Consider the following 115,343-nt stretch of genomic DNA (forward strand, 5'->3'; position numbering starts at 1 on the left):
CTGTCTCTGAATCATCAGAGCTTCCTGGATTTGGTCTTCGGTAATTAAGCCCTTATCTTTCAATATTTGTCCAAAGAGTTTCCTCTTTGCTTCAGTCTTTAAACTTACTTTTGTTTTTTCTTTCATCTGCATAAAAAGCTTCAAAGCAAAACGGTGTTACAAAATTTTTTGTTCTTTAATCCTTTAGTCTTCTATCCCTGTAACCATAACGACCTCTTCCAGGGTCGTTTTGCCATCTTTTGCTTTTCTTAATCCGTCTTCCTTTAATGTGGTCATTCCCATATTTCTTGCAGCTTCTCTTATCTCGTCAGTAGCAGCCATGCGATAGGTCATATCGCGCAGGGTCTCATTCATATCTAAGAGTTCATAAATACCTAATCTGCCACGATATCCAATATTATTACAATTCTTACAGCCTTTTCCCTTATAAAAGGAAAAATCTTTTAATGTTTCTATATCATACCCCATCTCTAATAACTTTTCAGGGTGATATTTAACAGGTTCTTTACAACCTGTACAGATCATCCTGACAAGCCGCTGCGCCATTATCCCTTGTAGTGAAGTAGCAATGAGAAAGGGTTTTATCCCCATATCAATCAATCTCGTGATAGCTGAAGGAGCATCATTCGTATGAAGGGTGCTCAAAACAAGATGCCCTGTTAAGGCAGCAGCAACCGCAGTATCCGCTGTTTCAGCATCCCGGATCTCTCCCACAAGGATAATATTCGGGTCCTGACGAAGCATAGACCTCAAAATTGTAGGAAAATCAAACCCGATTTTCTCGTTTATTTCACTTTGATTAACACCGCGAAGGGTATACTCTACAGGATCTTCTGCGGTAATAATCTTTGTATCTGTCTTATTCAACTCATTAATAGTCGCATATAAAGTAGTTGTTTTACCACTTCCTGTAGGGCCGGTAATCAGGAATATGCCATTTGGTCTTTTAATTACAGAGGAAAAACGCTTATAGTCGTTTTCGTAGAAGCCAAGATTTTGAAGGTTCATCAGGGCAGCCGATTTTTCCAGAAGACGCATAACCACACTCTCTCCATAAATGGAGGGCAGGCAGGAAACCCGGATATCAAATTCTTTGCCTGAATATTTTAGACTGATACGCCCATCCTGAGGCCTTCTCTTCTCAGCAATATCAATATTGGCAAGTATCTTAATCCTGGAAATAATGGGGTCCTGCAGCCGTTTGGGTAGCACATCTGCTTCCTGGCATACCCCATCAACACGATATCGTATACGTAATCTATTGGAAAGGGGTTCCAAGTGAATATCACTAGTCCGGGAAACAATCGCTTTGTTGATGATCAATGAGACGAGTTGTATAATTGGACCTTCATCTTCTATAGCCTTTGCCTCACCGTAAGAATCTTCACCCTCTTCAACGGCTATTTCCCGGAGAGAGGACTTTGGAGTCTTAAGCTCTTTTAATAAGGTGTCAACGGTTTCCGTAGGCTCAAGCTCGTAATATTTATGAATAATCTTCTTTATATTCTCCGGTGTGGCAAATACACATTTGATGTCTGCGTTAAGCATAAAGCGCAGGTTATCGATAAATCCAAGGCTAGGCGGACTGCTTACGGCAATGGTAATAGTGCCGTTATTTTTTGATATGGGTATAATCGTATGCTTTTTGATAAGATGTACCGGCAATGAATCAATGACTTCTGGTAAAATGCTGATTTTATCCAGATCAATTACCGGCATATCATAGAGTACAGCAAGGTGCTGAATTATTTCCGGATACGTTAGATATCCAAGTTTGACAATCGCTTCCTCAAGTTGAATACATTCCTTCTTCTGAAGCTCTTTTGCAGTATCTAACTGCTCTTTTTTCATGCCTCTTTTTAACAAGGCTTCTTCTAATTGGTATACAAAATCTTTCATACTTAATTTGCTTGAATTATATGATTAAGATATATTAAAATTTTGTTCCCTTTTAAAGTTTACATACTATAGTAAAACTCGCAGCATATTGCAATACTTATACCTATTAATAATATGAAATTATTAAAACATACTACGGAACATATACAAGAGGTTGTGACAGACCCCTGCGGTGATATTAAAACAAAATTTAAGAGACTTGCCATTCCCATCGGTAGTTTAGGAAGGTTGGAAGAATTAGCAACAGTTTATATCTCTATCAGAGGCAGTGTAAATTGCACAATAAAACACAAAACGATATTTACGATGGCAGGAGACCACGGGGTCGCGGAAGAAGGTGTGAGTGCCTTTCCTCAGCAGGTTACAAGACAAATGGTTCAAAACTTCATGGATGCAGGCGCAGCTATAAATGTCCTTGCACGTCATGTTGGCGCAAAGGTGGTTGTGGTTGATTGCGGAGTTGCCACACACCTGAATAAAAATCAGTTCTCTAACCAATGCCAGGAACAAGATCTGAGGATAAAGAAGGTAGGCTTAGGCACGAAAAATATAACAATAGGTCCTGCTATGTCCAGGGATGAAGCTATTCAAGCTCTTGAGGTTGGTATTGAGCTGGTTGAAGAAGAGCTGAAAAATGGACTGGATATTGTCGGTACAGGAGATATGGGGATTGCTAATACTACACCGAGTAGCGCCATTCTCGCCGTTTTAGGCAAACTGGACGTAGAAACAGTTACCGGACGTGGGACAGGATTAGACGAAGAAGCCTTACAAAGAAAAATTCGCATAATAAAAAAAGCAATTGATATAAATCAACCAGATCCCCACGATCCAATAGATGTATTAGCAAAGGTAGGTGGTTACGAGATTGGAGGTATTGCTGGTTTATGTTTAGGCGCAGCGCGGCACCGTATTCCCATAGTTCTGGATGGTTTTATTTCAACAGCCGGCGCTCTGATTGCCCATGCAATCGAACCAAAGGTAAAGGGGCATCTCATTGCTTCCCATATATCCGCAGAAAAGGGGCATAAGCTTATGTTAAAATTACTGGACAAAATCCCTCTCCTGGATTTAAATCTAAGGTTAGGCGAAGGGACCGGTGCTGCATTAGGTATAAATCTGATAGAAGCAAGTATAAAGTTATTAAATGAAATGGCCACGTTTCAAGAAGCAGGAGTATCAGAACCAAATAGAGAATAAAAAATTTTAGTCTTCCCCAAAAAATTGCAGGTTGTAGTTCACAAAGGATAAATCAAAGCTTCATTGACATATTTACAGTCGAATTTATCATATTTCCTTTCTTTATCGTTACAGAAAAGACACAACACGCTGAATCGTCCAGAAGGCTGCTAACCCACCGATCATATACGATGGTACAGGTTCAGTCCATGTTGGCCAATTCACAGGGATTTGCTTCAATACTTTTATTATCAATTTTATAGTAATAACGAATAAGAGCTGACCGATTTCGACTCCAAGGTTGAAGAAAAGCAGTGCTAGCGCAACTGAATCCTGAGGCAGACCAATCTCTGACAGGGCGCCTGCAAATCCAAACCCGTGGAGCAGACCAAAGATAAAAGCAACAATCCAGGGTGAACGCATTGCCAGACCGTACCTCCCTTGACGTATGTGGAGCACCTCTGCGGCGACAAACATAATGCTCAATGCAATAACCGCTTCTACCGGGGCCTGAGGTACCCGTATACTACGTTAAGCATTGCCAGTGCAAGGGTAATGCTGTGAGCAGCAGTAAAAGCAGTAATAGTCTTGACAAGGAGCCCCCACCGCCGGCCTACGATAAGAATTAATCCAAGAATAAAGAGTAAGTGGTCGATTCCAAAGAGGATATGTTCCACACCGAGCTTTAAGTAACCCGCTACAGGAATAGATGCAAGCGCCTCAGCGTTCAGGTCAAACGAGGGTGACTCAGGCTGTAGGAGCGCTGTTTGAGATGACCCGTCCAGATGCTCTATTTGTACCAGGACGTCCGTCATCGTTTTGCAAAGTCCATGAATAGAAATAGTGCCATTCGTAAGTCCTTGTGGGCTGCAGTCTATAGTCCAGCGCATAACCCTGGCGCCAGTTGTAAATTCTCTCTGAGGCACGCCGACCATTTTGCATTGAACCGGCAGCTCCGGCTCCAGGTGCAGCACCATATCTCCGCGCGCAGGTACCTTCCAAAGCACAGCATACCGGCCTGGCTGCCGTTCGGTCAGTTGAAGGTATGCAGGCCGTACCTCATGAGCTTCCAGTCGGAAGGTTACCAAAAAACTCCAAAAAGACAAAAAAGAGATTTGAACACAAAGGATAAAAATAAAGAGCCTTTTGTCCTTCACGGTACAGATTCCTCCTTTTCAAATACTACCTCGTACCGTTCACGAAGGCGTTGATATGCCGCGGCGTTTGCCTCCTGACGCCGTGCATACCGCCAATCGTTCTCGGCCTCACTGCGTACCTCTGACAGCAATGGCATCCGGCCTTCCAGTCGTTCGAAAACCCTGACCAAATGGATGCCGTAACTGGATAGCACAGGACCTTCCCACTCGCCGGTCTTCAGAGAAAACACTGCTCTGGCAAAGTCATTCCCAAAAAGTTCTGCAACTTCCTGTTCGGAATACTGCTAGTAATCGTGCTGCAGGAGAAAAGGGTCACCGAGATCAGGCGGCTCAAAAGAAATTAATTCTTTCCGTAAATCGGTCAGCAATGCCTGTGCAGTCTTCTCTGCCTCAACAACACCACAACGGTCTGTGCTAAAATAGATATGAGCAAAGCTAACGAGGTCCGGCTGACGATAGCAGTCGGCCTGCGCTGTGAAATAGTGCTGCAACTCAGTGTCTGTTGGATCTTTTACTGTCAGCAGGTCTTCGTATAAAAACTGCATCTTCTGGGCAAGCCGACGCCGTATGATAGTATCGTCACGATCCAGCCCCAGATGCATGGCTTCACGGTAAAGGATTTCCTCCCGAATATAATCTTCGACGATTTCATGCAGTTCTTCCTCCGTAGGTGAGCGCCCCCTCTGCGCCGTAAACGTTTCACGCAGTTGCCGGATGCGCCCGTGTGTTATGACAACCGGGGCATCTTCTTTCTCCTTATTATCGTCCTGGTTAACCATAATGGAGATACAAAAAAGTACAGCACCGAGTATCAGGAAATGAACCAAAGGTTCACGCAACAAACGGAAAATCATGAGCAGTAGTTTTGAAGTAGTACCACGACAATTATTAACCTCGCTCATCACGTGTGGTGTTTGTGAAAGCGGACGCCCCCTTTCGAGGGCATCTGCTCCTTCCAGGTTATTGTTCATTGGCATTATTTCCCTGGCGTATACCAAATAGGTGATGTATATGCCCTTTCCTGAGTGGTCATGGGGACTTCCTTTGATAGTTCAATACCAAATCTCTTAGCATCATACGCCGTCCATCGGGGTGTAGGAATTTCGATCACGCGTGCATAGTAGAATGCCCGATGTTTTGGATTGAAGTCTGGATCCTTCCATACGGTGATCAGCTCCGGATCGCCAATTGTATTTGTCCAGATAGCATTTTGAACATCAACGGTATTTCCCACCGGTGGAATCTTTCCTGTTTCAGGATCCGTTTTGCGCTTGCCGGTATCGCTCCACACCACGTCGTATACTTTCTCCTGTACTTTCCCTTTCGCATCAAGCCAACCCTTGATAATCTGGATGCGGTCGAGATTAGCACTGATGGGGTCTTTAAGTGCTGCGACAAGAAATGTTGGAGACTTGCCGGAAGGCGCCGCGCTAAGGTCTCCCCCCATCGGAACACCCTTCGTGTAACCTATGACGGCAGGATTGCGCGTCTGTGCATCCTTCGCATCAAATTCCCATCCGCCAAAGAAGCGCACAATCATACGAGGGCCGGTGGTGGCATAAGTCTCACGACGCTCCATGGCGTCAAAGAGCGATTCGCGGGTGTTTTCAGTCGCCCATACAGCGGCGTAGCCGGAAGCGGTCTGTTCCCAACCCATAATGGTAGCCTTTTCCGTCTTTACAAACGGATGATTAGCACGAGTCAAACTTGGTTCTGAACTGGACGTTTTCCCAAAGAAATTCTCCTCTTCGACCGCGGCGAGTCCAGTGTGTGCATCCGTCGAACCTATCATCCCAAACTTATAGGGATTGATGCCGAGCTGTTGCTCAATCTTAAGGCCGTTTTTCAGCGCCGAACGGGCATGCTCAAACTCCAGCATCTCCGGCTTTTTAAGTTCGCTAAGGTCCAGGTTTCCCTTATCCCAACGCTCGAAGTCGGCAAACTCGTCGTTTGGAGAAAGAAACGGATGCGTCTCACCGTCACCCTTGATCTGTGTAGCTTCGTAGAGGCGCTCCCAGCGTGCCCTGTTCCTGGCATACTCGTAATCAATCGGCTTGCCGGTAAATGACTCAATAATCGGGAACATGCGTCCGTTACTCAGGTTGCCGTTGTGTGCAATGGCAAGCACGTCGCCGCCGGTCTTCTTTTCGTAAGCGGCCATCCATCTCCACAGGTCACGGGGATTATCGCTGCCGTATGGTTTCATCGTAATGAAAGGCTCAACCAGTCCTGCCTTTGCTCCGCTATCGCGGAAGATCACATTGCGGTGCAGGTTGTTCCCACCGGTGTTAGATGTCCACTCGTAGCCGATGAAAGCAGTAAAGCGACCGGGACAGCTTTACATGCTGACCGCTGGAAGCCATGATATCATCGCCTTTGGCTAAGCGGTATGCGTCCTTCGCGGGGAAAGGAGGCAGCCGAATGCGCCTGCGTCAAACGAGAATGAGGTATGCAGGTGTGTATCGCCGAAAAACGGCCGCGTCGGGAAATTGCGGCCTGCGTAAGGTGAGTAAGGCCGCCTGGGAAATGCCTTCTCGGCGGCTTCTTTATGGAGCGTGCCGACGTCCGTAGTAACATTTTCAGCAGCGTATCCCGCCAGCGCTATGCCAGTACAGAGAAAACCGGTAAATATCGCATTACAAAGCTGTACTACTCTTATACCCGTAACCCCTCCCTTCTATCTGTAAATAGTAGTGTAATAATATAGCAATGAAAAATAACAAATCAAGCCGCAGCTATAGTGATCAACGATTGAAACCGGATAGCATATGCCAGAGACAAAGTTTTGTAAATCAAATATTCTCCAGTATCGTGATCAATCTTTACCATAGAGACAGGTTTGAAACCTGTCTCTACACAGCTTACATCACAACCAAAACATCATACATGGCTAACCCGACACTATTCTTTACTCAAATGCTATAGGGTTCGTACACAACATTCCGAGGGCTGCACAAAGGAGTATTCCACTAATAACTATCAACGTAATTCTATACCTGCGAGTGTCAAACTGCGTTGAGATACCACCAAAGAACATAACCGATGCAAAGAGTACCGTAAGCATAATGTAATTGTCGGAATTTTGGTTGGCTTGTCTGGCTTCCTCATGCTTCTGTACCGATTCTTTATTCAACTGTTTTGCTTCTTGTTCCGGCTCAAGTCTGTATTCCTCCATCATAAAAGGATGCGATGGGGCCTGAGGATTCTCGACCGGTCTGGTGGCAAGCCATGCGTCAGTTGCCCGTTTTGCTTCTGGTCTGAAACGCCGGTAAAAGAAGTCAGCAAGAAATTTTTGATTACGGCTGTTGGCTTTGAGATACTCAACAAAGAGTATCCCATCTATCATACGCATTTGTCCGGCATGTACTGTTTTTTCTGAACTCCTACGTCCTAAAGCACTCACTTCATTCAATCGAAATATTTGAATCCCTCCCCACTTTGTAGCCTGATAGGTACACCATGCTGAAGACAGTGTCGCAAGGGCGATAATAACTGTTGTCGTCAGCTCAGTAAAATGTTTGAAGCGTTCTTTTTTATCAGGTATTTGTTCTAGTGCCATAATAACCTAGTCGTCTGAAAACTTCCCACTTAAATCAATATTAAAGCCAGGCGTGACGGCTATCTCCTTCCAGGTTTTTGGTACAATCGATATACACCCCTACCGAGCAAATCTTAGAGCTTATCTGAAAACCCCAATATCATCTTTTGTAGAGACAAGTTTCAAACCTCTACCTTCATACAGAACGACAACCCTTACTTTCGGATAGGCTCTTAGTCTCGCCTATCAGGTTTTTCTCCTTGCCGGTCAGCTAAGATTATCAAATGCTTTTCCAATTGTTGATAATTCTGATTCTCAGGATAGTTCCTGGCTAATCTGGCAGCATACTTTAACGCCTGTCCAAACTCGCCTCTGTCACGATAAATCATAGTTAGAGAAACCAGCAAATCAGGATCATATGGGTTATGGCTTAATGTCCTCTTGAGAACCGATATCGCCTGTTCTGGCATCTTTTGTGAATCCAGTGCTATCCCATAAACATAACTGTATCGTGTATTCTCCGGGGCAAGTATTGCAGCCTTGTGCAAATGGTGTAAGGCTTTCTTGTGCTCACCGGTGCGAATCATCAACAAGCCCATGGCGTGATGTATCGGCGCAGACTTTGGTGCGAGATACAATGCTTGCTCTAAGACATTTCTTCCTTTCTCATCCTGGTTCTGAGCGCGATAAACATCTGCAAGGTTAATATACCCGGGAATAAAGGCCGGCTCGATCTCGATGGCTTTCTTGTATGAAGCTACGGCACGGTCATACTCGCCACGGTCGAGGTAGAGATTCCCCAGATTTATGTGTGCCACAGGATAATCAGCATTGAGCATCTGTGTTTCTTCATATTCTCTTACGACAGTCTCGCGTTGCTTTAATGCCGACTCTGACAGCAAATTTATCGGGACCGGCGCTAAAGATCGTGCAACAAATGTACGCACCAGTCGTACCGGATCCTGTAACATCGGCAGCAGGTACTGTACCCGACCCTCTGGCGGCAAGATGTCCAAAGAGGTAACAGCTTCAGAACGAATGAGCGGATTGGCATCTCGCAACATTTTCCTAAGGGTTTCTAACGATAATTCGGTAGGATAATTCCGCAACAGGAAAACCGCTGTGGCACGTACTATCGGCGATTGTTGATTGCCTTCAGCCAAACGAATGAGATCGACATCGGTACCGGGAATACAGCGGCTGGCAGCCCAAAAAATATCACCGTAGTGCTTTTCCGGCTTTGGAGTCCCGTACCACTTCCCGAAATGTTCTGATGCCCATTCCGTTGACCTATCCGAATGGCAACCGTTGCAGGTATTCGGCACACCCAGTTTCTTCGATAAGTCAGGACGCGGAACACGAAAGCTGTGATCCCGGCGAATATCGACGACCATGTAAGTGCGTGCCGGCATATGACATTCGACACACTGCGAACCTGATAAACCCATCTTATGAAAATGGTGCTCACGAGAACCATATTTCTCGGACTGATGACACGAGTAGCATAATTCATTGCCCTCTTTCCGGCGACGGGTACTGTGTGGATCATGACAATCCGTGCAAACAATACCGGCCTGATACATCCTGCTTTGCAAGAAAGAGCCATACTCATAAACCTCATCACGAATTTGTCCATCCGGATAGTAAAGATTATCTTCCAGCGCTTGCGGGTAGTGGGTGTCAAGCAACGGTTTTCCATGCACATAATTCTCGTTGATAATAGCCCGGCGGCTGTGACATCGGGCACACATCTCCACCTCTTTTTGTCTGCGTCGCGAAGTGCTCGGCTTATAAGTAGCCAAACTCTTATCGAATAACCAGGTTACCTCTTCGTCCTCGTCATCCTTCAAACGAATTGACAGGCCCATGTCAGTATAGCCTTGTGTATCCTCGCCTCTTGCTTCTGCCTCCGCCCACTCGACGTGCAGAGAACCAGGACCGTGACATACCTCGCATGATACATCAATCTCAGACCACGTAGTGTTGTATCGGTCTTTAGCTGCATCGTAGTTCTTTTTCAGGTTAGTTGAATGGCACTCAGCGCACATATAGTTCCAGTTCTGTGAAATTCGTGTCCAGTAGAGGATATCATCTGGTGGAATACGCTCGTTGCCGTAGATGTGAAACCAGCGCTGGCCGCCTTGCTCTTTCGGTCTCGTATCCCAGCACAGAGGTAGAGTCTGCACGCGCCCATCAGAGAACTCAATCAGATACTGCTGTAAAGGCCTCACTCCAAAAGTATATTTAATGGCAAACTCCTGAAATTTACCTCTAAAGCCTTCGGTGAAGACAAAAAACTTACCATCTCTTTCATAAAATCTCGAAGTCACATCATGATGATTGAACGAAGTATTATTGAAATCCCCGAGCACGGTCGCATCGGTCGCATAATCCATTGCAAGGTCATGATCGGAGCCAATATATTGTGCATAGATATTCTCATGGCACGGCTTGCATGTCTCTCTGCCAACGTAATGTGCGCTCACTGCCGATTGAAAGTGAGTATTCTGTTGTGTTTTCTGACAACCAATACACATAAGCAGAGGTATGAAAACAATCACCGGGCGGCATAGCCACAAACAAATTCTCCTTAACAAAGGGGAATCAAATGGGTTGTGAAAAATTTGATGAAAAGGTAAGTTTTTATATAACAGTACTATAACTCCAACCATTGGGAAAAACATGAAAGGATTCTCCATTTCTCTTGTTCTTGACAGTGCGTATCTAAGTGAAGGGCGAGTACTGATGGTTCACCCAGGCTTTTATTCCATCGCTAGCCTTGCCTCCCGCTTCGTGGTTCGGATTTTCTGCTTGTCAACAGCGCTTAAGTTCATCGGCTGGGTATCAATTTCCACCTTCTTCAGCGTACCGGTGAAGCGATTCGGCGAGGCATAATCAGCGCTCACGGGTGATCCTGTATCTTCACCAATATCGAATGTCTCGTCTGCCGAAAAACGTCCCCACCCGGTCTTTTCAATCCGGCCCTCGCCAACCTTCTTGTCATTCACAAAGAGCGTCACTGTGCCACCTCTGCCAAGACCACCGCCATCATAGGAGAATTCCATGCGAATGGTATTCGGTCCCGGCGCCATAACTTCGGAGCCGGTCACCTTGTAACGGACCTGCGTGACGTAGTTGTACTCATAGGTGGGCCGCCCATCCTTAATGTAGAGTGTATAACCTCCCACCACCCCACCCTCGGCTGCCAAAACTCCATCCGCCCCTCCCTGCGGCACATCCACGTATGCCGTAATTGTGTGCGATCTGTTTTTGATCTGGGCTGCAGAGCTTTCAGGGATGCGTATAGACCCCGGATAGTAGGTGAACTTGGTTCGTCCCTCAATCAGGCTGGGGCGTAAGGTTGGATCAACGCGCTCGGTAAGACGGTCGTCCAACGGGAGTACCTGGTATTTTTTAGCCTCGACCCAGAACGCATCCTGGAGATCCTTTAGCTTGTCGGGATATTGTGCAGCGACGTCATTATCTTCGCTGAAATCGTGCGCCAGGTCGTAAAGCTCCCAGTTATCTTTATCAAAGTCGTAAGACCCCATCGTCCATGGCAGGCGCCCATGCCGGCAAGCGGCAACCCAACCGTCCTTGTACAATGCACGATTGCCGAACATCTCGAAATACTGCACGTGTCGCGTACCCTTGGCACTCGCACTGTTGAAGCTGTACATCATGCTGACACCCTCGATTGGCTTCTGCTTCACACCGCTGACTTCGGTAGGTTCGGCAATCTTCACCGCTTCCAGGATCGTGGGCACAATGTCAATGATGTGGTGGAACTGAGTGCGAATGCCGCCTTGATCCGTAATACGACCCTGCCAGGCAATTACCATCGGGTTGCGTGTGCCTCCCAGGTGCGAAGCAACCTGCTTGCCCCATTGAAACGGTGTGTTCATGGCCCAGGCCCAACCTACCGGATAGTGGTTATAGGCAGTCGGCCCGCCGATCTCATCCAGGTGCTTCAGCAGATAAGACGGGTCTTCCTGTATTCCGCCAAGGGCCGCCATTTCATTGAAGGCACCGTAAAGTGTTCCTTCCATCGAAGCGCCGTTATCCCCAATAATCCAGAAGATGAGTGTGTTATGCAGTTGACCAGTCTGCTCCACGGCATCGAGGATGCGCCCCACTTCATAATCGGTCTGGGCAGTATACGCTGCGAATGCTTCCATCAAGCGTGCGGCAACACGTTTCTGGTCTGGCGTCAACGAGTTGTAGGCCGGTATCTCCTTGGGCCGCGGTGTCAGCTTCGTGCCGGGCGGGATCACACCCAACTTAAGCTGCCGCTGATAGGTTTCTTCGCGGTACTTGTCCCAGCCCTGATCGAATTGTCCTTTGAACTTGTCCAGCCACTCCTTCGGCACGTGATGCGGGGCATGGGTGGCTCCGGGTGCGAAGTAGATAAAAAATGGTCGGTCGGGAGTAACCGATTTCTGCTGAAAGATGTACTTGATGGCTTCGTCTGCCAGCGAGTCGTTAAGGGTGTAGTGCCCTTCTTTTCCTTTCGGAACCTTCATCTCAACCGGCTGGTTGTCACGGTACAGGGCAGGAGCCCACTGATTCGCTTCCCCGCCGATAAAGCCATAAAAATGATCGAAGCCTTGCAGGCCAGGCCAACGGTCGTACGGACCCGAAATACTGGTCTCCCAATCCGGAACATTATGGTTCTTGCCGAAGAAGGCTGTGCTGTATCCGTTTTGCCGCAGGATTTCCGAGATCATCGCCGCATTTTTAGGAATTTGACCGGTATAGCCGGGATACGCAGTTCCAATTTCGGTGACCACTCCCGTACCAACCGAATGGTGGTTGCGTCCGGACAGCAGTGCCGCACGGGTTGGAGAGCACAGTGCCGTGGTGTGGAACCGTGTATAGCGCAACCCGTTTTCTGCCAGGCGGTCGAGGTTAGGTGTTGAAATCTGACCACCAAAGGTACTCCACTGACCGAACCCGCAATCATCGATCAGAATAACCAGGACATTCGGAGCACCGGCTGGCGCCCTGGTGATCGGAATCTTATCGGGCTGCGATTCTTTGTAGGTACGCCCCATCTTTCCCTTAAACGGTGGCTCAGGTATGGGCAGTACCGTGCTGCGCGGGGACTGACACGACACCGTGGCCACCAACATAACTAATACTGTAAACAACAGGCCAGAGAATCTCCGGAACCACTGTTGCTGATGACTGGTTGTACCCATTTCAATCTCCTTTCGTTTCATTGTTTCGCCTCCTTTCATCGTTTGAGTTTTCATGCCTCACTTCACCCGTTGATGAAGCAGTGGCAATTGTTGAAAGTTCCGTATGGCACCCTTGTCACTGAACGTTACGGAGTAACGATGTTAAATCCACCCTTGAAGGTATCCAACAGCCCCATTAACTCGCCAAGCTTATCCCTGTTACCCTGGATTTTTATATTTCCGGATGTAATCTCCTTTTCGAATGTTGTTTTTTCCATAGTGATTGCATCAAACACTGTCCGGGTAAGTGTAATTGTAGCGTCAGCTTGGGGTCCTGCCGATTCGGCATATACGTAAGGGCAGAGTTCTCCAGGTTTAAGACGTATTTCTCACCCACGTCGGTGAAATTCCAGTTGAGAATAATCACCTTGCCGTCCGCCTTGGGACCGTTGAGCTGCACCCCCATAAAATCGAAAAACATCGGGATCGTCATCGCCGTAATCACGTCGAGACTTCCGGCTCCTCTGCTAACGGTGTGGACCCCGTTGCGCAGTTCATAGGCCGCTGTAAGATAGTTGTTGCGCCAGGTGAACGCTTCAGCCTGATAGCCGAGTTGCTCCAACACATCTGCCTGGAGATTTCGCGCCTCCTTGTTATTGGGATCGGCGAAGACGACGTGGTTTATCGCCTGGGCCACCCATCGATATTCGCCTTTCTTGAAATCCGCGCGTGCCTTTGCAATGACAGCTTTGGCACCCCCCATATACCGTATGTAGTTTTTAGCCAATTCTTTAGGTGGCAGCGGGTTGAGATTTGCCGGGTTCATATCATACCATCCCAGGTACTTCTGATAAACGGCCTTCGCATTGTGATTAACCGTTCCATAGTAATCTCGGGCATACCACTTCCGGGAGAGACTGGATGGCAGCTTGAGCATTGGACCAATCTCGGACATGGTGTAACCCTTGTTTGCCAGCCTTAGGGCCTGATCGTGGATGTACTTGTACATATCACGCTGGTCCTTGAGGAACTTTATTGCCCGGTCGTGCCCCCAGCGCGGCCAGTTGTGCTGAGCAATCAGTATCTCAATCTGATCCCCATACATAGCGATCGCCTCGTTGAGGTAGAGTGCCCATTTGTAGGCATCGCGCACCTGAGCACCGCGAAGCGTTAGCACATTGTGCAGCGTATGGCACGCCAGCTCGGTAGAGTTGAACACCTTGAACTGCGGGAAGAAGATCATCATCTCGGCAGGTACCTCTGTATCGGGCGCCATGTGGAAGATCATCTCCACGCCGTCAATGATCCGCTTCTCACCTGTCTTGGTGATGATATCCGTGGGTGCAATCAGTGTGGTCCTGCCTATAGAGGATGCCTTTCCGATGCCGGCATCCACCTGGCCTCGCTCACCTCTTGGTAGAACAATGCCGTACCAGTAGTCTGAACGCCGGCCCATGACAGTACCGGCCGTGAGGTTTTCACTGGTCGCTGCTTCCAGAAATCGTTCCGGCGCGAAGATCCGGATATTGCCGGCCTTCACATCGGCATCATCCACCACACCCTTCACCCCGCCAAAGTGGTCGACATGGCTGTGCGTATAGATCACCGCTACTATCGGCCGTTTTTCACGATGCTGGTAGTAAAGATCGAGCGCAGCACGAGCGGTCTCTGCCGAGATGAGAGGGTCAATGAGGATCACGCCCTTATCACCCTCGACGATGGTCATATTCGATAAGTCTAAGCCGCACACCTGATAGATACGGTCCACGACCTTGAACAGGCCTGCATTCATGTTGAGCCGGTCCTGGCGCCACAGGCTCGGATTGACAGTGGCAGGGGCATCCTTTTGCTTCAGGAAATCATAGGCTTGAAGATTCCACACCTCTTTGCCATCACTATCCCTAATGACTGCGCTTGCCGGCCCGGCAATCAGGCCGCGCTGGGCATCTTCGAAGTCTTTCCGGTCAGCGAAGTTGAGCTCCTTCAGTACGGTAGCATTAGCCTGTTGTGTAGCAGGCTCCGCATCCTTCGGTTCAGTAGAACGGGCAGGCTTGCCCCCTGCCATCTCCTGCATTGCCTTTTGGTCAACAGCACTCATCTTGGTTTCACCGAGGGTAACGATAACTTTACCGATCTTGCCGGTGAACTTGAACGGCATGTCGTAATCCTCGCTCACACCTGTGCCGGTGTCTTCACCGACATCGAGGGTTTCATCGAACGTGATGCGCATGGGAACAGTGCCGGCTATCCGTCCCTGGGCAATTTGCTTGCCGTCCACGTTGAGCGTGCCGGTGCCGCCTTTGCCATAACCACCACCGTCATATTGGAAATCGAATACGATTGTGTGCTGGCCGGGGGCAAGTGCATCCTTGGCGGCGATGTTGAAGTGCGCCATGTTCGCCAGGTTGTAGTGGAAGACCGGCTTGCCGGCCTGAAACAGCAGCGCGTAGCCGCCAAACAGTCCGCCCTGTGTCAACACGACTCCTTGCTCGTCACCCTTCGCAAGCATCACCTCGGCAGTGATGCGAAACGACTTATTCTTTATGTCAGGTGCAGCACCTTCCGGGATGCGCTTCTGACCCTGATAATAAGTGAACTCAGACCGGCTGCGTGTGAGGCTGGGCCGAACGGATACGTTAAACCGCTCGATCTTACTGTCGTCTATCGGCAACACGTTATACCTGGCCGCCTCGGCGTAGAACAGCAACTGCAGTTCGCGGAGCTTGTCGGGATTCTGGTCAGCCACGTTGGCGGCTTGGCTGAAGTCCTCGGTAACGTGATACAGTTCCCACTTAGAGCCGATGATCACGTCCTGCTTAGCCGCCTCGGGGACAATGGTGACGTCCTCCCATGGCGCTGACTTCGGCGTCGTGCATGCCAACCAACCATCGTGATAGATAGCCCGGTTACCGAACATCTCAAAGTACTGCGTATGGCGGGCCGGCGGCGACTTCGCATTGTCGAACGAATAAGCCATGCTTACTCCCTCGATCGGCTTTTGTGTGACGCCGTTGACGACGGAGGGTGCTTGCATGCCGCACACGTCGAGGATTGTCGGGACGATATCAATCGTGTGATGCCACTGGGAACGAATTCCTCCCCGGTCCTTGATACGGGCAGGCCAGGAGATGACCATCGCATTGCGTGTACCGCCGTAATGCGAGGCAATCTGCTTCGTCCACTGGAATGGTGTGTCCATCGCGTGTGCCCAGCCGTACGGGTAATGGTTGTGTGTCTTCCACGTACCCAGATCGTCCTTTCGTTGGAGGGTCTGCTTTTCATCTTCGAAAAGGCCGTTCAAGCTGGTAAGTTCATTGAGAAGGCCGCCGGGACCTCCCTCGGCACTTGCGCCGTTGTCGCCGACGAGGTAAATCACCAGCGTGTTGTCGAGTTGTCCAAGTTTCTCTATCGCATCCAGCACGCGGCCAATGTTGTAGTCCGTCTGTTCAAGAAAGCCGGCATAGATCTCCATCATGTAGGCATAGAGTTGCTTCTGCTCCGGCTTGAGGGAGTCCCACGCCGGTATCCCTGTGTGGCGTTTGGTCAACCGGGTGTTGGCCGGTACCAGACCAAGCTCTTTCTGCCGCGCCAGCGTTTCCTCGCGCATCTTATCCCAGCCCTGATCGAACTGGCCTTTGTACTTCGCTATCCACTCCTTTTTCGGATGATGAGGTGAATGTGTTGCCCCCGGCGCGTAATAGAGTAAGAACGGCCGTCCGGGTGCAATGGTTTGCTGGTTGCGTACCCAAAGTATCGCCTGATCGGCCATGTCGTAATCGAAGTTGTAGTCAGAGTTGCCTAAGTACGGCTCGATGGGCCGTGTGCCATCAAACACTGCCGGCCGCCACTGGCTTGTCTCGCCGCCGATGAACCCATAGAAATGCTCGAAACCCAACCCGGTCGGCCAGAGGTCGAACGGCCCGGCCTGGCTGCTTTGCCAATCCGGCACGTTGTGATTTTTGCCGAACCAGGCAGTATTCCAGCCTTTCTGCTTAAGGATTTCGGCAACGGTCGCGGTATCCTTACCCATCAGGCTGTCATAACCGGGAAAGCCCGTGGCCATCTCCATAATAGTGCCGGTGTGTACCGAGTGATGGTTGCACCCGGTAAGCAGCGCCGCACGGGTAGGCGAGCACAGCGCCGTTGTGTGGAACTGCGTGTAGCGTAGCCCGCTCTTTGCCAGCCGTTCCAGCGTAGGTGTTTCGCATGGCCCACCGAACGTACTGGCTGCTCCGAAACCAACATCATCCAGGAGCACCAGGACAATATTGGGCGCCCCTTTGGGCGCCTGAATCGGCTTTGGAAAGTAGGGCTTAGAGTCTTTGATGCTCAGTCCAATCTGCCCATGAAAGGGTGGCTCCGGTCGTGGTAGGACCTCCTGTCCAGCGAGGTTACCGACTAGACTCAAACAAAGCAGGGCAAGACTGACAATAAGCTCGGCTGCTGTTCTTGCTCTCATGTTATATTCCTCCTTTCTATAAAATTAACATCCTATTTTCAGGGTCTTAGCTTCGCCATTTACAAGCAGGCTCTCCGTTATATAGTCTAAATCAATTTTGCTATTCCAGAATCCAATGCTAATCATTTCTGTTGTTTTAACAGGAGGGAACAGAGGCGACTGACTTCTCATCTCCGTTCGCTCTTGTTGACCTATCTGTGTGTATTTCCATCGGCAATTCAGTGGCCGGCCACTGAATTGCCGATACACTGCTCGAACTTAGCCCGCAACGATTCCTCATCAATGGCACCGGCTGCTCCAATGGCCACAATTTGTGTCCGTGGCGTCCGCTTACCCCACTCATCTGCCAGTGAGATGTCCACGCGCCTGCCAACAACTTGTAAAATCACCCGCCGTTCCGGTGCATCCAGGGTGTACATAACGCCCTTAGCCCGATAGATATTCACCGGCAGCTTTGACACAATCTCACTCAGCACATCCAGCGAGAGCGGCCGATCAGTCTCATAGCTCCAGGTGCCGAACACATTCGAATGATCATGGTGGTGATGCTTTTGATTGCAGTGAGAGTCTCTGCAGTCGTGATGCTTTAAGTTGTACCAGTTCGGGTCTGCCTGGGTTGGATCATAGCGGCCGACTGAAAGCAAAACAGGGAGCGGCACATCAGCCTGGACGGCCTCGATAAGTCTGTAGCAGTGAAAGCGGCTGTCCAGCCATTCCTTGATCCTGGCGACCTGGTCGGAGCCCACCAGATCCACCTTATTCAGAATAATCATGTCGGCACAAGCCATCTGGAAGAGCTTCAGATCCATAAACTCCGGTGAGGTAAATACCTGCTCCGCATCCACTACACACAGGATGCTATCCAGACGGATACGGTCGCGAAAACTGGGATTGTTGAAGGTCATGGCAATACCGGAAGGCTCGGCTACGCCGCTGGCTTCCAACAGGATGTATTCAGGCCGTTCTGGCCGATTGATCGTCTCCATCACCGTCGCGATGAGGTCATCGCGGATAGTGCAGCAGATGCAACCATTAGCGAGGCTGATGACATTGCTTTCAATGCCCACAATAAGTTCGGCATCGATATTGATCGAACCGAAATCATTAACCAGCACCGCCACCTTTAGGCCATGATTGCCGTTGAGGATACGGTTGAGCATCGTAGTCTTCCCTGCCCCGAGGAAGCCTGTGAGGATTGTAAGAGAAATTCCAGTGTTGTTAAAGATGTTCATGATCTCTCGTTGTCTCCTTTAGCCTAAGTCTGAAAACTTCGGCTACATTTCCACGAAAACGTTCCGTCGGATTCTTACGGGACCGATGGAACGTAAACCATCTTGACCAGTTACTTCTTCGCCGACGTGATGCCGAGCATTTCGGCCAGGTTGATCTTCATCTCGGCGGGCAACCGTGCCCATTCCCGTATCTGGTCCTTGGGGGTGAAGAGCGCAGGATCAATTTCCTGATCGCGGATCCCTTGCTCCTGATTGGCAATAAACGGATTTTTGATTGCTATCTCACCCGGTATCTTACCACCGAAGTTGTGCTGGATGACCCACTCCAGGCTCGGGCGGACGGTATTAGTTGTCTCCGGTAACGCTGCCTCGCGGATCCAGACACGCTCCTTAGTGACATTAACAACAGTGTGATCGATACCAAAGGCAAACATGCCTTTGTAGTGCGTCCGTATACCAGCCATCATCTCGCCGATTAATTCGCGATCGTAGGAGACATGGCAGGCCATGGCAAGCCGCGGCTGCACCAGGTTTGCCAGGTAGCCGACACCGTAGTGCGGCGTGTGCAGATTGTCAACCGTAAATGCCCCCATGAAAGGTGCTACACCTTGTTTCAATGCCCACAGGTTTACCATATCGATGGCCATCTCGGTGACAAACACGTCTACGCCTTTGGCGTACTTGGCGGTAAGCTGGTCGGGCTTGCCGTCGCCAGTCCAGACGAAGGAAAGGCCGTTCCAGTCCAGCCGGTATGCTGAGGCGCCGTCCACGCCGTGAGAGCGCCGCCAATGAGTCACCTTCACACCGTCCTTGTCGTAACAGATGCCACCATCATCCCTGAAGTCGAACTCGGAGACATCGATCTCATAACCGTCAGCCATTGGCCCCACAGACCACGCTGAAGTCCAGGCGCCCATCTTCTTGATAGCTTCACATACGGCCTTGGTGCCCAGCGCCGGCGTTCGGCCTGACGGGCCAATCACGCACAGCGGTTTCCAGCGCCCGTTAAACGGGGCGAATTGGTACAGGTAGGGCAGTTCGCCGAAATGGTCGATGTGCAGATGGGTGATGAAGATATCATTGATTTCCGGCACCGGCACCTGGTTGGCAACGATATTGCGCAGGCAGCCAGGCCCGAAATCGAAAAACAGCCGCTTGGCCCCGCCCAGCTCCACCATAATGCAGGTACTGGCCTGGGTCATGCGTGGCGGCCAGGGGTTGCTACCCATGAAGATAATGCGCATCTCATCCGGACCGAGCGTCTCACTTTGCGGGAAGTAGTTGTTCTTGTTCCTAACCGAGGGCGTCGGCAGGTAGTAAGGAGGCATCGAAATGCCGGTGCCCGGCGGCGACCCATAAGGGTTTTTCTCTCCGGGTGCACCAGGCGTGGGTTTCTTTTCACCAGCCGCCTCCGCCGTAGGAAGAGTGGCTGCAGCAATACCTGTTGCAGTTACACCTAAGGTCATAAGCATCTCACGTCGATTCATAGCTTGGTCTTTTTCTTTCATAGTTTAGGTTCCTCCTTCGAATTAATGTTTGTTTTCTTGTCCTCCGTCTGCATTGCCACAGCAATGCTCGCGACGAGCAGAATGGTGCCCCATGATGAGTTTGTTCAAGTTGTTTCTCCTGGTCTTGAGCAGGAGACAACAGAGGTAATGAAAATAGAGTAAAACTCACCTACATTCTCTCCATCTCAGACAAGTACACTCATCATCGTGGTGGATTCTATCCGTGCAGTTGCTACGGCGTTTTCACACAGCGCCTGCTCACTTGCTGCCTCCACCGGCTTCCTGAAGTTTCTCCAGCACCCGGTCAAGATTGAAGCTGCCAGGCTTCTGGCGAGGTGGAAACTCACTGAAGGTCTGAAGGTATTGTCCTACAAACGCCTGTGCCGGTACGAGCAGGAAAATACGCTCCGTGCGCCACCGTGGATAATCAACAGCCTCGTGGTCTGCTCGCTCAAATGGGTCAGTACGGAGGTTGAACAGTTTGGGCACACGGAGCGTCACCAGAGGCTCCTGCCACACGTTAAAACCGTGTTCGCGCTGTTCGGCAAAGACAATTTTCCACTGGTTGTAACGGAGGTTCACCAGGTTGCCGTCATCACTGAAGTAGAAGAATTCCTTACGCGGCCATTCGGCTTCGCCTTTGAGTGCGGGCAGGAGGTTGTAGCCATCAAGGTGAACCTTAAAGGATTTGTCGCCAGACTTGTAACCTTTCTTCAACTTCTCTGCGATATCTGGTTCGCCAGCGGCCGCCAGCAAGGTTTGCAGCATATCCTCATGCGAGCCGATGTGGTTGATTACCGTACCAGGTTTAACGACTCCCGGCCAACGGATAATGCAGGGAACGCGGTAACCTCCTTCCCAGTTGGAGTTTTTCTCGTTGCGGAACGGTGTTGTACCTCCATCGGGCCATGAGAAACATTCTGCGCCGTTGTCGGTTGAATACATTACAATGGTGTTATCGGCAATACCAAGGTCATCGAGCTTTTTGAGCAACTGGCCGATGTGCCCATCATGTTCGGCCATACCGTCGGGATAAATGCCAAGGCCTGTCTTACCCTCAGACTCCTTCTTCAGGTGCGTCCAGATGTGCATACGGGTGGAGTTCCACCAAACGAAAAACGGTTTACCATCCTTATTGGCTTTTTCAATGAAATGCAGTGCCTCTTTGGTGACTTCGTCATCCACGGTTTCCATACGCTTTTTCGTCAACGGGCCGGTGTCCGTAATCTTGCCATTGGCGAAGCTGTGAATCACGCCACGCGGACCAAACTTCTTCTTGAATTCGGGATTTTTTGGATAGTCCGGATGCTCAGGCTCCTCTTCTGCATTGAGGTGATAAAGGTTGCCGAAGAATTCGTCAAAACCATGATTCGTCGGCAGATGCCCATCCCGGTCGCCTAAATGGTTCTTACCAAACTGTCCGGTAACATAGCCCATCGGTTTGAGCAACTCGGCAATAGTCGGATCTTCTTTCATCAACCCTTCTTTCGTACCTGGCAATCCCACCTTAAGAAGCCCGGTACGAAACGGGCTTTGGCCGGTAATGAATGCCGCGCGCCCGGCGGTGCAACTCTGCTGGCCATACCAGTCAGTAAACATAGCACCCTCCTTTGCGAGTCTGTCAATATTAGGCGTTTGATAACCCATCATGCCGCGATGATAACAACTGGGATTGTTCCAACCGATATCATCTCCCCAGATGACAAGGATGTTGGGTTTTTTATCCCTGGCAGCAGCAACTGCATGACTTGTGTTAAAAAGTAAAGCGGAAAATATCAGGTACGTAACTACAATGCTAAATCGAAATAATTTCATAGTGTTTCCCTGGGAAAGATTGATTACTATACCGGAGAGCACCTGGTTTACAAAACTTTATCTCTGCCATATGCCGTCTGGTTTTCAATCGTTGATCACTATAATGGTCTTTGTACTTTTTATTAGTCCAGATATTTTTGATAAAAGCGTTTATTCTCAGTTTACTGCTATGAAAAAAATTTGCTATTTGAAAAACCTCAAAAACGGATTCCCACTCCTAATACAGGTCCATGGATCGTAACATCGAACGCATTTTTATCATCTCCACTTCCTTCTTCATAGTCTATATCCAGTGCCCGGTAACCTGCCCCGGCAATGATCCTTTGAGAAATGTTATATTCAAAGAGTCCTACAGCCTGCCACGAAAGATCTGAGGTATCATCCGAAATATCGAAACCGCCGATATCACCCCTTGCACTGAACTGCAACTTTTTCGTTATAGAGGTACCAACACGAAGTCCAACAAAAGGGTCTATTAAATCTTTTTCTGAATCCACATCCCTTTCTAAGCCAAGCATAGGCACACTTACATCAATTTCATTATCGATATGCCAGTATCTTCCTCCTCCCAAAACATCAAGCGATACGGGCAATCTTCCTCCCCACGTTCCAAGTCTATAGAATGCACCAAATTCTAAGAGTAACATCTCTGTTTCAACATCGACATTGATTGTACCGACCTCCCCTTCTGAAGAAAGTTTCATATAGTTTGGTTCAATAAAAAATTCCCATTTTCCTCTTCGAGCTATAAAATGGTTTACTGAAGTAAGATCCAGATCATCCAGAATATCATCAAAACTCACATCTACCTCAGCATTACGGCCTTTTACCGTTACATCACCTTCAATTCCCATTATCCATAAATAAGGAACAATGATAAATTCCCATTTGGTATCTTTTTTATCCTCAGATTTGGTACCATTCCTGTCTTCAGCAAAGGAAGGCATGTTGATAAGTAACAATAAAAATACTATCAATATCATGAAACAATTATTACTTTTTTTCATTTTTCCATAATTATTCGTTATCATGAACTCCATCTCCTTTTTTTCCAAGAGACTATCTGAAAAGATAGAAATCACCACCTTGTCATTGCGATGGCTTTTTCCGAAGCAATCTCTTTGGAAAAGGCTCAGGGATTGCTTCGGATACTACCCTCGCAATGACGGTAATAAAGACAGTCTTCGTCAATAGAATATAAATACAGAAAAGGGAACTTTTCAGACAGTCTCTAAAATGTTACCAGGGACTTAAGGTGAAGGGCATACGATCCTTTACCTGATAGTCCTTGGGTGTTTTGGCAAGTTCGACGCACTGATTCGCCCAGTCTTTTATGATGCCCTTCGCATGCCCCCACCACGTGACCGCCTTCAGGTCAACGACACGCATTTGGGCTTCTTGGCGGTCAGCAAACATTAAGAGTGTTTCGCCTGTAACTCCATCTTTCAATCTTCCTTCAATTGCAGCACTTGGTCGTCCACCGGCAGCCGCCGATCCTGCCCCGACAGCAATCCCAACCGCAGGACCAAAAGCAGGAGCAGCAAGCCTGAGTGCACCTAACGTAGCCTTGCTCGGCGCAAGTTCCACGATAGCCAGCTCAAGCACTACCGTTCGCGGCCCCGGCCGGCTTGCCAATTTCATTCCCGGCCTTTCATCATTGAGGAATGCATCGCGAAATGTTTCCTCTGTATACTGTGCCAACTCACGGGCGCTGTCCTCAAGGTTCATATTACCAGGATTTGCAGCTTTCCAGCCGGTATTTTCCATGAGATACTGCGTGTTGACCGGAGAAATTACCATGTAGTCATAATCTTCTTTCTGTACACCTGGCTTTACCCATACCCTGTTAAAAGGGAATCGCTCTCTCCGGGGAGTCATTCGCTCTGATTCTTGTAAAAATCCGGAATCAGGAGCGGAGGCTGTCTTGCATCCCAACGGGATGCTTACCAATGTTACTCCCGATATAATGCATCCACAGATCACGGTAATACTTCTAACAATATTTCTCTTTCCATTCACAAAATTATTCTCCTTTTTATAATTTATGAGACTGTTACCATTAACCCCATTTTTATTAAGGTTTGAATTATCATTTCTATTCCAAGTGCAACCTGCAACACACCGAGCACACTGCCGAGGATTTGCAGGGTTATGACACCAATAACCTTTAGTATCCTGTGAGCAAACAGCATCGTGAGGAGATTGAGAACCATAGTTGCTAACAATACACCAATAATCTCAACCTGCCGTACAGCATCCTGCGCTGTTGCCATAAGTATAATAAGAATTGCAATTCCGTAAGGGGTGACAATTGTAGGAAAGGAGAGGGGAGAAACAGCCATAGCGAGCGTTGGGGTGGATGGTGTTGTCTCATCCCGATGCGGTGACGAATACATCTGCATAATCATTTGCAGCGCCACCAGAAAAAGAATTATTCCCCCTGCAAGCATTATAGCTGGAATTGAAATATGCCAGGATTTCAGTATCCTTTGGCCCATAAAAGCAGCAACAAGACAACCAATAGTGGAGATGAGGGTTGCTATAAGTGCAAGTTTACGCCGAAACCTTGTATCTGTATCTCTGGTCATCTTAACAAACGGTACCAAAACTTTGATAGGCCCCAGCATAAGTATGAAAAAGGTAAATATCGCGGGAATACTCAAGATATACTGTACTTGTTGACCACTTGAAGCGGTTGTTTGGGGCTGGTTAACGGAAGTTGTTTGTGCAATTACCGAAAATACCAAGATGTGAAAAAGTATCATAATTACAACCAGAAAAAAACTCATTCTTTTCATAGGGAGTACCTTTCTTTATTATTAAAAGCAAGGCGGTCATCGAAGAAGAAAAATCGTTGTAATAATACCTATACATAAAGAGAATAGGCGAAGCCATCTTTTGTTATTATTCTTCACGAGATTTACATGAAATTTTCCTATTGAGGCAGGCATCGAAAATGACAAATGCTGCCCCTACAACAAAACATTGAAATTCCTATACATAAATCAGACCTTCGGCGACTTTTATTTCCTATCAAGAGACGATAGGGCAAGGCTTTAGCCTTGCTTCCTCCCCGCCTGAACATGCATGGGGGAGAGCAACCCTAAAGGGTTACCCTACGGAATTGAATTTCCTACACATTCCATTTATACCTAACCACCACCCGCAGGTATTGTCACAATCGGAGCGCCTTCTTTACCTTCTGTCTCCATAAGGGTAATGACAAACATCAAGGAGGAAAACAAGCTCTTGGATGGCAAGTCCTTATCGTCAATCCAAAACCAGTAACCCCGATAAGGAACCGAAATGAAGACATCCGAAGGTTTTTCCTGAGAACTGTATATCCGAATCAGAGACACAGGAGGAGTACCTGCAGATTGATCCGCCAGTACCGGATTTACGCGTTTCTCTGCCACATGTACATCGGGCACATCAATATAAGAAGCCAAATCAGAAATAATCTCTAAAATCGACCGGGTAAGAATAGCGACTTCTTTGTCACTTGGGGAAAAAGAGCCATAGATTACCTTGAATTCTTTTACGTTAGGGTCGAGGCCAAGGATATTTCTGATAGCGCGGATATCCTCTGCCATTGTTTGATCTGCCCTCTCACGGAAAAAGATCTCGAGAGAGGCCTCTTCTTTATCTATTTTTTTTACCCGCATCCCCATAACTCCCTCACTCTGAACTTTTCTCATCCTCTCAAGCAAAGGATAGAACTCAGGATCTGCCTGACGCGCCCTCACCCCTCCTCCGAAGCGATTCTGTATCCCGTTAATGGCATGTATGCAGAGCCTGAAAACCAGATCGATAGGATAACCGGTTTGAATCATGGTAAGGAGAGAAATGGGAGGAATGGGCTTCATCAGGCTCCGGGCAAATCGTTCCCCTGTCATGGGACTGTATGTTATAGTAGGTCGGTCAAAGTATCTTCCGATTCCACCAATACCGAGGATATTACCACCTCCAAATCCTGTCTTGGGGCTGCTCCAGGAAGAGTTCACACTAACTACACTATCCAGTGCATATTGGCTGATAACAGAGTTTACATCAAGAAAAACAGGTGCATCGGCGTAGCGCATCTTCACCATATTCAGAAGCATCTGGTCCTTCCAGGAGTCAGAAATGGCGGTGGTATAATCAAACCGGTCCCGCGCCAGAAACCGTGGCCCAATGCCTATGCAACCAGTAAGATCAATGATCGGTGCAAGGAACGCTACGATGAGGATTCGACTTTTGAAAATCATAGCCCCCCATCTCATCAAATCTCAAATTGTTCACGATCAAATTTTTCTAATGATTTCAGAAATGCTATAATCATAACATCCCTACGGGATTAGGTAGAGACGCAAAATCTTGCATCTCTACCATTGCAAAATCTTGTATCTCTCCAGGCGTTTCAGGTGATAGGGGTAGGGAAGGCTTTCGCCTCCCCTCCCTCCGAACCGTACAGGCGGGTCTCCCGCATACGGCTCTCCAGTCAGTGGTTTCCCCATCGGGATCGACCAATTAGTATCTGAGGTGTGGTATATGTGAACAACCCAGTCCTAACAATAATGACAGCGCTCCTCACCATTCGTCTTCTACCGACTGTCAACAGGTACTCCGCTCTAAGCCAGGTTCAATCCTCTTTCTCTGGATTTCTCCAATTTGCTTCGGCATTTCTGCCACTGACATTGGTTTTGACTTCCTGTCTTATCCACTTCATACCTCCACCTTCCTACCTTCCTTTGCTCCACACCCATTACGGTGCTTCCTCGCTCTTATGGAGGTTCTGACTCCTGAGAGAGTGTCACTCCCACTCTCTCAGGTATCCCTGATTCATGCACCTTGCCTTCCTGCCATTCCGTCTCCAACCACCCATTGCTCCCCACCACACCTCACGGTGTCGCAGTTACGGTCGGTTACAGGACGGAAAGCGTTTTCCCTGAAAGAGACTTTCACCCTTTTGGCATTGTGCACTTTCAGGCGCACTAGAGACAGGTTTCAAACCTGTCTCTCTGGTAAAGATTAATCGATATACCGTAGAGCATGTGGTTTACAAAACCTCGTCTTCGCCATATGCTGTCTGGTTTCAATCATTGATCACTATAAAATGAACCGTGGTTTGATTCCATGAGCACGGACAAACAAGTTTGTCCGTGCCACCCCATATAAAATACTCTCCGGTTTCATCCCTTGAATACTATACACAAAATCCTTTGTAGTCTATCCCTCCCTGCCGTGAAGTTTATCAAGGCGTTTTTTGAGCCTTTCCGCCCAGAATTTAAAGGCTTCCTTTACTGCCCCATATTTAGACCAGCCAGCGAGTTTTCCCCCCGATCTTGTATCAATAGCGGCAGCAATGCGCTCATTGCTCATTGAGTCAAGGAACTCTACTTCCATGCTTGCACTTCCAACACCCGTATGTTTTCCCGTTGCTGCTTTCTTGATTGTACTGATAACAAGGGCTTGCGGAACTATGGTAGTTACAACCCCAATGCCTGGATGGCTCTGCTTTATATCGGTTATCGCAGTACGCATACGAACTACATCGGGTCCAGGCGTTTCGGTAAAAGGATAGTCGGCGCCAACCACTTCTGCAAAGGTCTTATGAAATTCATCAGCCAACTCTTTCATCACTTCTGGCTGGATACCCTTGTTTTCTGAATCCTCGCTGAAATAAAAAACTACCTGGTCCATCATGATTTTATTATATTTGCTGAAATCAACGTCTTCCTTCATATAAACGAGATCAGCCCCGTCTGAAGGACCTTCTTTAAAACCAGAATAATCGGAGAGAAAACCTGAATGGCGGGTTTGTGCACATGATACTGTCATCATGACTATGAACGGAGCAATTATTATACCTACTACCTTTTTTGATATTTTCAACTTATCCTCCTTTCTAAAATTGTCAAAATGGTAAAATACGCAAATAACAATACTATTATTGCAATTCTGCCAGAAGCTGCTGGAAGTCCTTTGATTCTGTGAGTATTCGATGAGCAACTTCACGCAGATGATCAACCTGTTCTGCGGATAATTTAAATGAGGTCGGTAAGCCCTTGAGGTATTCGCGTTCGGTATCATCCTTTAACATATCAAACCTGACTTCAACGAGATAAAATTTGATATCTCCGCAGCCACCCGACTCCGTTATGATCGGCCCATCTCCGCACCTGTTTTTTTGAACCTCTTCTGTCCATTTGTGAAAACTCTCTCTGAGCAGCATAACGGTCTCGTAATTGTATCGCGTAATCGATACCGATGAATACGACTTGAGCATTGCGGAGAAGGGAGGTGGCTGTCCCAGAAGACTCAATTTGTTATCAACCGTGGTCTCTGCATTTACTACAATGAAAACCACCTTATGGATATTCTCAAGTCCCAAATATTTAACCGAATCCCAAAAACTTCCAAGGGCTAGTATCCTATCAAGAGCAGCTCTCAGCCCAAGATTATCGGATACACCACCATCAACGAGATGGATATACTTCCTTTTCTCAGAATCCAGATAGGGTCTGATGTTGCTTACCAGATGAAATTGCCGTGATGAAGTATCCTGTTCCTTTAAAACCCTATCCATTTGTTCGGGAAGTGTATAACCACAATTGTTGGAATAGTTACGAATAGTAATCGGGGTAAGGAGGATGGGTACCGCTGATGAAGCGGCTACGGCACGCGCAACCGGGAAGCTGGATATATCAGAACAGATTGCATCAAATGCATCCTGGTGAAATGCCAACCTTATACCCGTCACCATATCGGTTGCATTAATATGGATCATAGGGCCTTTCCTGGCCGCTAGATCAGCAAAGGTTTTTTCATCAAAAATATGTTTATTATAATACTCACCGGCAAGGTCACTGCGATCAAAAAAGGGAGAGGAAAGAAGAACCCAGTTGTCAGGTCTCAGTAACATCCTCCGTACAAGGGCACCCTGAACATTTTTCTTCAGGAATTTCTGTTCAAAATCCTCAAAGATACGGTCACCAAAGAGACCGTAGTACGCAGCGGTAAAACTGCCTCCGGATACACCAGCAATGCCATCAACCTCATCGAGCAGTCTCCGCCTTTGACCGTGCAGTGTTACTTCTGTCTTTCTCAGCTCTTCCAGAACACCATACGCTAAAGCAGAGGCCCGTGTACCGCCACCTGAGAATGTAAGAAATAAAGCCATTTCATGAGAATTTCCGGGTGTACCCATAAACTTCCCGCGGTACCCGCTGTCAGGATCGATTTTTGTGAGGGGTTTGTTGACAGGATAATGCACACAACCCGACACAAGAAAAAAAGCCGTAAGAATACCTACCCACAGAAGGAAAAGATGAAGACCTTTTTTCATAACCGTCCCTCCTCTAATGAAATGAAGTATTGCCAAAAGTTAAACTGATTTTCTAAAAGAACGTCTTACGATAGATTAAACATACGATATCATTGCAAGGATCTTTTCTGAAACAATCCTCATACTCTCTTTTATCATGCATTACTATGAGCGGTCTCAAAACAAAATATCATAGAGCAGTGATCAATGATTGAGACCGGACAGCATAGGGCACATGTATTCCTTTGAAAAGGCAGGAACAATAAGTTCAATTTCATGCAAGATAAGATAATCCCCACACGCTATTGAAATTCTCAATCATAATATTCCCATCAAGAGATTCTAACGGGGCAGACAGGCGCCAAAAACGACAAAAGCTACATCGTCACCGGAGATTGTCACCACGGTTTTACCCGTCTCTTCCGAAATTGATGCCGTCCAGCCAATAACATTTCTTATACCTTCTCTACCCTTTTCTGCTCCTTGCAGAATCAACTTTCCTTCTATACTTTCCATGCGTTTAATGCGAGTATTTTGGTCTTCCTTGCCTTCAACTAAAGGACTGATTGTCTTTTCCTTAAAATCTATCATAAGAAAATGTGGCAAATTAACATCTTCGGGTGTTACGGGCTGGCATTCACCATTCGGTGAGCACTCAATTACATTTTTTATAGAAAAAAGCAGTGGCTTTGACCCATCAAAATGGACGCTACCATGGGATCAAATCCGGTCTGTTGTTTTGCCCAGGAGTAACACTCATATTTATCCTTTTCCATCTGCTCCTGACTCTGGCCTTTTGCAGGGTAAATAATTAATCCATGAGCCAGCGCAGCACCTATGTTACCTGTTATTGTTATTATACAGAGTAAAATCAATAAACATATCATTCTCTTCATTAATTTTCTCCTTATTATAATATTTTCGTTTTGAAACATAGAAAGAACGTTATACCGATTTTCATAATAGTATGGCAAAGATTATTCCAATCATTCCTGAATTAGATTACAAGCATCTAATTTCTTCTTTTCTTTACTCTTTTAATCACCGAATACTTAAAAAGATAAAGAAAACTTTAACAATTAATTTTCATTTCAGAAATCTTTTAGAGGCCGACTATCTTTCTCTAAAATTTATCCAGAATCTTAGACAAATTTCTCTCAGTTTATAGACTCATTTCTTTTCATTATTTCCTTTGTTTCACTATAAGAACCGACATATACCCTCTTCCACTGCTTTTCAGGGATATAAGATCGCACGTAAGAAATGCATTTTTCTGACCAATGTAAGAAGCAAACAAAGCATTTTTTGCTAGTTTTAACTCCTCAAGTAATTGAATCACTTCATCCAATTTCTTGGCGACCTTCATCATCACAACCGTATTAAATGTTTCAAGGATAGGGCGTAATGTATTCATATCTGTTGGTACCGGAATTACTGCCAATTTTTCATCCCCTGCCAGGAGCGGATAATTAGCTAAACATGCAGCAGCATTATATGAAGTGATACCAGGAATGGTGTGTATGCATTGATCTGGCAGCATAGAAGTTAAATGGCGCAGCAAATAAATATAGGTGCTAAAAGTCAGGGGGTCTCCAAGGGTAAGATAAGCAACTTCATGCCCGGCTACGACTTGAGCATATACCTCTTCTGCAGCTTTAAACCATGCGGTATTGAGAATCGCGGTATCCTTCGTCATGGGATACACCTGTTCTATTACCTTTTTATCTTTTACGTAATCCTTAACAATCTCCAGCGCCAGGCTATCTTCTTTTAAAGAAGATTTTGGAACAAAAATATAGTCCACCTTCTGAATTGTATGAATTGCTTTTAACGTAAGGAGTTCCGGATCACCCGGACCTAAACCGATGCCGTAGAAATTACCTGGAGAATGTTTAGCCACGAATTTACACGAATGAACACGAATTTATTCAAATAAAATACATGCCTTATAGTTACTTGACCACGAGTTAAATACGGTAGTGGCAAGGCGCGCCTTGCCACTACATAGTTAGTTTGAAATCCTATACATTAAATCATGAAAAACTTTGAATTTCCTATACATAAATGCAGGGCAAGGCTTTAGCCTTGCTTCCTCCTCGCCTGAACGCGCATGGGGGAGAGCAACCCTAAAGGGTTGCCCTACGGAATTAAAAATCCTATACATGAATATAAATTTATAACGAAACTTGTACCATGTCCTTTTTTATTCGTGCCTATTCGTGTCAGTTCGTGGCTAACGAAACAATTACTTCTTTGTGATAATCACCACAACCAGCCCATTTGTCTTTATATTCAATGCAGAAATTAAATCTGCCTCGTGGACACGTTCATCCGGAAGGGAAAGATTCTCGCATACAAACATACGTCTCTCCCGGATTCCATTTTCTAATAACCGGCGGGCAATAATAGCGGGTGTATTCTTATGGTCTGTCAATATTCCAACCTTACCCTGCTCTCTAACCTTTTTCACAAGCTCTGCATATTCGGTATCTCTTCCGTGTAAACTCATAAAGCACGCATCGTCCCAGCATTCGCCAATAGCCGCAAAGGCAAGCTGCATACTGCTGATGCCGGGAATGATCAGGCAGGATTCACGGCCTATGTCTTTTGCCAGCATCTTTGTATAACTGAAAAAACACGGGTCGCCACTAACCAGCACTACAACCTGCTTTGTAGAGCGCCAGGCACTGATTCTCTCCACCATAATTTTGTAATTCTTTTCCAGGATCATTTTTTTAGCATCTATATCCGGAAACAATTTTAACAGACGCCGGCTTCCTACGAGGATATCGGCTTTGTTAATATTATAGAGGGCCTTGGGAGAAATATAAGCCTTTAACCCTGGTCCACAACCGATGATAACGACTTTGTTTTTGTAATCTCTAGCCATGTTTGAGCAATGTGTGAAATACCAATAACTGAACCCTTCATATCAAATAAGATTACACCAGCCTCCGGAATAGCAAATGACGACTGTTTATTCTTATAAAATGCCAATACCTTCCCCTCTATCTCATCTGCTACTTTGTTCATAACTGATAGGAAATTGTCTCGTAATAATTCAATTATCCCCTCTACGGTAGAAACATCTTTTAAGGCCTTGAGTACGCTATCAGGAAGAGAAGCACGTTGCATAATATCTATCAGAATATCATTTGCAGGCTTTGAAACAGCGCTGTGGGTATGGAAATCACCCCGTAACAGCTTTGCCAGTTTACCTGGATGTCCTGCAAGTATAATCTTCTTGAAAAGTCTTTTTTGCGCCTCCTCTAACATAAAACCGACAAAATTGCTTATTTGGATAACCTGGTCCTTGGGGATATCAACCAGATTCAGAATGGAACGTTCACCGAGGCTGCCAGGCGCCAGGACTGCCGTCTCATATCCAATTCCCCGGGCGATGTCAAGTCCGCATAATAAAGATGTTTTAAAAGATTCTTCTGACATAGGACGGACAATCCCTGTAGTGCCGATAATGGAGATCCCCCCTGTTATACCGAGTCTGGGATTGAACGTCTTTTCTCCTAAAGTCCTCCCTTCAGGGACAGAGATTATAACCTTTACTCCAACACCACTGCCGATCGCTTCTCTTACAGCATCTTCAATCATACGTCTTGGCACAGGATTAATCGCAGCATTGCCCACCGCTACCTGCAGTCCTGGTTTCGTAACCCGGCCTACTCCTTCACCACCGTCGATTTCTATCGCCTCAGTATCGATCCACTCAACCCGGGCATATATCCTGCATCCGTTCGTCACATCAGGGTCGTCTCCGGCATCTTTCTGCACAGCACACTCTGACACCATATCTGACAACCGCTTGTCGAGGATGCCCAGTTTAAGTTTTACCCCAATCGGGGTATCAATCTCCACCTCATCGGGAATCTTTCCCTTCATTAAGCCGATAGCTGCTGCCTTAGCTGCCGCTGTTGCACAACTTCCTGTTGTATAACCAGATCGTAAAGACATACATCAAAATAGGATTATGATTGAACGTGTTACAAAAACTTTACTACTCTTTAGCTAATTTTATAAGCGCATTAACGATCGATACCGCCACAGCGCTACCGCCCTTCCGGTTTGTGTTGGTTATATAAGGAATAGAGACATCCTTTAACGCATATTTTGCCTCAACTGCGCCTACAAAACCAACCGGAATACCTATCACGAGAGCCGGTTGTGCCAACCCTTTTTTTATCAGATCAATGAGTTCAAACAAGGCAGTAGGAGCATTGCCTATGGCGACAATCCCATCTTTCATCTCATGAATAGATTGCTGCATAGCTACTATGGCGCGAGTTTTACCCAAACGATTTGCGTCCTCAGCAACAGATTTCTCGGCAATTTTACAAATTATCTTACCCCCAAACTTCTCAACAGGCCCTTTATTGATTCCGGATTTAACCATATTCACATCAGTGACAATATTCTTCCCGTCTTTCAAAGAGCGTATACCTGCCCCGACAGCCTTTGGGTGGAAAATCAAATTATATGCATATTCTGTATCACCGGTAGCATGAATAGCGCGTTGAATGATTGGCCTGTGCAGTTCTGGTACAGATTGTAAATCAACGAGTTTATCAATAATCTCAAAGCTCTCGTCAACAATGTCCTGTGGCTGTTCGATACGAGGTTTGCCTCCGTACTGTTTTTCTATCAATGCCTCATAAATACGGTCAGCGGCAATCAGGGCAATCCGCTCATCTGCGCCGATATTATCGGCATAGAGAAACTCTGCCTGTGGGTATTTTGCCTTTTCGTTTTCCATCATTTCAGGGATATCTTTGTAGACATGGTTTCCTTTGAATAATAACAACGGTACCACTACGATCCGATGAATTCCATGCTCAACGATTCTTTTTACGACTTCTCCAAATCCCGGTTCTGCCAATTGCAAAAAGGCCCCTTCTACCATGTCCCACCGATTCATTGCACGCAGCATATCAGCCACCTTAAATAACCCATCATTGCCGCTGCTCAATTTACTGCCATGTGAAATTAATACAATACCTGTTTTCATTGTTCTTTCTTTTTTTTAATTATGAATGATGCACTGTTATTCAATTTTAGACGGGATTTACAGAATTTTTATCCTCTTTACTCTATTGTTTTTCAGCCTGTCCTGCCCATCTTTTACTATCCTTTCTCATATCCTGTCTATCTTGCCAATCCTGTCAAATAAATATTCTGATAAGCTACATTCATCCGTATCCGAAATCAAATACCTTACGCAACCTTATGCTCCTGGATACGCTCCACATGAGAAGTCACAAGTTCGAGGATCTCTTCGGAACTATCGCATTGTAATAAATAGGGACGCAACTCAGTAGCCATGGGCATGGACATAATATATTTAACTATATGCTTGCGGAAAAGGATAATACCGATCTCCTTTCCATAGTATGCCTGCATAAGTGATATATGGCGCCGGATGAGTTCGATCTTTTCACGGTATGTTATCTGACTTCTGTCCCTGCGTTGAAAAATCCATGGATGGCCGATAGCGGCCCGTCCAATCATTACACCATCGCACCCGGTATGCTGTTTCATGCGTTCAATATCTGCGACACATCTTACATCGCCATTACCAATTACCGGGATCTTTACAGCCTGCTTAACCTCTGCAATCGCATCCCAATCGGCCTTGCCGCGAAAGAATTGAGATCTTGTACGGCCATGAACGGCAATAAGTGCGGCGCCATTTTCTTCGAGAATCCGGGCAACATCCAGATAGTTGCGTGACTTATCGTCCCATCCTAACCGAATTTTACCGGTTACCGGAACACGGAGCACTTTCGTTAATTTCTGGAAAATCTTTCTAATCTTTTGGGGATTTTTCAGAAGCCCTGCCCCGGCTCCTTTGCCGGCTATATCCGACACAGAACAGCCCATATTGACATCGATAACATCCGGCCCCAGCGCTTCCATCATGCGACTGGCCTCCGCAATTTTATCTTCATCGTTACCAAGTATCTGAAATGAGACAGGTCTCTCAACTGGTCTAAAATCAAGCAATTGAAAGGTTTTCCTGTTTTTCCACAACACCCCGTCCATAGAAACCACTTCTGCACAACTCATTGCCATACCAAATTCCCGGCAAATGAGCCTATAAGGAATATCGGAAAATCCTGCCATAGGAGACAAAATTAAATCCCCACATATGGGAATATCGCGTATAAAAAAATTAGGGTTCATATATTCTCGTCTTGTAAAACCGTATTTTCTCCCCTATACTTTTATTTAAATCTAAATACATTTAAGTATGTAATTATACCATAGTGGTAATAAATATCATTTGTTTTTTTTGTTACAATGTTGTATTTTAATAAAGTTTTTAACACCTATACGGTTATTTATAGATTCATTCACGATAATTCGAATAGTATCAACATTTTATACCTGTGCGGCTTTATGGTTCAATATCGTAAAGATTTACATTCTACACCTTATTTTTTATAGTAAATAACTATGGCTTATCAAGATTTATCAGATTTTATAAGAAAACTGGAAGACTCCGGGCAGTTAAAGCGCATTAAAACAGAGGTCTCTGCTGAATTGGAAGTTACAGAGATTACTGACCGAATCTCCAAGGCATACGGCCCTGCTCTTCTCTTTGAAAAGGTAAAGGGATATTCAATACCGATTCTTATCAACGCCTTTGGCTCGTATGAGCGCATGGCTATGGCTCTTCATGTAAAAAACGTAGATGAGATTGCACAGGAAATAGCGAATCTTGTTAAGCCTGAAATACCATCAAGCTTTATTGACAAAATCAAGTTTATCCCACACCTGTTAATGACATTCTCAAAATTTCCTCCTAAAACCGTAAAGCACGCGCCTTGCCAGGAAGTTGTATATGAAACAGAACCATCCCTCGCAAAAATACCTATCATTAAGTGTTGGCCGGGGGATGGCGGTAAATTTATCACGCTCCCATTAGTCTTTACAAAAAATCTGAAAACAGGTAATAGAAATGTCGGTATGTACCGTATGCACGTTTACGACGATAAGACAACCGGTATGCACTGGCATATCCACCATGATGGAGCCCGGCACTATCGGGATTATCAGAGAGAAGACAAGTGCATGCCCGTGGCCGTAGCACTGGGCTGCGACCCCGCCATTACCTATGCAGCTACGGCGCCTGTTCCACCGGAAGTAGATGAAATGGTCTTTGCAGGTTTTTTGAGAAAAAAGAACGTAGAAATGGTAGCCTGCAAGACGATCGATATGGAAGTGCCTGCAAACGCAGAGATTATACTGGAGGGATATGTTGATCCCAAGGAAACCCATATTGAAGGCCCTTTTGGCGACCATACCGGTTATTATTCGCCCGCTGATTATTATCCGGTATTTCACATTACCTGCATCACGCAGCGGAGAGAGCCAATCTATCCCACTACCATTGTGGGCAAACCTCCTATGGAAGATTGCTATATGGGAAAAGCAACGGAACGATTGTTTCTCCCACTTTTAAAGCTCATGATTCCTGAGATTATCGATATGAACTTGCCTCTCTTTGGCGTCTTTCACAACTTTGCTTTTCTCTCTATCGATAAACGATACCCATTCCAGGCGAAGAAGGTTATGCACGGGATATGGGGTATGGGGCAGATGATGTTTACTAAGATCATTGTGGTGGTCGATAAGGATGTTAATGTACAAAGTGTGGATGAGGTAATGTGGCGGGTGGGAAACAATGTAGACCCGCGCAGGGATATTACCTTTGTGGATGGTCCGCTTGATGCCCTCGAACATGCATCCGCCCTGCCTAAAATCGGCTCGAAGATGGGTATCGATGCCACAAAAAAATGGCCTGAAGAAGGCTTTCCCAGGGAATGGCCTGACGATATCAAGATGTCACCAGAGGTCGTTAATCTGGTGAATAAAAAGTGGAATTTATATGGAATTTAGCCACGAATGAACACGAATTTGCACGAATTTTACAAAAAATTTAAAAAGAGATGCTTACACAAACTGAATTATTAACAAAAAAGGGTGATTATATCCAGCAAATGTTTGGCTCAATCGCAAGGGTATATGACCTCTTAAATACTATTTTAAGTTTTAACTTTGATAAAAAATGGCGAAAATTTGCTGTAAAGGTCAGTAACGTTGCTCCTGACGCACATGTTCTTGATGTGTGTACAGGAACTGGCGATCTGGCAATTGCTTACTCTAAGGTACTAAATCAGGATGGTAAAGTTATTGGAAGTGACTTTTGTCATGAAATGGTAAGGATTGCAGATCATAAACTCAGGAAGAGAAAACTTTCGGATAGAATACAAGTTATTGAGGCCGATACTTTACGATTGCCTTTCCATGATAACTATTTTCAAATCTCTGCTGTAGCCTTTGGAATAAGGAATGTATCGGATTTGAAGTCTGGCATTACCGAAATGATGAGAATAACAGCCCCAGGGGGCCGCGTTGTAATCCTGGAGTTTTCGCAACCTACAAGCCCCCTATTCAACACAATCTATTACACGTATTTTAAAAGGATACTACCTTTTATTGGAAGGCTCATTTCACGCAGCAGATATAACGCATACTCATATCTCCCCACATCGGTATTAAACTTCCCGGACCGGTATGGTTTACAAACACAGATGGAAGCTTGCGGACTTGAGGATGTAAAAATATACTCAAGGACACTCGGGATCGTTACTATCCATGTCGGTCAAAAACCGTGTAAATAGAAGCAGCTTCCGGCTTAAGGTCAATCCCATATGCATCAAGTTGTCGTTTAGTCAAGGGTGGCACTGACAAACTCTGTTTGTCAGTGTGTTATATTCCCTATCCACGTTGGCATTTGAAGCAAGCACGGGCAAACTCCGTTTGTCCGTGCCACCCTGAAAACCGCTTACATAAAATAAAAATTTCTATACAATCAAGCTAAGCTTTAGTGGCTTGTTGGCTTGTTCCCAAACTCTCAGACTGGGTCAAATGAGAAAATCTATCTATATATAGTGTTTATTGATGAAACAAGGTTTATATAGGGTATAATCTTTTGAAAATCAAATAGTTCAAGAGGACCAAGGAGATATACCATGGCATATAAAATAGGAAATCGAATGCAAATAACTTTTTTCCTCCAACAATAGATCAATACATTGGCCCTGAAGATCCCGTAAGAGTATATGATGCATTTGTAGATGCTCTTAATCTAGAAGAATTAGGGATTCTTGTCCAAGGCGATAAGGCAGGGGCCCATGAATATTATCCCCAAGCGATGTTAAAACTGATTATTTATGGATATTCCTACGGTAATCGTAGCTCCAGAAGGCTCGAAAGAGCTTGTCATCATAATCTCCCGTTTATCTGGCTCGTGTCCGGGTTAAAACCCGATTATCGAACCATAGCCAGATTTCGCAGTGAAAATAAAGAAGCCATTAAAAACGTTCTCAAAATGAGTGTAAAACTGTGTATGAAACTCGATCTTGTTGAGGGAAACACCTTATTTATTGATGGCAGTAAATTTCGAGCAAATGCCTCTATCAAGAATACCTGGACTGAGAAAAAGTGTGAAGAGTATCTTGAGAATATTTCAAAGAACATCGATCGTTTAGTAGATGAGGCAGAACGTCTTGACCAGCAAGAAGAGGAAAAAGAGTCTCTGGTTAAGATAACCAAGGAACTGATGGATCAAGAGAAATTACCGGCAACGATTCAGGACATCGCAAAGACCCTTCAGGAGACCAAGAAGTCATCGATCAATACCGTTGATCAGGATTGTGTAAAAGCGAAAGGGCGTCAGGGAACCCATGCCTCATATAATGCTCAAATGGTAGTTGATGAAAAGCATGGTTTGATTGTCTCAACCGAAGCAGTCAGTGAGAATCATGATCTCAATCAATTTGATAATCAACTCAAGTAAAACCCTTTGGCAAGGAGCAATTCCGGTATAATTCCACCACAGATGAATATGTTTGTCCCCGGGGAAAAAGACTCACCTATAGTGGCGCAGCTTTCTCTGATCCAGACAAAAGAGCATACAAAGCAAAGGGGAAAGACTGCCGGGAATGTCCCCATTTTGGAGTTTGCACTTCTTGTCGAGATGGCAGAAGAGTAATCCGATTGAGAGATGAAGAACTCAAAGAACATCTTGAAGCTTTGTATCAGAGTCCTCAGGGACAAGAGGTGTACCGATTGAGAAAAGAAAAGGTAGAATTACCCTTTGGGCACATGAAACGGAATTTAGGAGCAGGCCAATTCTTGTTACGGGGAACACAAGGGGTCAATGCAGAGCTTTCTGTTCTCTCTACCTGTTTCAACATAGCCCGAATGATAACTCTTGTTGGAGTTCCAGCCCTCATCTTAAAGTTACAGGCAATGTAACAAGAAAGGGATTACTGCCTTTGTGCTAGAAAAGTTAAGTAACTTCATCATGGCAAGCTAAAAAGAACTGGCTTTAAGAAATTATTGCCTCTTTATCTTTTATTATCCGTGAAATTATCAAAGAACAAAATTCATTTGACCCAGTCTGTCTGTTTGGGAACATACTTGTACGGGAAACTCTGTTTCCCGAATTCAGAAGTACCTGATCGTATGGTTCCTCAGGAGGGAAAGGGTTGAAACCTATTCTACTCATGAAGCTCATGAACATAGAAATCCTTAGCTTGATGCATACAGAGTCAACCCTCATTATTATCCAATGGAGGAGATATCTATATCCTTCTTTGACCTCTCTAAAAACTATAGCCTACGCTACCAATAAGCGTCCTATCCTCTTTTTCCGCTCCTTCAGCCGGTGTGTTATCATACTGATCAAGGAGTTCTAAACTCAATGCAATGGATTTTGTTAAATTATGCCTGACTCCTAAACCAGAATCCACACGCCAATCGCTGGTATTTTCAGCGCTCTGTACATACTCTGCTTTTGCGTAAAATGTTATTGTGTCGAGTATACGCCAATCTAAATACTGACCGATCCTTATACCTAAATACTCATCTGTAATTCCACCGTGAAACCTTTCATAAGTATACGCGGGGCCAGCTTCTGCTTTGTATTTTAAATGCTCTTTATCGATGAACCGATAACCAACACCCGGAGATGAAATAGACCGATAACTTAACCTCTCGATCTCATCATGCTCAAAGTATTGGTTAAAAAAAGAATAGAGTCTGAGGGTATGCTTGTATTCATATTTTCCCGTAGCGCGCTGCTCATTGGCAGTCTCTACATCTTCATCGGTAGCTTTATCGGTTACGGTTTCATAGAGTATCAGTGCATCAAAAAATATATTATCCAAACTTCTTATATTTGCGTAACTGCCTTTTATATGGGTTGTAGCAGACTCTGTATTTCCATCTTTGATATTCATACCTGCATCAACATTTCCTTTCCACGTCCTCTGCGGAGGTATTACTTCTTTTTCCTCTGTTTGAACAACCTCTTCAGCGCTAACAGAAGATGGCTGTTCCGATGTTGATTGAACTTTTTTGTCAGTGTCAGAAGGTTGTCCGTCATCAGTAAATTCCAGTATCTGTTCTGTTTCTTCATCGGCAACTTCCGTTGATTCAATTTCTGTTCCGGGTAAAATAAGTGTATCAGTTGTTGTGTAATCAATATTTTTTATAGAGATATTCTCTGGTTTCGGCAGCCTAAGGATGGAAAGCCCTTCTTTTGAATGATTTACAATAATAATCTCATTACCTTTGGAAATAAAATTTACATCCTTCAGTTGAATATCAATCTCGCTTCCATCTTCCTTTCGAAAAGAAAATGCTTCTTCGTTAACTTTTCCTATCTCTCCTTCTAAAATATTACCATCAATCATTTTTATTTCATCCGAAAATACTGCTTTTATCTCAAATGAGAGGGTAAATAAAAAGTAAAAACATACAAGATTCATCCAGAAGTATTTTTTCTGTAACATATTTTTCTACTTTCCTTTCTCATAAAAAATTGCCACACAATTGCAATATACAAACTCAACTTATTAAGAGAAAGCATTGTGGCAAATTTTGGAAAAACTTCTTATTTTTTAAAGTTAAAAATACTTTTAACATCGTTGAACTTATTCTTGTCTGAATGAAAAATATGTTTTTTTAAGGCAATATGAGTTGCGTTTCTACCTTGCCATGTCACACTTTCAGACGTCACACCCTTGTGCCATGTCACACTTCTTGCTGTGACTATTTCAAATATGTAGTGAAATTACAAAAAATTAAAATTATACTCCCTTGCCTTTTTATCATTCACATGCCAGTCAATAATACTCAAACATTATATTAATGTAAGTAATTATAAAATAATATCTTATTCTTAATATTAATTAACGGTAAAAACAAGATTGTATCAATTTTTTAAAGATGTTTTTAGATATGGAGTAATAAGATTTTAATTAATTTTCTCTTTATTTCATAATTTGGTATGTATTTTTCTATTTATCTTAAACATATAAGTCTTCCCTATCATTTCCCTCTTTTGCTTCGATCCCCTCCTTGCGAAAGAGGGGATGATGGGGAGATTCCTCTACTAATCATAAACAGTATCACCTCAAGATTTTAAAACGAAATGCTTTCATACTTTTTGACCTTTTTCCCTTCTCTAATTTTTCACATATTATCTATGGAATAAGATACAACCCTATCTGCCTCATGGAAGATTGCATTCTTTCCCTACCCCTGGAATATCTCTGCCAGCTCATCTCATGCTCGTTTCCGCCAATTTACTATCTGCGTCCTATTGTGTACTTCGTATTCCGACGATAACTCCGCTATTGTCTTTTCTCCTTTTATTGCCTCCAGGACTACTTTTGTCATAAACTCTGAATGAAAACGCTTTCTCATCCCTATCTTTTCGGACCTCCTTTCATCACCTATTTTACCCAAAATGACCCTTCACTACTGGTCCGAAAAGCACAAACCATTATAACATTGAAAGTTTGAGGGAGGGAATGCAAATTTTAGAAAAAAGTAACTATAGTTTGACTACAATTGAAGAAAATAGAAAGGTATGACCACAAAAAGGATGGTTAAAAAATGAAAGTTCCTGGAATAACCCTGTTGAAGTTGCATGCCCTTATATTTTGCAGGATGGAGGGCCGGCTTCTCCCCCTCATATCGCAGACACTGTAGAGACGCAACATTTTGCGTCTCTACGTGTGTTCCACGCCGTAGACAACGCCGAAATTTTCCTACTGTCATCCTGCATTATGTTTGATTTAATACTTTTTCCCAAAATCCTGCCTGGTGAGAATTCTTGCGATGTTAATTTGCGATCCTTTCCATTCAAAGACGATCCGGTAATCACCAATTCTTAAACGATAGAGATCTTCGTAACCTCTAAGCTTCTTGATGTGCTTACCGTCGGGGAACGGATTATCTTCAAGCCGTTTGCATCCGTTTACTACGCGATCAAAGTCATCGTCTGATAATGCATCGGTATCTTTGCCAGCTTTATCAGACAAGACAACCTTAAACCTTCCCACGGTTAGTCTTCCTTCTGGCTATAAGGTCATCCAAGGAAACAACCTTACCCTCCCTGATATCCGCTAACCCTTCCTCAATCTTTGCCTTTATGGTAGGGTCTAACATGATGTAGAGGTCCTCAATCTCTTCCTCTATTGTTTTGCGAAGCAGATCTTCAAACTCTTCAATCGTTAAATCTGATATTTTCACAATAAAATCTCCTTATAATTAAAAGCGCAGGATGGACCGGCTTCTCCCCCTCATACCGCAGCCACTTATAAACTAAGTGGGCGCGCCGTAGGCAACGCCGAAATTTTCCTACTGTCATCCTGCAATCTGTGATATGAGTTTATTATATTCTGCCCTTGCCTGTTTTCGAACGTCTTCTGACAATAGTTCTATTGCCTTGCGAAAGCGCTGAGTTGTGTAAGATTTCATACGTTCTCTGGGTCAAGCACATGGGTTTTAACCTTCGCGATGTTCTGCAAGCGCTTCGTCTGCTAATTTAGCGAGCTTATCCTGTGAGTCAGTAAATGCTTTCTCCCAGCGTTGCTCGGAGGCAAGTTCTTCAAGGATCCAACTGGCAAAGGTATTTTGTTCCTTTTCCGGAAGCTTTGCCACTTCTTCAAATGCCTTTTCTAAAAGTTTTGTCATTATTCATCTCCTGCATGCTCTTAATACTTCATACCAAATTAAAAGTCCGTCCAACTGGCCAGAGCGAATTTCCAGTTATCCACCCCTTTTTGTTATACGATTGATATGCGCGCAATCATATTAAACATCCTTACCTTTAAACAGGAATTTCGAGGAGTATTTTATCATAGTTTACAATCGGGGTTGCTTTTTCTCTACCTTCTTTTGTCTTCTTAATCTCTATGAATCCTACCTGGGCAAGATATTGTACGTCATCAAAGGTGTTTTTCATATCTCTCCTAAGAATCTTTGCAAGCTCGTAAATCGAGGATGGGTGTTCCTTCTTTATGGTCTTTAATATCCTTAACCGCTCTTCTGTAAGCACCTTTCTCATTACATCGAGGTTTTCAAATGAAATGCCTTCGTGTTTTTTGACCTTTTCTCCCTTTTCCAGACGTTTCATTACATCTTTTGCTTCCTCAAATACATCTTCAAGGCTTTTAATTCTGACCATTACGTTTTTAACCTTCATTTTTCAATCTCCGTAGATCTCTATAAAAATCTTCAAATTTCATAGTGGTTTTATAGTACCATATATTAACGAATGAATCAAGAGCGGTTGAAGAATTTGGGAAGGTTTTAGATGGTACTTTTGATAGTAAAACGAGGTTTTGTTTACAGGCTCACAGTCATTGAACAATACCAATATCCTCGTTTTTAGTTGTGTAGGTTAGGTTAAACGTTGGGAGGATATGACTGGTACTTTTAGAACTATTGTAGAGCGATTTCGGACACGTCAAATCTAAAATAAAATCAACAATTATATATAATGTCCGTACGCAGTAACATCTGTTTATTCTTACGGGTTAAAGTCCCGTCCGGGGAATTATCCGTTCACCCCGGTAGTTCAAGGGAGCGGTGCCTGAGCAATCAGGGGTCGTAAGTTCCCAATTGGCAAAGCCGCAGGCCGCAGCGCAAGCGAACCTACAAGTAGCCTCGTCAATACAAATCGAAGATGCCGACCCCGTGGACACGTGGGGAAGGCCGAAGATTGCAGACTCAGGCAACGGGAAGGAAACTGCAATATCTTCCGGGGTAGCAGGGGCGGTATGCAGGGGAAGATAAACAGACCAGTGCTGGAGACCCTATGCAGTAATGCTTGAGGGGCATAAACCGCTTTGTATAAGGAAACGAAACCACAGCGGGCTGTAGAGGGAGTCGGAGGGGTTTATGGTACCGTTTGAGGACAAGGGACAACACAACCCAGTTCGAGGGAAGGAACCCTGCTTTGTTCATGCAACCGAAGAGGAGAGGAAAAGGGAGATTGCAGAAATGCTAACAACCCCGGAAAAGATCAGGATACTTCAGAGGAAGCTATACCGAAAGGCCAAGCAAGAACCAACCTACCGCTTCTACGCCCTCTATGACAAGGTATTCCGGGCAGACATCCTCAGTCATGCCTACACCCTTGTCCGTGTCAACAAAGGGAGCGCCGGGATAGACGGTGTAACCTTTGAAGCCATCGAGGAGAGAGAAGGGGTATCCGCCTTTCTGGCGGAACTGCAAGAAGCACTCAGGAGTAAGACCTATCAAGCAAGCCCTGTAAAACGAGTAATGACACCCAAGACGGATGGAACGGAACGCCCGTTGGGCATTCCCACCATCCGTGATAGGGTAGCGCAGATGGCTGTAAAACTGGTCATAGAGCCCATTTTTGAAGCCGACTTCTGCGAATGTTCATACGGGTTCAGGCCGAAGAGATCGGCCCACGATGCCGTAGATGACGTAGCATATACCCTCAACAGGGGATATACTGAAGTCATAGGTACCGACTTATCCAAATACTTTGACACTATTCCCCATGCCAAGCTTGTGGCTGTGGTAGCAGAGCGCATCAGTGACAGTGAAATACTGCACTTGATAAAGACGTGGCTCAAGGCTCCGGTCATAGAAAAAGGCAGAGACGGAAAACAAAAGAACATCGGCGGAGGCAAAGGAAACTGAAAAGGCACACCGCAAGGAGGAGTAATCTCACCGTTACTAGCCAATCTCTACCTGCACCTCTTGGACAGGATATGGGAGAGACATCAACTGGAGAAGAAACTCGGAGCCCGAATAGTACGCTTTGCCGACGACTTTATCATACTGTGCAGGCAAGGAACAGAACAGCCAATGGCGATAACGAAGCGGGTGCTGGACAAACTGGGACTCACGCTAAACGAGGCAAAGAGCCATGTAGTAGACGCCATGAAAGAAGGGACATAATTATTTTTGATTTGCATACTGGTTTACGTCAAGACGAACTGCTTTCGCTTCAATGGGGTAGGGTAAATTTGTTCAACAAAACCATTATAATTCAGGAGACAAAGAGCGGAAAGCCAAGAACAATTCCGCTTCTTGAAACTGCTCTTACTATTTTAACGGAAAAGGCAAAAGTAAGAAATCTTAAAAATGACCTTGTATTTTTGAGTATCGCAATGACTAAAATTGATTGCCATAATCTTATTAGGGCTTTAAATACTGCTATGGGAAAAGCAGGTATTCAAGACCTTCACTTTCATGATTTGAGACATACCTTTGCGACGAGGTTAGCACAAAGAGGATATGACATAGGTAAAATCTCAATGCTATTAGGTCATTATAACATTAGCATGACTCAAAGATATACACACCATAACATTGAAAGTCTGAGGGACGGGATGCAAATTTCAGAAAAAAGTGGCTACAATTTGGCTACAGTCGGGGAAAACAAGGATATATCGAATGGCTGAAACCATTGATTTTATTGGCTGGGGAACTAGGATTCGAACCTAGACTAAATGATCCAGAGTCATTTGTGCTACCGTTACACTATTCCCCAGCATTAAGAAATGCTGCATCGGTAATGAAACATTATCTGTTTCCTATCATCACGTATACCATGTTAAGCATCCGGGATGTGAACTATTGAGAAATTCAATGATAAGATAATACAAATTCTTTTTACGTTAGTCAAGATTATAGATATCTTTTACCTACTTTTTAATCCATAAGCTATAATCCCTAAACCTGAGTTACAAATCTTTTTCATCTCTCCTATAGTTCTGGTAATTCTGGCCCATGATTTAAAAATATTTTCATTGACATGTTCTATTATACATGTTAAATAAATTAAAATCCGATAAAAAATATACTAAGATAAGGATAAATCCTGAGTAACTGAGATAATAAAATACATGATCTTTAGAAGATCAGAAGATAGCACAACAGATAATAAGCCTTACTGTCAAAGATATTTTAAATAAATACCTTTGCGGTAAGGCTTTTTTATTGCTACAGGAACCTCCAAAAATGCTTAAAAAAGAATAGCTATGAATGAAAAGGAATGGTTCGATAAAGGCGTTGACCTTATTAAGCTTGGCAGATATAAAGAGGCAATAAAAGCTTGCGAAAAAGCCACTGAGTTGAATCCGCAAAATTCGGATGCCTGGATTGTTAAATGCATTTTGATATGTATCGGGGATATGAAGAAACAATAAAAGCTTATGGCAAGGAAATAAACCTTATGTATAAAGACTTCAATAAAAAATATTGGATACTTTTTTCTCTCTTTTTTTTGTTTTCAATAACAGGATGCACACAATTCTCTCTTAATTTACAAGATCGTGTACAAAATGTAAATACATGCCAAATAAGTGTGATCGATAGCCGGGCAGATGAGAATATTTTTATTAATGCGTTAGCCATTAAGACCATTCCGCCAGTAAGACAAATTCTCTATACAAAATTATGTCAACGTAACGAAATTCAAAAAGCTATCAGGGAAGGAATGGAATTAACTGTTTATATTTCAAATATTCAATGTGGCAGGATTAATCATTATATATATAGTGAATTGATTGGCGGCATGACAGGCCAAATTCAGGTGAGAAAGCCGGGCGAAAAAGAATACCATGAATACTTAATAATGCCTTCATTTAGTAGAGTAAATAAACCCATCTTTGCGAAAAGAACGATTTATAAGGATTTCATAGAATATATCGTTGAAGGTTTTGTAGCTGATATAGAAAAAAATATTTATAAAATAAAGGAAGATATTGCCAAGCAGTAAAAAAGATATGTGTCTATTGCTTATGTATTGTTCTATCTGAGGCAATGGAAGAAAGTTCTTCAAAATTTTTAACTGTAGTTTGTTGCGTTATGTGTTCCATGATCTTTTGACTTATCTTTTTATATTCGGCACCTACCTGATGGATATCCAGAGGTTCTCCAAACGTTATCTTCAACTTCGCTGGCCTTGGAATGATGGTACCTTTTGGAAAAAGTTTATTTGTACCCTCAATCAGTGTTGGCACAACCTTTTTTTTACTTAAAACAGCTGTCATAGCTATACCATTTTTGAACGAAACATCATTAGCCCCCATATTCCTTCTTCCCTCCGGGAAGATAACAACTTTTTTTCCACAAGCAAGTTTATGTATTGCTGTTTTTATTGAAGATGCTGTTGGATTTTGTCTGTTTACAGGAAAAGCATAATACCGAATGATGTATTTTAGTACCGGGATATCAAACAGTTCATGTTTTGCCATAAAAGTACATCCCCGGGGAATTATCGTTGCCAGAAGAGGCGGGTCAATATAACTGAGATGATTAGAAGCAATAAGAATACCTTCTTTGCTGGAAAGGTTCTCGATCCCCTTTACCTCTAATCTGCAAAATATTTTGAAAAAAGGATAAAAGAAGCAGTAGGGAATCAGTCTGTATACTATCAATTTACACGTTTCTTTTATCGGAATAATCATATCAGGTGAATTATCATGTTACACTATTTCTTGCCTTTCCATAGATTTGAATAAAATCTTCCTATAAATCTATCAACGAAGTTAACCTGAAAACCTGCCGCTTGTATTGTCTTTTCCAGTATGGCAAAGAGAAGTACAAAAGGTAACATTTGCGTTGCAATGGTGACCTTTGAGAAGCCACAGCCAAGTTTACGGATAGATGCAAAATTATGAGGAATAAACAGTGGTAAAATGATATACTCTGCCAGAAAGATAATAGTTGCAGGAAGCGCTGTAAATGCGGTCAAAATCTGAAAGAGAACGTCTATTTTCCTGTTTTCTCCTATCCTGTCTCTTACATAATTTTTTGCCGAATATGTGTTCTGATTATTTGAGGTTACTCCTTCTATAAGCCATTTGATATGAGCATAGGAAATAATATATGCTGTTATGCTGGTAATATCTGTTATGGGTTTAAAATGACTACCATGTTCGCTATAGATTGTTTTAACCTTCACAAATCTGATATGTATTCCCATATCCCCTGCTTTTATAAGCAATTCCGTCTCGGTAACATACCCTTCTGTCATTAATCGCAATCTTTTTATAATTAATAACGGGTACAACCTGAAGCCACACTGTGTATCTTCCAGAAATTGGTTAGCAACGAGGGAAATATAAAATCGGGCTATACACATAGAATTGTATCGTGCCCTTGGTATTTTTTCCTTTTCATGCATCCTTGAGCCTACAATGATATCGTCAGGATGCCTGGTATATATCGCAATAAACTGCGGTATATCTTCAGGATCATGTTGTCCGTCCGCATCCATAGATATTACCGAGCGGTATCCTTCTTCAATGGCCTTCTGAAAAAGCAATTTTAAGGCATTTTCTTTTCCTTTGTTCTTTTCTATAACCAGAACTTCTGCCCCTGCTTCAGATGCAGCACCTGCTGTATCATCGGTAGAACCATCATCAGCAACAATAACCCGGGAAACATATTTCAATGCACCACGAACTACATCCTTTATGGTGGCAGATGCATTGTATGCAGGAATTACAACACAGATATCAGAAGTCAATTGCTATCCCTTCTTCACCACATATATCTGCCGCTGCCTTGGCTCCTGAATAAGCAGCAGCGAGCACTCCTCCACCCATATCTCCCCAGTGACCTGCAATATAAAGATTTTTTATTCCATGCCTCTTAACACCTCTGAATCCCGGTATCTGTCTCCATCCAAATGCCGAACCGTTGAGATTACCCGAATATCGCTGAAAGGTTTGTGGCGTTGCTGAATCAAGGACTATTGTCCTATCCCGTATACCAGGTATAATCTTTTCCGCTTTTTTCATAATTATTTCAGTACATTTTGCTTTATCAAGTTTTTCATATGATGTTTCAACAATTTCATGGAATACCACCGTATGGCATGAATCAGGAGCGCGGGATTTATCCTCAATGCTGGCTACGGTGATGCCAGCAGCAGAGCTATCTTCTTTAAAAGCCCTGCCGGGTATAAAACAATCTTCGACATTATAGGAAGAGAAATAACCAATACTGGAATGTTTCTCAATACTTCCGCTAATACCTGCATATACCATGAAAAATGATGTTGAAATACCTATATTCTTCTGCATATCTTCAGCAATGGAGGTATATTCACCACCCAGAAGATTACGAAAGGTATTTTGAAAATCTGCATTTGATATAATAAACCTTGCAGTGTATTCGTCACCATCATCACAGGTAATTCCAAGACAATGACCATCCTCGTGGAAAAGAATCTTCTTTGTGCCGTTACCGAGGATTACCTTGCCTCCGGCTTTCTTTATTCCTTCAACAAATGCATCTGCAAGGCACTGAGAACCTCCTACCAGCCTGTATGCGCCTAATTTGAAATAACTCATGATTATATTGATCATTGAAAGGGTGGAAACCGTGGAGGGGGGAAGCCCGATAAAGGAACATCTGTCGGATAAAACTGATTTAAGCCTGTAATCAGTAATACACTCATCCAGCAGCCTGCCATAGGGAATATGGCTGAATTTTACTATCTCCGGAATTATTTTTTGCAATTCAAGCTTGCCGGCAACCATCATAGGTATTGCCGACTGCATCCCACAATAGATTCTGTCTAATAATCCAAAAAATTTTTTGATTGCCTCACACTCGGAAGGGAATAATGCTGCAAGTCTCTCCATGTAGGCATGAATATCTGAATCAACAGGAACTTCAATGTCTGGAAAGATACTAATCCTTATGGGATCCACTTGTACAAGATTTATACTCTTATGAACCTGAAGAAGCTCCATTACCCTGAATATTAATCCGCCAGGAGCAACGCCTGATATACAGTCTAAGGAAGAATCAAAAATAAAACCTCTCCTTCTGAAGGATGCAAGATATCCCCCCGGTGTCTTATTTTTCTCCACCAGGAGTGTTTTGAATCCCTTTGCGCTGAGAATCCCTGCGCTTATCAGGCCACCAATGCCGCTCCCAATAATTATTACATCAAAATCCTTCATAAAAATCCTTCATGTTGAAATCTGCTTTTATTCAGACAGATAACAGACGGTAATACGATTAATGCAGTACAGGTACAGGCAATTACCCCAAGAGTGAGGACAGGCCCTATCGAAGCAATACCGGTAAACTTTGCTGTCATGAGACTTCCACAACCGGCTATGGTCGTCGCTGCGCACATCATCACATTTTTACCACTGATCCGAAGAGCATTACCGATATCCATCTTTTCTTCCCCAATATATGCTTGCATTACATGTATACCGTAATCCACACCAAAACCAAAAATTAAAGCTATAGTCCCGATGTTTATGAAATTAAAAGGAATATTCATATAACCCATACTGCCCATCGTCAATACAAACCCCAGTATTACCGGCAGTAAAACGAGCACAACATACCATACTTTTCTGAAATACCAATAAATAATGACAAGATCGAAGAAAATAGTCAATGCAGTTGCCAGCACACTGCCCCAGATGATGGGTGATTTTATCTCATCAATAAGGATAGGTTTTCCAACCAATATCCAGTTTGCCCCTTTTGATTGAACATACTCCTGAAATACATCGAGTGTTTGTTTATCCCATCCTCTTTTTGTTGGATAAAGATACGCAGCGACAGATGAATCATCCTTGTTGTAAAAACGGCTGATCATCGGGGCAGGGATAGTTTCAATTTCTCTTAACCCTATAAATTCAGTGTTGTTTAAGGCATCCAGGATTCCCGTGAGGTATTTGTGAAGATAACTTTTGTCATAATCAAAATTATTTTTTTCAAGGATATTTGTCACTGTTTGTTCTATTGAATCTAAGGAAAACATGCTCTTCATAAACTCTTTTCGCTTATCTATTCTTATCGATTGAACGGAAGAAGCCGGCATGAGCATACCTAGTGAATGATAATCCTCAATGAAACCTTCCTTCTTCCATTGCGGAAGAACTTTCTCCAGAATATCAAAGTCAGCAGTAAGCGCACTGTTATCTTTATTTTTAATCACTACCGTAAGAGGTTCCCCTTTTTTTCCTATTTTTCCGCTTATTTTCTTCCCCAGGGCAATAGCAGAACTATCCTTCGGTGCAAGGTTGTCGGGATTGTTATCAAAACGTAATTGAGATATGCCCAGTCCTGCAATAATAACAAGTACAATGCCTGTAAGAACGATATATCGGTGCCTTTTCGCGATAAGACTGGCAAGATTATCGAATCCGTAAAGCGCATTTTTCCCGGGTTTTTCAAACTGGATATTTTGTAATCCGTATTTGCTTATCCATACAAGCAGAGAACTCATCAGGAGAAGTGTGGTTATCAGACATAAAATAACACCTATTCCGGAAACAATCCCAAGCTCATACAACCCCTTAAATTTGGTTACAACAATACTAAAAAAAGATAAGGAAGTCGTGAGTCCTGATAGAATAATTGCCGAACCTGTCTTTGCAATGGTCATTTCCAGCGCCTGCAGAGGATCATTATATTTTCTTAACTCATCACTGTATCTTTTTACTATGTGCATAGAATAATCCACATAAAGGCCTGCCATCACTGCGATGATAACAACGCTTGTAACAATATTGATATTTCCAAAAAGGAGATAGGCAAAGGCTCCTGTCATGGAAAGAGACGTTAACAGAACAAACCCAAATACCAAAAGTATCTTTACCCTTACCCGGTAAGCCAGCCATATAAACAATGCAATTAAAAAAACAGACACGGTAGAAGAGCTTATTATATCATGCTTAATAATCTCCCGGACATTCTCTGATAAAAGGTATCCTCCCGTAAATCCCACACTGACATTCATTGGGTTACCATTTCCCTTCATTGCCAGAGCAGCAATGGAATCCAATTCCTTTTTCAGATTTTTTACAAATGCCATATCCTTGCTTTTGCCTTTCGGTTTAGCAAAAATAAGGGCGGTAGAATAGTCCGGCGTAAAGTAATAACCCATACTAAGATCAAGTTCGTTCTTGTTCGATCGTACGAAACTGTTCCTGATGCTATCAGCTATATTCAGAGGATCTTTTGCGATAAGTTCATAGTCAAAAGGTGAACTAAAAGGCGAGAGAAGTCGTTGCCGGTTGTATCTGATTTGGTGTTCAATGCCAACGGGTGTTAATTTTTCTGTAAGATGTTTCAAACCATTTTCATCAAGGAACAAAGGGAAACGTTTGAGAAAAAAATCACTTTGGAATTTTAGTGGGCTGTAATCAACATATTCTATGAGAGGAGACGCTATAAGCCTTTTTGCCATATCCTCAATAAGACCAATCTGCTCATCTATCCTGTTACCATCCGCCTCTATTACTACCACTACGTTGTCTACAGTTCCGTATTTCTCCATGACATCTTTAAATTGGGCAACGGCCTTATTTTTCGCAGGAAGCACATCGATGATATCCGATCTGATCTCCATGTTAAAAATGGTAATGAGAGAGATTATGGTAAGCAGAGAAAAGACAATGACGATATGCTTATGATATAAGAAGATACCATAAGCAACTCTTTTTAAAAATTGTTCCATATGCATGGTCATCTTTATCTTGAGGTCATGAAACCCTGTTTTCTATCTGTTTCACAGCAATAATTGTTTTACTGGTTCCCGGCAGAAGGAATTTGCCTCTGCTCATTACAAAAAGAACCTGAGAAAAATAACCGGAAACGAGAGATATAACCCTCTCAAAGCGCTTTGGTGGAAGTGTTGGACTACCGGGCATTACCTGAATTAATGAGAATCCCGCTTTTTTCAGTAATACGGTGATTGTCATGGGCGAAAAATCATAGAGATGATATGGCGCATCATAAAGATTATTATCTATGGTAAAAACGGAAAGAAATCTGACTATTGGCGTTGTATGAGGAACCCTTATAACGATAACACCTCCCGGTTTTAGCATCTCAAAAATCTTCTTTGCTGTAGAAAGTGGATCGGGAAGATGCTCAAGGACATAAAACGCTGTTACAACGTCAAAAAAATTATCAGGAAATGAACTATCGTCAACTGATGTCTCAATGACATTCAGCCCCTTCCTTTTAGCATGATATAAAGTCCCTGAGGATGGATCAACTCCCTGTGCAAACCATCCACAATCCTGCATTATCTCAATGAAGTGTCCATAACCACACCCAACATCAAGTATTTTCCCTTTCTCCGGAAATATCTTATGTAAAAGCAATGAAACTTCCTTGAAATTTTTCTCCATAAGTCTTGCCCATACATCCTCGTCCTTTCCTTCCCTTTGGTGATAGTCTGCATAGAGCTTTAGTAACGTCTGTTGATCCGGCCTTGAATTGAGATACACAAGCCCGCAATTTTTGCATTTTACCATCCGGTATCCATTCTGAACTGCAATCAGGGACGTATCATCAACACCGCAAATATTGCAATTTACCTGTTGTATACTATTCATTACCTCAAAATTTCAAAAAGAGAGACTTATCCCGGCCTCAGAAACAACTTCACCCCCAACAGACGCACCAGTCTCAAAGATATAGAGTGGCGGAAGCTTATCAATCAGAGACGAAGTGATAATAAGCTGGTCTCCAGGCACAACAGGTTTTCTGAATTTGGCGTCTTTTACCCTGCATAAATAGGCCATTTTTGATTTTTTACTGCCAATTATTAAACCGGATGCCTGTGCCATTGCTTCGAGAATAAGAGAACCTGGCATTACAGGATTATTCTTAAAGTGCCCCTGAAGAAATTCATCATTATTACTAATGTTTTTCAGACATACAATGCGTTTTTCCTCTTCAAATTCAACTATTTTATCGATCAGAATGAAAGGATAAGAGTGAGGGAGTATTTCTGAGGGAAATGGATACAAATCGCTCATCTGTTTTCTTCTATATACCTTGCTATTGAGCCGACTGATGTAAAGATATTTTCGGAAGTTTCTCTATCCATTATCTCAACGCCAAATTCTTTCTTAATAACAATAACCATTTCCAATACATCTATGGAATCAAGGCCCAGACTATTAGGGCCAAAAAGTGGTGTATCGTCTTTTATTTTATCTACTCCAACCTTGAGCTTCAATCTTGTCACCAGTAACTCCTTAAGCCTTTGAATAGTATCGTACATATTCCGTATACGCCTCCACTGATACTAATAGTTTTAACCCTATAATTTACATCCTTACGTTTGTGCAAATAAATTCCATAGTGGCCCTCTCCTGCCCATACTTCTTAATTTGGTTAGCATGCTGGTATTACATCTTAAATCAAGATTAGGAACAATCCAATTATACCTGTGCGCAGCATATTCAGAAACTTTGTGAAATAATGCCTCTTCACTCATGTGTGGTGTTATATAGAATATTGGTTCCAGTAAATTCTCATCTTTCTCAATAATACAATCTTCTATAGCCTTGTGGTAAATAAGGGTATTTGGATATATTCTAATTCCCAGTAATGCAATAATTGCCGTTGGTTTATTCTTTTTAAAAAAAGTGAATGTCTCTGTTAAGGTTGAATTATCTTCCTCCGGACCGCCAATTATAACATAATGGGCAGCAGGCAAGCCAATGTTTTTACAATATTCAGTCGCATGTGCTACATCATCGAGAGTAAAAGATTTACCCAATCCTTTCAGTGTTTTCTCAGAGCCTGCATCTGTTCCAAATTCAATTCCCTTACAGCCTGCCATTTTCATTAATTTAGCAAGTTCCGGAGTCATTCCTTTTGGAGTTGCAAAGCATGTCCAGTTAATGTTCAGACTGTTTTTTATTATCTCTTCGCATACTGCACCGGCATGTTCCTCCGGGAAGTTAAATATATCATCGACAAAAAACACATAATCAATATCATAGTTAGCCTTCATTTCCTTTAACTCTGCTGCGACAGGACCCGGCTCTTTCAATCTTAGTTTATTACCTTCGATATTTGGATAGGTACAGTAGGTACATCTGAATGGACATCCCCTTTTTGACTGTATGTTGGCCATACCGCCTAGTTCGAGATATCTTTTATTATCGAAAAGTGTCCGGTCAGGTGTATTCTGAATACAATCACTGCACAGGTTATTTTGTTTAAATATTCCATCGCTAATATAACAGAGATTTGGTATATGGTATATGTCGCTGCCATTTTCAATCCCATCTGCAATCAGCGATACAGCAGTTTCTCCTTCCCCTACAATGCCGATATCCAGATGTAAATACCTCAAAACCTCTTCCGGAAAGATAGAAAAACCTGAACCTCCAACTATGACAGGAACGGACGTATTCTTCTTTATAAAAGTAACTATATCCCGAATCCGTGGCAGGTAAAAAATACTTTTCTTATAGGTAAGATTATCAATGTTCCTGATAGATAAGCCAATAATATCCGGTAAAAAGCCTTTCAGGATATCTCCAACCGCACGATAAGCGTCTTCAACAAAGCACAGATCAAGAACATACACCGTATGCCCTTTGTTTTTCAGAGCTTTTGCAATATATGCAACGCCTAATGGCGTCACCGGATATGGATCTGTTTCATCGTTGACAGATATGAGCAAAATGTTCATTCGATTCCTTTTTACAACTCCCGCATTTTGGGTCAGAGGCCAAATAATTGCCTGTTATCTGATATGCATTTCCCCTGCAGCCATAACAACTGGTATTATGTTCACACGTTTTACAATAACCATCTATTTTTTCATAGATATCTCTGAGATTCGTTATTACCTCACTATTTTTAAGGATCTCTTTGAGTGATTTTTCTCTGATATTTCCAATTGGCATATCAACTCCTGTACAAGCCTGAATATAGCCCTGAGAATTGATAAGACAACTGTAAAGATGTCGTTTGCATGAAAAGGCTGCAATTTTTGGATGTGATTTCCATGGAATACCAAAGGTAGTATCTATCATCTCTAAACGCTCAAAGACATCCTTGATTTCAGACGGGGATACCGATAGTTCTTTGTTTTCCTTTGCGCGCCCCTGATAGGTTAACACCTCAAAGTAAGGAATAATTCCTCTCTCTCGCGCCCATATCCACATGGATGGAATCTCGTCTATATTTTGTTTGCAGATAATAGTTTGTATACCCAATGAGATCTCTTTTTGGGGATACCCTGTCTCCATCAAAATGGTTATTCCTTTTTGTATATGCTTAAACGTTCCTTTTATATCTGCAAGCATATCCTGAACCTCTGGCTTGAAGCTGTTACGCTTTATAACAACAGAAACCTTGTTTTTAAAGAGAAACCCCGCTATTTCCTCATCGATGAGTACGCCATTGGTAAAGAGTATTTGTTGTAGTCCAAGAGAATTTATATAGTCAACTATCTCCTCTAAGTCTTTATAGAGTAACGGCTCTCCTCCACCTAAGAGAACGATCTTTTTTGCTCCTAAATTTTTCGCCTGAAATACAACTGATTTTAATTCATCGATACTCAATTCATCCTTAGCCGGTTCTCCCGCACTGGAGTAACAATAAAGACATCTGAGATTACATTTCTTCGTAAACTCAAGTTCTATAGAAAGCAGCCCTTTTTTCGCAAGACATTCCATAATTTCTTCATCAGTAAAACTCAGTTCATTGATGGTATCTGTGGTATTACTCATACAATTTAATTCTCCTGTCCTTAAATGTAATTGCCTTCCGACTCCCGCCTTCAAAAAGTCTCTTCTCTATCTCCTCGGGCGACTCGATCTCTATCTCCGGCGTTACCTTTGCCCGTGCACGAAGAGAATCAACTAAAAATGATTTGAAACTCTTATCATTTCTGTAAGCGCCCACTCTTAAGATTATGTGGTCTGTCTGGTCATTCCCTGTGTATACCTCTATTTGGTAGTTTATGATGTCTTTTATACCGAGGATAGTATTTTCAATTGTCTTGGGATACAGCGTAACTCCCGCAACTTTCAATCTCTGGTGTTTGCGTCCTAAAATGGGACCAATGCGGACTGAATTTCTCCCACAAAGGCAAGGGCTTGATAGTTTAAACGTAATATCTCCCGTTTTGTATCTTATCAACGGCATACCCTGAAGCTGAAGAGGGGTTAATACCAACTCCCCTATCTCATTGTCTTTTAGCGGTTTCCCATGATCATCAACAATCTCCACAATAACAAGGTCTGGATGACTGTGGAGTCCCTGGTGAAATTCACATTCGCAAAATGAGACCTGTCCCTCAGTGATACCATACGTTGAGTAGCATCTCTCATCAAATGCATCCTCAATCAAACAGCCAAGCGTATTGGCGCTAAAATCTACATTTCTGATACTATCACCAATGAGGACTATTTTCTCTATACCAAATTTTTTCATATCTAATTCGTTCTCATGTGCGCGACATATCAGATAAAACAGAAATGATGGTACAGCAACAATTCCATTGGGTTTTAGTTTTTTTATCAGATCAAAGTGTCTGACGATACTTTGTGGCCCTATTCTGACAACAGATGCGCCAAGTCTTATCAACCCTCTGTAGTATGCGATGCCGGCAATAAAAAGATTATCACAGGTAACGGCTATATGAAATAAATCCTCTTTCCCTGCCCCTGTATAACCGAAGCTCCTTTCCTCATTATAGGCAAGACGTTCTATATCATTGCCTGTAAGAGCTATAAAAACAGGCTCTCCTGTTGTACCCGTAGTTGAAACAATTTCTGCAATAGATTCTCTTTTCACCGATAAAAACGCCCAGTTATCCTTCGAAATATCCAGTTTGCTGGTACATGGTAATGTGTCGAGAAATTCAACCGTTTTCATATCAGCCGGCGATATACCATGCCTGTCAAAAACCCTTCTGTAGTAAACAGACATTTCATAGGCGTAACGAATCGTATCGGATAACAACTCATCCTGTATCTTCTTTATCTCACCCACGGAGAGCTTATCTATACCATGAAAAGCCTTCATATACTCCCATCCATTACACGGTGGTATACCTTTACCCCGCGCGCCACAGCGCTTTTCCTGTCTTCAAGAAAGAAGAACTCAGCCGTATACACAGGAGCTTTTACGGTTTCAGAACAAGAAGTCTGTGATCGGTCTGTTGTTATTCCCCCTGCAATTGCCATTTTTGTATATCGTCCAATAATACAGTCCATTGCATACTCGATAACATCTTTCGATGAGCGCTGAATAGGAAGGGTAATGCTTTCCCCCCGTATATCAAAAGCTATAGTTGCTTGTGCTGTAAGCGCATTGGGAGAGGTAAACGGGAAAAGGAGTGGACTTGCACCCAGAATACCTTCAGACAGAATGTTGTTAAAATATTCGCTCTTAATATCTTCTATTGCATTGTCTACCTCTACGTAAAGACCAATATCTTCATTCCCCACCGGAAAAGACATACCGGCATCGTATAAAACCAATCCAACGGCGGTAACTACCAATTTCTCCAGGTCATGAACAAATCGCATGTGCCTGATCTGTTCATTCATGCGAGAGATATCCTTATCCAGGTCACAACTAACCAGCTTACTCAAACCGGTAATAACAGGCGTCATAATTCACCAAATACGAGAGCGGAATTTTGTCCGCCAAACCCGGCAGAGAGGGACAGAGCAACCTTCACCTGGTGTCTTCTTGCAATGTTTGGAACATAATCAAGGTCACAGGCAGGGTCACATTCCTGAAAATTAATCGTAGGAGGTATAGTCCTGGTATTCATAGAAAGCAGGCAGCAAATTGCTTCAATAACACCTGCGGCACCAAAGGAATGCCCCAGCATGGATTTCGTAGAGCTTATGGGTATATCGTATGCGGCATTTCCGAGCGCCTTTTTTATTGCCTTTGTCTCCATAAGATCGTTGTAAACGGTTCCCGTGCCATGAGCATTAATATAGTCAATCTCATCAGGTTTGAGATTGGCTTGTAACAATGCTTGAGTAATAGCATGAGCAAGCCCCCGGCCTTCTTTGTGAGGACCGGTCATATGATGAGCATCAGCCCGTGAAGCATATCCCAGAAAGCTGCCGTATATTTTCGCTTTTCTTCGGACAGCACACCGTTCGGATTCAAGCACAACAAAGGCTGCGCCCTCGCCAAACGCAAGCCCGCTCCTGTTTTTATCAAAGGGCCTGACCTTTTCTTCTGTGATAGCTTGAAAGGCATGAAATCCGGTAATAGCAAAATCGCTGAGCACATCAACACCACCTGCAATCATACAATCTGCCTTTCCGGCAAATATCTTCCTTGCTGCCACTCCAATGGCATCGGTCCCGGAAGCACAGGCAGTAGAGACGGTGATACCCGGCCCGTTTACCTTATATTTGGATACAAGATGTGAGGTAATGTAAGAAAGCGATTCATTCTCAGGATAATATCCCCTATGATATGTTCTCTGTTCCATCAATCTTTTTTCTTTGCATAGTACATTTCCCAGCACAGTTCCAATGGATAATCCTATGGTTTGATCTCCCTGCAAATGCGCATCGTCTCGCGCCATAGTAAATGCTTTTTCTACAAGAAACTGAAGTTTATCTTCCGGACTGACAGGATTTGGAAAATCAGACAGATCAATACTTGCCATTAACCATTCTTTGTCATGATTGAACATAGGAGGTTTTATTTTCTTTATGGCATCTTCTCCGGAGCATAGCGCATTCCAGAATTCATCCATGCCCTGAAAAGGCTTTATGGGCGTAATCATACCGATACCTGTTACACATACCCTTTCTCTCATGGCTTATCAAGTCTCCATACGGATGCGTTCAGCATAACGGCGTAAATATGGTAACCAATTTCTTTAAAAAGGTTCAGAGAATCTTCCGCATTATAAAATCCCTGCCATCCTTCACAAACACTTTCTGAAAAATCATGACATAAAATACCTGCCCTTATCCATGTATCTCTTACATATTTCTTCTCACGGTCAGGATAACTATGGGTCATAATCCCGAGCGTTCCTCCCTGTTTCAATATCCTGAATAAATCACGGTAAACATATTCCCGCCATTCTGAAGGTATATACGGGTCAGCACAGGTAAAAAGCACACTATCAACGGTGTTATCATCAAAAGGCAGGGGCGTACCAAAACCGTTCCATAACTCAGATTTAATCCATTTGACAGCGTGAGCATCCGGTAATCTGCCTGCTGCCTGCCGGTAGAAATTATCGGTAAAATCTAATGCCATTAATCTTACTTCAGGTAATCGTTCCTGTATCTGAGCAAGACCAAAGCCCGGTCCGTAACAAAGATCAAGGATATTACCTGTGTCTCTTTTCTCAAACATCAATAATTTTAAAAGGACAGAACGAATAAAACTGAACTCTGCATTCCCCAGAAACCTTTCCCATGCAGATGTTGATCCATTGTCAAAACGAAAACGTGGCGCAGCGCCTCTGAAAAAATCACCGGCATAACCTATACATTCTTCAAAAAAATCAACCATTCCCCTCAATGAGGACTCCACAACTTTACGTTCTTCATCTTCCAAACATATCTTTAAATTTCTGCCACGATTCCATTGATATACATTATTTTTATAAACCAGATATTCACATTCATACAGCAGATCGATAAGCACTTTTACCATCCGAATTCTCGTTTCATCCTGAAGGCGGTATCCTGATTTGAGCTGAAGTGTTTCAATAACTTCATCGATAACAAATCTTTGCATAGATGCGAGAAGCTGGAATATGCCTTCGTCATGAATAAATCTTAAAAGCCGTTTTGTAAGAAACTTTTGTAAAGAGAATTGATTTAATAACGATTTTATATCTGGCGAATTTTGGTTCATAGATTTGACCTATACTTTTACCACAAAGCAGATCAACACATGCTGAATTATTCATGGATATTTCGATAAAATTACCGTAGATGCTATACCCTCTCTCTCGGTAACGCATATCATGATATTCCTGATTTCGTCAGGAATTTTTTCCCTCTTGCTGATAATGGATGATGGCGCTATGCCATACTTTATTATCAAGGCGGATACGATGATATCCCACATGGTAGTAACAGAAAATGCACTCCCTGTAAGAGGAGTTATAGACCCTACCGGTATATTTCCCGTATTTAAACACCGCGCTATCATATCAGAAAGAGATGGCTCTGCCATAACAAGATCAATATCACCGGTCTTTAGATTAGCCATTTCTAAAGATTTTTCCATTGTCTTATGGAATACCGATGGAAGATCTGAAGGGTTACTCCGTGAAGCAATTCCTGATAAATAACAGTAAGGAAATACACCTTTCATCGTATGTTCATTTTCCAGGAATAAAGCACCTGCTCCTTCTGACAATGGGGATAACCCTAATCTCGAATAGCAGGAAAATGATAATTCATTCAATTCGTCTGCCGAAACAATGATTGATCTATCAATCGCTCCGGCACGTATCATTTGGGCGGCACGTAGTATTGCCTTTGTTGCAATTGTTTTACCACCAATAAGGGTATGGACAGGACCGTGGACTCCAAAACATATGGATGTATTTCCTGCGGAGGCATTCAATATCGAATCACAAAAGAATATAGGGCTTACAGACTCAACGCCCTCAGTTATCAGTAACCTGTGGTATGATTGTGTATAGTTGAGCGCTCCATGTGTCAGGCTAACAATTATTCCGAGATTTTCTGAACTTGATGAATCGGGATTTGCATCATCTAGGGCGAGTTTTACCGCCAGCATAGTATATCTCGATATATCCGCAGTACGCCGAAACCTCTTATCGGGGATATATTCATCAAAATTAATATCGCCAATCTCTCCACCATAATACTCAGAAAAAGCAGGTAGTTTCGTTATTTTCCTGATGCCGGAAGCACCATTGAGTATGGCATCCCAGAATTGTTTCTTTCCCATGCCAATGGGTGTTAACGGACCTATACCTGTTAAAACTAACCTTCCCACGGATATTCCCGAAATAGTATGGCTGCATTTGACCCCCAAAACCCAAAAGAGTTGGAAAGAACGGTTTTAACATCCTCCTCAACAGCCTTCGTAATGATATTCAGATTACATCGGGGATCGGGGCAATCATAATTGATATTTGGTGGCATGGCCTTATGGATTATTGAAAATATTGAAACAATTGCCTCTACCGCACCGGCGCCTCCAAGAATATGGCCAACCATCGGCTTTATTGAACTGACGGGTATCTCTTTTGTGCTATCTCCTAATGCCATCGTTATTGCCTTTGATTCTGCCTCGTCATTGTATTTCGTACCTGTTCCGTGAGCATTAATATAATCGATCTTCGGATTCCCTGCATCTTGTAACGCCTTAATAATAGCATAAGACGCATATCTTCCCGATGGATCAGGACTTGTCATGTGATAAGCATCGGATGACTCACCATAGCCAACTATTTCACATACTATCCGTGCATTACGTCTTATGGCATATTCCAATTCTTCCAGGATTAAAATTCCCGCTCCTTCTCCAAGCACCAGTCCATCCCTGTTTTTATCAAAAGGCCGGCAGAGTGTTGGCGTTACCGCCATAAGAGAGTTAAAGCCGGCAAAGGTAAACTCACTCATGGTGTCATATCCGCCACAAACAGCTACATCATACTCACCGTAACGAACAGAATTGAATGCATGGCCGATAGCATTGGTACCTGAAGCGCAGGCATTAGAAAAAACGGTAAAATCGCCTGCAAGCTCAAATTCTCTTAACACATTGATTGCCTGATAATGAGCAAGATAATCAGTTACCAGAGAAAGCCTTGCCCTTTCCAGTCCTTTTTGTATAACCTCTCTATGATACATCTCACCGGAGAGCATCCCTCCCAGGGTTGTTCCTACAGATAAAAGTACTTCTTTATCTTTATAAGCAGGATACTCGTTTTCTGTTTCTGAAAGCGCCTCACGAACCGCATGGATCAAAAGATGAGATGCCCTGTCAAGTCTTGTTCTCTTTACGCTTTTAATACTCGTGGCGCTAAATTCCCGTGCCTCTCCACCACACTTTCCCGGGTATTTTGATGAATCAAATGAGGTAATCGTTTTTATACCAGATACTCCGGATTTTATTTTGACCCAGTTTATCTCTTTCCCCACACCATGAGCAGTAATAATACCAATTCCTGTTACAACAACCCTTCTCTTCAATGTGACGTATACTTCCCCATATTTTTTATTATCTTAAAACCATCGTAGAAAAAAATAAACAAGACGATAATTGCAGACAGGATAATGAGAGCGCCGATAATACCGGTAACAACAACAAAGGTTACTAAAAAACATAGCATCGTGGTGTAAATAAGGAGGGTAGAAAATAGTGATGTATAAAAGTAGATATCTCTCATGCATGTAATCTGATCACTTCCGAAACAGGCGCAAATCTAAGATGCCGAAGCAAGCCCTCAACCTTTTTCGGTGTCGCTTTTATGTTAAAATAGTGCATAAACTTCCTGCTGAACGGAAGGTCAATATGAGGTTGTTCCATATCGAATTCCCACGGATGTATGTAAACAATAGCAGGATATCCTTCCCAATTGATCCTCTGTATCTTTGAAAGAATATAAAAGTAAGGAAACATTCTCAAGGGCAATCCACCGGTGAAAGGCAACCTCTCCCAAAACAATCTGACTGTAGTAAGGGGAAATTCCCATATTTCCCCATAGTCTGTATCGAATTTACACGGATAGCGTGGAAAATCTCTGCTTCCCATTCTGGTAAGGGGAACCATGCTCGAATCATAAAGAATGCCCAGTTTCCTGAGTATCTTCAATGCCCATGGTGTCTCTTTCCTTATTGACCACTCAGGCGCCCTGAACCCAAAAACCCTGCTCCCGGTAATTGATGATATGGTAGAGACAGACTTACCAACATCTTCTTCAAATTCTCTTTCCGTCATCTCAAAAACCCTTCTGTGATAAAAACCGTGGGTTGCTATTTCATGCCCCTCATCCTTAATTGTCTTGATAAGATCAGGCTCTTTTAAGGCAATGTATCCGAGGACAAAAAAGGTAGCCTTTATATTATATGATCTGAAAAGATCCAATATCTTATCCGTGTTTTTTATAATACGATTTTCGTAGCTACCCCACTGAAGCGGATCAGAGTAATCTTCAACCCCACAGATGTGGTACCAATCTTCAAGGTCAACTGTCAAACCGTTTACCACTGATTCGTAACTACTCAAAATAAGGTGCAAAATTAAACCTGCAAATCATAAAACCTTTGCACTTTCCCATAAACAAGGCGAACATAAGGTTTGCCCCTCCTGTAACCCAACAGTATTTTGAGTAACTACACTGATTCTTATCTGTTCAAGAGGTCTTTCATCTCTTTATCATAGAAAAAGGTCAACACAGACGATATCCTTCCGAGTATCGGTAAGGGGTCTTTCAGAGAAATAATATCATCTTTTATTTTAAAATCAAAGAAATTTGGTTTTAACCTTAATCTCTCCGGATTTTTGATAAAATGTAATACATCTCCGGGAATAAGCCATCTGCATTTAACCCCAACAGCATAATTTACTACAGACTCAATATCACCATCCATTGCCATTTTAAATAAGAGCAAAGGGAAATCAACACCTGATTCAATTGCAAGCTGTAAAGAACCCCAGAATCTCGGATTCACCTCAAGCAGTTTTGGTTTTCCGTCCCTTGGGTCGATCTTAAATTCTGCATGGGCAATCCCGGTCCACTCAAGCGATTTCATGAGGGATATTGCAATTTCTCTGATATCATCCCTTTGAACACTTTCCCTGAGTGTACTCGGTCCCCCTTTTACCGGATATGAGCGCAAACGTTTATAGACAAACGAAGCCCTTACTTCAGACTCGAAGTTTAAAAGCAATCCAACCCCATATACTTCATCACCCGGTATGTACTCCTGAATAATCGGAAATGGATACTGTTTATGTACTTGTCCGTATAAGGAAGTTAATTCATCTTTATTTTTTACATAAACAATACCTCTTGAACCCGAGCTAACCCGTGGTTTTATAAGGGCCGGATACTCAAGTTTCTGTACAATTCCTGCAATAGAGTTTGTATCATTTACAAAATACGTTGCCGGAATATCAATGCCTCTTTCCATCGCATGGCGCATAATAAACGCTTTATCGTTGCACTTCTTTGCAAGATCGGCGCTGGCAAAAGGTATTCTCGTGTACTGTTCAAGCTTTTGCCTGTTTACCGGATCAGTTAAAAGAACCTGTGTAGAGAACTCCATAGGGAAGACAACATCGTAGCTATTCCTTTTGAGTTCTTCCTCAAGGTCTTTAAGGAAGCCAACGGGAGACAGCACAGGAGATGGGTAGACAAATCTCTTATTGCAGTATCTTGAGAACATTGCCGTCGCAAGCAGCGTCTTCTCTCCTGTAGTAACATCGAGTCCTTTCCTGCCAAAAGACCTTACAGCCGCAAGTGATTTATTCCACATCCCGTCAAGAACGAGAACCTTGCCCATAGGAAAACTCTTGCTTGTGTTTTATTGTTTTTTTTATCGTTTGCCGGAAACCGAAGTTCATAGGATAAAAGAAATTCTTGTATGTTCCATTACCCCATAATCTTTTAAATATCGCCGAATAGGAGAAGCTCTCCTTCAGGACGCGATGAAATCCATCGAGAAGTTTTTCGGGCTTCATCAATTTGGGCATAAAGACAACATTATTGGTATTGTAGTTTGACCAGTCGTGGTCTATGATCCTTCCTTCCCGGGATAACTGAGAATATAATCTTGTGCCAGGATACGGCGTTAATATCGTGAAATAACAAACATCAAGTTTTGCCTTAATAACAAATTCAATAGTCCGGTCAAAAACGCTTTCGTCATCATGGTCAAATCCCAGTACAAAAGCGCCATTTACCCCAATACCATAATCATGAAGTTTTTTAATTACATCAAGGTAATTCTCAGGTGTATTAAACGTCTTCCCCATTTTTACCAGATTGTTTGATGATAATGTCTCAAACCCTATCAGAAGCCCCATGCATCCGCTCTTTTTACAGAGTGCAAGGATTTCATCGTTTTTTGCAATTTGGGTAGATGCCTGCCCGGTCCACTTGAGGTGGTAGGGTATAATCCTTTCCAGAAGCTCTTTTGCATGTTTTCTATTGCTTATGATATTATCGTCGACAAAAAAGACTACATTCTTAAGAGCAAACCTGCTCTCAAATGGCTTCAGATGTTGTATCTCCCTTTCCACCTCATCAACAGGTCTATTTCTAAACTTACCACCAAAGGAATCTGTTACTGAGCAAAACTCGCAATTGTGTGGACATCCGCGGGTAGTCTCAATAAAATGTACCGGCAGGTATCTTTTCCTCTCATAGAGACCCCAATTCGGAGCCGGATAATTTACCAAAGAAGGGTATCCGTTATCGTGCTGATAAATACTTTTCAATTCACCCCTCTTAAAATCATCAACAACCTTATCCCACAGTTGTTCAGCCTCACCTACAACTATACTATCACAGTGCTGCAGCGCCTCATCAGGTAACTTTGATACATGCATACCGCCCATTATCACTTTTATTCCCCGCGCTCTAAAGCTATCGGCTATTTCATAGCCACGTTTGACAGCAGGGGTCATAGCAGTAATACCGACAAGGTCTGCATCCTGTTGTAAATCGAGGGTCTCGACCTTTTCATCGATGATACTTATCTGCCAATCAGGCGGCGTAAGTGCAGCGACTTTTAAAAGGCCAAGGTTTGGAAGGCGAAAATAAAAGTCACCACCTAAAAAACTTTTCGGGGCAAGGGGAGATACTAAAAGAAGCTTTTTCATGGTTCAACAAAGTTTGCCTTTAATTTTTTAAAATCAGTTTTGTCAAATGAGATTATAAGACTGCCTCTATACTTTGCTAAAACTGCCAAAGAAATATCTTGAATATCTATATGAATGTGATGTATATAAGTTTAAGCTTTCCAAGAATATCTCTTTACTGAAAACAGTTTTTATACCCTTGTAGTCAACAAGTCGTTTGTATTTTAAGCAAATTTCTTTTCGTGGAATGCCATAGACTTTATGCAAAACCCATATAACTTCCACGAAAACAATCTCTGTCAGTAAAGCTTCATCTTCTCCAAACTCAAGTTTTCCAAAAAACTCTTTAGTCTTTAGAAATTCTTTTTCATTATCCGCAAGAAAAAACCTCAAGATCACGTTAGTATCAATTATTTTTTGTGGCAATTTCATGAGCAACCATATCCGTGGCTTTCTTTATAGCCTTTACAATGGTTATTTTCTTTTTCGAAGCATATTTTTTGAAACATCCAGCAATATCTTCCGTCGTAGGTTTTTTAACAATTCCTTTACGGTCTTTAAGTTCAATCTCAATGACGTCTTCTATCTCAAGAGCGTCTCTTAATTTCTTTGGCAGCGTTATCTGCCCCTTTGGTGAAACTTTTAATATATGTTCCATAATCTAGGCCTCTTTACTTCATGAAACGTTACAAGGAAATATCCTTACGCATAAGGAGTCCCATACATCCCCTTTTTTGCAAGTGCAAGAATCTCATCGTTTTTTGACAAATCTATTTATCCCAACTACTACACGGTCAATAGAATTCATGATAATACGATTTGTATCGGTTCAACTGCATGGGGCTGTGTCATTGCGAGGGTATTGTCCGAAGCAATCTCCTGGACATTTCAAAAGAGATTGCTTCGGGAAAATACCCCTCGCAATGACACATACGAGAGGGTCTATTATGATAAATTAAGTTGACAGTGTACTACTATAATTTGCACGAATATCAGTAACTACTCTCAAGTAATGACTTATTTCCAGATTCCTTCTGTTCTGTTTACCCTGCCTGTACCCGGATCAAACGCCACACCAATACTTTTACCGGCACGTCGTCTCGCATAAACCCATAAATCGGCGCCCATGATATCCTCGTAAGTCATGGTTTTAGTCCTGGCGCTTGAGATATTGGTAGGTGGTCCCATTGCTATATATACCTCTTCTTTCGTCATTCCAATTCTCGCTACAGTATTTCTGATATTAGACTGGACATCAGCAGGAAACTGGTCAATATCGATAGGTTTTTTTGTGACAAATTTTTCAAGCAATGCATCACCATCCCCTCCAATATCTAATGTATAGCTGCTACCAGTCTCAACGTTTATCACTGACGCAGTATCACCAGACTTAACAACTTTTAATTTAGTCCCTACCGGAATGAATACCGGAGTTGATTGCCAGTTAACCCAGGTAATACGGTTACCCTTGATTACCTTTAAATTACATCGTGCATAATAGATATCCTTTTCATCGTAATCAACATTTCCGGATTTTTTCTGTTCTTTCTCACGAGGTACTGTACCTTGTTCTGAACGAGATGATTCTGCAGGACTGACTTTTTGAACAGCTTTCTGCTTTGCTGAAGCCTCAAGCATTGCCTTGATAATATTATCTCCTACACCCTCATTTTTTAGCTTTAGTATATTTTTCGTTGAAACATCAAACTGATTCTGTGAGGTTTTAATCTTGGTTATTACCAATTCATCTCCCAGGCCAGCCTTAACCATAGTGAGAATAGTATCGTTGGTAATAATTTCATCGGCTATTAAGGTAAGAGTCAGCGCCAAAAACACTGAAACAAGCAAGACCATAACTTTCAACGATTTCATGCAACCCCCCTTTTAATTTTGCTTAATCCACTTAAAATAGATAATCGACCCTATCTGTTTTACCAAAGCATTGAGCATGCTCTTATCGCCAAGGCACTGCCTGCAATGGGGATGTAATACCCTGAAACTCTCGAATCCCTTTACAACTTTTTGCACCACCTCCTTCTGTAAATAATCCTGAATTGATGTATCGCGATAATTATGAGTTGATGTCCTTCCTTCATAATCTGCACAGCAAAAGGTATAAGCTCCATCCCATAAAATGCCAAAGTTTTCCTGTATCCCGCAACAATACCCAAACCTCGCCTCTATAATCTTGCTATCAAAATGTGTTGCCCAGTCTCCAACAATCCGCGTATGAAAAGAGAGTTTATCGGTTATCACAACCTTATTTTCCTTAAAACTTCTCACACGGTTTATCTGTTTGAGCACACCGGATAAACGATTTTCAATGCTGGTACCCCTTAATATCCTTTCAGCCCATATACGCAGATACTCTCTTAATTTTTTTGATGTATCAGCAATACTAAATTCTTTAGCCACAGGTATGATTAATTTCCGTAACGGTGATGAAAGAAAACTAACCGTTAACTCAGTTTCGCCGCCTTTCTGTATGAATGTCCTTGCTATCGATGTAATATGTTCTGCATACTCTTCAAAAGATAATCCACGTGCGCCTCTCATAGAGAAGGTGCTTTCATCAGGGGTTTGAAGTGATACGATCATTCTTTTGATATTGGCCTTTATCAGGGCGTTCAGCAAATCTCCTTTCATACGACTGCCATTTGTCGTTATACACACATCCACATGCTTAGCATGCGCATATTCGGCTATATCAACTAAATGTGGGTGTAAGGCAGGCTCTCCCATTACATGAAATAAGAGTAATCGCGCTATTCTTGTCCTGCTGATGTCATCTATTATAGACTTAGCCATTTCAAAGGACATCGTTCCCCTTTGCCTTCTCATCCTCGAATCAGGACAAAACTCGCAGGAGAAATCACAGATATTTGTCAGCTCCATGTGAAGTCTGCTTATGGGAAGCTTTATAACACCTATGCTCTCAGTCATATGTCCTTTTCATAAACCGCGCCTTTACATAGGGAGTTGCCCCCATGGCAAACAGCATTGATACCGAAATAATAAATCCTGCGCTTGTTGGCGCAAACATATGGCTGCCAAAATAGGTGTAGAGGAAACTGATGGGCACCAGGGGAATCATGCTTGCTATATAAAAATCTTTAAAATCGATCCCTGATAATCCGGCCCAATAACTGACCATATCCCATGGCAAATTAAAGAGCCTCATATAGAGCACCGCATTTTTTCCATAATCCCTTGATCTCTTCTCTACCCTTCTGAACAGCTTATTCTTCTCTACCAGTTTTTCAACGATTCCTCTTCCAAGCCATCTTGCAAAATAAAATCCTATCAATGTTGAAAATACACCGCCAATAATTACATACACAGTACCCCAAACAGTGCCAAAGAGCATACCTGCTACGATCGTTAAACCCATTGATGGGAGGAAGAAAAGAATAGGTCTTAATGCAGTGAGTAAGATAAAAATGAAGGGAGCAGTTATCCTGTTTTCTTTCACAAAGATACCGATCTTATGGAAATTCAGATATGGATAGAAGTAAATACAGAAGATACTTATCGTTATAACAATAATGAGCTTAATAACCGTAATCATTATTCAGTGATACAATGGCTTGGCTCAAGGTTATTTGTTATCCGGATATCTTCTGGCAACTTTATTTTAAAGGTTCCGGTTTTAACTTCAGGATTAATTTTTATATTCGACAATCTGGTTACCGTCTTATCACCTTTTGAGGTATTTATCTCGAAACTCCGTGGAAACCCCGTCTCTTCATCATAATATATAATAATAGATGATAAGTATCGGCCTATCATTTCAGACAGAGGTTCCAGATGAAAAATTATTTCATCTCCCTGCCGCAGTATATCCATGGTAAAATTTTTTTCTATTTCCGTTAATGATCCCCACATCGTCATGGTGAGGAAGCGCATGGTATTACGTGCTATAAGATTTCCGGTAAGATTATATACCTGTGCTTCTTTGATCTCAGGATGATAGACTGTCATGGTCTCGCCATCAATAGCGATGACAGATTTGTCAGGTTTGGCAATGTCCCATCTGAACATATTGGGTTTTTTCATAATTACCGTTCCATCAATACACACCTTCTCTTTCAGCAAAGAAAGTTGTTTCTCCTGATTAACCGTAGCAGTTATTGAATCGGTGTCTTTCGTAAGCTCCCTTAATCTCTCAAATATTCTTTTTTTATCAGAAAGGGTTACCTCCTGAGCAACATGAGTTGATGCCTTAAGGGAGGAAGAAAAAATAAAACCAGCAAGCACAGCCATGCAAAACAAACAACTACTCATTATTTTTATTCTTAACATATTACCTCACAAACTTTTTCTTACATAATCATACATGCTATATCTTTATAAAATTATACCACTGATCAGGGTACATAACTATAGTATCTTCAAGTATTTTTACAACTTTTTCAAGTATTTCATACTCTTCATTTTCATGTGTTACCACAAAAGGCCCTTTAATAATACCTTTGTATACGTTTTTTTCTCTTACAACAAAAGCAACAACAACTGGAGCGCCTGTTAATCTACTGAGGATAAACGGGCCTCTTGGGAAGGGAACAGGTTTATGAAAAAAGTTTATGGTAATACTATCCGATCCGGTATGATACCGATCAATCAGCATGGCAATAACCTCATTATTGTTGAGCGCTCTCACCATCTCTATAGGAGAAAATGGAGAATCGCCTACCGTAATGGTTTTAACACCGTATGCCTCTCGGTACCATTTGCGGATAGTATCTATTTCCGGATTTTCGTCACGCAGTGTTAATACATTTGTTTTTAATCCATAACTCCCAAAGAATATACCTCCTAATTCCCAATTGCCAAGATGTGCGGTAAGCACAAGCAATCCCTTATTCATTTGTAATGCAGCATCGAGATTTTCCTTCCCTTTATAACAAGCAATTTGCCCGATTACTGCGCTTTTCTGTAAATGTGCAAATCTGCCGTAGTCTATAAGATATTTGCTATAGTTTCTAAAAAGGCTCCTCGTTATGCACGAGAGTTTCTTTTCTGAAAAGGCAGGAAATACCAATCGAAGGTTTTGTTTAACATTCTTTACCGCTGACTTGTAAAATACGTAGCTAATATCTGCTATGCTTCGGGAGATGGCATACGACAGAAATGTTGGCAAATAGCCTGCCCACTTTATCCCTAGTTTATACGCTACCGGAATATTAAGAAAATGCTTTGGCAAGAAAGTATTTATATTAACCTTGCAGAATATTTATAAAAATTAAATAAGGTAGTATTATTAAATAAAAGTATACCCCCTTGTCAAGCATAATTATCAGATACACGGAAAGGCGGATTGAAAAATAGGGATATTTTATTTTTTTACCGTAATACAGAGTAATTACTGTTAAAGAAATTACGAGATTATAAAAAACATTGTTTGGGCATTTGTTTTGCTTATTTAAAACCCAGTATAGTCAAAACAAGGAAGTTTATTCTCATATGGTCTAAAGTCAAAAGGAGGGTATGTGTCGAGGGATAAAAGAAAGGATTTAATAAGAAGAATTGAGGAAAAGAGGAATTCAAGACTAATTGTTTTTCTGACAAGTGATCGCCCTAATTTAGGATTTTCTATCTCCACAGATATCGTCCCCATTCTTCATAAGCATATTTTAGGAATTGAAGATTCTCAGAGGTCTAAAATGGATTTGTTCCTTTATAGCAGAGGAGGCCATAGCGATGTCCCCTGGACAATCGCTTCCACGTTCCGGGAGTATTGCAGGGAGGGGTCTTTTAGCGTTCTCATACCTTACAGGGCCCATAGCGCAGCAACACTCATAGCAATTGGCGCAGATGAGATCGTAATGACGAAAAAGGCGGAGTTGGGCCCAATTGATATAACCCTTAATAACGGACCCTATAATCCACGGGAGAAAAAAACGAATGACCGGTTACCAATTTCGGTAGAAGATGTAACTGGCTACTTTGATCTCCTTCAAAAGATAGGCTGTGAAAGACCTGAAGAAAAAATGCGGGGTTTTGAACAACTTACTAATAAGGTTCATCCTCTGGCGCTTGGCACCGTAAGCAGGATACTTGAACAAACAGAATTAGTAGCATCGCGTCTTCTTGGTACAAGGGCAAATCCCTTTGATGAGGAAAAGAATCGGGAGATAGTACGGAGATTATCATCTGAAATCTATTCTCATAGTCATACGATACACAGAACGGAAGCCATAAAACAGCTTGGCTTAGAACAAATTGTCAAAGCCGAGGATGCCGGAATTTCAGATGAACTATGGTCTCTTTATGAGGAATATAATGCATTATTTCTCTTAGATAAACCTTTCATGCCCGAAGAGTATCTCATTGCAAATGGCCTGGATGAGAATACATGGAATGACCTGAGTCTTGCATGCGTTGAAAGTATGAACAGGCTTGATATCTACCGGAAAAGTTTACTGGTACGCAGATTAAGACAATCTCAGCCTCAAGTTTCTTTAAACGTAAGCAACATCTCATTTCCGTCTATTAATATCCCCGCTCTGCCCCCTGAAGTTACCCCCGAACAAATACGCCAAATTGTTGAAAAGATTGTCTCCAGTCAATTCCAGTCAATTGTAAACAATGCAGTAAGAGTTGCTGTTAATGAGCTTTTAAAAACACTACCATCAACCGGTTTTGAACATATTTCATTTAATAGCGGTTGGGTTAAGGAGGAATAAAATGATAGAAAACTATTCATGGAAAGCAGTTATTAAACCTGAAGATGCCGTAAATGATCTCGTATACCTGGCCGGACAATGGAATACGAGTGTTGATGTAAAGATCAACATCCCGCATCAAATTTCGCAGGGGCCTGTCCGGGTTAAGATATTTAAAATTCCCGCTAATAAAAGGAAGCATAGTTTCGCCGAATAGAATTGGTATTCCTGATTGAAAGAAAAAATTCCATACTATTTGACCAAGCCATTTATTTTTCATATACTATAGCACATTCCACGAATAAAACCGAATATACCAGCGTGTATCAAGAACATAACCCATACGGAGAGACGTAAAATCTTGCGTCTCTTTGTATACTGTTCGGTTTCGATTGTTAATCACGGTACTTCAAGCCTAAAGGGTTGAAATAATTGCAGACAAAAAGAAGCCGGAATGGTAGTTGTTAATTTTTAAATTATTTTTAGACAGGATTTACAGGATTTACATTGATTTAGCAGAGACAAGGCAATGCCTTGTCTCTACCGAAAGACCGCATACATAACATGAAAATTCCTCTACAATCAAACTATCGTTTAGTCAAGGGTGGCACTGACAAACCATGTCCCTGTATGTCTTAGGCAGGGATCGTTTGTCAGTGTGGTATATTCCCTATCCACGTTGGCATTTGAAGCAAGCACGGACAAACTAAGTTTGTCCGTGCCACCCTATTATAATACTGTACGGTTTCATCCTTTGAATACTATAAAGAGCTTACTATAATCATGACATCCCTTTGAAATCAAAAAAAGATATATCGATACGAGGAGAAAAATGAACGAGGCACATATTATAAAAATCGCAAGCGAACTTCATTTGGCGCCAAAACAGGTCAGGGGAACTGCTCTGCTCCTTGATGAGGGAGCCACCGTTCCGTTTATTGCACGATACAGAAAAGAGGCTACCGGCAGTCTCGATGAAGTTGCTATTACTACTATTCGTGACCGCCTTATCCAATTGGCTGATTTGGATAAACGGCGTGATGCTATTGTGAAAGCACTGGAAGAACGGGGACAGCTTACTGACGAACTAAAAGAAAAACTGATCGCGGCTGAGTCGCTCGCGGTATTGGAAGACATCTACCTCCCCTACCGTCCGAAACGGCGTACACGGGCTACTATTGCAAGGGAAAAGGGATTGGAACCCCTGGCAAAACTAATCTTTGATCAGGATGCCAGAGATCCTGCAACAGAAGCTACCGCTTTTGTAAATTCAGAGAAAGGGGTTGATTCTGGAGAAGATGCCCTTGCAGGGGCGCGGGATATTATTGCAGAGTGGATAAATGAGGACCAAACGGCCCGTACAAAAATGCGTGATCTGTATACGAATTCGGGGATTTTTAAAACAAAGGTGATACCAGGCAAGGAAGAGGAAGGGATCAAGTATAAGGATTACTTTGATTGGGAAGAACCGGTATCTGAAGCTCCTTCTCACAGGATTCTGGCTATGAGACGCGGGGAAAAGGAAGGGTTCCTGATCCTGCACGTTAATCCACCGGAAGATAAAGCGCTATCACTGCTGGAAGCGCTCTTTGTAAAGGGAGACGGATTGGCGTCCCAACAAGTCAGGATGGCCATTCATGATAGCTATAAGAGACTTTTATCCTTATCGATGGAAACGGAAATACGGATTGCAACAAAAGAACAGGCAGAGGTGGAGGCTATCAAGGTCTTTGCCGAAAATGTGCGCCAACTCTTACTTGCCTCTCCGCTCGGACAAAAAAATGTCCTTGCCGTAGATCCGGGTTTCCGTACCGGTTGTAAAGTTGTTTGTTTGAACAGACAGGGAAAGCTGGTGCATACCGATACTATCTACCCGCATCAATCAGAGAAAGCTACCGCAGAAGCCGCTTCAACGATTATTCGTTTATGCGAACAGTTTGCTATAGAAGCTATTGCCGTAGGAAACGGCACTGCGGGAAGGGAAACAGAGTCCTTCGTCCGCAAACTCAAGCTTCCCGGAAAAATTCTCGTAGTGATGGTAAACGAAAGCGGCGCATCGGTATATTCTGCTTCAGAAACTGCACGCGAAGAGTTCCCTGATTATGACGTAACCGTGCGTGGTTCAGTATCCATAGGCAGGCGCCTTATGGACCCCCTGGCAGAACTGGTGAAGATAGATCCCAAATCTATCGGTGTAGGACAATACCAGCACGATGTTGACCAGGGGGCGTTAAAGAAAAGTCTTGATGATGTTGTCATCAGTTGTGTAAACAAGGTGGGCGTAGAGGTAAATACTGCGAGCAAACAGCTTCTTACCTATGTTTCTGGCCTCGGTCCTCAGCTTGCGGGAAATATCGTGAAATACCGGAACGAGCACGGCCCGTTTACATCGAGAGAAGAGCTGAAGAAGGTGCCACGCCTAGGGCCGAATGCCTTTGAGCAATCTGCCGGCTTCTTACGCATACGGGATGGTGGTAATCCCCTTGACGGGAGCGCTGTTCATCCTGAAAGTTATCCCATAGTATATGACATGGCAAAAGATCTGGGATGTTCAGTTACCGATTTAATGCGGAGTGAAGAGCTCAGGAAAAAAATTAATCTTACAAAATATGTAACCGGCAAGGTAGGTCTCCCTACTCTGAACGATATCCTGGCGGAGTTATCCAAGCCTGGCCGTGATCCCAGAGAGAAGTTCGAGGCATTTGGGTTTGCAGAGGGAATTGAGAAAATGGAGGATGTAAAGCCCGGTATGAGACTTCCCGGTATCGTTACCAATATTACTGCCTTTGGCGCTTTTGTGGATATAGGGGTACATCAGGACGGCCTGGTACATATCAGCGAACTTGCAGATACTTTCGTAAAGAATCCCAATGATTTTGTGAGAGTGCATCAAACGGTAACCGTTACTGTACTCGATGTTGATATAAAGAGAAAAAGAATTTCTCTTTCCATGAGGAATAAACAAAAACAAGTAAATACTTAGTCTTTTCAAGCAACCTTTTCCATTTCTTCCATGCAAAATTTGCGGAAAATACATGCCGGTAAATTTCTTCGTTTTTATTTGTTGGTATATTTTTTGCTTATTGAAAAAGTAAATTAAAAAATACGTGTAGTAATACTCATGTTTCACTCTCTGTAAAGTTAGACATTAGCTCCATGAACAACCTCAATGCCCGCATTTCTATAGTAATTGTAACACGAAACCGTATCCAGAATCTCTTCCATACATTGAATCAACTTTACACCCTTCCGGAACGGCCTCCTATTATTGTAGTAGATAATGGCTCTTCTGACGGCACATCAGAAGAAGTTCGTATGCATTATCCGGAAACAACGGTCATATCACTATCTAAGAATCTCGGCCCTGCAGGGAGAAATTTTGGTGTTCAGCATACCGATTGTCCCTATGTTGCATTTAGTGATGACGACTCATGGTGGGCCCCCGGATCTCTCACGAAGGCAATCGATCTTTTCGATTCGTATCCAAAATTAGCTTTAATAGCATCACGAATTTTCGTTGGACAAGAACAAAGGTTGGATCCAATTTGCCAGAAAATGTCCGATGGTAAACTACCGGTAACTCCTGATTATCCCGGGTTTCCCATATTAGGCTTTATTGCCTGCGGATCCATCGTTCGGCGTTCAGCATATCTCGCTATGGGCGGATTTGAAAGTCGCTTTGGCATTGGCGGTGAAGAGAACCTGTTAGCAATGGATCTTGCGGCTCATGGCTGGCATTTAGCTTATATTGAGGATATTATCTCATATCACTATCCATCACCTATCCGCAATTGTAATGACCGGCGCCGTAATGAAGTCAGAAATACCTTATGGACAGCATGGCTCAGGCGACCAATAAGTATCGCACTCTTCAAGACTCTGAGTCTTTTAAAACCGGCATTATACGATCCCTCTACTCGCGATGGATTATTCGATGCCTTAAAAAAACTAGATTGGGTAATTCGATCACGTCAACTCATACCAAAACATGTTGAGCTTGCGCTGAGAATATTAGAAAATGGATCAAAATAACAATGAGGAGTATTTCTTATCTTGTGCCATACTATGTCTATAACATGTCACACTCTTGTGCCATGTCGCATTTTTCATATTCATAATTATATCCTTAATTATAGGTTAAAATATTTTTTGCACAGATAATTTTGATATTTTGATATAATGACGATGGAAATTGAAAAATAATACAAGATAGGGATATTTATGCAGAAAGGCTTAGTACAACCGGAGGATTATATCTATGGGCACATTTTCATTTTTTACCCGTACTATCGGCTCTTTCCCAATCCGTGGTTTCATCCTATCAATTTTTATGAAAGGTTGCGTATGTAACGATATGAAAGCAAACGAACATAACATCTCATCAAAAATCTCTCAGCACGAGACGAAAACCCCTCATAGGGGAAAGCCGAACCGTTTAATTCATGAAAAAAGTCCTTATTTACAGCAGCATGCTTACAACCCTGTTGACTGGTATGCATGGGGTGAAGAGGCTTTTCAGAAGGCAATAAGGGAAAATAAGCCCGTCTTCCTTTCTATCGGATACTCGACCTGCCATTGGTGTCACGTTATGGAATACGAATCGTTTGAGGATGAAGAGGTGGCAAAGATTCTGAATGAAAATTTTGTTTCAATTAAGGTTGACAGAGAGGAACGTCCCGATCTGGACAATATCTATATAACTGTATGCCAGGCTATGACAGGTAGTGGCGGCTGGCCGCTGAATCTCTTTCTGACCCCTGAGAAAAAACCGTTCTTTGCCGGTACCTATTTCCCAAAAACGGAGCGATATGGAAATCCCGGATTTATTGCTATTCTCAAAAAGATATCTGACCTCTGGAAAACAAATAAAGAGAGCGTCATTGCATCCAGCGAGCAAATAACAAAGGTCATTCAATCTGCAGCTATCTCCACACCGGGTGAAATTCTAACGAAGGAGACGTTACAGCATGCCTATGCGCAATTAAGGGATAATTTTGATTCTATTTACGGCGGATTTGGCTCTGCGCCAAAATTTCCAACACCACACAACTATACCTTTCTTCTTCGGTGGTGGAAACGGAGCAATGATCCCACAGCCCTGGAGATTGTTGAAAAGACACTTGAACGGATGGGACGCGGTGGTATATATGATCAGTTGGGAGGCGGATTCCACAGGTATTCCACTGATGAATACTGGCTCGTCCCGCACTTTGAAAAGATGCTGTATGATCAGGCGCTGGCTGCTATTGCGTATACGGAAACATATCAAGCCACAGGAAAGGTATTTTACGCCGATAGTGTACGGGGTATCTTTACCTATGTCCTGAGGGATATGACCTCGCCCGAAGGCGGCTTTTACTCCGCTGAAGATGCTGATAGCGAAGGAGTAGAAGGGAAATTTTACGTCTGGACGCCTGACGAAATCATCAAGATCTTAGGTGAAAAAGAGGGTAATATCTTTTGTGACTATTACGATGTTTCAAAAGAAGGCAATTTTGAAGAAAAGAACATCCTTCATGTAGATAAACCGGTAGATACATTCTCTAAAATGAGAGGAATAAAGCCGGCAGAACTTGAAGAAGTGTTAAGAACAGCCCGGGAAAAACTCTTTTCCGTACGGGAAAAACGTATACATCCTCATAAGGATGACAAAATACTTACCGCCTGGAACGGATTAATGATTGCCGCCCTGGCGAAAGGCGCACAGGCCCTGAATGAACCAAAATATACACAAGCTGCTATGCGCGCGGCAGATTTTATTTTGAATACTTTACGCCAAAAGGATGGAACATTATTAAGGCGTTATCGATCAGGAGAAGCTTCTATTCCCGGCTATCTGGATGATTATGCATATTTTGTCTGGGGTCTGATTGACCTCTATGAGGCTACATTTGAGGTAAAATATCTTAAAATAGCCCGGGAACTCAATAATCACATGATAGAAAACTTCCAGGATGAAAAAGGAGGCGGTTTCTTCTTCAGTGGAAAGAAAAATGAACAACTCATAACTCAGACAAAGGAAATCTATGATGGCGCAACACCTTCCGGAAATTCGGTTGCTTTATTCAATATCCTAAGATTAGGCCGTATAACGGGAAATACAGAGTTTGAGAAAATAGCGGAACAGATTATCAGAGCCTTCGGGGAAACAATAAAACAGCATCCATCAGGCTATACCCAATTCCTCTGTGCCCTGGATTTTGTATTAGGTCCTACCAAAGAGATCGTTATTGCAGGAGAACCTGGCTCAGATGATACAGAACGGATACTCAGGGAAATAGGAAAACGATTCCTTCCCCGGAAGGTCTTGCTTTTACATCCTTCAAAAGATAAATCCATTGAGGATATTGCAGAATTCATAAAGGAACAAAAGATCGTTGATAACAAAGCTACGGCCTATATCTGTATAAATTATGCCTGCAATGCCCCCACAAATGATATACACAAGATCATACAATTATTAGAATAGAGATGTTTTATTCAAAAAAGTTGTCGAATTCAATTTTGCCGGATATTGAACTGAATTATTTTATTATTCAGGCTTGCGCGACTAATGTCTAATTCCTTTGAGGCTGCGGTCTTATTCCAATGTGTCCTTTGTAATGCCTGTTTAACCAGCTCCTTCTCAAGAGATTCCAGGGTATCTTTGAGTTTCTTACTACCATTCTTATGAATTTCAGGAATCTGATATACCGGGTATGCCGCCATTATTTCCCTGGGAAGATGATGGAGCTTTATGATCTTTTCCTTACCCGAAAAAATGACTAAGCGTTCGATGAGATTTTTTAGCTCACGAATATTCCCCGGCCAATGATAAGCCATCAGGAATTTCATTACCTCCGGGCTTATCTCCTTTTTTTCATCATAGTGAATCTTTCGGTAAGATTTTAAAAAATGATCGGCCAGGAGCGCTATATCTTCATTTCTTTCCCTCAGAGGAGGCATGGTAAGGGATATGGTATTTATCCGGTAAAAGAGGTCTCTCCTGAATGAGCCTTGTTCGATTTGTTTCAGCAGTTCTTTATTCGTTGCAGCAATGATCCGAACATTTACCCTTTTGATTTCAACACCCCCTACCCGATAGAATGTTCCATCTTCCAGCACCCTCAGGAGCCTTGCCTGTGCCTCTATATCCATATCACCAATCTCATCCAGAAACAATGTCCCGTTATCGGCAATTTCAAAAAGACCTTTCTTCTCTGATGTTGCACCGGTAAATGAGCCCTTCTCATGACCAAATAACTCGGAGTTTAAAAGGGTATTACTAAACGCCGAGCAGTTCTGAAGGACAAATATCTTGCCTTTGCGGGAACTGTTATAATGAATACTAGCCGCTAATAATTCTTTTCCTGTTCCACTCTCTCCCTCAATTAAGACAGGACTATCGAAATTTTCGATTAATTCCAGTATATCAAAGATCTTTTTTATTGCCGGGCTTGTGCCAACGATATTCGTGTACTTTTTGTTATAAACTCTTTCTAAAACGGCTGCCTGTTTCCTGATTACCTCTTCTTTCTCCTGCAGCATCTCGTAAATAGCTACAATATCCCTGGCGACCATTTCTATAAAATCAAGCAGATATTCCCTGCTGTGTTCAGGCGCCTGTTTTAATCTCTTATAACACCTTTCTATTTCTCTGGTATCAAAACCAAGCATTCTCAATCTTTTTATATATGTCCTTTGTATCGAGGTACTGATTCTTAACGCCTGTATTCCGGAACCAGCTATGGCTCCAATATATCGCCCTTTCGTGATGATAGGAGCAATAGCTCCTTGCAGACCAATCGGGCATTCATACAGAAAAGGCTTATTTGATGTGTTGAATTCCTTGAGATATTTTTTATAATTTGCAGAGCAAGACTGAGCGCCATCCGGTGTTGAATTGATTAAACGACAAAGAGGATTTTGGAAAGGTGCTTTGTTATTTTTGCCATTACTGTGCTCATCATAAACCTGAACATCTACTCCCCACCATTTATAACATATCTCCCGGGTAAGCTTGATCACATGAGATTCTTGTATCCTGTTCCAATCAATCATTCTTGTAATAAGATCACCTCCCAGTATTTACTTAAAATAAGGTGCAAAGCCAAATGAGGTCTTCAGCAATTTTATCTTTTATGATGAATATATTAGCGCAATGTTATTTTTACCCTACTTTTATAGTGTCAATTTATGTACCAAATTTATCAGAAATGGTTGAATGATACGTTGAAAAAATATTTCACATGATAAAATTTATCGTAACTATAAGACAAAAATTACTTAACAACTTTTGTAGTAAACGATAATTTATTAAGAAGAAGAAGAAGAAGAAGAAGAAGAAGAAGAAGAAGAAGAAGAAGAAGAAGAAGAAGAAATATTCATATTAAGATGAAAAATATGTCTCATGGGACAAAAATGTCTGAGACAAAAGTGTCTCATGAGACACTTTTGTCTCAGAACTTATAGATCTGTAGTATGCAAGAGATATAACCGAACAGGATATGGAGAGAGTCAAGACTTTTGTTATATGCAGGTGTATGGGATGTACAGAACTCTTAACCACGTCATTGCGAGGGTCTTTTCCGAAGCAAACTTTCTTATAATGCCAGATTCAATAGTTTATGAGATTGCTTCGGAAAAGACCCTCGCAATGACTGGCCAGGTAGTCTTTTGCCAGTTAAGAATATGTTCAGTTTCATCTTTATAATACTATAACTTAAACAGAAATACTCCTGTTTATGGTTCTCTCATTCGGCTTTAAGGTTGCAATTTTCGTACATGTTCAGGCGGAGAAGCAAGGCTAAAGCCTTGCCCTACATCGACTCCGTTTTATGAGTAGGGGCAGGTTTGAAACCTGCCCCTACTTTTAGCTAACTCAGTTTTTTAGAAAGCCCATACAACTGATGCTATTGCCCTCCAGTCTACCACTTGCTGAATGCCTCTGACATTCTGGTATATCGGCTTCTGAAATTTGAAATCCAGACTACCACCAGTTTTCGGAATCCGTATCTGAAGAGAAGGAGTAACAGAAAGAGAAACAAGACCTGTATTATCGGTATTGTCTAAAAGAGATGTCTCCGGTCTTGAAAACTTATCATCATGATCGATATCCTTTGCTCCATAGAAACCGTTCAACTCAAAGCCGGGACTTAAATAGCTGGTGACCTGATACCTCGTAACAAAATCTAACGATACTTTATCTCCAAACTCATAACCTTCGTCTCCTTCAGTAGTTAGTTGATACAGAAAGTTAACCTGAAATACCCACGGATAAAATGCGCGTATATAGTTAACGAAAAGGAGTGGATCCCATGATCCGGTTCCTGGCTGCATTACAGCATGGACAAGTTTACCAGAATCTGTCTTTTCATCATTTTCCCCTGTAGGGGTTTTTACCCCTAAACCTAAAGTAAGCTTTTTTGTCGGAAGAACCGGCGCATCGGTATAGAGGGTATATAACCCCATAAGGGTCACATCCCCAAGACCTTCAACCGTATCCATCTCCATATCCATAATCATATCCATACCCATAGGACTCCTTGTTATTGATCTCATATTCATATCATTTATGACATAAGGAACGGTAGCAAGAAACTGAAACTTTTCTGTGAAAGAATAGACCCCCAGGAGGGTATACTTCTGCATAATCATCCTTGTAGGAATGGAGAAACTCTTTGTATCCATAGACATCACAGGCCACTCCTCTGCCTTTTTCTCCAATACGTCATTATGGCTTATACTGTTCGTACCATCTCGTATAGTCTTCATGTTCGTATACTCATATTGAAGAGAAATTCCAAAATTCGGCGCAAGGGTTATTCCGGAAATTGTTGCTTCTGAAAGTGAGCCTGATAAACAACATTCGCCATGGGCATAAACAGCCCTGGCGGTAAACAGTGAAAGCAAAAGAACTGCAGCTAAGATTCTCACGGTATATATCTCCTTTTATTTAAGAAATAGTTTTTGCATTATAACTGTCCTGATAGTCATTGTGAGCGGGCAGGTAAAAACCCAAAGGAAAGTAATCCCCCTTTAGAAAAAGGGGGAATAATCCTGTTAATCCCCTTTAGTTCCCTTTAGAAAAGGGGGACATATGAGTGATTTAGAAAAGGGGAAAAATATGTGAACGATTCAGGGAAGACGATTAACAACTTCTGTACTTCCCCTTTGGCAAGGATTCTTATGTCCCCCTTTAAAAAAGAGAATCTTCCCCCTTTTTTAAAGGGGGATCAAGGGGGATTAAGAGGAATTAATAACCTCAAAACCCCCCAGTAAGGAGGATTGCTTCGGGCTAGCGCCATCGCAATGATTATTTTCCGTTCACTTTACATTACGCAGTTACTTGTCTGAGATATCGGGGTGGTTTTTCCGGAGGGGATGCAATAATCTCTGGAAGATATATTGAAATGTTATAGAAAAGAAAATATAAGAATGATGCTTGTATCGGTTGAACCTGATTCTCCAATATGTATTTATCCGTAAAAGTTACATTGGTAAGCGGATCACTTCCATATTTACAATCTATACTGCTCATGAAGACACGAAAACCGCTTTGCTTCTTGCTACTGTTTTTAAGCTCATTGTGGTTTTTGTAAGATGAGCAACAGCAATGAGTCTTGCAATCCAATACCGACTTACAGCCACACTGATGCCCCCTGCAAGGGAATTCACCTGTTTTTATGGGTAAATTTACCGCTCTGCCACTATTGCATGGTAGTATGCAGAGAACCATCAGGATTTGAATACAAGCCAGTACTTTATTCTTTCTGCTCATTCTTTCCCGCTGTAATTGTCTGGACTTGCCATATATTTTATCCTGCAATGATCGGAGCAAAAGTAATACACCTTATCATGATATATACAGGTAACAAATCTTTCCAGTTTTCCGATTTCCATGCGGCATACAGGATCTACAGCCCCTTGAGGGAAGGTAACAGCCTTGAGATATTTTGACGGGTTCTTATCAAAGTCTACCTTACACTCTTTACTGCAAAAATAATAGGTTTCCCCTTCGTAGGTTGATTTTGGTGTATTTTCATCTATAGCAATATTGACGCAGCCCATATCAGAAAAATACGCGCAAACAGGATCGATAACCTTTGGCTGACCTTTTTGAGATGAAGTAGTGGTTGTGATTGTGCAGCCAATACCTGCACACAGGATGATACCTGCCATGAAAGAATATTTCGCTACCATAGATAACTCCTTTATTTAAAAACTATAACCGATACCGGCAGCAACCTTAAAATCTGTCTCCTGCTGCTCTCCGAGTAAATTTTGAAAGACAGGGAAAGAGATCGAGGCCCCTATTCCACAACGAGGGGTAATCCCTATGCGTACTCCGGGAGAGAGAAAAACGGTAGTTCCACCACTATTCCGTTCTTTCTTTCCGTCCTCTTCATCCCGAAACAGATACCTCACATTAATCTCTCCAACAGGCGCAATATTTGGGTATGTGTTTCTGGGAATTACCTGATATGCCGTTGCAAGGTTCCAATCCATACGGTCGCCAATTTCGAAATCCCTCGAACCCTCAGTCCGGAGGATATATTGAATATTGGTATCCAGGGTCCAGTTTTCTGTAAGCCAGCGTGAATATGCCAAACCCGTTAAAAAATCATAAGAACCGCTTCCCGGTTGCTCCACAGGTTCTACCTTTTCACCCGCAGAGTTTTTTCTATCATCCACCCCTGTAGGAAATTTAACTCCTCCTAAAACAGCGTAATGTCCCTGCGGTCCCCGGAAGAAGCGGTACTTGCTGAAGAGCCAGAGGTCGGTAATCCCATCCGGATCTGCCCGTAATACCTCAATCTCATCACCATGGCCGCCACCCTCATGCGTGGCAACAAAATCACCATGCCCATTACCATGCCCGAACCCGGCCTCGCGGAAGTTATTCGTTTCAAACCAGCCGATGCTCATCCCAATGGTAAAATCATCTGTTACTCCATATCCGATGTCAACGGTATGCAGGAATGTTCTGTCAACAGCATCAAAGTGAGTGCCTGCTTTTTCTGCTTTATCAGCAAATTCTGAATCAGAGACAGACTCGAACTCAGTCAGTTCTGTTCTCAGACCGAGTGAAAAGGTACCGCTTTTTAAGGTAATAGCTGGTATTGTAGTAGCTCCTCCACCTGTCCCGGGGCCATGATTTGCCTCAACATATTTTACCAGCAATACCAGAAAGAACATGAATAATGAAAATACATATCCAACTCGTAAATTTGCTATCCGCATAGGTATATCTCCAGAAGTTAAGGAAAAATAATCCCCCTTGATCCCCCTTTAGAAAAGGGGGAAAATGTGTGAATATTTGCGTATCTCTCCATTTTCTAAATCATTCATACATCTCTCCCTTTTCTAAACTTATCCTTACCCACATCTTTAGAATACCATGAAGAGATGTATCGCCGTGGGCATCTCTCTGGAAATTTTTATTCTCTGTAAGCCTATTCCCGGGTGGCGCTGACAAACTCTGTTTGTCAGTGTGGTATATTCCCTATCCACGGGTGTACTCGAAAAACACGGACAAACAAGTTTGTCCGTGCCACCCTGTTTAGTCTTATCGCATTACTCAAATTTACCTCTCTGACTTGTAGGTAAAGATAAGCTTTTCTAAAGGGGGACTAAGGGGGATTAGGATGCTTCAGTTGTTTCTCCTTCGCAATGATATGATAACGCCCTTTTAGGCAGTTCCATCAATGCAGTCGAAACTGTCTTCTCGAGTTCCTAAAGCAACACGAAAATTGATACAGGAAAAATACTTCTTATGCGAGATACCGGGGTGGTTTTTTGGGGAGAGATACTATTCCTTCGGAGATGGGGATCGAAATGGTATGAGAAAGAAAACACAGGAAAGATGCTTTTATGGGTTGAACCTTATCCTCTAAAATATATTTACCGGTAAAATTTATACCGGTAAACGCCTCGTTTCCATATTTGCAATTTATGGTACTAATAAAGACACGAAAACCGTTTTTCTGTTCCTCGCTATTGTTCAAAAAATTATTGCGATTTTCATGCAGTGCACAGCAACACCGTTCTCTGCAATCCGGTTCCGTCTTACAGCCACATTGGTGCCCTTTGCAAGGAAACTCAGCAGATTTTAAGGGAACATTTACCGCCCTATCACTATTGCATGCCAGTATGCAGAGAACAACCAAAATTTGCATGCAGGTAAGTATCGTATTCCTTTTACTCATAATCTATGTATTCCCTTAATGTATCTTTTTACGATCATCTTGTTCAATTGCACGGGTTAAATAATCCTGCCATGTGCTGCCATAATGCCTCTCCAGCCAGGTCTCAATGTGACCTTGCCAAAGGCGATACGCCTGTTTTACACCGGTAATCTTTGGATGCGCCTCAGATATATACAAAACGGAACTAACCTTTGACACCTCCAGAATGAAGTATTCGGACGGTTTTTCATTCCAGATTGCGCTCATTTTACCAACCTCACTGCATTGACTTAATTTTTTTCTGACTTCTTCTGCTGTATATCCGGGGAAAATCTTTCTCAGTAAAGTATGATCATCCTTAATAGCATAAAACAGAGTAAAAATATGCTTATGTTTTAATTTTACATAATTTTCATGTGCCAGGTATTCATTATAGATACAAGGGGCGGGAACATCATGCATAAAACTGTCTGCCTTATCCGGAAACGCTTTACAGGTATAAGGCCTGCAGTTCTTACCAAATATACCGCATCGTAATAATACCCTGAGGGCAGGACCGTTTGGTGTATCGACCTCTTTCAAATAAAAATTCAAACACCGGCAAGGACGGTATACTATATCCTTTGCTTCCAGAGCTGTATACAGCAGTTTCACACCATACGATGCAGTACCCCGTTTAAGAAAAGATTTCCACATCCCTAAATGATTCTGTTCCTTTGGAATGCTCATGAAACAGCATATCCCATCCGCACAAATATCATCGGCAAGATTTATACTATAAATGTTCATGGATGTATCCGTGCCGGTGTTCATGTTTATGTACTGTGTAGTCATGACAGTGCTGGTGCTGATAAATCAGATTATTTTTTAATAATAGGCCATAATTGCTTAATATTTCTTTATAACTCCCTATCGCCACGGGTCTTTTTTCCTCACTAAAAACAAGCACCTTATCAGCTATCCCCTGCGCAAGGAAGATATCGTGTGTTACAATGAGGATCGTCTTGCCTTGAGATTTTAGGGTATACAGTATATTGATAAATTTCGATGTACTCCTGGGGTCTAATCCACTCGTGGGTTCATCGAGCAACAAGATCTTTGGATCCATAGATAGTACGGTGGCAATAGCTGCCCTTTTCTTTTCGCCAAAACTCAGATGATATGATGTACGGGATTCGTAGCCTTCCAGATCGACCAGCGCTAACGCCTTTTGTGATGCAACCATCACCTCGTTATTATCCCATCCTAAATTTAAAGGCCCAAACGAAACATCGTCAATAACGGTAGGACAAAACAGTTGATCATCAGGATTTTGAAATACCATACCTACTTTCCGTCTGATCTCTTTCACCTGTATTTTGTTTAACATTAAACCTGCAATAGTAATATGCCCATCGCCTTCCAGGATACCCGTCAGGTTCATAAACAGCGTTGACTTGCCAGTTCCATTGGCGCCGATAATGACCAACGTCTCCCCTTCTTCCGCCTCAAAACTAACGTCTTTTAGCCCTACCGTCCCGTCAGGATAACGGTAATTCAGATTTGAAACTTTTATAATGCTTGCCATAGGTGCGCGTTGTTTATTTTCATATGTTCTAATTTATAAACAATACCTGATACAATGAATAATAGCGATATAATTATACCGGTTATAAATAAAAAGTCTATATAGGAGAACTGAAACCGTTTAATACTCCGTATTTCCCCGGTAAATCCCCTGATGGTCATCGCACTGTAAATTCTCCTTGCACGCTCAAAGGTTCTGATAAATAATACCCCGATCATATATCCAATTATCCATAATTGTTCACTATACCGGGACCCAAAATACCGGAGAGCTCTTGCCCGCATCAATCGTTTGGCTTCATCAAAAAGCACAAAGATATAACGATACATAAATGACATGAGTATTACCAATAAGCGCGGCATGCGAAGCATTTCCATTCCTTGTAAAAAATCAGGAAAGGTTGTCGTAGAGGAGGCAATCACCAGTAAGATTATCGACAAACCCGATTTTATAATAACATTTAAAAATGTCCAGACGCCCTCATAGGTAACACGCAGTTGCCAATAACCTATCTTTATCGACCAATAAACATTTCCCTCTTTTATAAAAGGGATAAAAATTGCAACGAAAAGAATAAAAGGAATTAAGAAAAACATCCTTTTCAGTATTTGCCTGGGTGTGATCTTTGCTATGAATGCTATTGCCAGTATGAGTAAAAAATACAATCCGAAGTCCTTCAGACGGGTAATAGGCGTCAATACCATACAGAGGATTATGGAAAGAAATGAGATAATTTTTGACCTTGGGTCCAAGCCTTCTACCAGATTATTGGCAAATCCCATTGTATATCGATTGGTTTTAAAACATGTTTTCATGGTATCGTGTTCGGCCAAAATAAATGGTTCAGGTTACGATCCAATGTCATTGAGTTAAGCATCCTGCAGAATTTATCCCTTTGGCGGATTCGCTCCGTTTAATCCACCATTGCATCGTAATAACATTGGGTTACAAACTCAAACCCGCCTGAGTTTTTTTACGAAAAGGCCCATTTCAGGCACACAACAACTCCGATTCCACAGGTCAAAAACAAAAGAGAGGCAACCTGCATTATGGTTATTGCCATACCTATCGATTCCAAAGTTAATCGATTCTGAACATCTCCGATGAATGGTTTTTTTATCACCTCACCCTGATAAGTACTCGGCCCCCCTAGCTGTACTCTTAAGGCTCCCGCCATAGCAGCTTCGGGAATGCCGCTATTGGGACTTTGATGTTTACGACCATCACGAAAAGCAATTCTCAAAGATTTCCGGAGACCATAACCACAGAGAAAAGATGCTATCGGAATTAACACGCCAGAAATTCTGGCTGGAATGTAGTTAGCTACATCATCCAGTCTTGCAGACGCCCAGCCAAACCGGATATATCTCTCGTCCTTATGTCCAACCATAGAATCAAGCGTACTTACAGCCTTATAGGCCATCGCTGCACCCGGCCCCCCGGCAAAAGAATAAAATAAGGGTGATAAGATACCATCTACACTGCTCTCAGCGACAGTTTCCACGCAAGCCCGTATTATCTGTTCTTCATTGAGATACGCTGTATCACGTCCTACGATCTGTGACAGCGCTTTTCGGGCCTGTATTAAATCATTTTCTTTCAGAAATGTCATTACCTTTTTTGCTTCATCAGCCAGACTTCTTATAGAAATTGCAAAATAAATAACAACAGTTCCTGTCATTATTTCACAGACGTAATACCATTGCCCCGATACCCGTATTACTGCATACGTTGTCAGATATGTTACTGTTACGATGATCGTAGTCAAAAATATCCCGGCAATCCGTTCAGGGATGGATAACCTTCGTAAGATACATTCAACACTTTCTATAAGCTTCCCGATCAATCGGATCGGATGATAAGCCCATTGAGGATCACCGATAAGGAGATCCAGGATATAGGCAACTGTAATTTGAATAAGAGTTATTGTAGGCAGGATTAAAAACCGTAGAATAAAAATAGAAATATGATAGTTAAATTCTGCAGTTGGACACAGATTAACACAGATAAGTACCAATAAAACATGATGCAGGTACTTTATTTAACACATCCCATAGGCGATTCACATTGCTTTTATATGCTGTTGTAAAATCAGTGTTTATCTGCGTTCATCTGTGTCCTTTTGCAATTTTTATGTTATTCTTTTACTTCATAATCAGCATCGATAATATCTTCCTCTCCACCTTCACCCTTCTTCCCTTCCTTTTTCTTCCCTTCACTTCCGGGAGGAGGAGGTGGTGGTGGTTGCTGTTCTCCTTTTTTTGCAGATTCCTGATACATCTTCGCGCTAATTTCATGCAACACATTTGTCAGGGCATCCATCTTTTGCTGCATACCCGTTTCATCTTCGGATTTTACCGATTCTCTCAAATCCCGGATAGCAGCTTCGACCTTTTCTTTCTGAGCAGCATCTACCTTTCCTGCCATGTCCTTTAAGGTCTTTTCCGCACTATAAGCAAGATTATCTGCCTTATTTTTTATTTCGGCCTTTTCTTTTGACCGTTTATCCTGGTCTGCATATTCCTGTGCCTGTTTCACCATGCGGTCAATATCTTCTTTATTCAGCTTTGTTGAAGCCGTAATGGTAATTTTTTGTTCATTTCCTGTGCCAAGATCCTTTGCATGAACGTTGATAATACCATTTGCATCAATATCAAAACTTACTTCAACCTGAGGAACACCCCGTGGCGCAGGAGGTATACCGGTAAGATGAAACTTCCCCAGTGTCACATTATCTCTGGCCATTGCCCTTTCGCCTTGAAGTACATGGATTTCCACACTCGTCTGGTTATCCTCCGCTGTTGTAAAAACCTGGCTCTTCTTGGTAGGAATGGTTGTGTTTCTGTCTATTAAACGGGTTAACACACCACCAAGGGTTTCGATACCAAGGGAGAGAGGCGTTACATCGAGAAGAACAAGATCTTTAACCTCTCCGGATAATACACCAGCCTGAATAGCTGCGCCCATGGCTACACATTCCATAGGATCAATTCCCCGTTCGATTTTCTTCCCTAAATAATCTTCAACAAACCTCTGTACGACCGGCATACGTGTGGGGCCGCCAACAAGAATAACCTTGTCGATGTCATTTGGCGTCAACTTGGCATCTTTTAATGCCTGTTCAACTGAATGAGCGCATCGGCTGACGATCGGAGAAACAAGTTGTTCCAGCTTTGCCCTGGTTAATGTATGGGTAAAGTGTTTCGGCCCGGAGGCATCGGCGGTAAGGAACGGAAGATTAATATCAGTTGTGAGGGTTGTCGAAAGCTCTATTTTCGCCTTTTCCGCAGCTTCTCTTAACCGTTGCATAGCCATCTTATCATTTTTAATGTCAATACCGTATTCCTTCTTAAATTCATCCACCAGATATTCAACAATAGTGTTATCCATATCGGTGCCACCCAGTTGGGTATCGCCACTTGTTGAAACTACCTCAAAAACACCTTGCCCGAAGTCCATAACGGTACAATCCAGGGTACCACCGCCAAAATCAAACACAAGGATTTTTTGGGATTTCTCAACCTTATCAAGCCCATAGGCCAATGCTGCTGCTGTAGGCTCATTAATAATACGGACTACGTCCAGTCCGGCAATAGTTCCCGCGTCTTTGGTAGCTTGCCTCTGATTATCATTAAAATAGGCAGGAACGGTAATTACCGCCTTTTCAATCCGTTCACCAAGAAATGCTTCGGCATCCTGTTTTATCTTCTGCAAGATAAACGCGGATATTTGCTGAGGAGTGAAGGTTTTACCGCGAATGGTGACTTTATGATCGGTGCCCATTTTTCTCTTAATTCCATAGATAGTCCCTTCAGGGTTGCTAACAGCCTGCCTTCTTGCAGGTTCACCCACAAGTTTTTCACCATCTTTTGTAAATGCAACATATGAAGGAAATGCTTTGCCCCCCAGGGTTGAGCCTTCCGCACTGGGAATTATGGTGGGTTTGCCACCAATCAACGCGGCTGCAGCAGAATTACTTGTCCCCAAATCTATACCAATAATCTTTGCCATGTCTTAACCTCCTTTTTCCTCTTCTGTCTTTTCCAGATTCTGAATATTTTCCTGTTTTGATTTCTGTGATACTACCACTTTTGCAGTTCTTAATACAAATTTATTTAGTAAATAACCCTTTTGAATCTCTTCCAAAACGGTATCTTCAGGGACATTATCATCAATCTTTCGCATGAAGACCTCGTGCTTATAAACATCCAAAGGGATGCCTATAGAATGTATAGGTTCCAAACCTTCTGACTTCATGATGCGAGAAAATTCTTTAAAAATTAATTTAATCCCATCCACAATTTCATTTCCTGCCGCATTTTTTGACGAACAAATCGCTTTTTCCAGGCTCTCGTAAATATCCAATAGCTTTTTGATCAATGATGCAGTAGCTGTGCGTTCAATATCCTGACGTTCTTTTACTACCCGTTTTTGGTAATTATCAAAATCAGCGGCAAGTCTCCGCATAGCCTCCTGAGTTTCACAAATCCTTTTCTTACCCGATTCTAATTCTTGTTTTAGAGATTGGATAATTGCCTGTTGTTCTGCAAATAGCACCTCGGATGGCTGTACAATTTCCACTTTTTCTGATGGATGGTTCGTATCTTTTTCAGCTTCATTTGACATTGTTATCTTACCCTAAACAATTTTCCATACAAATCTTACCTTGAATTACATTATGACAAATAGTTTATTGTAATACAATAATTAAAAATAGTACGTAGGGGGCAGGTTTTAAACCTGCCCCCGCATGCATCTTGTCCTTACCCACATCTTTAAATACCACAAAAAACACGAAGTACATGAAGAATAAGAGAATTCCAAATCTCAATAAAGATGCAAAATCTTGCTGCTCTACGCCACTTCTCTCTTCGTGTTCTTCGTGGTTTACCTTGCTTCTATCTTCGTTCCCTACCTAACTTGTGGGTAAGGATAAGACATGCATAGGGGGACAACCCGCCGATTCGCCCCTACATTCCGCCCTTTCTTAAAATCCCTGCAAGTATTTCAATCTGTTGATATGGCATATTTGTTGCTTGTAATCCGCGAATAGTTGCCTCAATATTGTATTGCACCCGTTTTATCTCAATATGACCATCTTCCCATACCGCGTATGATGCCTCAGGGACACCATCACGGGGTTGACCCACACTGCCGGGATTCACGATAACTATATCCTTAATTCTCCGTATCATCGGAAGATGCGTATGACCGATAAAAATAACATCGGCATGAATACCCTTTATCTTGTCCTCTAACTCCTCATCAGAAATATCGGGTTTAAGGTATTTATAAATATCGCCACTGGGCGAGCCGTGCACTAATAAAAATAACTTCCCTTCTGCTTCTCTATGCAGTGTTATGGGTAAATTACCAAGAAAGTTTTTTTCGGATGTGTTTAAGATGTCACGTGTAAAGGCCTTTCCCGCATTACTGAGTTCCTGATATTTTACAGAACACCCGCAATCCATATTCCTCCCTACCGCATGATCATGATTTCCACGAACAATGGTATCCGTTAAGTCCTGAACTTTTTTAATACATTCCCCGGGGTATGGCCCATAATTTACTATATCACCCAGACAAAAAACTAAATCAGCTTCTTCTTTACATACCGCTTCTAATGCATTGAGATTACCATGTATATCGGATATTATCAGTATTTTCATACCTTATATTTTTTACCTTCACTTCATATGTTTACCGCAGAGAGAGAACCGAGAAAATTACTGAGAGCCTATCCGAAAACCCTATAAGCCACAAAAGAAATATGTTTCAAAAGAAGTTTTCGGATAGGCCCTTAGAGCGCCAATCTGCCTTATTGTTTTAAACTATGCATTGTCCTGCCGGTTTTTTCGGTTTCTACGGTAAGACATTCCTTTGTAAGATAGCATTCACTTCCTCCTCCAACCCCTTTCGCCATTCTCTATACTTTCTGGAGAATGGTTTATATTTTTTTATCATCCTGTAGAGATAATTAATCCTGGACTCTACCATAAGCTTAGCAAGTTCTGTATTGTCATGGATATATTTATCTATGAGGTCTAATATTTTGTTTTTATTATCATAAAACTTTTCTATGAGATCAACAATATATGGCATATCATGAACAACAGTTCTGCTAAAAAAGGGTATTATTGAATCTGAAAAAGATAAAATATCCTCATGCTTATCGATAATAAGGCAGGCATTATTATCTACAGCATGCATCTTACCGTCTTCTGTAAATAAGATATTTCCTAAATGCCTGTCGCTATTTCCGATTACAAAATCAAACACCTTTAACCGTAGAAAATCTTTTCTCTGTTCCTCGGTAAATTTTTCTACCTGATATCCATCTTTAGCATCCTGGATCCATTCCTGAACTGAGCCATCGTATCGTGTTTTATTGATGGTGTCATCGATCACCATCGTTTTAGGCACCAGGCCAAGTTCTACTATCTTATCGATTTGATAAACAATCGCTTCCCGAATTGGTGTATCGGGATTATCGGCCATCCAGTAATGTCGGATATCGCATTTAAATATTACAGCGCTGCCATCCTTAAATGTTATTCTTTCCGGCCCGCGTGGACCTCCCATCCATCGGTCATACGTTATGTGAGCTATTTCCTTATCCTTTATACTGCCAAAGATCTCTTTTTTCATACCCTTTTCACGAATCTTATTTTTGCAGTCTTTTATATTTATATCTTCTTATTTGATCATAAAATTATGATCCTTGTAAATGTTAAAGGGTGACATGAACAAACCTTGCCCTGCAGGCTTTAAGCAGGGATAGCTTTTCCGTGCCTCACTTAATATTTAGAAATTTCAACTACGCAGGACAAACCTTCAGGTTTGCGCCTTTGCAAAGAAGCCTCTTTTTCTTAAAACCAATCTTTTGGAATATTGGTTCCATTTCAACCGGCAGGAGTTGTATTTGAAATACCTCTGAATAATGACTGGCAATTCTCGTATATACATCAGAAACAGATATTTTTGTACGGGACAGTTCCTGAACAGACGTAGTCGTTACTCCCTGAATTCCACAAGGAGTTATATAATTGAATGGCGATACATCGTTATTTACATTAAGAGAGAATCCATGCATGGTATAGCCAAGTGCAATCCGGACACCAATAAATCCGATCTTTGCCTTGTTTATCCAGACTCCTGTGTATTCCTCTTTTCGTTCCGCCCTGATGCCAAAGTCTGATAGCGTCCTTATCATCACCTCTTCCAGCATTCTCAGGTATTGATAGTAGTCTTTCGTATAGGTACACATTTTTATAATAGGATAACCAACTATCTGGCCTGGACCGTGATAAGTAGCCAGGCCACCCCGGTCCGTTTTATAGACGGTAAAACCCTTATCCTCATACTGCCTTTTATTTGCTATTAAATTAATTTCTTTATATCTGCGGCCAAACGTAAAAGTAGGAGGGTGCTGAAGTAAGAGAAAACAATCTTTTATTATATCAGAAATTCTGGCGTCTAATAACAACTTTTGAAGCTCCCAGGCTTCACCGTATTCCATGATATCAAGCTGGAGGAGAAGATTTTGTCTTTTCATACGATATCTCCTTCTTATAAGGGGAAACCTCCCATCCTTCTAAAATATTTTTTATTCTGCGAAGAAACATATCGGCATTTGCTCCATCCATAATCCGGTGATCGAATGAGAGGCTGAGATACATCATGGAACGAATTGCAATCGCATCCGCTATGACAACAGGTCTTTTCAGTACAGATCCAACACCTAATATAGCCGCTTGTGGCAGTACGATGACAGGCGTTCCAAACAAACTTCCGTTAATACCATAATTGGTAATAGTGAAAGTCCCTCCCTGTACATCTTCGGGTTTTAATCTCTTTGTGCGCGAACGTTGAGCCAGATCCTGAATTTCCTGAGCTAATTGCAGCAGATCCTTTTTATCAGCATCTTGTATTACAGGAACGATGAGTCCATCCTCAAGAGATACGGCTATTCCTATATTATAATAATTTTTCTGCACGATACCCTCATCTGTCCAGGAGGAGTTCAGGAGAGGATGTTCTTTAAGTGCGCGTGCTGTTGCAAGCGTTACGAACGGCAGATACGTAAGATGTATCTCCTCTCTTTTCAGGGCGTCTTTGTTCAATTCCCGATATCGTTCAATAGATGTCATATCAATCTCAAATACGGTTGTTACATGAGCTGCTGCCCGCTTGCTTTGTACCATCCTGCCGGCGGTAATCTTTCGCTTGGGATTGAAAGGAATAAGCGTTTCTCTCTCAAAAATCTTTGTTTCGCCTTCTGTTCGGGAAGGCGCAGAAGTAACGGCTTTTGAAGCCATATAATCCATAACGTCTTTTTTTGTAACACGGCCTCCTTCACCCGTACCCTTTACTTCTTCCAGATTAATAGCATATTCCTGAGCTAATTTCCGCACCAGGGGCGAGTATCTTCTTTCTTTCTCTTCTGCTTTTTCAATTTCTTCCGGTACCTTTGCTTTTTCAACCGCCTTTGCTGCCTTGAGCTTTTCTTCTGGTATATCTGCGTCTTCTGTTTGTTCAACAGCCTCAAGGTAAGCAATTACTGTCTGTACCGGCACTGTCTTTCCTTCAGGATACAGAATTTTCTTTATAACACCGGTAACGGATGCAGGCACTTCGGTATCAATCTTATCGGTACTTATTTCAACGATAGGTTGTTCCTTCTCAACACGGTCCCCTTCTTGTACAAGCCATTTGAGAATAGTTCCTTCAGCTACGCTTTCACCCATCTGTGGCATAATCACGTCAATAGGCATATTCTTAACCTCCTCTTACGAATGCTTATTAATATCGCATGAGTTTCTCTACCGCAGAAACGACATCCTTTACCTGCGGAATAAAGGCTTCTTCCAATGGCGGGCTATAGGGTACAGGGGTATCAGGGGCAGCAATGCGGATAATAGGGCCATCGAGATAATCAAAACAGTACTCATTGATTAAGGCGGAGACTTCGGCGCCTACACCGCCCGTCTTCGTTTGTTCATGTAACACAACAACCTTGTTTGTTTTTTTTACGGTATCGAACAGAGATTTGTTGTCTAAAGGCAGAAGAGTCCTCAGATCGATAACTTCAACCGAACAACCCTGTTCCTTTAATTTTTGCGCAGCCTCCAGGGCAGTATATACCATTGCTCCATAGGTAATAACCGATACATCATTTCCTTCCAGAGCAACCCTGGCCCTCCCTATCGGCACAACGTAATCTTCTTCGGGAATGGAATCTTTGATACGTCTATAGAGGTATTTATGTTCACAATAAATAACAGGATCATTATCGCGAATCGCCGCCTTTAATAAACCTTTCGCATCATATACCGTGGAAGGAAAAACGATTTTTAATCCGGGCACATTAAAGAAGTATCCTTCAATACACTGGGAGTGGAATGGTCCGCCATGAATATTCCCCCCGCACGGCGCCCGCACGACAATCGGAGTCGCCGCTCCCCATCGGTAATGGTTCTTTGCCGCCACCGTTACCAACTGGTCAAAGGAACATGTGATAAAATCTGCAAACTGCATTTCCACTATTGGCCGCATACCAGCGAGCGCCGCACCAATTGCAGCGCCGGTAAAGCCGGATTCAGATAATGGAGTGTCAATAACCCGCCATGTTCCGTACTTTTCCAAAAATCCTTCAGTCGCACGGAAAGCGCCGCCAAAAATCCCAACATCTTCACCCAAAATAAACACGCCTGGATCTCTTGTCATTTCTTCGTCCATTGCCTGTTTAATTGCTTCAAGATAGGTAATCTCTTTCATACTTTTCCTTTTCTTTTTCATGAACTATAAGTAATGTTAAAAGAAAATGTCGCTTTATTTTTGAGATCATGATAGTACAAAAATACCCTATAATTCAGAAGTGATAACAGATACAATGAAGATGATCTCTATTTCAAGCCCGAAGGGCTGTCATGATTATAGATAATGAATAACCCCAAAATCAACAACCCTGAAGAAATAATTATTTCTTCTGCTTTTTGCTATAATCATACCATCCCTTCGGGATTATGAGACAAAAATACCTTGATACTCTATCACGCCGTTTCTTTGGGATGAGGAAAAACTGATCTGTACTTTCTGGGAAATTTTACTCTACTCTGTGACATTTTGTTTTGAGATTACTATACTTACCTTTCTTCTAGAGAGGTGTTGCATAAACACCCTTCAGGCAGTCTTCCGGATCAGGATATGGACTTTCCTCCGCAAATGCCTCAGCCTCGTCAACCTCTTTTTTTACCCGTGTGTCGATGTCTTCCAGTTCCTCTCTTGTAGATATACTACCTTCCAGCAAATAGTTTTCCATATGCAAAATCGGGTCTTTCTTCTTCCACTCTTCCAATAATTCCCGCGGCACATATTTAGCGCTGTCATGTTCTGAATGACCGTGCATCCTCATGGTCTTGCATTCTATAAAGGTAGGGCCGCCGCCATCTCTTGCGACCTCGTAGGCTTCCTTTGCCGCAGTATAAACGGCTATCACATTGTTTCCGTCTACAATTTTACCGGGGATATTATAAGCAAGGGAGCGGTCCGCAATATTTTTAATGGCCATTTGTAACTGCAATGGCGTCGAGTAGGCATATTGGTTATTGTTACAGATAAACACAATCGGTAATTTCCTTACCGATGCGAGATTCATCCCCTCATGAAAATCACCACGGCTCGTTCCACCATCCCCGGTGCATGCGGCAACAACCCTTTTTTCGCCCCGTATCTTAAAGGCGAGAGCAACACCTGCTCCTACAGGATAATTATCCGCCAGATGACTGGGGAATCCAATAACACCAAAATTCAAATCCCCAACATGAACATTCCCTTCCTTACCACCAGTAACACCGGTCTTTCGCCCGAGATATTGAGCCATAAGGCGCTTTGGGGTAATACCTCTGACCAGGAAAACTCCCATATCCCTGAAATAAGGAGCTGCTATATCGTCTCTCTTAAGGGCATAGCCGTACCCGACAGAAACAGCCTCTGTACCATTACTTGTCCATGCGCCTCCCAGTATCTTTCCCTGATGATAGAGCGATGTAAACCGTTCTTCCAGCCTTCGGGTCAATCTCAGATAATAGTATAGCTGTACGAGATCTTCTCGCTTAATATCCATCGTTTTCTCCATCTTTAATATATTAGCCACTTAGCCACGAATTTACACGGATAAGCGCGAATTTAAGGATTATTTCTTCGCTTTGCTTCCCGCAATGATACGCTTCTTAACACCTGTGAGTTTTACAAACCACCGGTCATAGCCCGGTCAATCTCCATTTGGGCCTTAAGTTCCATCACATGGTTCGTAAGTTCTTCGATATGTCCTTTTTCCCAATCTGCTAAATTCAGCAACAGCTTACGGGTAGCAGGCTTTGCTGCTTGTAATGCAGCCCGATAGTAATAATCGTAAGATTCCTGCTCCCTTTTGATTGCCTCCATCAGTATTTCCATCATAGAAGAAGGCTCTGATGTGTAACTTATCTTCATGCGAACTCCTTTCTGTAGTAATAGATACGGTAGCGAAAGCCTTGCCTTACGTTACCTTCGTTTTAGTGTTGACTATAGGTAATGAGCATAAAGGTCTTAAACCCATAAGTTGAGGATTTTCAATATTCTTATGCTGGATTAGTATCTTGAATATCTCTCCCATTCCTTCCGGATGGAAAAGATTTTTTACCTTCAGTAATGTTTCAAAATCATTGCCCATAGCAGCTAATCTCTCCAAAATACCTAAGGCAATTAAATAATGAGATTGTTTTGTAAAACCGGTAACCTCCAATCCAAAAGATTTACCCATATTCATCAGGCTGGTAAAATCAACATGCGCTGTAATATCTTGTTCACCAGGCTGGTCGTAGTAATTTTTATTTACGGTATGCTTATAAAAGCATCGCAGGGTTCCGTCCATAGCGCCTTCCCGGTATATTCCATCAATAGTATCTCCATAATCAATAGTTATGACAAACCCTTTTCTCAGTCTTTCAGAAATATGCCTTAACCATTCAGCGGCATCTAAATTTACTTCGTATATGCGCCCTTCTTCTCCGGCTAATGGAAGCGTTTCAAGATGACTTTCTAATGCATGTATGGATACTTCATCTTCTATTTCGAAAAACTCCAGACCATTATAACCCACATAAATTTCTTTTAAAGTCTTATTTTTTACCCTGAGCCGGTGAACGGGTAGCGCATCAATAAATTCATTCGATAAGAAACATCCTTGAATCTTGCCGAATGAGAATCCATCTTTGGCGCGGGTATGCCACGAAATCTTTTTATCTGTCGATTCAATAGAGTCCAAAAGTGCTCTTTGTCTTTCCTTTGCATAAGGGTTGGTTTCAATGATGGTATAGCGGAGATACCGGTAAAATTCCGGATATTCCTTTCTTATACATTGCACAATATCATAACATAGCCAGCCTCTATTGGCGCCTATCTCAACAACGCTGAATATCCCTTCTCCCATTATCTTCCACATCTCTTCCAATTGCTTTGCAATAAGTTCCCCAAATATTCTGTGGATCGTAGGGCTTGTATAATAATCCCCAAATTTTCCTATCCGCTCCTTCTCTGCGTTATAATAGCCATAGTGCGGATGATATAACACTGTTTGCATAAATTCGGCAAAGGGAATCTTCCCTTTTTTCTGTATTTTTTCTACAATCAGGTCTTTAAGAGACTGCATACGGGGTAAATCGCGGGACGAACACAAGGTTTTCCCCCTCCATTATGCTTTTATAGTTACATACAACGTAGTAATTCTTGAATATATCGCCTTAAACCCTCAATTCCTGTATAGCGCACACCTAACATCCTGGATTGAGTGTTATCAATTGTATTGACAGGCTGCTTAGGTGTGCCGCTGATATGGGAGTTGGAGGCACAGAGTTCTTTTGCAATACGGGCTATGCTCATGTTATCTGCGTAGAAGTCGACCAGGTTATAAATCTTTCCTGAGGTCTCTTTGTTGTCAATTGCCAAATCTATAGCCTGTGCTACATTCTCCGCACAAACTATCTTTCCGCCGCCGGAAACCTCTATATTACACCCGTGCTTAATATCTTTTACGATATGGTACCAGGCAGAGTGAGCCAGGTGCGGATTGATACCGTAAATGCCTACAGGACGGAAAATCGTTGTATCAAAGGCTTTTGTTGTGAAGTATGCATGACAAAATGCCTCTATCGATGCCTTATAAGCGCCGTAGTTTGAATCGGGTATCAGGGGATGGAATTCATCCAGCTTGATATGAGGAAAGATGTGCCCATACACTGCGCAGGAGCTGATAAAGATGAATTGCCTGATATGGGCTTGCTTCGATGCCTCTAACAATTCTATGCTACCGAAAAGATTTGCCTCTACGAATCTTTTCAGATCCTTATTGGCCGCCTCCTGAAAGGTAGCGCCCTTTCGCTCATACGCCATATGGATAACAACATCGGCGCCCTGGACAAATTTCCCCACAGTTTCTTTATCAGTAAGATCTCCTCTTACAAAGGTAATTTTTTTTTGATAATCCGACAGATGCAAGGTTTTGCTGTCGTTTCTTATCATGGCCTGGATCTGAACATCCCTTTCAAAAAGCCTTTTTGCTACATAATAGCCCAAAAATCCTGTTAAACCGGTAATAGCAATTCGCATAGTTTATTTCTCTTGTATTGATTCTGGAGATTTATCCAAAGTTCCGGAGATGTTTCAAATTCCCGGATGTGCTGGTTTTCCCATTAAATCAATCATATTCTCTTCTTATCTTCTTTCAATGATAATCTGTAATTTTATTATCAAAATATTGTCTTGGCAATGGGATAACACCTCATATGATATCACGTACTCCGTTAATAGTAACCTCGATGGTAATATCCCATCCTTTTCTGCATAACCCACAAAGTCCCCCTTAATAAAGGAGGATTCAGGGGGTTGTGTTTTTTGTAGTTGTATCTTTCCTTTCAAATTCTTCTATCCAGTTTTCAATTACCCGCACTACAGCGTGTATATCTTTTTTAACATCCCATTCATAAAACCGTAACACCGATAAACCTAATGATTCTAACTTCTGTTGTCTTATTTGATCGCTCGCAGATTTTTCATTATGGCTAATACCATCAATTTCAATTACCAATTTTAGCTTATTACAAAAGAAATCAACGATATAGTCGCCAATGGGCTTTTGCCGCATGAACTGATACCCTTTTATTTTCTTGCCTTTTAATATATTCCAGAGTAAGACCTCTGACAAAGTACTCTTTTTTCTGAGTTCTCTGGAAAGGATTTTTAATTTTGAATTATAGTAAATCCTCATATGATATTTTTAACACCCCTTGTCAAGGAAAACAACCCCCTGAATCCCCCTTTGTTAAGGGGGACTTTCCCGTATCTAAAAAATCTATTTCAATTAAGGGTCTTCTAAGTTCTGTGTGGGTAAATTTCCAATAAGAACTTCCTCTTTAGCGCAAACATAGTATCCGAATAATGAAACCGAACATATCATCAACTACAGAAAGATTCCCCAGTCTGTCATTGCGAGGGTCTTTTCCGAAGCAATCTCTTCTGAACTATTCAAAGGATTGCTTCGGACACTACCCTCGTAATGACATTTTCAGAATCCTCTCCATTTCATACACTTACCCATTAGCCAAAGACTCAGCTTTCTCCCTATTCTGTCCGGTTTCATTTATTGGATACTATAATAAGTCTTTTCAGGTTTTTGTATATTACACTATGAGCCTTTATTATTCTCATTCATCACATTTGAAAGTATTTTCGTTTGATTTGGTGACGTTCCGGGGACACATCGGGGACGGTTTTTTAGGGGTGGAAAAAATCATAAGGAGTTATAGGTAAAAACTTAAAAAATGGAGACGAGGGGAATCGAACCCCCGACCTTCTCGTTGCGAACGAGACGCTCTCCCGGACTGAGCTACGTCCCCACAGAGTTTCTGTTTCGGAGAAAATGTTAAAAGATATATTTCTATTATTATATATTTCATACTTTTAATTGCAAAATATTTCTTCGTTTCTGCCGTAAGGAATACATCATATTACAAAACTTCCCGAGTAGCCACACCACTTTTTCTTGCAGCATCGGCAACTGCCCGCGCTACATCTCTATGAACATTCTCGTTAAATACCCCTGGTATAATGTAATCCTCTGATAGGTGCTCTTCTTCAATACCACAAGCAATAGCGTAAGCCGCTGCCATCTTCATCTCGTCGTTAATTGTTGTTGCCCCGCTATCCAGCGCCCCTCTGAAAATACCGGGAAAACAGAGTACATTATTAATTTGATTCTGATAATCCGACCGGCCTGTGGCAATAATTCTTGCAATGCCCTCAATTGAATCCGGCTCAATTTCAGGATCAGGGTTTGCCATAGCAAATACGATAGAATTTTCATTCATGGTTTTTACGAAATCCTTATGGATAATATTGGGGCCGGAAACGCCAATAAAGACATCTTTGCCTTTCATAACATCGGCCAGAGTCCCTTTTTCTCTCTTTGGATTTGTGATTTCTGCCAAAGCTTCCTTGTCGGGATTCATATGGACTTTTCTGCCTTTGTAGATAGACCCTGCAGTATCGCATACTACGATATTTCTTGCCCCGGCCCTGAGAAGTATTCTGGCAATAGATGTTCCAGCGGCGCCAGCGCCGCTGATAACAATAGAAATGCCTTCCATTTCTTTTTTAACTACTTTTAGCGCATTGATAAGACCTGCGAGGCAAACCACCGCAGTGCCATGCTGATCATCGTGAAATACAGGAATAGCTAATTCTGCCTGTAATCTCTTTTCGATTTCAAAACAGCGCGGAGCCGAGATATCTTCCAGATTAATGCCCCCAAAAGTAGGGGCAATATTTACAATCGTTTTCACTATTTCACCTGCATCTTTTGTGTTGAGAAGAATGGGAAATGCGTCTATATTCCCGAATGTTTTGAATAACATGGCCTTGCCTTCCATGACGGGCATCCCTGCCACAGGACCAATATCACCTAACCCAAGGACCGCCGTACCATCGGTTATAACAGCAACGGTATTTTTAATAATAGTATACTCTCTGGCTAGTTCAGGCCTTTTCTGAATGGCTTTACATACCTTTGCTACGCCGGGTGTATATACCCTTGAAAGGTCCTCGAAGGTAGTAATATTAATACGGTTGCTGAGGAAAATTTTTCCTTTTTCATGAAGTTCGAAGACCTTATCTTTCATGCTGATTATTTCTATGTATTCTTTTCCTATAGCAGAAAGGGCATTTGCAATTTCTTTAACCTGTTTATCTGTAGTAACGTACACGGCTAAATCTCTAATCTTAAATTCCCTATTCACTTTAATGATCTGGATATTACCCATACTTCCACCTAATTTACCAATGGTGCTGAGCGCCCTGCCCAGTGTACCTGGAACATTTTTTAATTTTAGACGAATGGTTACAAGATTTTCTGCAAGTTTCATAAATTTTCAATCTCCTGAGTAGCATTGAATGTATAAAATAGTGAAAATATATTGTTATGAGATAAGAGAAAAGACAATTGCAGCGCATTATATCAATCTGCTGCAAAAAAGCATAGAACTATAGTAACTACTCAGGTAAAAATGTTGTTGCTCCTTATCTTGAGCAACTTCTCTCACGGTAGTTTATAAGATTCCCCGGTACAGAAATGATACAAGATAACACTTGATTACCGATGCTTATCGCCGTATAATCTGGCAATCATAATTATTATAATTCCATAATACTACAATACTTACTTCTCTACAAAGTTACCAATACCCATGCGTCCACATTGGCTAAAAACAAAATTATCTGCCGGTAAAAATTTTCATGACATAAAAGGTATTTTACGGGAAAAACAGCTCCATACGGTTTGTGAACAAGCCCTATGTCCAAATATCGGTGAATGTTTTGAACAGCGAACTGCAACGTTTTTAATCCTTGGCAATACCTGTACCAGACGGTGTGAATTTTGTGCTGTAAAGAAAGGGGATCCCGCGAGAATAGATAAAGGCGAACCTCACCGGATTGCAGAGGCTGTTAAGGAAATGGGGCTAGCCTATGTGGTGGTTACTTCTGTGACAAGAGACGATCTTTCTGACGGTGGCGCATCGGTTTATGCAGAAACTATTTACCATATCCGGAAGTATATTGAAAATTGTAAAGTTGAGGTTTTAATACCCGATTTTGGAGGGTCTTTAAAGGCGCTGGAGACAGTAATTCATGCAAGACCTGATATAATAAATCATAATATAGAAACTGTGCCTCGTCTTTATTCAAAAGTAAGACCTGTGGCAGATTATGCACGTTCCCTGAAGTTATTGAAACATGTGCATGAAAAAAACCCGTTCCTGATAACAAAATCAGGATTGATGTTAGGTTTGGGTGAAGAATGGAACGAAATAATCGAGGTTATGCAGGGCATAAGAAATGCCGGTTGCGATCTCCTCACCTTAGGACAGTATTTAAGTCCAGCGAGAAATGCTTTGCCAATTCAGCGCTATTATACCCCGGAAGAATTTGAAATATTGAAACGGGAAGGTATCTGTATGGGATTTACCTATGTGGAATCAGGACCACTCGTGCGGAGTTCCTACCACGCACAGAGGCAAACGGACTATGTCCTTATCTGATGAAATAAAACGGTACGTGGACGGTGAACCGGGGGAATTTGTGATTACAACCTCATGTTGTTTACAAGGAGTGAAAAAGGAGTAAAAATGCTCAGGAAACAAAGCTACTACAGGAGTAGCAGGCTGATTTTAGCTACTCTTTCAGGTATCAGTGTGTTAACCATAATCTTTTACCCTTCTTATGCTGTGTATGCAGAAACACCTTTGCAGTTATTTCAGAAAAAACTGAATTTTATCTGGCTTATTGTTTCTGCCAGCATGGTCTTTTTCATGCAAGTCGGGTTTACTGCCTTCGAGGCTGGCTCTGTGCAGGCTAAAAATGCAATAAGCGTTGCAGTAAAGAACATATTGGACTTTCTCGTAAGCGCCATAATGTACTTTTTACTCGGTTTTGGAATAATGTTTGGTGCAAGTTATAAAGGGTATTTAGGAACAAATAATTTTTTATTTTTCGGTATCGATACCCACCTGACTTCTCTGGGATATGCCTTTGTATTCTTCCAACTGGTATTTGCAAGTACTGCAGCTATTATTACATCCGGCGCCTTCTCAGAAAGGGCGAAACTTTCGACGCATGTCTGTACCACCATTTTTGTAGTAAGCTTCATTTATCCTGTTTTTGGTCACTGGGCATGGGGGCATTTATTTCACCACAACCAATTTGGCTGGCTTGGGAAGTTGGGATTTATCGACTTTGCAGGCTCTACCGTAGTTCACTCTATAAGCGGATGGGTAGCATTGTCCGGAGCCATTATGCTGGGGCCAAGGATGGGAAAATTTAATCCGGACGGCACCGCAAACAGGATGTACGGACACAATCTGCCTCTGGCTACCATAGGCACATTTTTCCTCTGGTTTGGCTGGTTTGGATTTAACGGCGGGGCTATTTTACAGGTAGATACCAGTATCGGGTTAGTAATCATCAACACAACCCTTGCAGGCGCAGTTGCAGGTGTTTGCGCTGTCGCTTTTGGAAGACTGAAAAACAAGAGATTAGATGCGGCAGAGATACTCCTGGGAATCATGGGCGGATTAGTTGCCATTGCCGCCGGATCAAGCAGGGTGAGCTCTCTCTATGCATGCGTTGTGGGATTCTGCGCAGGAATTATTGCAATATTAGCAAAGGATTTTGTTGAGAGGGTGTTAAAGGTGGATGATCCTGTAGGCGCTGTTTCCGTCCATGGTTTTTGCGGCGCCTGGGGTACGTTAGCCGTAAGCCTGTTTACACCCGCATCCGCATTCTCTATAACAAATTCTAACCGGCTTCTGCAGGCAGGTGTTCAATGTTTAGGGATTATCGCGGGATTTGTCTGGGCCTTTTCGATGGGTCTTTTACTTTTCTGGTGTCTAAAAAAATTTGTTGGCATCCGGATCAGTAAGGAAGAAGAGGTAAAAGGGCTGAACATCAGTGAGTATGCAGACGTTACTTCATGGCTTGACTTTGTAAAAATCTCGAAAGTCCAGGACCTGAATGCTGCATTACAGGACAAAATAAAAGAAAGAACAAGAGAACTTGAGCATATAAAGGAACATCTCGAAGAGGATGTAAAGAATCGAACATACGAATTAGAAGCATCGCGGGACGAACTGAAGAAAAAAGTAGAGCAATTAGAAAATTTTGCCAAAGTTGCTATCGGAAGAGAACTCAAGATGAAAAAGATGGAAGAAGAACTGAAGACATTAAAACAGAAAGAGCGCTCATAGCGATGGAGTAGTATGAAACTCGGTACTAAATGTGTCTTATCCATAAGTATTACTCTGGCGCTCATCCTGGGAATCAGCTTTACGTGGATTATTCAAAGGCAACGCTATTTATTAAAGGAAGAGATTAAAAAACAGGCAAAAATCCTCGTGAAGGAAGTAGAGATTACCCGCAAATATCTGGCAAGTGTTCAGGATATTATCAACACTGATCCCATAAGTGGCAATAAGGTTTTTAAAGGTCTGAATCCGGCAAAAGCCGGCAGTGAGATCTCTCATCGCATCAGCAAGAGCACCCCTTATATCATTCGGCAAATAAGCCTGAAATACCTGAAAACGATGGAAAAACAAAAGCCACAAGATGCATTTTCCCGCGAATCATTAGACGCAAATAATAAGAAAATATTGCGTTATATCGATCCTCTTTATATCGAAGAAGAATGTCTCCAGTGTCACGGCGAACCCTCGGGAGAACTGGATATTTCCGGACATAAAAAGGAAGGATACAAAATAGGAGATTTGAGGGGCGCTATAAGTATCATCGCTCCTTTGGAGCCTATTTATGCCAGTTTAAAGACAAATATCATAATACTCATCGGTATCGCATCGTGTTCTATTGGAATTGTTATTTCTGTTACCTTTCTGCTGATCAGAAAATTAATTACACGCCCAATAGCAAAGATATCCCACACCATGAACGCCATTGCCAGCGGCGACCTCGCGAAAAGAATACATATGAATTCAAGGGACGAGATTGGAATGCTCGTTACCTCCATAAATAAAATGACCGAAGACCTGCAGAAGACTACGGTATCGAAAGCTTACGTAGATAATATCATTGAGAGTATGATCGACACCTTAATTGTAGTAGATAAAAATAATAAGATAAAAACCGTTAATAAATCAACGCTGAAGCTCTTAGGGTATGAGGAAAAAGATTTAATCGGCAAAGAGGTAAGTATCATTTTACCTGATAAAGGCAATCCTATTGTAAACAGGAGGTGGGATGCTATTTCGAATGAGGATGTATTTAAAGATTACGATATTACTTACCGCAATCGCAATAACGAAGATATACCTATGCATTTTTGCGGACGTATTATGCGGAATCATGAAGGAGAGATACTGGGAATTGTCGGCGTTGCCCGTGATATGAGGCAGATAAAAAAACTTATCAGTGAATTATCTGACTTCAGAGAGGCCACTTTGTATATGCTGAGCGATCTTGAAAAAACGCGTTTGGAATTAGAAAGGGAAGAGAAGAAACTGGAATTGATAGTAACCGAGATTGGCGCTTATCTCTGCCTTATAGATAACAATATGAAAATAGCATGGGCGAATAAACCCTTTGAAGACCGGTTTGGTAAGATAAACAGTTTTATCGTACCGAATTGTCACAGCATCTTCGGTTGTGGCGAAGTGCCTCCTGAAGATTGTACAGCAAGCCGTGTATTCAAAACCGGTAAAATACAAGAAACAAAAAGGCTGGTGATTGGCAAAGATAATGAGAAGAAATACTACCATTTTATCAGTTCGCCAATAAAGGACGCTCAGGGAAATATCGTCCAGGTGCTCGAATTGATACAGGATATTACCAAGATGTGGCAAATGGAGCATCAGAAGGAGATTATCTACAATATCAACAAAATTATTACATCGGGTCTCATGCCTGAAATGTTTAAAGCCATAAGTAACGAACTTAAGCGCATTATTGATTTTGACCGGATTAGTATTGCCCTGCTTGATGAAAAAACACAAAGGTTTGAAGTTTTGGCAGTTGATACGCCATATGATTATACGGCAATCAGCGAAGGTGACTGGTTCCCGAAAGAAGGTAGTCTGTTAGAACGGGTAACGTTTACCGGTAAGCCATTTATTGTGAGAGATACTTCAAAAAGCGCCTTTTGGTCGGATCAAACGTTAATGAGAGAGGGAATAAAATCCAGACTGGGTTTTCCCCTTGAGTACAAAGGTGCCATTGTCGGAACAATTAATTTTGGAAGTAAAAGGGTAAACAACTTCTCGGAAAAACATTTCACCATACTAGAGCAGATTGCCATGCAATTAGCCATCGCAATAGAAAATACGCGGTTATTTGCAAAAACAAAAGAATCGGAGGAAAGATACAGAGATCTGTATGATAATGCCCCGGATATTTACATAACGAATGATGAAAATGGCAGTATCATTAACTGTAATCAAACAGGCGCAGCGATTCTTGGATATAAAAAAGAAGAACTCATTGGAAGGCATATCTTTGAATTTCAAACAGAAAAGACACGAAGGATCATGGAAGAATTATTACCAAAACGTTTTAGTGGACAACTCGCAAAAGGGTTAGAGTTGCAGATGGTAAAAAAGGACGGAAGTATCATCGATGTAAGTCTGAACGATAATCATATCTGTGATAATAGCGGTAGAATTATTGCCATCAGGTCTGTCTACAGAGACATAACTGCCAAAAGAAAGCTGGAGGTACAGCTTGTAGCGGCAGAAAAGTTAGCCTCACTGGGAAGGGTTGTTGCAAGTGTTGCTCACGAAATCAATAACCCACTGGAAGGGATCACGAATTACTTACAGTTACTTCTGGAGAATATGTCTAAAGATGAAGAAGAAAGAAAGTATGTTGAACTTGTAATGGAAGGTATTCATAGAATAGCAGGCATTGTAAGACGTTTGTTAGAATCTAATCTGAATATCCTGGAAGAAAAGGGAGACCATAATATTAACCATCACATTCAAAATATTGTAAGTTTATTGCAAAGAAAGCTTACTCAAAATACGATAACGGTAAATCAATTTTTGGACAATAACCTTCCTCAGATAAGGTGCCACCCTAATCAATTAGAACAGGTGTTTACGAATCTTATACTTAACGCCATCGATGCAATGCCATATGGCGGAGTTATCAATATTGTTACCCAGATGGAAAACGAACACCTGTTGATCAGATTTACCGATAACGGCTATGGAATACCGGATAAAGACCTGCCAAAAATCTTTGAGCCTTTTTTTAGTACAAAAAAAGGAACCGGTTCAGGATTGGGTTTATGGATATGCTATAATATCATTACCGAACATGCAGGCAGGATCGATGTTAAAAGTAAACTTAACATGGGAACAACGATTCAAATTACTTTGCCTCTTTAGCTTTCCCCTGAGAGGATTTATAGATAAATTCTTCAGAATTAATGAAGAAAAGAAGAGAAAGGTTTAGAGTTTAGAATTTTTTGTCAACTCTAAACTCTAAACGTCTTTGCCATATTTTCCGACTTATTCAGTCAGGTTTTTATTTATACTGGATATTATACGATCTCTCATTGCCGTGTTGTAGAAATGCAATTGCCTTTACCTTCTTATGCTCATCATCGTGGGCAATGTACTCGAGATGTTTCGTCTCTTTAGCCAGGTCAACAATAATATCAAAAAGCCATCGCTCGTATGGAAGTGATGCAATCTCTAAGAGTTCGTAAGCAGTTTTTTGTGATATTTCACCCTGTTTCCACCGCTTCGCAATACTGCTTATTTCCTTATAGAGATTATCCTGAACGGAGAACCGGCAATATTGATATCTCTTATTATCGACAATTTTGTCTGTAATAACGTCAGGCTCTGAATACAGCGGTTGTTCATGGTCTACGACCTTTATCTTTTGCATAGGACACTCCTTTTGGATATTAATCCAAATTAGCAAATTATGAATTACCTTAATAAATTCTCTATAAAAAAGAGGTGCAATAATTATTCCAATTGTCTATTTATTCTATAAATAACTATATTATTACTATTTATGACTTTTTCTAGAACAGAATATAATTTCAAAAAATGGCTGAAATCAACCTTTTTGCCCTATTTTAAACGAGGTAGCTAATCGATGATCAGAAAAAAGAAGATATTAGTGGTAGAAGACGATGAATATGTTCTGGGTAGTATCAGGATCCTTTTGAATAAAGAAGGATATGAGGTCAATACAGCTTTGAACGGATTGGAAGCGTTGAATTTATACCGAAGAGAATCGTATGACCTGGTTATTGCTGACCTTAAAATGCCTCAGATGGATGGGATTGAATTATTAAAGCAGTTAAAACTCGAATTTTCTGATGTATCTTTGATTATGATGACGGCTTACGGAAGTATTAGAACTGCAGTTGAGGCTATGAAAATGGGCGCTTACGACTATGTTACCAAACCTGTTTCTGCAGAAGAGATACGGCTGGTTATTCAACGCGCCTTTGAAAGACAAAACTTAATTACCGAAATCAAGACCTTACGAAAGGAACTTGAGGAGAGATTCAGTCTTGACAATATCATAGGAAAATCATACGCAATGCAGCGGGTTTACGATTTGATCCTTCAGGTCGCAAATACTGATGCTACTGTTTTGATTACCGGTGAAACAGGTACGGGAAAGGAACTGGTAGCGCACGCTATCCACCACAACAGTAAAAGGAAAAATTGCCCTTTTGTAGTCATCAATTGTAGCGCCTTACCTGAATCTTTACTGGAAAGCGAACTCTTCGGGCATGAGGAAGGCGCTTTCACCGGGGCAACAAAACAAAGAGTTGGTAAATTTGAATTTGCAGATACCGGAACAGTCTTTTTTGACGAGATGGGTAATCTGCCCCTTTCCATGCAAACAAAACTTCTCAGATTATTACAGGAAAAGTCTTTTGAAAGAATTGGCGGAAATCAGACAATAAAAGTTGATGTAAGAGTTCTTGCAGCCACGAATAAGGATCTCAACAAACTATCAGAAGAAGGGTGTTTCAGAAAAGATTTATATTACCGCCTAAATGTTATTCCAATACAATTGCCATCGTTAAAAGAGAGACGAGAGGATATCCCATTGCTCGTAACTCACTTTATTGAGAAGTATAACAAGGTTTTTAAAAAGGAGATTAAGTCTATCTCACAAAATGCCCTGAATATAATGATGTCCTACGGTTGGCCAGGTAATGTAAGAGAACTGGAGAACCTGGTAGAACGCGCTTTAATAATGGCAAAAGACCATATTATTAGTGAGATAGAATTACCCGTGTCTAATCAAAAACAGACAAGAGAAAGATTTGAGGATATAGATAACAATCAAATTATAGGCATGAGCCTGGAGGATTTCCTGGCGCATTGTGAAAATAAGTACATAACCAGGCTATTAAAGCAATGTAAAGGACGAATTGATTCCTCTGCAAAGATTTCCGGAATCGATGTAAAAACCCTTTATAGAAAAATGAAGAAGTACAATATCAATAAAGATTTTTTTAAAGATTAAAGTTTATCTGAAAACCTCCCTATCAGGTAAACTCCATATTCAGATAACTGAAATAACCCCGTAGAAAAGAAATGTTCATAGAATAGTGCAGAAATTCCCGAAAATTCCTTTCATGCCCTAATTTTTATAAAGTATCTCATACCATAAACTTATATCTCTCCAATCTCAGCAACATCATTTTTAGGGCATATATGCCCTTTGCATATATTTTTCCTATACGTTGTTAAAATACACTTACTAAATCAGTAAATACATAACTTAAAACCACTTAGAAAGCTCTTATGCGGCTTTTTTATTTTTTATTCTCAATGGTATTTTGATTGCTTTTTGAAAATCGTGAAGAACCGTTATGAGTCTAAAATTAAAAATCATTTTTCATGAAAGGCACAGATAATGAAAAGATTAACGGCATTGGTGAAGCCCAGGGCAGTAGATGCAGTAAAAGATTATTTTAAGTCAATGGGGTATCCGGTATTGAAAATGGCATATATACGATATGACCGGCAAGGCGCAAGCCGGTCTGTTTTCTGGCGTGGTGAGGAATATATCGTCGACTTAATATCACATGCAAAGGTTGAGGTTATTTTGATAGATGAAGATGTCGATGAGGTAACTGGCGCCATTGATAATCTTTTATATGAGAAAAATGGGAATAATAATGGAGAACATGAATATGCGTTACGATTAAAGTCAAAGGTAGTACAAGAGGATATTGCAACAGAAAAGGGTAGATGGGTAAGGATGCAACCAAAAGAAGAACTAAAAATTGATGAACAATCTGAAGAAAAACTGTTGGAAATTACTGATGTTTATGCGTAGTTTTTATTGGTAGAGAAATTTTGTGGAGGAAATTGAAAATGAAGAAAATAGAGGCAGTTATTCGCCCTGAACGTTTTCCGGCAATAAGTGCGGCGTTACAGGAGATAGAAAAAAGCGGAATGACGGTAAGCGAGGTCAGAGGACACGGAAGTGAAGCGGGCGCAGTCCAGATATGGCGTGGCAGGCAATATAAGGTTGATTTGCATCAAAAGTTAAAACTCGAGATCGTGGTTCACGATGCGGATGTAGACCAGGTTGTTAACATGATTATTGACGGGGCGCAAACAGGGGCAAACGGAGATGGCAAAATATTCATATCGCATGTAGAATCTGCAATCCGCATCCGCACGGGTGAGGCAGGAGACCGTGCCATTGCGAATGGAAGGGTTGTTAAATTATCATCCAAAGAGGAAACAAAAAACAATGAGGTCGTTGAGATTCCCGAAAAAGGTATTGCAAATAAAAACGTAGCTTATTCAAAATTACAAAAAGATAGTCATGATGTTAATAACTATGCTCAACCATAAAAGGAGGCTCTCGTGCTCAGTATATCAGGAATGAAATTAAAATCTCTCGGAAGGCTCATAGGATACAGCATTCCCATGATTTTGTTTTGTACATGGAAAAGCGCACAGGCAGGCGATCCCAACGGCGCATTGACGTTCTCTCACAGCCTCGAAGGGTTGAATATCTCAGGAAATTTTGTCTGGATACTCATGACGGCTTTCCTTATTCTGTTTATGCAGGCAGGATTTGTTTTATTAGGTGGTCTTGTAAGTTCTAAAAATATGCTCAGCTATATGACACATTGCTTCATGGCAACAACAGCAGGCGCATTTATTTTCTGGCTTTTTGGTTTTGCGCTTATGTTTGGCGGCTCTGAACTTGGACCCGGACTTGATAAAGGCAATCCCTTTATTGGTTACAGCGGTTTTATGCTTCTCGGAGAAACGTACGATGTAAAAACCGTTTTACTCTTTATCTTTATGGCCGTTGTAGCAACTTTTATTGGCAGCATTATAGCTGGTGCTGTAGCAGAAAGGATTAAATTCCCTGCTTATTTACTTGCATGTTTCCTGGTGTATACCTTTATTTATTCATTTTACGGCCATTGGATATGGGGTGAAGGCTGGCTGGCAAAATTACCATTTGGAGTCGGAGTTAAGGATTTTGCAGGTTCCGGGGTGGTTCATGCATCAGGTGGAATATGTGCCTTTATGGGCGCATGGGCTCTGGGTCCAAGAATCGGCAGATTTAATGTGGATGGTTCTGCTAACGCCTTACCAGGGCATAA

The 115,343-nt window shown here is 42.2% G+C and carries 103 protein-coding genes, 2 tRNA genes and 5 pseudogenes (2 of these 110 only partly in view); 23 read left to right on the top strand and 87 right to left on the bottom strand.

Annotated features, from left to right (window positions below; genetic code table 11):
• Together FBQ94_RS05765 and FBQ94_RS05770 are read right to left on the bottom strand one after the other, a co-directional pair.
• Positions 1–132, bottom strand: the 5' end (the start) of a protein-coding gene (locus FBQ94_RS05765) for a GspE/PulE family protein (RefSeq protein ID WP_007222150.1). 1,611 nt of this gene lie to the left of the window's left edge; 132 of the gene's 1,743 nt are visible here — the first part of the coding sequence; it begins with the start codon at positions 130–132; the stop codon falls past the left edge of the window.
• 51 nt (positions 133–183) lie between these two features.
• Positions 184–1,899, bottom strand: coding sequence for a GspE/PulE family protein (locus FBQ94_RS05770; protein WP_007222149.1), 1,716 nt, complete (start codon positions 1,897–1,899; stop codon positions 184–186).
• A 114-nt stretch (positions 1,900–2,013) separates the two neighbouring features.
• Between FBQ94_RS05770 and cobT the strand changes: the two genes are divergently transcribed.
• Positions 2,014–3,099: a nicotinate-nucleotide--dimethylbenzimidazole phosphoribosyltransferase gene (gene cobT / locus FBQ94_RS05775; protein ID WP_007222148.1), complete on the top strand. Its 1,086-nt coding sequence runs from the start codon at positions 2,014–2,016 to the stop codon at positions 3,097–3,099.
• A 108-nt stretch (positions 3,100–3,207) separates the two neighbouring features.
• Here the strand turns inward: cobT and FBQ94_RS05780 are convergent, their stop codons facing one another.
• From FBQ94_RS05780 to dusB, 27 genes and pseudogenes are all read right to left on the bottom strand, one after another.
• Positions 3,208–3,555, bottom strand: coding sequence for a HupE/UreJ family protein (locus tag FBQ94_RS05780; RefSeq protein WP_285442040.1), 348 nt, complete (start codon positions 3,553–3,555; stop codon positions 3,208–3,210).
• A 23-nt stretch (positions 3,556–3,578) separates the two neighbouring features.
• A complete protein-coding gene (locus tag FBQ94_RS05785) occupies positions 3,579–4,235 on the bottom strand; it encodes a HupE/UreJ family protein (RefSeq protein ID WP_007222146.1) in 657 nt (218 codons plus the stop codon).
• Positions 4,232–4,492, bottom strand: a pseudogene (locus tag FBQ94_RS05790) (peptidylprolyl isomerase); the annotation flags it as partial. The pseudogene FBQ94_RS05790 and the gene FBQ94_RS05785, both read right to left, overlap by 4 nt.
• A 27-nt stretch (positions 4,493–4,519) precedes the next feature.
• Positions 4,520–5,233 carry a hypothetical protein gene (locus tag FBQ94_RS05795; RefSeq protein WP_285442041.1) on the bottom strand — a complete coding sequence of 238 codons (714 nt, stop codon included), beginning with the start codon at positions 5,231–5,233 and terminating at the stop codon, positions 4,520–4,522.
• Positions 5,212–6,840: pseudogene (locus FBQ94_RS05800) on the bottom strand (DUF3604 domain-containing protein). The gene FBQ94_RS05795 and the pseudogene FBQ94_RS05800 overlap by 22 nt, the downstream one beginning before the upstream one ends.
• 303 nt (positions 6,841–7,143) lie before the next feature.
• A complete protein-coding gene (locus FBQ94_RS05805; protein ID WP_007222143.1) occupies positions 7,144–7,794 on the bottom strand; it encodes a hypothetical protein in 651 nt (216 codons plus the stop codon).
• 212 nt (positions 7,795–8,006) lie between these two features.
• Positions 8,007–10,352: a tetratricopeptide repeat protein gene (locus FBQ94_RS05810; protein ID WP_051006185.1), complete on the bottom strand. Its 2,346-nt coding sequence runs from the start codon at positions 10,350–10,352 to the stop codon at positions 8,007–8,009.
• A gap of 183 nt (positions 10,353–10,535) precedes the next feature.
• Positions 10,536–12,995, bottom strand: coding sequence for an arylsulfatase (locus FBQ94_RS05815; protein ID WP_007222141.1), 2,460 nt, complete (start codon positions 12,993–12,995; stop codon positions 10,536–10,538).
• A gap of 104 nt (positions 12,996–13,099) precedes the next feature.
• Positions 13,100–13,339, bottom strand: a complete 240-nt coding sequence (locus FBQ94_RS17430) for an alkyl sulfatase C-terminal domain-containing protein (RefSeq protein WP_352246408.1) — start codon at positions 13,337–13,339, stop codon at positions 13,100–13,102.
• Between the two features lie 215 nt (positions 13,340–13,554).
• Positions 13,555–17,412, bottom strand: a pseudogene (locus FBQ94_RS05820) (sulfatase-like hydrolase/transferase); the annotation flags it as partial.
• A gap of 24 nt (positions 17,413–17,436) precedes the next feature.
• Entirely contained in the window at positions 17,437–17,583 is a 147-nt protein-coding gene (locus tag FBQ94_RS05825) for a hypothetical protein (RefSeq protein ID WP_285442042.1), read from the bottom strand.
• A gap of 47 nt (positions 17,584–17,630) precedes the next feature.
• Positions 17,631–18,644 (bottom strand): CobW family GTP-binding protein, encoded by a 1,014-nt coding sequence (locus tag FBQ94_RS05830; RefSeq protein ID WP_007222139.1) that lies wholly within the window; start codon positions 18,642–18,644, stop codon positions 17,631–17,633.
• Positions 18,645–18,754: 110 nt separating this feature from the next.
• Positions 18,755–20,152 carry a guanitoxin biosynthesis MBL fold metallo-hydrolase GntH gene (gene gntH / locus FBQ94_RS05835; protein ID WP_007222138.1) on the bottom strand — a complete coding sequence of 466 codons (1,398 nt, stop codon included), beginning with the start codon at positions 20,150–20,152 and terminating at the stop codon, positions 18,755–18,757.
• Between the two features lie 258 nt (positions 20,153–20,410).
• Positions 20,411–21,967, bottom strand: a complete 1,557-nt coding sequence (locus FBQ94_RS05840) for an arylsulfatase (protein WP_007222137.1) — start codon at positions 21,965–21,967, stop codon at positions 20,411–20,413.
• 197 nt (positions 21,968–22,164) lie between these two features.
• Positions 22,165–22,998 (bottom strand): outer membrane protein, encoded by an 834-nt coding sequence (locus FBQ94_RS05845; protein ID WP_007222136.1) that lies wholly within the window; start codon positions 22,996–22,998, stop codon positions 22,165–22,167.
• Between the two features lie 208 nt (positions 22,999–23,206).
• Positions 23,207–23,986, bottom strand: coding sequence for a DUF3313 domain-containing protein (locus FBQ94_RS05850; RefSeq protein WP_007222135.1), 780 nt, complete (start codon positions 23,984–23,986; stop codon positions 23,207–23,209).
• Between the two features lie 23 nt (positions 23,987–24,009).
• Positions 24,010–24,765 carry a MarC family protein gene (locus tag FBQ94_RS05855; RefSeq protein WP_007222134.1) on the bottom strand — a complete coding sequence of 252 codons (756 nt, stop codon included), beginning with the start codon at positions 24,763–24,765 and terminating at the stop codon, positions 24,010–24,012.
• Positions 24,766–25,119: 354 nt separating this feature from the next.
• Complete coding sequence (locus FBQ94_RS05860; RefSeq protein WP_040543738.1) at positions 25,120–26,214, bottom strand: hypothetical protein; 1,095 nt, start codon at positions 26,212–26,214, stop codon at positions 25,120–25,122.
• A 961-nt stretch (positions 26,215–27,175) separates the two neighbouring features.
• Entirely contained in the window at positions 27,176–27,841 is a 666-nt protein-coding gene (locus tag FBQ94_RS05865) for a DUF3313 domain-containing protein (protein WP_007222131.1), read from the bottom strand.
• Between the two features lie 55 nt (positions 27,842–27,896).
• Positions 27,897–29,294, bottom strand: a complete 1,398-nt coding sequence (locus tag FBQ94_RS05870; RefSeq protein WP_007222130.1) for a patatin-like phospholipase family protein — start codon at positions 29,292–29,294, stop codon at positions 27,897–27,899.
• A 321-nt stretch (positions 29,295–29,615) separates the two neighbouring features.
• Positions 29,616–29,879, bottom strand: coding sequence for a hypothetical protein (locus FBQ94_RS05875; RefSeq protein WP_007222129.1), 264 nt, complete (start codon positions 29,877–29,879; stop codon positions 29,616–29,618).
• 62 nt (positions 29,880–29,941) lie between these two features.
• A complete protein-coding gene (locus FBQ94_RS05880) occupies positions 29,942–30,169 on the bottom strand; it encodes a glycine zipper family protein (RefSeq protein WP_007222128.1) in 228 nt (75 codons plus the stop codon).
• A 287-nt stretch (positions 30,170–30,456) separates the two neighbouring features.
• Positions 30,457–31,173, bottom strand: coding sequence for a precorrin-2 C(20)-methyltransferase (gene cobI / locus FBQ94_RS05885; protein WP_007222126.1), 717 nt, complete (start codon positions 31,171–31,173; stop codon positions 30,457–30,459).
• 345 nt (positions 31,174–31,518) lie between these two features.
• A complete protein-coding gene (cbiE, locus tag FBQ94_RS05890) occupies positions 31,519–32,163 on the bottom strand; it encodes a precorrin-6y C5,15-methyltransferase (decarboxylating) subunit CbiE (RefSeq protein WP_040543737.1) in 645 nt (214 codons plus the stop codon).
• Entirely contained in the window at positions 32,109–33,242 is a 1,134-nt protein-coding gene (gene cbiD / locus FBQ94_RS05895) for a cobalt-precorrin-5B (C(1))-methyltransferase CbiD (protein WP_007222124.1), read from the bottom strand. Before cbiD ends, cbiE begins: the two co-directional genes overlap by 55 nt.
• A 43-nt stretch (positions 33,243–33,285) precedes the next feature.
• Positions 33,286–34,293 carry a precorrin-8X methylmutase gene (locus FBQ94_RS05900; RefSeq protein ID WP_007222123.1) on the bottom strand — a complete coding sequence of 336 codons (1,008 nt, stop codon included), beginning with the start codon at positions 34,291–34,293 and terminating at the stop codon, positions 33,286–33,288.
• A 206-nt stretch (positions 34,294–34,499) separates the two neighbouring features.
• Positions 34,500–35,468 (bottom strand): tRNA dihydrouridine synthase DusB, encoded by a 969-nt coding sequence (gene dusB, locus FBQ94_RS05905; protein WP_007222121.1) that lies wholly within the window; start codon positions 35,466–35,468, stop codon positions 34,500–34,502.
• Between the two features lie 273 nt (positions 35,469–35,741).
• Between dusB and FBQ94_RS05910 the strand changes: the two genes are divergently transcribed.
• From FBQ94_RS05910 to FBQ94_RS05930, 5 genes and pseudogenes are all read left to right on the top strand, one after another.
• Positions 35,742–37,187 (top strand): menaquinone biosynthesis decarboxylase, encoded by a 1,446-nt coding sequence (locus FBQ94_RS05910; RefSeq protein WP_007222120.1) that lies wholly within the window; start codon positions 35,742–35,744, stop codon positions 37,185–37,187.
• 50 nt (positions 37,188–37,237) lie between these two features.
• Positions 37,238–37,972: a bifunctional demethylmenaquinone methyltransferase/2-methoxy-6-polyprenyl-1,4-benzoquinol methylase UbiE gene (gene ubiE, locus FBQ94_RS05915; RefSeq protein WP_007222119.1), complete on the top strand. Its 735-nt coding sequence runs from the start codon at positions 37,238–37,240 to the stop codon at positions 37,970–37,972.
• A gap of 413 nt (positions 37,973–38,385) precedes the next feature.
• Entirely contained in the window at positions 38,386–39,150 is a 765-nt protein-coding gene (locus FBQ94_RS05920) for a transposase (RefSeq protein WP_502872683.1), read from the top strand.
• A 6-nt stretch (positions 39,151–39,156) separates the two neighbouring features.
• Positions 39,157–39,345: a hypothetical protein gene (locus tag FBQ94_RS05925; RefSeq protein WP_285442043.1), complete on the top strand. Its 189-nt coding sequence runs from the start codon at positions 39,157–39,159 to the stop codon at positions 39,343–39,345.
• A pseudogene (locus tag FBQ94_RS05930) lies at positions 39,261–39,611 on the top strand (transposase); the annotation flags it as partial. The gene FBQ94_RS05925 and the pseudogene FBQ94_RS05930, both read left to right, overlap by 85 nt.
• 350 nt (positions 39,612–39,961) lie before the next feature.
• Here FBQ94_RS05930 and FBQ94_RS05935 read toward each other — a convergent pair.
• From FBQ94_RS05935 to FBQ94_RS05960, 6 genes are all read right to left on the bottom strand, one after another.
• The gene (locus tag FBQ94_RS05935) at positions 39,962–41,152 is read right to left on the bottom strand and encodes a DUF481 domain-containing protein (protein WP_007222115.1); all 1,191 of its coding nucleotides are present in this window, start codon (positions 41,150–41,152) and stop codon (positions 39,962–39,964) included.
• A 775-nt stretch (positions 41,153–41,927) separates the two neighbouring features.
• Entirely contained in the window at positions 41,928–42,110 is a 183-nt protein-coding gene (locus tag FBQ94_RS05940; protein WP_051006184.1) for a transposase, read from the bottom strand.
• 332 nt (positions 42,111–42,442) lie between these two features.
• A complete protein-coding gene (locus FBQ94_RS05945) occupies positions 42,443–42,709 on the bottom strand; it encodes a type II toxin-antitoxin system RelE family toxin (protein WP_007222113.1) in 267 nt (88 codons plus the stop codon).
• Positions 42,696–42,899 carry a hypothetical protein gene (locus tag FBQ94_RS05950; RefSeq protein WP_007222112.1) on the bottom strand — a complete coding sequence of 68 codons (204 nt, stop codon included), beginning with the start codon at positions 42,897–42,899 and terminating at the stop codon, positions 42,696–42,698. Before FBQ94_RS05950 ends, FBQ94_RS05945 begins: the two co-directional genes overlap by 14 nt.
• 255 nt (positions 42,900–43,154) lie before the next feature.
• The gene (locus FBQ94_RS05955; protein ID WP_007222111.1) at positions 43,155–43,343 is read right to left on the bottom strand and encodes a hypothetical protein; all 189 of its coding nucleotides are present in this window, start codon (positions 43,341–43,343) and stop codon (positions 43,155–43,157) included.
• A gap of 136 nt (positions 43,344–43,479) precedes the next feature.
• Positions 43,480–43,854: an HVO_A0114 family putative DNA-binding protein gene (locus FBQ94_RS05960; RefSeq protein WP_007222110.1), complete on the bottom strand. Its 375-nt coding sequence runs from the start codon at positions 43,852–43,854 to the stop codon at positions 43,480–43,482.
• A 386-nt stretch (positions 43,855–44,240) separates the two neighbouring features.
• Between FBQ94_RS05960 and FBQ94_RS05965 the strand changes: the two genes are divergently transcribed.
• From FBQ94_RS05965 to FBQ94_RS05975, 3 genes and pseudogenes are all read left to right on the top strand, one after another.
• Positions 44,241–44,447: a hypothetical protein gene (locus tag FBQ94_RS05965; RefSeq protein ID WP_040543735.1), complete on the top strand. Its 207-nt coding sequence runs from the start codon at positions 44,241–44,243 to the stop codon at positions 44,445–44,447.
• Between the two features lie 207 nt (positions 44,448–44,654).
• Positions 44,655–45,587: pseudogene (gene ltrA, locus FBQ94_RS05970) on the top strand (group II intron reverse transcriptase/maturase).
• A complete protein-coding gene (locus FBQ94_RS05975; RefSeq protein WP_285442044.1) occupies positions 45,470–46,093 on the top strand; it encodes a site-specific integrase in 624 nt (207 codons plus the stop codon). Before ltrA ends, FBQ94_RS05975 begins: the two are co-directional and overlap by 118 nt.
• 15 nt (positions 46,094–46,108) lie before the next feature.
• Here FBQ94_RS05975 and FBQ94_RS05980 read toward each other — a convergent pair.
• A tRNA-Gln gene (locus tag FBQ94_RS05980) sits at positions 46,109–46,182 on the bottom strand.
• A gap of 490 nt (positions 46,183–46,672) precedes the next feature.
• Between FBQ94_RS05980 and FBQ94_RS05985 the strand changes: the two genes are divergently transcribed.
• Positions 46,673–46,840: a tetratricopeptide repeat protein gene (locus tag FBQ94_RS05985; RefSeq protein ID WP_007222107.1), complete on the top strand. Its 168-nt coding sequence runs from the start codon at positions 46,673–46,675 to the stop codon at positions 46,838–46,840.
• A 26-nt stretch (positions 46,841–46,866) separates the two neighbouring features.
• A complete protein-coding gene (locus FBQ94_RS05990; RefSeq protein WP_040543734.1) occupies positions 46,867–47,412 on the top strand; it encodes a hypothetical protein in 546 nt (181 codons plus the stop codon).
• Positions 47,413–47,425: 13 nt separating this feature from the next.
• On the opposite strand, the gene FBQ94_RS05995 is transcribed toward FBQ94_RS05990, so the two are convergent.
• From FBQ94_RS05995 to FBQ94_RS06120, 26 genes are all read right to left on the bottom strand, one after another.
• Positions 47,426–48,103 (bottom strand): lysophospholipid acyltransferase family protein, encoded by a 678-nt coding sequence (locus tag FBQ94_RS05995; RefSeq protein WP_007222105.1) that lies wholly within the window; start codon positions 48,101–48,103, stop codon positions 47,426–47,428.
• Between the two features lie 23 nt (positions 48,104–48,126).
• Positions 48,127–49,167, bottom strand: coding sequence for a glycosyltransferase family 2 protein (locus tag FBQ94_RS06000; protein WP_285442045.1), 1,041 nt, complete (start codon positions 49,165–49,167; stop codon positions 48,127–48,129).
• Positions 49,157–50,614: a phytoene desaturase family protein gene (locus FBQ94_RS06005; protein ID WP_007222103.1), complete on the bottom strand. Its 1,458-nt coding sequence runs from the start codon at positions 50,612–50,614 to the stop codon at positions 49,157–49,159. The genes FBQ94_RS06000 and FBQ94_RS06005 overlap by 11 nt, the downstream gene beginning before the upstream one ends.
• Complete coding sequence (locus tag FBQ94_RS06010; RefSeq protein WP_285442046.1) at positions 50,611–53,136, bottom strand: efflux RND transporter permease subunit; 2,526 nt, start codon at positions 53,134–53,136, stop codon at positions 50,611–50,613. Before FBQ94_RS06010 ends, FBQ94_RS06005 begins: the two co-directional genes overlap by 4 nt.
• Positions 53,137–53,161: 25 nt before the next feature.
• Complete coding sequence (locus FBQ94_RS06015; protein ID WP_007222101.1) at positions 53,162–54,022, bottom strand: class I SAM-dependent methyltransferase; 861 nt, start codon at positions 54,020–54,022, stop codon at positions 53,162–53,164.
• A 12-nt stretch (positions 54,023–54,034) separates the two neighbouring features.
• On the bottom strand, positions 54,035–54,448 hold the full coding sequence (gene fabZ / locus FBQ94_RS06020; RefSeq protein WP_007222100.1) for a 3-hydroxyacyl-ACP dehydratase FabZ: 414 nt from the start codon (positions 54,446–54,448) through the stop codon (positions 54,035–54,037).
• Entirely contained in the window at positions 54,445–54,696 is a 252-nt protein-coding gene (locus FBQ94_RS06025) for a phosphopantetheine-binding protein (RefSeq protein WP_007222099.1), read from the bottom strand. The genes fabZ and FBQ94_RS06025 overlap by 4 nt, the downstream gene beginning before the upstream one ends.
• Positions 54,697–54,750: 54 nt before the next feature.
• Positions 54,751–56,121, bottom strand: a complete 1,371-nt coding sequence (locus FBQ94_RS06030; protein ID WP_007222098.1) for a lipid biosynthesis B12-binding/radical SAM protein — start codon at positions 56,119–56,121, stop codon at positions 54,751–54,753.
• The gene (locus tag FBQ94_RS06035) at positions 56,090–57,166 is read right to left on the bottom strand and encodes a radical SAM/SPASM domain-containing protein (RefSeq protein ID WP_007222097.1); all 1,077 of its coding nucleotides are present in this window, start codon (positions 57,164–57,166) and stop codon (positions 56,090–56,092) included. Before FBQ94_RS06035 ends, FBQ94_RS06030 begins: the two co-directional genes overlap by 32 nt.
• On the bottom strand, positions 57,159–58,466 hold the full coding sequence (locus FBQ94_RS06040; RefSeq protein ID WP_007222096.1) for a phenylacetate--CoA ligase family protein: 1,308 nt from the start codon (positions 58,464–58,466) through the stop codon (positions 57,159–57,161). The genes FBQ94_RS06035 and FBQ94_RS06040 overlap by 8 nt, the downstream gene beginning before the upstream one ends.
• A complete protein-coding gene (locus FBQ94_RS06045; RefSeq protein WP_007222095.1) occupies positions 58,463–59,059 on the bottom strand; it encodes a beta-ketoacyl synthase N-terminal-like domain-containing protein in 597 nt (198 codons plus the stop codon). Before FBQ94_RS06045 ends, FBQ94_RS06040 begins: the two co-directional genes overlap by 4 nt.
• A complete protein-coding gene (locus FBQ94_RS06050) occupies positions 59,056–60,237 on the bottom strand; it encodes a beta-ketoacyl-[acyl-carrier-protein] synthase family protein (RefSeq protein WP_007222094.1) in 1,182 nt (393 codons plus the stop codon). Before FBQ94_RS06050 ends, FBQ94_RS06045 begins: the two co-directional genes overlap by 4 nt.
• Positions 60,234–61,295: a class I SAM-dependent methyltransferase gene (locus FBQ94_RS06055; RefSeq protein WP_007222093.1), complete on the bottom strand. Its 1,062-nt coding sequence runs from the start codon at positions 61,293–61,295 to the stop codon at positions 60,234–60,236. The genes FBQ94_RS06050 and FBQ94_RS06055 overlap by 4 nt, the downstream gene beginning before the upstream one ends.
• A 51-nt stretch (positions 61,296–61,346) precedes the next feature.
• A complete protein-coding gene (locus FBQ94_RS06060; RefSeq protein ID WP_007222092.1) occupies positions 61,347–62,414 on the bottom strand; it encodes a beta-ketoacyl synthase N-terminal-like domain-containing protein in 1,068 nt (355 codons plus the stop codon).
• Positions 62,402–63,616 (bottom strand): beta-ketoacyl-[acyl-carrier-protein] synthase family protein, encoded by a 1,215-nt coding sequence (locus FBQ94_RS06065; RefSeq protein WP_007222091.1) that lies wholly within the window; start codon positions 63,614–63,616, stop codon positions 62,402–62,404. Before FBQ94_RS06065 ends, FBQ94_RS06060 begins: the two co-directional genes overlap by 13 nt.
• The gene (locus tag FBQ94_RS06070; RefSeq protein WP_007222090.1) at positions 63,613–63,813 is read right to left on the bottom strand and encodes a hypothetical protein; all 201 of its coding nucleotides are present in this window, start codon (positions 63,811–63,813) and stop codon (positions 63,613–63,615) included. Before FBQ94_RS06070 ends, FBQ94_RS06065 begins: the two co-directional genes overlap by 4 nt.
• Complete coding sequence (locus FBQ94_RS06075; RefSeq protein WP_007222089.1) at positions 63,810–64,664, bottom strand: polysaccharide deacetylase family protein; 855 nt, start codon at positions 64,662–64,664, stop codon at positions 63,810–63,812. Before FBQ94_RS06075 ends, FBQ94_RS06070 begins: the two co-directional genes overlap by 4 nt.
• Positions 64,665–64,771: 107 nt before the next feature.
• Positions 64,772–65,932 carry a carboxylate--amine ligase gene (locus FBQ94_RS06080; RefSeq protein ID WP_007222088.1) on the bottom strand — a complete coding sequence of 387 codons (1,161 nt, stop codon included), beginning with the start codon at positions 65,930–65,932 and terminating at the stop codon, positions 64,772–64,774.
• Positions 65,910–67,253, bottom strand: a complete 1,344-nt coding sequence (locus tag FBQ94_RS06085; protein ID WP_007222087.1) for a B12-binding domain-containing radical SAM protein — start codon at positions 67,251–67,253, stop codon at positions 65,910–65,912. The genes FBQ94_RS06080 and FBQ94_RS06085 overlap by 23 nt, the downstream gene beginning before the upstream one ends.
• A 66-nt stretch (positions 67,254–67,319) precedes the next feature.
• Positions 67,320–67,664 (bottom strand): type II toxin-antitoxin system VapC family toxin, encoded by a 345-nt coding sequence (locus tag FBQ94_RS06090; RefSeq protein WP_051006182.1) that lies wholly within the window; start codon positions 67,662–67,664, stop codon positions 67,320–67,322.
• On the bottom strand, positions 67,639–67,890 hold the full coding sequence (locus FBQ94_RS06095; RefSeq protein WP_007222086.1) for an AbrB/MazE/SpoVT family DNA-binding domain-containing protein: 252 nt from the start codon (positions 67,888–67,890) through the stop codon (positions 67,639–67,641). The genes FBQ94_RS06090 and FBQ94_RS06095 overlap by 26 nt, the downstream gene beginning before the upstream one ends.
• 359 nt (positions 67,891–68,249) lie before the next feature.
• A complete protein-coding gene (locus FBQ94_RS06100) occupies positions 68,250–69,104 on the bottom strand; it encodes a hypothetical protein (protein WP_007222085.1) in 855 nt (284 codons plus the stop codon).
• Between the two features lie 12 nt (positions 69,105–69,116).
• A complete protein-coding gene (locus tag FBQ94_RS06105; protein WP_040543731.1) occupies positions 69,117–70,175 on the bottom strand; it encodes a radical SAM/SPASM domain-containing protein in 1,059 nt (352 codons plus the stop codon).
• The gene (locus FBQ94_RS06110) at positions 70,168–70,800 is read right to left on the bottom strand and encodes a TVP38/TMEM64 family protein (protein ID WP_007222083.1); all 633 of its coding nucleotides are present in this window, start codon (positions 70,798–70,800) and stop codon (positions 70,168–70,170) included. The genes FBQ94_RS06105 and FBQ94_RS06110 overlap by 8 nt, the downstream gene beginning before the upstream one ends.
• Positions 70,800–71,534, bottom strand: coding sequence for a LolA family protein (locus FBQ94_RS06115; RefSeq protein ID WP_083849272.1), 735 nt, complete (start codon positions 71,532–71,534; stop codon positions 70,800–70,802). Before FBQ94_RS06115 ends, FBQ94_RS06110 begins: the two co-directional genes overlap by 1 nt.
• Positions 71,535–71,571: 37 nt before the next feature.
• Entirely contained in the window at positions 71,572–72,435 is an 864-nt protein-coding gene (locus tag FBQ94_RS06120; RefSeq protein ID WP_007222081.1) for a lysophospholipid acyltransferase family protein, read from the bottom strand.
• A gap of 286 nt (positions 72,436–72,721) precedes the next feature.
• On the opposite strand from FBQ94_RS06120, the gene FBQ94_RS06125 reads away from it, so the two are divergent.
• The 5 genes from FBQ94_RS06125 (at position 72,722) to FBQ94_RS06145 (ending at position 80,366) form a co-directional block, all read left to right on the top strand.
• Positions 72,722–73,918: an SDH family Clp fold serine proteinase gene (locus tag FBQ94_RS06125; protein ID WP_007222080.1), complete on the top strand. Its 1,197-nt coding sequence runs from the start codon at positions 72,722–72,724 to the stop codon at positions 73,916–73,918.
• A 1-nt stretch (position 73,919) separates the two neighbouring features.
• Positions 73,920–74,114 (top strand): hypothetical protein, encoded by a 195-nt coding sequence (locus tag FBQ94_RS06130; protein ID WP_007222079.1) that lies wholly within the window; start codon positions 73,920–73,922, stop codon positions 74,112–74,114.
• Positions 74,115–74,729: 615 nt separating this feature from the next.
• The gene (locus FBQ94_RS06135) at positions 74,730–76,880 is read left to right on the top strand and encodes a Tex family protein (RefSeq protein WP_007222078.1); all 2,151 of its coding nucleotides are present in this window, start codon (positions 74,730–74,732) and stop codon (positions 76,878–76,880) included.
• A 173-nt stretch (positions 76,881–77,053) separates the two neighbouring features.
• Positions 77,054–77,929 (top strand): glycosyltransferase family 2 protein, encoded by an 876-nt coding sequence (locus FBQ94_RS06140; RefSeq protein WP_007222077.1) that lies wholly within the window; start codon positions 77,054–77,056, stop codon positions 77,927–77,929.
• Positions 77,930–78,251: 322 nt separating this feature from the next.
• Positions 78,252–80,366 (top strand): thioredoxin domain-containing protein, encoded by a 2,115-nt coding sequence (locus tag FBQ94_RS06145; protein WP_007222076.1) that lies wholly within the window; start codon positions 78,252–78,254, stop codon positions 80,364–80,366.
• A gap of 29 nt (positions 80,367–80,395) precedes the next feature.
• Here FBQ94_RS06145 and FBQ94_RS06150 read toward each other — a convergent pair whose 3' ends face one another.
• From FBQ94_RS06150 to FBQ94_RS06265, 24 genes are all read right to left on the bottom strand, one after another.
• The gene (locus tag FBQ94_RS06150) at positions 80,396–81,937 is read right to left on the bottom strand and encodes a sigma-54-dependent Fis family transcriptional regulator (RefSeq protein ID WP_007222075.1); all 1,542 of its coding nucleotides are present in this window, start codon (positions 81,935–81,937) and stop codon (positions 80,396–80,398) included.
• An 828-nt stretch (positions 81,938–82,765) separates the two neighbouring features.
• Complete coding sequence (locus tag FBQ94_RS06155) at positions 82,766–83,812, bottom strand: transporter (RefSeq protein WP_007222074.1); 1,047 nt, start codon at positions 83,810–83,812, stop codon at positions 82,766–82,768.
• Between the two features lie 400 nt (positions 83,813–84,212).
• Entirely contained in the window at positions 84,213–84,656 is a 444-nt protein-coding gene (locus FBQ94_RS06160) for a hypothetical protein (RefSeq protein ID WP_007222073.1), read from the bottom strand.
• Positions 84,653–85,078, bottom strand: coding sequence for a YHS domain-containing protein (locus FBQ94_RS06165; protein WP_007222072.1), 426 nt, complete (start codon positions 85,076–85,078; stop codon positions 84,653–84,655). The genes FBQ94_RS06160 and FBQ94_RS06165 overlap by 4 nt, the downstream gene beginning before the upstream one ends.
• 15 nt (positions 85,079–85,093) lie before the next feature.
• Positions 85,094–86,119: a transporter gene (locus FBQ94_RS06170; RefSeq protein WP_007222071.1), complete on the bottom strand. Its 1,026-nt coding sequence runs from the start codon at positions 86,117–86,119 to the stop codon at positions 85,094–85,096.
• 530 nt (positions 86,120–86,649) lie between these two features.
• Entirely contained in the window at positions 86,650–87,084 is a 435-nt protein-coding gene (locus tag FBQ94_RS06175) for a hypothetical protein (protein ID WP_007222070.1), read from the bottom strand.
• 15 nt (positions 87,085–87,099) lie between these two features.
• Positions 87,100–87,852 carry a hypothetical protein gene (locus FBQ94_RS06180; RefSeq protein WP_007222069.1) on the bottom strand — a complete coding sequence of 251 codons (753 nt, stop codon included), beginning with the start codon at positions 87,850–87,852 and terminating at the stop codon, positions 87,100–87,102.
• Positions 87,839–88,630, bottom strand: a complete 792-nt coding sequence (locus FBQ94_RS06185; protein WP_007222068.1) for an energy-coupling factor ABC transporter ATP-binding protein — start codon at positions 88,628–88,630, stop codon at positions 87,839–87,841. The genes FBQ94_RS06180 and FBQ94_RS06185 overlap by 14 nt, the downstream gene beginning before the upstream one ends.
• Positions 88,615–89,445: a cobalt ECF transporter T component CbiQ gene (gene cbiQ, locus FBQ94_RS06190; protein ID WP_083849270.1), complete on the bottom strand. Its 831-nt coding sequence runs from the start codon at positions 89,443–89,445 to the stop codon at positions 88,615–88,617. Before cbiQ ends, FBQ94_RS06185 begins: the two co-directional genes overlap by 16 nt.
• Positions 89,446–89,603: 158 nt before the next feature.
• Positions 89,604–90,647: an adenosylcobinamide-phosphate synthase CbiB gene (gene cbiB, locus FBQ94_RS06195; RefSeq protein WP_007222066.1), complete on the bottom strand. Its 1,044-nt coding sequence runs from the start codon at positions 90,645–90,647 to the stop codon at positions 89,604–89,606.
• Positions 90,648–90,766: 119 nt separating this feature from the next.
• Positions 90,767–92,641 (bottom strand): molecular chaperone DnaK, encoded by a 1,875-nt coding sequence (dnaK, locus tag FBQ94_RS06200; RefSeq protein ID WP_007222065.1) that lies wholly within the window; start codon positions 92,639–92,641, stop codon positions 90,767–90,769.
• 3 nt (positions 92,642–92,644) lie between these two features.
• Positions 92,645–93,256, bottom strand: coding sequence for a nucleotide exchange factor GrpE (locus tag FBQ94_RS06205; protein WP_007222064.1), 612 nt, complete (start codon positions 93,254–93,256; stop codon positions 92,645–92,647).
• Between the two features lie 344 nt (positions 93,257–93,600).
• On the bottom strand, positions 93,601–94,299 hold the full coding sequence (locus FBQ94_RS06210; protein ID WP_007222063.1) for a metallophosphoesterase family protein: 699 nt from the start codon (positions 94,297–94,299) through the stop codon (positions 93,601–93,603).
• 193 nt (positions 94,300–94,492) lie between these two features.
• A complete protein-coding gene (locus FBQ94_RS06215; protein ID WP_007222062.1) occupies positions 94,493–95,278 on the bottom strand; it encodes a protein kinase family protein in 786 nt (261 codons plus the stop codon).
• A gap of 169 nt (positions 95,279–95,447) precedes the next feature.
• Positions 95,448–96,185, bottom strand: coding sequence for a lipoyl(octanoyl) transferase LipB (gene lipB / locus FBQ94_RS06220; RefSeq protein ID WP_007222061.1), 738 nt, complete (start codon positions 96,183–96,185; stop codon positions 95,448–95,450).
• Entirely contained in the window at positions 96,154–97,404 is a 1,251-nt protein-coding gene (locus FBQ94_RS06225; RefSeq protein ID WP_007222060.1) for a dihydrolipoamide acetyltransferase family protein, read from the bottom strand. The genes lipB and FBQ94_RS06225 overlap by 32 nt, the downstream gene beginning before the upstream one ends.
• Before the next feature lie 28 nt (positions 97,405–97,432).
• The gene (locus FBQ94_RS06230; RefSeq protein WP_007222059.1) at positions 97,433–98,407 is read right to left on the bottom strand and encodes an alpha-ketoacid dehydrogenase subunit beta; all 975 of its coding nucleotides are present in this window, start codon (positions 98,405–98,407) and stop codon (positions 97,433–97,435) included.
• A 379-nt stretch (positions 98,408–98,786) separates the two neighbouring features.
• On the bottom strand, positions 98,787–99,755 hold the full coding sequence (locus FBQ94_RS06235; protein WP_007222058.1) for a thiamine pyrophosphate-dependent dehydrogenase E1 component subunit alpha: 969 nt from the start codon (positions 99,753–99,755) through the stop codon (positions 98,787–98,789).
• 122 nt (positions 99,756–99,877) lie between these two features.
• A complete protein-coding gene (locus FBQ94_RS06240) occupies positions 99,878–100,123 on the bottom strand; it encodes a ferritin family protein (RefSeq protein ID WP_007222057.1) in 246 nt (81 codons plus the stop codon).
• Positions 100,124–100,169: 46 nt separating this feature from the next.
• The gene (locus tag FBQ94_RS06245) at positions 100,170–101,348 is read right to left on the bottom strand and encodes a class I SAM-dependent methyltransferase (RefSeq protein WP_007222056.1); all 1,179 of its coding nucleotides are present in this window, start codon (positions 101,346–101,348) and stop codon (positions 100,170–100,172) included.
• A gap of 29 nt (positions 101,349–101,377) precedes the next feature.
• Complete coding sequence (locus tag FBQ94_RS06250; RefSeq protein ID WP_007222055.1) at positions 101,378–102,277, bottom strand: NAD-dependent epimerase/dehydratase family protein; 900 nt, start codon at positions 102,275–102,277, stop codon at positions 101,378–101,380.
• Between the two features lie 268 nt (positions 102,278–102,545).
• Positions 102,546–102,935: an endonuclease domain-containing protein gene (locus FBQ94_RS06255; protein ID WP_007222053.1), complete on the bottom strand. Its 390-nt coding sequence runs from the start codon at positions 102,933–102,935 to the stop codon at positions 102,546–102,548.
• A gap of 554 nt (positions 102,936–103,489) precedes the next feature.
• Positions 103,490–103,563 (bottom strand) — tRNA-Ala (locus FBQ94_RS06260).
• Between the two features lie 111 nt (positions 103,564–103,674).
• Positions 103,675–105,087 (bottom strand): NAD-dependent malic enzyme, encoded by a 1,413-nt coding sequence (locus FBQ94_RS06265; protein ID WP_007222052.1) that lies wholly within the window; start codon positions 105,085–105,087, stop codon positions 103,675–103,677.
• Positions 105,088–105,402: 315 nt separating this feature from the next.
• Here FBQ94_RS06265 and lipA point away from each other — a divergent pair, with 315 nt between their 5' ends.
• The 3 genes from lipA to FBQ94_RS06280 all read left to right on the top strand — a co-directional run bounded on the left by lipA (position 105,403) and on the right by FBQ94_RS06280 (position 111,111).
• A complete protein-coding gene (gene lipA / locus FBQ94_RS06270; protein ID WP_285442055.1) occupies positions 105,403–106,260 on the top strand; it encodes a lipoyl synthase in 858 nt (285 codons plus the stop codon).
• Positions 106,261–106,347: 87 nt separating this feature from the next.
• Positions 106,348–107,964, top strand: coding sequence for an ammonium transporter (gene amt / locus FBQ94_RS06275; RefSeq protein WP_007222050.1), 1,617 nt, complete (start codon positions 106,348–106,350; stop codon positions 107,962–107,964).
• Between the two features lie 12 nt (positions 107,965–107,976).
• Complete coding sequence (locus tag FBQ94_RS06280) at positions 107,977–111,111, top strand: PAS domain S-box protein (protein WP_285442048.1); 3,135 nt, start codon at positions 107,977–107,979, stop codon at positions 111,109–111,111.
• Between the two features lie 139 nt (positions 111,112–111,250).
• Here the strand turns inward: FBQ94_RS06280 and FBQ94_RS06285 are convergent, their stop codons facing one another.
• Positions 111,251–111,619 (bottom strand): hypothetical protein, encoded by a 369-nt coding sequence (locus tag FBQ94_RS06285; RefSeq protein ID WP_007222048.1) that lies wholly within the window; start codon positions 111,617–111,619, stop codon positions 111,251–111,253.
• 216 nt (positions 111,620–111,835) lie between these two features.
• On the opposite strand from FBQ94_RS06285, the gene FBQ94_RS06290 reads away from it, so the two are divergent.
• From FBQ94_RS06290 to FBQ94_RS06305, 4 genes are all read left to right on the top strand, one after another.
• Positions 111,836–113,230, top strand: a complete 1,395-nt coding sequence (locus FBQ94_RS06290) for a sigma-54-dependent transcriptional regulator (protein WP_007222047.1) — start codon at positions 111,836–111,838, stop codon at positions 113,228–113,230.
• Between the two features lie 393 nt (positions 113,231–113,623).
• Positions 113,624–114,049, top strand: a complete 426-nt coding sequence (locus FBQ94_RS06295) for a P-II family nitrogen regulator (protein ID WP_007222046.1) — start codon at positions 113,624–113,626, stop codon at positions 114,047–114,049.
• Between the two features lie 38 nt (positions 114,050–114,087).
• Positions 114,088–114,576, top strand: coding sequence for a P-II family nitrogen regulator (locus tag FBQ94_RS06300; RefSeq protein ID WP_007222045.1), 489 nt, complete (start codon positions 114,088–114,090; stop codon positions 114,574–114,576).
• Positions 114,577–114,588: 12 nt separating this feature from the next.
• Positions 114,589–115,343, top strand: the 5' portion of a protein-coding gene (locus FBQ94_RS06305; RefSeq protein WP_007222044.1) for an ammonium transporter. 703 nt of this gene lie beyond the right edge of the window; 755 of the gene's 1,458 nt are visible here — the first part of the coding sequence; its start codon is at positions 114,589–114,591; the stop codon falls past the right edge of the window.

The organism is Candidatus Jettenia sp. AMX1 (assembly GCF_030263775.1).
Classification (GTDB): Bacteria; Planctomycetota; Brocadiia; order Brocadiales; family Brocadiaceae; genus Jettenia; species Jettenia caeni.

Excerpts from the sequence above, each read along its gene's own strand:
- FBQ94_RS05770 (WP_007222149.1), bottom strand. The coding sequence starts at position 1,899 with ATGAAAGATTTTGTATACCAATTAGAAGAAGCCTTGTTAAAAAGAGGC.
- cobT (WP_007222148.1), top strand. The coding sequence starts at position 2,014 with ATGAAATTATTAAAACATACTACGGAACATATACAAGAGGTTGTGACA.
- FBQ94_RS05780 (WP_285442040.1), bottom strand. The coding sequence starts at position 3,555 with ATGTTTGTCGCCGCAGAGGTGCTCCACATACGTCAAGGGAGGTACGGT.
- FBQ94_RS05805 (WP_007222143.1), bottom strand. The coding sequence starts at position 7,794 with ATGGCACTAGAACAAATACCTGATAAAAAAGAACGCTTCAAACATTTT.
- FBQ94_RS05815 (WP_007222141.1), bottom strand. The coding sequence starts at position 12,995 with ATGAAACGAAAGGAGATTGAAATGGGTACAACCAGTCATCAGCAACAG.
- FBQ94_RS05825 (WP_285442042.1), bottom strand. The coding sequence starts at position 17,583 with ATGAGAAGTCAGTCGCCTCTGTTCCCTCCTGTTAAAACAACAGAAATG.
- FBQ94_RS05830 (WP_007222139.1), bottom strand. The coding sequence starts at position 18,644 with ATGAACATCTTTAACAACACTGGAATTTCTCTTACAATCCTCACAGGC.
- gntH (WP_007222138.1), bottom strand. The coding sequence starts at position 20,152 with ATGAAAGAAAAAGACCAAGCTATGAATCGACGTGAGATGCTTATGACC.
- FBQ94_RS05840 (WP_007222137.1), bottom strand. The coding sequence starts at position 21,967 with ATGAAATTATTTCGATTTAGCATTGTAGTTACGTACCTGATATTTTCC.
- FBQ94_RS05845 (WP_007222136.1), bottom strand. The coding sequence starts at position 22,998 with ATGATAACGAATAATTATGGAAAAATGAAAAAAAGTAATAATTGTTTC.
- FBQ94_RS05855 (WP_007222134.1), bottom strand. The coding sequence starts at position 24,765 with ATGAAAAGAATGAGTTTTTTTCTGGTTGTAATTATGATACTTTTTCAC.
- FBQ94_RS05860 (WP_040543738.1), bottom strand. The coding sequence starts at position 26,214 with ATGATTTTCAAAAGTCGAATCCTCATCGTAGCGTTCCTTGCACCGATC.
- FBQ94_RS05870 (WP_007222130.1), bottom strand. The coding sequence starts at position 29,294 with ATGAAAAAAGGTCTTCATCTTTTCCTTCTGTGGGTAGGTATTCTTACG.
- FBQ94_RS05880 (WP_007222128.1), bottom strand. The coding sequence starts at position 30,169 with ATGAAGAGAATGATATGTTTATTGATTTTACTCTGTATAATAACAATA.
- cbiE (WP_040543737.1), bottom strand. The coding sequence starts at position 32,163 with ATGGCTAGAGATTACAAAAACAAAGTCGTTATCATCGGTTGTGGACCA.
- cbiD (WP_007222124.1), bottom strand. The coding sequence starts at position 33,242 with ATGTCTTTACGATCTGGTTATACAACAGGAAGTTGTGCAACAGCGGCA.
- FBQ94_RS05900 (WP_007222123.1), bottom strand. The coding sequence starts at position 34,293 with ATGAAAACAGGTATTGTATTAATTTCACATGGCAGTAAATTGAGCAGC.
- dusB (WP_007222121.1), bottom strand. The coding sequence starts at position 35,468 with ATGAACCCTAATTTTTTTATACGCGATATTCCCATATGTGGGGATTTA.
- FBQ94_RS05910 (WP_007222120.1), top strand. The coding sequence starts at position 35,742 with ATGGCTTATCAAGATTTATCAGATTTTATAAGAAAACTGGAAGACTCC.
- ubiE (WP_007222119.1), top strand. The coding sequence starts at position 37,238 with ATGCTTACACAAACTGAATTATTAACAAAAAAGGGTGATTATATCCAG.
- FBQ94_RS05935 (WP_007222115.1), bottom strand. The coding sequence starts at position 41,152 with ATGTTACAGAAAAAATACTTCTGGATGAATCTTGTATGTTTTTACTTT.
- FBQ94_RS05955 (WP_007222111.1), bottom strand. The coding sequence starts at position 43,343 with ATGACAAAACTTTTAGAAAAGGCATTTGAAGAAGTGGCAAAGCTTCCG.
- FBQ94_RS05960 (WP_007222110.1), bottom strand. The coding sequence starts at position 43,854 with ATGAAGGTTAAAAACGTAATGGTCAGAATTAAAAGCCTTGAAGATGTA.
- FBQ94_RS05985 (WP_007222107.1), top strand. The coding sequence starts at position 46,673 with ATGAATGAAAAGGAATGGTTCGATAAAGGCGTTGACCTTATTAAGCTT.
- FBQ94_RS05990 (WP_040543734.1), top strand. The coding sequence starts at position 46,867 with ATGTATAAAGACTTCAATAAAAAATATTGGATACTTTTTTCTCTCTTT.
- FBQ94_RS05995 (WP_007222105.1), bottom strand. The coding sequence starts at position 48,103 with ATGATTATTCCGATAAAAGAAACGTGTAAATTGATAGTATACAGACTG.
- FBQ94_RS06005 (WP_007222103.1), bottom strand. The coding sequence starts at position 50,614 with ATGAAGGATTTTGATGTAATAATTATTGGGAGCGGCATTGGTGGCCTG.
- FBQ94_RS06010 (WP_285442046.1), bottom strand. The coding sequence starts at position 53,136 with ATGGAACAATTTTTAAAAAGAGTTGCTTATGGTATCTTCTTATATCAT.
- FBQ94_RS06015 (WP_007222101.1), bottom strand. The coding sequence starts at position 54,022 with ATGAATAGTATACAACAGGTAAATTGCAATATTTGCGGTGTTGATGAT.
- fabZ (WP_007222100.1), bottom strand. The coding sequence starts at position 54,448 with ATGAGCGATTTGTATCCATTTCCCTCAGAAATACTCCCTCACTCTTAT.
- FBQ94_RS06025 (WP_007222099.1), bottom strand. The coding sequence starts at position 54,696 with ATGTACGATACTATTCAAAGGCTTAAGGAGTTACTGGTGACAAGATTG.
- FBQ94_RS06030 (WP_007222098.1), bottom strand. The coding sequence starts at position 56,121 with ATGAACATTTTGCTCATATCTGTCAACGATGAAACAGATCCATATCCG.
- FBQ94_RS06035 (WP_007222097.1), bottom strand. The coding sequence starts at position 57,166 with ATGAGTAATACCACAGATACCATCAATGAACTGAGTTTTACTGATGAA.
- FBQ94_RS06040 (WP_007222096.1), bottom strand. The coding sequence starts at position 58,466 with ATGAAGGCTTTTCATGGTATAGATAAGCTCTCCGTGGGTGAGATAAAG.
- FBQ94_RS06045 (WP_007222095.1), bottom strand. The coding sequence starts at position 59,059 with ATGACGCCTGTTATTACCGGTTTGAGTAAGCTGGTTAGTTGTGACCTG.
- FBQ94_RS06050 (WP_007222094.1), bottom strand. The coding sequence starts at position 60,237 with ATGAGAGAAAGGGTATGTGTAACAGGTATCGGTATGATTACGCCCATA.
- FBQ94_RS06055 (WP_007222093.1), bottom strand. The coding sequence starts at position 61,295 with ATGAACCAAAATTCGCCAGATATAAAATCGTTATTAAATCAATTCTCT.
- FBQ94_RS06070 (WP_007222090.1), bottom strand. The coding sequence starts at position 63,813 with ATGAGAGATATCTACTTTTATACATCACTATTTTCTACCCTCCTTATT.
- FBQ94_RS06080 (WP_007222088.1), bottom strand. The coding sequence starts at position 65,932 with ATGGGCAAGGTTCTCGTTCTTGACGGGATGTGGAATAAATCACTTGCG.
- FBQ94_RS06085 (WP_007222087.1), bottom strand. The coding sequence starts at position 67,253 with ATGAAAAAGCTTCTTTTAGTATCTCCCCTTGCCCCGAAAAGTTTTTTA.
- FBQ94_RS06090 (WP_051006182.1), bottom strand. The coding sequence starts at position 67,664 with ATGAAATTGCCACAAAAAATAATTGATACTAACGTGATCTTGAGGTTT.
- FBQ94_RS06095 (WP_007222086.1), bottom strand. The coding sequence starts at position 67,890 with ATGGAACATATATTAAAAGTTTCACCAAAGGGGCAGATAACGCTGCCA.
- FBQ94_RS06100 (WP_007222085.1), bottom strand. The coding sequence starts at position 69,104 with ATGAAATCGTTGAAAGTTATGGTCTTGCTTGTTTCAGTGTTTTTGGCG.
- FBQ94_RS06105 (WP_040543731.1), bottom strand. The coding sequence starts at position 70,175 with ATGACTGAGAGCATAGGTGTTATAAAGCTTCCCATAAGCAGACTTCAC.
- FBQ94_RS06110 (WP_007222083.1), bottom strand. The coding sequence starts at position 70,800 with ATGATTACGGTTATTAAGCTCATTATTGTTATAACGATAAGTATCTTC.
- FBQ94_RS06115 (WP_083849272.1), bottom strand. The coding sequence starts at position 71,534 with ATGTTAAGAATAAAAATAATGAGTAGTTGTTTGTTTTGCATGGCTGTG.
- FBQ94_RS06130 (WP_007222079.1), top strand. The coding sequence starts at position 73,920 with ATGATAGAAAACTATTCATGGAAAGCAGTTATTAAACCTGAAGATGCC.
- FBQ94_RS06135 (WP_007222078.1), top strand. The coding sequence starts at position 74,730 with ATGAACGAGGCACATATTATAAAAATCGCAAGCGAACTTCATTTGGCG.
- FBQ94_RS06140 (WP_007222077.1), top strand. The coding sequence starts at position 77,054 with ATGAACAACCTCAATGCCCGCATTTCTATAGTAATTGTAACACGAAAC.
- FBQ94_RS06145 (WP_007222076.1), top strand. The coding sequence starts at position 78,252 with ATGAAAGCAAACGAACATAACATCTCATCAAAAATCTCTCAGCACGAG.
- FBQ94_RS06150 (WP_007222075.1), bottom strand. The coding sequence starts at position 81,937 with ATGATTGATTGGAACAGGATACAAGAATCTCATGTGATCAAGCTTACC.
- FBQ94_RS06160 (WP_007222073.1), bottom strand. The coding sequence starts at position 84,656 with ATGAGCAGAAAGAATAAAGTACTGGCTTGTATTCAAATCCTGATGGTT.
- FBQ94_RS06165 (WP_007222072.1), bottom strand. The coding sequence starts at position 85,078 with ATGGTAGCGAAATATTCTTTCATGGCAGGTATCATCCTGTGTGCAGGT.
- FBQ94_RS06170 (WP_007222071.1), bottom strand. The coding sequence starts at position 86,119 with ATGCGGATAGCAAATTTACGAGTTGGATATGTATTTTCATTATTCATG.
- FBQ94_RS06175 (WP_007222070.1), bottom strand. The coding sequence starts at position 87,084 with ATGAGTAAAAGGAATACGATACTTACCTGCATGCAAATTTTGGTTGTT.
- FBQ94_RS06180 (WP_007222069.1), bottom strand. The coding sequence starts at position 87,852 with ATGAACATTTATAGTATAAATCTTGCCGATGATATTTGTGCGGATGGG.
- FBQ94_RS06185 (WP_007222068.1), bottom strand. The coding sequence starts at position 88,630 with ATGGCAAGCATTATAAAAGTTTCAAATCTGAATTACCGTTATCCTGAC.
- cbiQ (WP_083849270.1), bottom strand. The coding sequence starts at position 89,445 with ATGAAAACATGTTTTAAAACCAATCGATATACAATGGGATTTGCCAAT.
- dnaK (WP_007222065.1), bottom strand. The coding sequence starts at position 92,641 with ATGGCAAAGATTATTGGTATAGATTTGGGGACAAGTAATTCTGCTGCA.
- FBQ94_RS06205 (WP_007222064.1), bottom strand. The coding sequence starts at position 93,256 with ATGTCAAATGAAGCTGAAAAAGATACGAACCATCCATCAGAAAAAGTG.
- FBQ94_RS06210 (WP_007222063.1), bottom strand. The coding sequence starts at position 94,299 with ATGAAAATACTGATAATATCCGATATACATGGTAATCTCAATGCATTA.
- FBQ94_RS06215 (WP_007222062.1), bottom strand. The coding sequence starts at position 95,278 with ATGAAAAAAGAGATCTTTGGCAGTATAAAGGATAAGGAAATAGCTCAC.
- lipB (WP_007222061.1), bottom strand. The coding sequence starts at position 96,185 with ATGAAAAGACAAAATCTTCTCCTCCAGCTTGATATCATGGAATACGGT.
- FBQ94_RS06225 (WP_007222060.1), bottom strand. The coding sequence starts at position 97,404 with ATGCCTATTGACGTGATTATGCCACAGATGGGTGAAAGCGTAGCTGAA.
- FBQ94_RS06230 (WP_007222059.1), bottom strand. The coding sequence starts at position 98,407 with ATGAAAGAGATTACCTATCTTGAAGCAATTAAACAGGCAATGGACGAA.
- FBQ94_RS06235 (WP_007222058.1), bottom strand. The coding sequence starts at position 99,755 with ATGGATATTAAGCGAGAAGATCTCGTACAGCTATACTATTATCTGAGA.
- FBQ94_RS06240 (WP_007222057.1), bottom strand. The coding sequence starts at position 100,123 with ATGAAGATAAGTTACACATCAGAGCCTTCTTCTATGATGGAAATACTG.
- FBQ94_RS06250 (WP_007222055.1), bottom strand. The coding sequence starts at position 102,277 with ATGCGAATTGCTATTACCGGTTTAACAGGATTTTTGGGCTATTATGTA.
- FBQ94_RS06255 (WP_007222053.1), bottom strand. The coding sequence starts at position 102,935 with ATGAGGATTTACTATAATTCAAAATTAAAAATCCTTTCCAGAGAACTC.
- FBQ94_RS06265 (WP_007222052.1), bottom strand. The coding sequence starts at position 105,087 with ATGAAACTTGCAGAAAATCTTGTAACCATTCGTCTAAAATTAAAAAAT.
- amt (WP_007222050.1), top strand. The coding sequence starts at position 106,348 with ATGCTCAGGAAACAAAGCTACTACAGGAGTAGCAGGCTGATTTTAGCT.
- FBQ94_RS06280 (WP_285442048.1), top strand. The coding sequence starts at position 107,977 with ATGAAACTCGGTACTAAATGTGTCTTATCCATAAGTATTACTCTGGCG.
- FBQ94_RS06285 (WP_007222048.1), bottom strand. The coding sequence starts at position 111,619 with ATGCAAAAGATAAAGGTCGTAGACCATGAACAACCGCTGTATTCAGAG.
- FBQ94_RS06290 (WP_007222047.1), top strand. The coding sequence starts at position 111,836 with ATGATCAGAAAAAAGAAGATATTAGTGGTAGAAGACGATGAATATGTT.
- FBQ94_RS06295 (WP_007222046.1), top strand. The coding sequence starts at position 113,624 with ATGAAAAGATTAACGGCATTGGTGAAGCCCAGGGCAGTAGATGCAGTA.
- FBQ94_RS06300 (WP_007222045.1), top strand. The coding sequence starts at position 114,088 with ATGAAGAAAATAGAGGCAGTTATTCGCCCTGAACGTTTTCCGGCAATA.